Annotated in this window: 91 protein-coding genes, 1 tRNA gene, 1 other RNA gene and 1 pseudogene (2 of these 94 cut by a window edge); 43 read left to right on the plus strand and 51 right to left on the minus strand. The window is 68.2% G+C overall.

Annotation, left to right across the window (positions count from 1 at the left end; genetic code table 11):
* The 7 genes from QN245_RS05065 to QN245_RS05095 all read right to left on the minus strand — a co-directional run.
* Nucleotides 1-309: the start of a DUF2894 domain-containing protein gene (locus tag QN245_RS05065; protein WP_317844715.1), read on the minus strand. It extends 444 nt beyond the left edge of the window; only the first 309 of its 753 coding nucleotides appear in the window; the start codon lies at nucleotides 307-309; the stop codon falls past the left edge of the window.
* Nucleotides 299-949, minus strand: coding sequence for an OmpA family protein (locus QN245_RS05070; protein ID WP_317844716.1), 651 nt, complete (start codon nucleotides 947-949; stop codon nucleotides 299-301). Before QN245_RS05070 ends, QN245_RS05065 begins: the two co-directional genes overlap by 11 nt.
* Nucleotides 946-3,402 (minus strand): DUF802 domain-containing protein, encoded by a 2,457-nt coding sequence (locus tag QN245_RS05075; protein WP_317844717.1) that lies wholly within the window; start codon nucleotides 3,400-3,402, stop codon nucleotides 946-948. The genes QN245_RS05070 and QN245_RS05075 overlap by 4 nt, the downstream gene beginning before the upstream one ends.
* A 10-nt stretch (nucleotides 3,403-3,412) precedes the next feature.
* Nucleotides 3,413-4,147 carry a DUF3348 domain-containing protein gene (locus QN245_RS05080; protein ID WP_317844718.1) on the minus strand — a complete coding sequence of 245 codons (735 nt, stop codon included), beginning with the start codon at nucleotides 4,145-4,147 and terminating at the stop codon, nucleotides 3,413-3,415.
* 238 nt (nucleotides 4,148-4,385) lie between these two features.
* Entirely contained in the window at nucleotides 4,386-7,124 is a 2,739-nt protein-coding gene (locus QN245_RS05085) for a TonB-dependent receptor (RefSeq protein ID WP_317844719.1), read from the minus strand.
* Nucleotides 7,125-7,255: 131 nt separating this feature from the next.
* A complete protein-coding gene (locus tag QN245_RS05090) occupies nucleotides 7,256-8,377 on the minus strand; it encodes a phosphatidylinositol-specific phospholipase C1-like protein (protein WP_317844720.1) in 1,122 nt (373 codons plus the stop codon).
* A 229-nt stretch (nucleotides 8,378-8,606) separates the two neighbouring features.
* Nucleotides 8,607-10,562, minus strand: coding sequence for an acetyl-CoA hydrolase/transferase C-terminal domain-containing protein (locus QN245_RS05095; RefSeq protein ID WP_317844721.1), 1,956 nt, complete (start codon nucleotides 10,560-10,562; stop codon nucleotides 8,607-8,609).
* A 246-nt stretch (nucleotides 10,563-10,808) separates the two neighbouring features.
* On the opposite strand from QN245_RS05095, the gene QN245_RS05100 reads away from it, so the two are divergent.
* The 3 genes from QN245_RS05100 to QN245_RS05110 are packed head-to-tail and all read left to right on the plus strand — an operon-like array spanning nucleotide 10,809 to nucleotide 13,202.
* Nucleotides 10,809-11,177, plus strand: a complete 369-nt coding sequence (locus QN245_RS05100) for a BlaI/MecI/CopY family transcriptional regulator (RefSeq protein ID WP_160965418.1) — start codon at nucleotides 10,809-10,811, stop codon at nucleotides 11,175-11,177.
* Nucleotides 11,167-12,609: a TonB family protein gene (locus QN245_RS05105; RefSeq protein WP_317844722.1), complete on the plus strand. Its 1,443-nt coding sequence runs from the start codon at nucleotides 11,167-11,169 to the stop codon at nucleotides 12,607-12,609. Before QN245_RS05100 ends, QN245_RS05105 begins: the two co-directional genes overlap by 11 nt.
* Nucleotides 12,606-13,202, plus strand: a complete 597-nt coding sequence (locus tag QN245_RS05110) for a hypothetical protein (RefSeq protein ID WP_317844723.1) — start codon at nucleotides 12,606-12,608, stop codon at nucleotides 13,200-13,202. Before QN245_RS05105 ends, QN245_RS05110 begins: the two co-directional genes overlap by 4 nt.
* Nucleotides 13,203-13,327: 125 nt before the next feature.
* Here QN245_RS05110 and QN245_RS05115 read toward each other — a convergent pair whose 3' ends face one another.
* The 8 genes from QN245_RS05115 to QN245_RS05150 all read right to left on the minus strand — a co-directional run bounded on the left by QN245_RS05115 (nucleotide 13,328) and on the right by QN245_RS05150 (nucleotide 18,161).
* Nucleotides 13,328-13,885 carry a flavin reductase family protein gene (locus QN245_RS05115; RefSeq protein WP_160965424.1) on the minus strand — a complete coding sequence of 186 codons (558 nt, stop codon included), beginning with the start codon at nucleotides 13,883-13,885 and terminating at the stop codon, nucleotides 13,328-13,330.
* Nucleotides 13,886-13,947: 62 nt separating this feature from the next.
* A complete protein-coding gene (locus QN245_RS05120) occupies nucleotides 13,948-14,565 on the minus strand; it encodes a molybdenum ABC transporter ATP-binding protein (RefSeq protein ID WP_317845308.1) in 618 nt (205 codons plus the stop codon).
* 28 nt (nucleotides 14,566-14,593) lie between these two features.
* Nucleotides 14,594-15,289, minus strand: coding sequence for a molybdate ABC transporter permease subunit (gene modB, locus QN245_RS05125; protein WP_184645369.1), 696 nt, complete (start codon nucleotides 15,287-15,289; stop codon nucleotides 14,594-14,596).
* Between the two features lie 9 nt (nucleotides 15,290-15,298).
* Nucleotides 15,299-16,075 (minus strand): molybdate ABC transporter substrate-binding protein, encoded by a 777-nt coding sequence (modA, locus tag QN245_RS05130; RefSeq protein WP_184645371.1) that lies wholly within the window; start codon nucleotides 16,073-16,075, stop codon nucleotides 15,299-15,301.
* A gap of 16 nt (nucleotides 16,076-16,091) precedes the next feature.
* Nucleotides 16,092-16,586 (minus strand): molybdopterin-binding protein, encoded by a 495-nt coding sequence (locus QN245_RS05135; protein WP_160965430.1) that lies wholly within the window; start codon nucleotides 16,584-16,586, stop codon nucleotides 16,092-16,094.
* Nucleotides 16,587-16,604: 18 nt separating this feature from the next.
* On the minus strand, nucleotides 16,605-17,441 hold the full coding sequence (locus tag QN245_RS05140; RefSeq protein ID WP_317844724.1) for an MBL fold metallo-hydrolase: 837 nt from the start codon (nucleotides 17,439-17,441) through the stop codon (nucleotides 16,605-16,607).
* Nucleotides 17,438-17,788 (minus strand): ArsR/SmtB family transcription factor, encoded by a 351-nt coding sequence (locus QN245_RS05145; RefSeq protein WP_184447052.1) that lies wholly within the window; start codon nucleotides 17,786-17,788, stop codon nucleotides 17,438-17,440. The genes QN245_RS05140 and QN245_RS05145 overlap by 4 nt, the downstream gene beginning before the upstream one ends.
* 4 nt (nucleotides 17,789-17,792) lie before the next feature.
* On the minus strand, nucleotides 17,793-18,161 hold the full coding sequence (locus QN245_RS05150; protein WP_160965436.1) for a rhodanese-like domain-containing protein: 369 nt from the start codon (nucleotides 18,159-18,161) through the stop codon (nucleotides 17,793-17,795).
* Nucleotides 18,162-18,394: 233 nt separating this feature from the next.
* Here QN245_RS05150 and QN245_RS05155 point away from each other — a divergent pair, with 233 nt between their 5' ends.
* The 4 genes from QN245_RS05155 to trxC all read left to right on the plus strand — a co-directional run bounded on the left by QN245_RS05155 (nucleotide 18,395) and on the right by trxC (nucleotide 23,698).
* Complete coding sequence (locus tag QN245_RS05155) at nucleotides 18,395-19,495, plus strand: efflux RND transporter periplasmic adaptor subunit (RefSeq protein WP_317844725.1); 1,101 nt, start codon at nucleotides 18,395-18,397, stop codon at nucleotides 19,493-19,495.
* A gap of 1 nt (nucleotide 19,496) precedes the next feature.
* Nucleotides 19,497-22,700, plus strand: a complete 3,204-nt coding sequence (locus QN245_RS05160; RefSeq protein WP_317844726.1) for an efflux RND transporter permease subunit — start codon at nucleotides 19,497-19,499, stop codon at nucleotides 22,698-22,700.
* A 78-nt stretch (nucleotides 22,701-22,778) separates the two neighbouring features.
* The gene (locus QN245_RS05165; protein ID WP_160965442.1) at nucleotides 22,779-23,258 is read left to right on the plus strand and encodes an OsmC family protein; all 480 of its coding nucleotides are present in this window, start codon (nucleotides 22,779-22,781) and stop codon (nucleotides 23,256-23,258) included.
* Complete coding sequence (gene trxC, locus QN245_RS05170; RefSeq protein ID WP_317844727.1) at nucleotides 23,255-23,698, plus strand: thioredoxin TrxC; 444 nt, start codon at nucleotides 23,255-23,257, stop codon at nucleotides 23,696-23,698. The genes QN245_RS05165 and trxC overlap by 4 nt, the downstream gene beginning before the upstream one ends.
* 91 nt (nucleotides 23,699-23,789) lie before the next feature.
* Here trxC and QN245_RS05175 read toward each other — a convergent pair whose 3' ends face one another.
* From QN245_RS05175 to QN245_RS05185, 3 genes are all read right to left on the minus strand, one after another.
* Nucleotides 23,790-24,602, minus strand: a complete 813-nt coding sequence (locus tag QN245_RS05175) for a S1/P1 nuclease (protein ID WP_317844728.1) — start codon at nucleotides 24,600-24,602, stop codon at nucleotides 23,790-23,792.
* 140 nt (nucleotides 24,603-24,742) lie between these two features.
* The gene (locus QN245_RS05180; protein ID WP_167088020.1) at nucleotides 24,743-25,363 is read right to left on the minus strand and encodes an OmpW/AlkL family protein; all 621 of its coding nucleotides are present in this window, start codon (nucleotides 25,361-25,363) and stop codon (nucleotides 24,743-24,745) included.
* Between the two features lie 243 nt (nucleotides 25,364-25,606).
* Nucleotides 25,607-26,236, minus strand: a complete 630-nt coding sequence (locus QN245_RS05185) for an OmpW/AlkL family protein (protein ID WP_160965450.1) — start codon at nucleotides 26,234-26,236, stop codon at nucleotides 25,607-25,609.
* Nucleotides 26,237-26,396: 160 nt separating this feature from the next.
* Here QN245_RS05185 and gap point away from each other — a divergent pair, with 160 nt between their 5' ends.
* Nucleotides 26,397-27,398 (plus strand): type I glyceraldehyde-3-phosphate dehydrogenase, encoded by a 1,002-nt coding sequence (gene gap / locus QN245_RS05190; RefSeq protein WP_152236154.1) that lies wholly within the window; start codon nucleotides 26,397-26,399, stop codon nucleotides 27,396-27,398.
* Nucleotides 27,399-27,636: 238 nt separating this feature from the next.
* Here gap and QN245_RS05195 read toward each other — a convergent pair whose 3' ends face one another.
* Complete coding sequence (locus QN245_RS05195) at nucleotides 27,637-28,098, minus strand: hypothetical protein (protein ID WP_184447044.1); 462 nt, start codon at nucleotides 28,096-28,098, stop codon at nucleotides 27,637-27,639.
* A 291-nt stretch (nucleotides 28,099-28,389) separates the two neighbouring features.
* Complete coding sequence (locus QN245_RS05200; protein ID WP_184645391.1) at nucleotides 28,390-29,466, minus strand: methyl-accepting chemotaxis protein; 1,077 nt, start codon at nucleotides 29,464-29,466, stop codon at nucleotides 28,390-28,392.
* 257 nt (nucleotides 29,467-29,723) lie between these two features.
* Between QN245_RS05200 and QN245_RS05205 the strand changes: the two genes are divergently transcribed.
* The 7 genes from QN245_RS05205 to QN245_RS05235 all read left to right on the plus strand — a co-directional run bounded on the left by QN245_RS05205 (nucleotide 29,724) and on the right by QN245_RS05235 (nucleotide 40,195).
* Nucleotides 29,724-32,468, plus strand: coding sequence for a DUF2339 domain-containing protein (locus QN245_RS05205; protein ID WP_317844729.1), 2,745 nt, complete (start codon nucleotides 29,724-29,726; stop codon nucleotides 32,466-32,468).
* Nucleotides 32,465-33,826 carry a DUF3999 domain-containing protein gene (locus QN245_RS05210; RefSeq protein ID WP_317844730.1) on the plus strand — a complete coding sequence of 454 codons (1,362 nt, stop codon included), beginning with the start codon at nucleotides 32,465-32,467 and terminating at the stop codon, nucleotides 33,824-33,826. Before QN245_RS05205 ends, QN245_RS05210 begins: the two co-directional genes overlap by 4 nt.
* Before the next feature lie 206 nt (nucleotides 33,827-34,032).
* Nucleotides 34,033-35,208 carry a phosphoglycerate kinase gene (locus QN245_RS05215; protein WP_160967592.1) on the plus strand — a complete coding sequence of 392 codons (1,176 nt, stop codon included), beginning with the start codon at nucleotides 34,033-34,035 and terminating at the stop codon, nucleotides 35,206-35,208.
* On the plus strand, nucleotides 35,205-35,855 hold the full coding sequence (locus QN245_RS05220; protein ID WP_184447041.1) for an HAD-IA family hydrolase: 651 nt from the start codon (nucleotides 35,205-35,207) through the stop codon (nucleotides 35,853-35,855). Before QN245_RS05215 ends, QN245_RS05220 begins: the two co-directional genes overlap by 4 nt.
* A gap of 235 nt (nucleotides 35,856-36,090) precedes the next feature.
* Nucleotides 36,091-37,557 (plus strand): pyruvate kinase, encoded by a 1,467-nt coding sequence (pyk, locus tag QN245_RS05225; protein WP_160967596.1) that lies wholly within the window; start codon nucleotides 36,091-36,093, stop codon nucleotides 37,555-37,557.
* A 103-nt stretch (nucleotides 37,558-37,660) separates the two neighbouring features.
* A complete protein-coding gene (locus QN245_RS05230; RefSeq protein ID WP_184447040.1) occupies nucleotides 37,661-39,076 on the plus strand; it encodes an HD-GYP domain-containing protein in 1,416 nt (471 codons plus the stop codon).
* Between the two features lie 114 nt (nucleotides 39,077-39,190).
* The gene (locus tag QN245_RS05235; RefSeq protein ID WP_160967600.1) at nucleotides 39,191-40,195 is read left to right on the plus strand and encodes a class I fructose-bisphosphate aldolase; all 1,005 of its coding nucleotides are present in this window, start codon (nucleotides 39,191-39,193) and stop codon (nucleotides 40,193-40,195) included.
* 149 nt (nucleotides 40,196-40,344) lie between these two features.
* Here the strand turns inward: QN245_RS05235 and QN245_RS05240 are convergent, their stop codons facing one another.
* Both QN245_RS05240 and QN245_RS05245 read right to left on the minus strand, forming a co-directional pair.
* A complete protein-coding gene (locus QN245_RS05240; protein ID WP_317844731.1) occupies nucleotides 40,345-40,497 on the minus strand; it encodes a winged helix-turn-helix domain-containing protein in 153 nt (50 codons plus the stop codon).
* 203 nt (nucleotides 40,498-40,700) lie between these two features.
* Entirely contained in the window at nucleotides 40,701-41,243 is a 543-nt protein-coding gene (locus tag QN245_RS05245; RefSeq protein ID WP_317844732.1) for an O-acetyl-ADP-ribose deacetylase, read from the minus strand.
* A gap of 125 nt (nucleotides 41,244-41,368) precedes the next feature.
* Between QN245_RS05245 and QN245_RS05250 the strand changes: the two genes are divergently transcribed.
* Nucleotides 41,369-41,866, plus strand: a complete 498-nt coding sequence (locus QN245_RS05250) for a hypothetical protein (protein ID WP_184645403.1) — start codon at nucleotides 41,369-41,371, stop codon at nucleotides 41,864-41,866.
* A 21-nt stretch (nucleotides 41,867-41,887) separates the two neighbouring features.
* Here the strand turns inward: QN245_RS05250 and QN245_RS05255 are convergent, their stop codons facing one another.
* Nucleotides 41,888-42,403 (minus strand): methyltransferase family protein, encoded by a 516-nt coding sequence (locus QN245_RS05255; protein ID WP_160967606.1) that lies wholly within the window; start codon nucleotides 42,401-42,403, stop codon nucleotides 41,888-41,890.
* A 272-nt stretch (nucleotides 42,404-42,675) separates the two neighbouring features.
* Here QN245_RS05255 and QN245_RS05260 point away from each other — a divergent pair, with 272 nt between their 5' ends.
* A complete protein-coding gene (locus tag QN245_RS05260; RefSeq protein WP_184447037.1) occupies nucleotides 42,676-43,800 on the plus strand; it encodes a nucleoside hydrolase in 1,125 nt (374 codons plus the stop codon).
* A 119-nt stretch (nucleotides 43,801-43,919) separates the two neighbouring features.
* Nucleotides 43,920-44,306 carry a tetratricopeptide repeat protein gene (locus QN245_RS05265; RefSeq protein WP_317844733.1) on the plus strand — a complete coding sequence of 129 codons (387 nt, stop codon included), beginning with the start codon at nucleotides 43,920-43,922 and terminating at the stop codon, nucleotides 44,304-44,306.
* A gap of 37 nt (nucleotides 44,307-44,343) precedes the next feature.
* Here QN245_RS05265 and cysK read toward each other — a convergent pair whose 3' ends face one another.
* The gene (cysK, locus tag QN245_RS05270) at nucleotides 44,344-45,303 is read right to left on the minus strand and encodes a cysteine synthase A (RefSeq protein ID WP_160967612.1); all 960 of its coding nucleotides are present in this window, start codon (nucleotides 45,301-45,303) and stop codon (nucleotides 44,344-44,346) included.
* Between the two features lie 25 nt (nucleotides 45,304-45,328).
* Complete coding sequence (cobA, locus tag QN245_RS05275) at nucleotides 45,329-46,507, minus strand: uroporphyrinogen-III C-methyltransferase (protein WP_317844734.1); 1,179 nt, start codon at nucleotides 46,505-46,507, stop codon at nucleotides 45,329-45,331.
* A gap of 168 nt (nucleotides 46,508-46,675) precedes the next feature.
* Here cobA and QN245_RS05280 point away from each other — a divergent pair, with 168 nt between their 5' ends.
* Nucleotides 46,676-47,659, plus strand: coding sequence for a LysR family transcriptional regulator (locus QN245_RS05280; RefSeq protein WP_048490360.1), 984 nt, complete (start codon nucleotides 46,676-46,678; stop codon nucleotides 47,657-47,659).
* A 526-nt stretch (nucleotides 47,660-48,185) separates the two neighbouring features.
* A complete protein-coding gene (locus QN245_RS05285; protein ID WP_317844735.1) occupies nucleotides 48,186-48,773 on the plus strand; it encodes an LURP-one-related/scramblase family protein in 588 nt (195 codons plus the stop codon).
* 226 nt (nucleotides 48,774-48,999) lie between these two features.
* Here the strand turns inward: QN245_RS05285 and QN245_RS05290 are convergent, their stop codons facing one another.
* Nucleotides 49,000-50,202: a GAF domain-containing sensor histidine kinase gene (locus QN245_RS05290; RefSeq protein ID WP_317844736.1), complete on the minus strand. Its 1,203-nt coding sequence runs from the start codon at nucleotides 50,200-50,202 to the stop codon at nucleotides 49,000-49,002.
* A gap of 135 nt (nucleotides 50,203-50,337) precedes the next feature.
* Nucleotides 50,338-50,763, minus strand: a complete 426-nt coding sequence (gene arsC / locus QN245_RS05295) for an arsenate reductase (glutaredoxin) (RefSeq protein WP_317844737.1) — start codon at nucleotides 50,761-50,763, stop codon at nucleotides 50,338-50,340.
* Between the two features lie 405 nt (nucleotides 50,764-51,168).
* On the opposite strand from arsC, the gene QN245_RS05300 reads away from it, so the two are divergent.
* The 3 genes from QN245_RS05300 to QN245_RS05310 all read left to right on the plus strand — a co-directional run bounded on the left by QN245_RS05300 (nucleotide 51,169) and on the right by QN245_RS05310 (nucleotide 55,128).
* Nucleotides 51,169-51,573, plus strand: a complete 405-nt coding sequence (locus tag QN245_RS05300; protein WP_317844738.1) for a DUF2946 family protein — start codon at nucleotides 51,169-51,171, stop codon at nucleotides 51,571-51,573.
* A gap of 67 nt (nucleotides 51,574-51,640) precedes the next feature.
* On the plus strand, nucleotides 51,641-53,695 hold the full coding sequence (locus QN245_RS05305; RefSeq protein ID WP_317844739.1) for a TonB-dependent receptor: 2,055 nt from the start codon (nucleotides 51,641-51,643) through the stop codon (nucleotides 53,693-53,695).
* Complete coding sequence (locus QN245_RS05310; protein WP_317844740.1) at nucleotides 53,695-55,128, plus strand: PepSY-associated TM helix domain-containing protein; 1,434 nt, start codon at nucleotides 53,695-53,697, stop codon at nucleotides 55,126-55,128. Before QN245_RS05305 ends, QN245_RS05310 begins: the two co-directional genes overlap by 1 nt.
* Before the next feature lie 260 nt (nucleotides 55,129-55,388).
* On the opposite strand, the gene QN245_RS05315 is transcribed toward QN245_RS05310, so the two are convergent.
* From QN245_RS05315 to QN245_RS05325, 3 genes are all read right to left on the minus strand, one after another.
* Nucleotides 55,389-56,129 (minus strand): phosphoadenylyl-sulfate reductase, encoded by a 741-nt coding sequence (locus QN245_RS05315; RefSeq protein WP_317844741.1) that lies wholly within the window; start codon nucleotides 56,127-56,129, stop codon nucleotides 55,389-55,391.
* Nucleotides 56,126-57,850, minus strand: coding sequence for an assimilatory sulfite reductase (NADPH) hemoprotein subunit (cysI, locus tag QN245_RS05320; protein ID WP_317844742.1), 1,725 nt, complete (start codon nucleotides 57,848-57,850; stop codon nucleotides 56,126-56,128). Before cysI ends, QN245_RS05315 begins: the two co-directional genes overlap by 4 nt.
* A 141-nt stretch (nucleotides 57,851-57,991) precedes the next feature.
* Nucleotides 57,992-59,875: an assimilatory sulfite reductase (NADPH) flavoprotein subunit gene (locus QN245_RS05325; RefSeq protein WP_317844743.1), complete on the minus strand. Its 1,884-nt coding sequence runs from the start codon at nucleotides 59,873-59,875 to the stop codon at nucleotides 57,992-57,994.
* 194 nt (nucleotides 59,876-60,069) lie between these two features.
* Between QN245_RS05325 and cysD the strand changes: the two genes are divergently transcribed.
* The 3 genes from cysD (at nucleotide 60,070) to QN245_RS05340 (ending at nucleotide 66,347) form a co-directional block, all read left to right on the plus strand.
* Nucleotides 60,070-60,978 (plus strand): sulfate adenylyltransferase subunit CysD, encoded by a 909-nt coding sequence (gene cysD, locus QN245_RS05330; protein ID WP_317844744.1) that lies wholly within the window; start codon nucleotides 60,070-60,072, stop codon nucleotides 60,976-60,978.
* Entirely contained in the window at nucleotides 60,978-62,966 is a 1,989-nt protein-coding gene (gene cysN, locus QN245_RS05335; RefSeq protein ID WP_317844745.1) for a sulfate adenylyltransferase subunit CysN, read from the plus strand. Before cysD ends, cysN begins: the two co-directional genes overlap by 1 nt.
* Nucleotides 62,967-63,668: 702 nt before the next feature.
* On the plus strand, nucleotides 63,669-66,347 hold the full coding sequence (locus QN245_RS05340; protein ID WP_317844746.1) for a M1 family metallopeptidase: 2,679 nt from the start codon (nucleotides 63,669-63,671) through the stop codon (nucleotides 66,345-66,347).
* Between the two features lie 158 nt (nucleotides 66,348-66,505).
* Here QN245_RS05340 and QN245_RS05345 read toward each other — a convergent pair whose 3' ends face one another.
* Entirely contained in the window at nucleotides 66,506-67,627 is a 1,122-nt protein-coding gene (locus tag QN245_RS05345; protein WP_317844747.1) for a glycosyltransferase family 4 protein, read from the minus strand.
* A complete protein-coding gene (locus QN245_RS05350; RefSeq protein WP_317844748.1) occupies nucleotides 67,624-68,367 on the minus strand; it encodes a polysaccharide deacetylase family protein in 744 nt (247 codons plus the stop codon). The genes QN245_RS05345 and QN245_RS05350 overlap by 4 nt, the downstream gene beginning before the upstream one ends.
* A 164-nt stretch (nucleotides 68,368-68,531) precedes the next feature.
* Between QN245_RS05350 and QN245_RS05355 the strand changes: the two genes are divergently transcribed.
* Complete coding sequence (locus QN245_RS05355; protein ID WP_184447022.1) at nucleotides 68,532-69,089, plus strand: GNAT family N-acetyltransferase; 558 nt, start codon at nucleotides 68,532-68,534, stop codon at nucleotides 69,087-69,089.
* Nucleotides 69,090-69,134: 45 nt separating this feature from the next.
* On the opposite strand, the gene QN245_RS05360 is transcribed toward QN245_RS05355, so the two are convergent.
* Nucleotides 69,135-69,210, minus strand: a non-coding RNA gene (locus QN245_RS05360) — sX9 sRNA.
* A 67-nt stretch (nucleotides 69,211-69,277) separates the two neighbouring features.
* Entirely contained in the window at nucleotides 69,278-70,336 is a 1,059-nt protein-coding gene (locus tag QN245_RS05365) for a hypothetical protein (protein WP_184447021.1), read from the minus strand.
* 478 nt (nucleotides 70,337-70,814) lie between these two features.
* On the opposite strand from QN245_RS05365, the gene QN245_RS05370 reads away from it, so the two are divergent.
* From QN245_RS05370 to QN245_RS05380, 3 genes and pseudogenes are all read left to right on the plus strand, one after another.
* Nucleotides 70,815-71,657 (plus strand): TrmH family RNA methyltransferase, encoded by an 843-nt coding sequence (locus QN245_RS05370; RefSeq protein ID WP_184447020.1) that lies wholly within the window; start codon nucleotides 70,815-70,817, stop codon nucleotides 71,655-71,657.
* Nucleotides 71,658-71,850: 193 nt separating this feature from the next.
* The gene (locus QN245_RS05375) at nucleotides 71,851-71,940 is read left to right on the plus strand and encodes a tryptorubin family RiPP precursor (protein WP_017911958.1); all 90 of its coding nucleotides are present in this window, start codon (nucleotides 71,851-71,853) and stop codon (nucleotides 71,938-71,940) included.
* Between the two features lie 622 nt (nucleotides 71,941-72,562).
* Nucleotides 72,563-72,874, plus strand: a pseudogene (locus tag QN245_RS05380) (cytochrome P450); the annotation flags it as partial.
* 232 nt (nucleotides 72,875-73,106) lie between these two features.
* On the opposite strand, the gene QN245_RS05385 reads toward QN245_RS05380, so the two are convergent.
* From QN245_RS05385 to QN245_RS05405, 5 genes are all read right to left on the minus strand, one after another.
* Nucleotides 73,107-74,156 carry a LacI family DNA-binding transcriptional regulator gene (locus tag QN245_RS05385; protein ID WP_425612915.1) on the minus strand — a complete coding sequence of 350 codons (1,050 nt, stop codon included), beginning with the start codon at nucleotides 74,154-74,156 and terminating at the stop codon, nucleotides 73,107-73,109.
* Nucleotides 74,157-74,221: 65 nt separating this feature from the next.
* A complete protein-coding gene (locus tag QN245_RS05390) occupies nucleotides 74,222-75,640 on the minus strand; it encodes a M28 family peptidase (RefSeq protein ID WP_317844749.1) in 1,419 nt (472 codons plus the stop codon).
* A 94-nt stretch (nucleotides 75,641-75,734) separates the two neighbouring features.
* Nucleotides 75,735-76,154: a large-conductance mechanosensitive channel protein MscL gene (gene mscL, locus QN245_RS05395; protein WP_160967647.1), complete on the minus strand. Its 420-nt coding sequence runs from the start codon at nucleotides 76,152-76,154 to the stop codon at nucleotides 75,735-75,737.
* A 111-nt stretch (nucleotides 76,155-76,265) separates the two neighbouring features.
* Nucleotides 76,266-76,973, minus strand: a complete 708-nt coding sequence (locus QN245_RS05400) for a fumarylacetoacetate hydrolase family protein (protein ID WP_160967649.1) — start codon at nucleotides 76,971-76,973, stop codon at nucleotides 76,266-76,268.
* Nucleotides 76,974-77,091: 118 nt separating this feature from the next.
* Entirely contained in the window at nucleotides 77,092-77,364 is a 273-nt protein-coding gene (locus QN245_RS05405) for a hypothetical protein (RefSeq protein ID WP_160967651.1), read from the minus strand.
* 201 nt (nucleotides 77,365-77,565) lie between these two features.
* Here QN245_RS05405 and QN245_RS05410 point away from each other — a divergent pair, with 201 nt between their 5' ends.
* Nucleotides 77,566-77,904 carry a Rieske (2Fe-2S) protein gene (locus tag QN245_RS05410; protein ID WP_317844750.1) on the plus strand — a complete coding sequence of 113 codons (339 nt, stop codon included), beginning with the start codon at nucleotides 77,566-77,568 and terminating at the stop codon, nucleotides 77,902-77,904.
* Nucleotides 77,905-77,935: 31 nt separating this feature from the next.
* On the opposite strand, the gene QN245_RS05415 is transcribed toward QN245_RS05410, so the two are convergent.
* The 4 genes from QN245_RS05415 to thiS form a co-directional block, all read right to left on the minus strand.
* Nucleotides 77,936-79,804 (minus strand): SLC13 family permease, encoded by a 1,869-nt coding sequence (locus tag QN245_RS05415; protein ID WP_184447014.1) that lies wholly within the window; start codon nucleotides 79,802-79,804, stop codon nucleotides 77,936-77,938.
* A gap of 122 nt (nucleotides 79,805-79,926) precedes the next feature.
* Nucleotides 79,927-80,679, minus strand: a complete 753-nt coding sequence (gene trmB / locus QN245_RS05420; RefSeq protein WP_317844751.1) for a tRNA (guanosine(46)-N7)-methyltransferase TrmB — start codon at nucleotides 80,677-80,679, stop codon at nucleotides 79,927-79,929.
* 10 nt (nucleotides 80,680-80,689) lie between these two features.
* The gene (locus QN245_RS05425) at nucleotides 80,690-81,484 is read right to left on the minus strand and encodes a thiazole synthase (protein ID WP_017910410.1); all 795 of its coding nucleotides are present in this window, start codon (nucleotides 81,482-81,484) and stop codon (nucleotides 80,690-80,692) included.
* 64 nt (nucleotides 81,485-81,548) lie between these two features.
* Nucleotides 81,549-81,749 (minus strand): sulfur carrier protein ThiS, encoded by a 201-nt coding sequence (gene thiS / locus QN245_RS05430; RefSeq protein WP_160947570.1) that lies wholly within the window; start codon nucleotides 81,747-81,749, stop codon nucleotides 81,549-81,551.
* A gap of 172 nt (nucleotides 81,750-81,921) precedes the next feature.
* Between thiS and QN245_RS05435 the strand changes: the two genes are divergently transcribed.
* The 4 genes from QN245_RS05435 to QN245_RS05450 all read left to right on the plus strand — a co-directional run bounded on the left by QN245_RS05435 (nucleotide 81,922) and on the right by QN245_RS05450 (nucleotide 86,648).
* Complete coding sequence (locus QN245_RS05435; RefSeq protein ID WP_317844752.1) at nucleotides 81,922-83,742, plus strand: autotransporter outer membrane beta-barrel domain-containing protein; 1,821 nt, start codon at nucleotides 81,922-81,924, stop codon at nucleotides 83,740-83,742.
* Between the two features lie 254 nt (nucleotides 83,743-83,996).
* A tRNA-Gly gene (locus QN245_RS05440) sits at nucleotides 83,997-84,070 on the plus strand.
* Nucleotides 84,071-84,994: 924 nt separating this feature from the next.
* Complete coding sequence (locus tag QN245_RS05445) at nucleotides 84,995-85,315, plus strand: hypothetical protein (protein ID WP_317844753.1); 321 nt, start codon at nucleotides 84,995-84,997, stop codon at nucleotides 85,313-85,315.
* Between the two features lie 163 nt (nucleotides 85,316-85,478).
* Nucleotides 85,479-86,648, plus strand: a complete 1,170-nt coding sequence (locus tag QN245_RS05450) for a hypothetical protein (protein WP_160967665.1) — start codon at nucleotides 85,479-85,481, stop codon at nucleotides 86,646-86,648.
* A 427-nt stretch (nucleotides 86,649-87,075) separates the two neighbouring features.
* Here QN245_RS05450 and QN245_RS05455 read toward each other — a convergent pair whose 3' ends face one another.
* Both QN245_RS05455 and QN245_RS05460 read right to left on the minus strand, forming a co-directional pair.
* Nucleotides 87,076-87,807 (minus strand): hypothetical protein, encoded by a 732-nt coding sequence (locus QN245_RS05455; protein WP_160967667.1) that lies wholly within the window; start codon nucleotides 87,805-87,807, stop codon nucleotides 87,076-87,078.
* A 23-nt stretch (nucleotides 87,808-87,830) separates the two neighbouring features.
* Nucleotides 87,831-88,694: a hypothetical protein gene (locus tag QN245_RS05460; RefSeq protein ID WP_160967669.1), complete on the minus strand. Its 864-nt coding sequence runs from the start codon at nucleotides 88,692-88,694 to the stop codon at nucleotides 87,831-87,833.
* A 154-nt stretch (nucleotides 88,695-88,848) separates the two neighbouring features.
* On the opposite strand from QN245_RS05460, the gene QN245_RS05465 reads away from it, so the two are divergent.
* Together QN245_RS05465 and QN245_RS05470 are read left to right on the plus strand one after the other, a co-directional pair.
* Complete coding sequence (locus QN245_RS05465) at nucleotides 88,849-89,211, plus strand: hypothetical protein (RefSeq protein ID WP_317844754.1); 363 nt, start codon at nucleotides 88,849-88,851, stop codon at nucleotides 89,209-89,211.
* A gap of 19 nt (nucleotides 89,212-89,230) precedes the next feature.
* Entirely contained in the window at nucleotides 89,231-90,622 is a 1,392-nt protein-coding gene (locus tag QN245_RS05470; RefSeq protein ID WP_160967673.1) for a hypothetical protein, read from the plus strand.
* Nucleotides 90,623-90,854: 232 nt separating this feature from the next.
* On the opposite strand, the gene QN245_RS05475 is transcribed toward QN245_RS05470, so the two are convergent.
* Nucleotides 90,855-91,604: an abortive infection family protein gene (locus QN245_RS05475; RefSeq protein ID WP_160967675.1), complete on the minus strand. Its 750-nt coding sequence runs from the start codon at nucleotides 91,602-91,604 to the stop codon at nucleotides 90,855-90,857.
* Nucleotides 91,605-91,721: 117 nt separating this feature from the next.
* Between QN245_RS05475 and QN245_RS05480 the strand changes: the two genes are divergently transcribed.
* Nucleotides 91,722-97,319 (plus strand): DUF3320 domain-containing protein, encoded by a 5,598-nt coding sequence (locus tag QN245_RS05480; RefSeq protein WP_317844755.1) that lies wholly within the window; start codon nucleotides 91,722-91,724, stop codon nucleotides 97,317-97,319.
* 283 nt (nucleotides 97,320-97,602) lie between these two features.
* On the opposite strand, the gene QN245_RS05485 is transcribed toward QN245_RS05480, so the two are convergent.
* From QN245_RS05485 to QN245_RS05495, 3 genes are all read right to left on the minus strand, one after another.
* A complete protein-coding gene (locus QN245_RS05485) occupies nucleotides 97,603-98,223 on the minus strand; it encodes a histidine phosphatase family protein (protein WP_317844756.1) in 621 nt (206 codons plus the stop codon).
* Nucleotides 98,224-98,733: 510 nt separating this feature from the next.
* Complete coding sequence (locus QN245_RS05490) at nucleotides 98,734-99,909, minus strand: hypothetical protein (RefSeq protein WP_317844757.1); 1,176 nt, start codon at nucleotides 99,907-99,909, stop codon at nucleotides 98,734-98,736.
* Entirely contained in the window at nucleotides 99,906-102,707 is a 2,802-nt protein-coding gene (locus QN245_RS05495) for a TonB-dependent receptor (RefSeq protein ID WP_317844758.1), read from the minus strand. The genes QN245_RS05490 and QN245_RS05495 overlap by 4 nt, the downstream gene beginning before the upstream one ends.
* Nucleotides 102,708-102,831: 124 nt before the next feature.
* Here QN245_RS05495 and QN245_RS05500 point away from each other — a divergent pair, with 124 nt between their 5' ends.
* Nucleotides 102,832-103,950, plus strand: coding sequence for an ROK family transcriptional regulator (locus tag QN245_RS05500; protein WP_160967685.1), 1,119 nt, complete (start codon nucleotides 102,832-102,834; stop codon nucleotides 103,948-103,950).
* Here QN245_RS05500 and QN245_RS05505 read toward each other — a convergent pair.
* Nucleotides 103,867-105,096 carry an MFS transporter gene (locus QN245_RS05505; RefSeq protein ID WP_317844759.1) on the minus strand — a complete coding sequence of 410 codons (1,230 nt, stop codon included), beginning with the start codon at nucleotides 105,094-105,096 and terminating at the stop codon, nucleotides 103,867-103,869. The genes QN245_RS05500 and QN245_RS05505 overlap by 84 nt on opposite strands.
* 316 nt (nucleotides 105,097-105,412) lie before the next feature.
* On the opposite strand from QN245_RS05505, the gene QN245_RS05510 reads away from it, so the two are divergent.
* On the plus strand, nucleotides 105,413-107,503 hold the full coding sequence (locus tag QN245_RS05510; protein ID WP_425612944.1) for a phosphocholine-specific phospholipase C: 2,091 nt from the start codon (nucleotides 105,413-105,415) through the stop codon (nucleotides 107,501-107,503).
* Between the two features lie 252 nt (nucleotides 107,504-107,755).
* Here QN245_RS05510 and QN245_RS05515 read toward each other — a convergent pair whose 3' ends face one another.
* On the minus strand, nucleotides 107,756-110,092 hold the full coding sequence (locus QN245_RS05515; protein ID WP_160967689.1) for a TonB-dependent receptor family protein: 2,337 nt from the start codon (nucleotides 110,090-110,092) through the stop codon (nucleotides 107,756-107,758).
* 281 nt (nucleotides 110,093-110,373) lie between these two features.
* Here QN245_RS05515 and rimK point away from each other — a divergent pair, with 281 nt between their 5' ends.
* The 3 genes from rimK to QN245_RS05530 all read left to right on the plus strand — a co-directional run.
* Complete coding sequence (gene rimK, locus QN245_RS05520) at nucleotides 110,374-111,267, plus strand: 30S ribosomal protein S6--L-glutamate ligase (protein ID WP_317844761.1); 894 nt, start codon at nucleotides 110,374-110,376, stop codon at nucleotides 111,265-111,267.
* Nucleotides 111,268-111,901: 634 nt separating this feature from the next.
* Nucleotides 111,902-112,579 (plus strand): response regulator transcription factor, encoded by a 678-nt coding sequence (locus QN245_RS05525; protein ID WP_010340533.1) that lies wholly within the window; start codon nucleotides 111,902-111,904, stop codon nucleotides 112,577-112,579.
* Nucleotides 112,572-113,789 carry the 5' portion of a sensor histidine kinase gene (locus QN245_RS05530; RefSeq protein WP_184645461.1) on the plus strand. The gene runs 117 nt beyond the window's last position, so only the first 1,218 of its 1,335 coding nucleotides appear in the window; the start codon lies at nucleotides 112,572-112,574; its stop codon lies beyond the right edge, outside the window. The genes QN245_RS05525 and QN245_RS05530 overlap by 8 nt, the downstream gene beginning before the upstream one ends.

Consider the following 113,789-nt stretch of genomic DNA (forward strand, 5'->3'; position numbering starts at 1 on the left):
GGTGGGCGCAGCGGCCGCACGATACTGCGCCAACAGGGCGCCGAGCGGACTCGGCTGGGTCGATCGCATCGCGGCGTCGGCATCAGGATCGCCGGCGTTCCGTGAGGATGCATCCAGCGCCGCCGCGTAGGCGTCGAGCAGGGCGGACAGCTTCTGCTCCAGCAGCTCCCGCGTCTTGCCCTGCTGCGCCTCGGTGCGGCGCGCCAGTGCTTCCAGGAAACGGAAGTGCAGCGGGGGGTCCAGCCGCTCGGCGTGCTGTGCGCGCCAGGCGGCAAGTCGGTCGATGGCGGGATTCGGATCAGGGTGCATGCGGTGTCGCGGCACGCTTGCCCATGCGCGGCAGCGGGGCCATCTCCACGCGGCGGTTGCTGGCGCGTCCGGCCTCGTCGGCGTTCGGCGCCACCGGCTGCTGTGCGCCGAAGGCGGCGGCGAAGATCGCATCGGCCGGGACGCCTGCCTCGATCAGCGCACGGGTCACGGTCAGCGCGCGCTCGGCCGACAGTTCCCAGTTGTCGGCGAACTGGCGGTTGCTCTCGCGCACCTGGCGGTCGTCGGTGAAGCCGCTGACCATCAGGATCTCGTTGCGCGCCTTGAGATAGCCGGCCAGCGGCGCGGCCAGGCTCTTCAGCAAGTCGCGACCTTCCGGCTGCAACTGGTCGGAGTTCAGCGCGAACAGCACGTTGCCGCGGATGCCGATGCGGCCATCGACCAGGGTCACCCGGCCGGCCGCCAGCGGCGCCGCCAGCGCCTGTTCCAGGGTCTTGCGCTGCTGCGCTTCGAGCTGGCGCTGGCGCATTTCCGCATCCAGCTTGTTCGACAGCTGCAGCTGCACGCCGATCACCCCGATCAGGATCAGCACGAACGCGCCCAGCAGCACCGACATCAGGTCGCCGAACACCGCCCAGACCGGCGCGCCGGTGTCGGCGTCGAGTTCCAGCTCGTCGCTCATGTCACGTCGGCCTGGTCGGGCGCCTGGCGCGCAGCGAGCTGGCGCAGCTCCTCGGTGATCTGCTGCTGCGACAGCATGCTCAGGTCGATCACCTCACGCGCCTGCGCCACGTAGTAGGCCAACTGTTCGTCGCTGCGCGCCAGCGACTTGTCCAGCGCCTGCTCGATGCCCTGCAGGCGTTCCAGCAGGGCCATGTTGGATTCGCCGAAGGCCTGCACCGCGCCGGAGAACGCGTCGCCCAGGCTGGCCACCTCGGTGGCGCCGGCAACGACCTGCGCGGCGGCCTCGTCGAGCTTGCCGGTCTGCGCTTCGATCTGGTCGGTGAAACGGCTGCCGACGCGCTCCAGCAAATCCGCCGAGGTCGCGACCAAGGCGTCCACCGCGCTGCGCTGCTCGGTGGACGCGTGGTTGACCGCCTCCAGCAAGGTCTGCAGCGTGGCCAGCAGGCGATTGCGCTCGTCCAGCATCGCGGTGTCGCGGACCATGCTGTCGGAGAGTTTCTGGCGCAGTTCCGCGACCACGTCGGCCGCGGCCTTTGGCGCTTCCGAGGCCACCTGCACCAGCCGTTCGATCTCGGCGATGGTGTCGCGCGCCTGCGCCTGGCTCTGTTCCGACATCGCCGCGGCGGTTTCCTGCAGCGTGCTGCAGATCTCCTGCTGGCGCTGCGCGATGCGCTCGCCGTGGTGCTCCCATTGCCCGCCGAGGGTCGCGGCCATGCTGGCGAAGCTGTCGGTCCAGGCGCGCAGACGCGCCTGGTCGCGCGCTTCCAGCGCCTCCTGCAGGTCGGCATGGGCCTGCTGCAGCGTCTCGGCGAGCGCGGCGGCGCGCTGTTCCAGGCTGGCGGCGGCGGTGTCCAGGGCCTGCGCGTTGCGCACGGCCAGGGCCTCGTTGACCTCGCGTTGCTGTGCCAGCGCCGCGCTCCAGGCCTGCTGCGCGGCCTCGACAGTGGCATCCAAGCGGGTCGCCACGGTCTCCAGCGCCTGCGCATTGCGCGTGGCGAGGGTGTCGTTGACCTCGCGCTGTTGTGCCAGCGCCGCGCCCCAGCCTTGTTGTGCGGCCTCGGCGGTAGCGTCCAAGCGCATCGCCACGGTGTCCAGCGCCTGCGCGTTGCGTGTGACCAGTGCCGCGTTGGCATCGCGCTGCTGCTCCAGCGCGGCGTTCCAGGCCTGCTGTGCGGCCTCGGCGGTGGCATCCAGGCGGCCTGCCACGGTGTCCAGTGCCTGCGCATGGCGCGCGGCGAGGCTGTCGTTGACCTCGCGTTGTTGCGTCAGCGCTTCGGCCCAAGCCTGCCTGGCGTCGTCGCTGGCGGCCTGCAGGCGTGCCGCGGTCGCCTCCACGATCGTGGTTGCACGCTGTTCCAGGCCGTCGCCGGCGCGTTGCAGCGCGCTACCGAGTTCCTCCAGCAGCGCGCCGTTGACGCGTTGCTGTTCGGCCAGCGCGCTGTCCCAACGCTGCGTGGCCTGCTCGGCGGCCTGGGCGAAGCCGCTGGCCAGGCCGTCCAGTTGCCGCCGCACCGCCTGGCCGACGGTGTCCTGCAGCGCGGCGGTCTCGCGCGCCACGCCGTCTAGCGTGCGTTGCACCACCGGCTCCAGCGCGTCGCCGAACGCACGCGCGTGCGCGGCCACGCCGGCCTGCAGGGCGTGTTCGACTGCTCCGGCCAGGCGCGTGTAGGCGGCCTCGGTGCGGCTGTGGAACGCGTCCTGGCTGCTGACCAGGCGTTCGCCGCTGACCGCGCTGTGCTGTTCCAGCGCCGCCATCATCGTCTGCATGCGCTCGATCAGGCTTGGCATCAGCGTGGCCTGGGTCTGCAGCAGCTTGAACGCCTCGTTGCGCTGGTAGGCCAGCGAGTGCGTGCGCAGCGCGGTGGCCGCATGCAGATCCAGTTGCTGCACCGTCTGCAGGCGCTCGCGCCGGCACAGCGCGGCGAGCAGGCCGAGCATCGCCGAGGCGGCCACGCCGGCGATGGAGGTGCCGAAGGCGAAGCCCAGGCCCTTCAGCGGCGCCGCCAGCGAGGCGCGGATGGCGTGCAGGTCGGTGGCGCTGTCCAGCGCCAGACCGGTGCCGCGCAGCGTCGCCATCATGCCCAGGAAGGTGCCGAGCATGCCCAGCAGCACCAACAGGCCGACCAGGTACGGGGTCAGCGCCGGCACCGGCAGGGCCGTGCGCTCGCCTTCGATGCGCAGGCGTACCGCGTTGCGCAGGCTCGGGTGCAGCCGTTGCAGCCAGCCGCCCAGATCGCTGCGCGCAGCTTCGGCGTCGCGCAGCGCGGTGTGCAGGGTCGCGGTGGCCTGGCGGTAGCGGTACAGCTCGGCGACGCCGGCCAGGTAGCAGAGGCCGATCAACGCGGCGAAGCCGGCGCCCAGCGGGTTGGAGCCGAGATAGCCGGCGCCGATCCAGCAGACCACGGCGAGGCCGGCGAGGAACAGGGCGGAATGGAACAGGGTCTTGGGCATGAGGGTCGGATCAACGGCTGCGAAGCGCGGCGAGCAGCGCTTCGATGGGATGGAAGCGGACGTCCAGTTCGGCGCGCAGGACGCTGTGCAGGTCCTGGCGGAACAGGTCCAGCCAGGCCGTATCGGACGGCGCCGGCGGAACGTCGATGAGGGAGGGATCGGGGGCGGGCGCCGCCGCAGCGGCGCGCAGGCGCTGGAAATGCGCTTCGAGCAGGTTGGGCACCGTGGCCAGCAAACTCTGCTCGCGCGGGCTGAGGGTCAGTTCCATGACCGCGTCGACCTCGGCTAGCCGCGCCATGTCCGGCGAGAGCGGGACCAGGGCGTCGCGCAGCAGGCCGCGCAGGCGCCCGGTGGCGGTGAGCATTGACCGTTGCAGCGCCAGGTAGCGCTGGCGGAAGGGCGCGTACTCGATCGGTGCGTCGGGGTCGTGCTGGCGCTTGCCCACGGGCTTGCCGGTCTCCTTGGCGATATCCAGCGCGATGCTCTCTTCCAGCGCGGCGCGCACGCGGCCGCATTCGGCCTCCAGCGCCGACGGTTCCGGCACCTCGGGCGCGTCCTCGGCAGGCTCGGGCAGTTTGCCGTCCAGCGCCCGCGACACCGCCACCGCGCGGTTCCAGTCGATCCATTGGCCGAGCCGGTCGGCCAGCGCGGGGCTGGACGCGGGCATCGGCGCATCGCTTAGGCGCGCCAGCAGGCGAATGAAGGCCGGGCCCGGGACGGGCGCCCGTGGAGGGGCTTTCGCCATGTGAGTGGTCAAAAACCCGCAATTTTACACGCGAATGACATCCCCCGTCGGCGCGTGCGTCTGTGGGGCGGAAACCGTTGCGTGGCGGGCGTCGCGCGGTCCTGGTGGCGCGCAGGCGCCGCTCACGCGGCGGCCCTCGGGACCAACGCTATTCCAGGCGTGCGCACAGCCCGGTGCGTCCAAGGCTGCCGATACGCCACAAGGCCTCCGGCGCGGCGCGCCGGAGGCAGGGGCAGCGTCAGTAGGTATAGCTCAGCGTAAGCATGTACACGCGCCCGGTCTCCACATAGGCGCCATCGGCGCCCGGGTCGTAGGCCATGTAGCGCGTGGACTTGCCCTGGGTCTCGTAGAACGTGGCCGAGTTGAGCAGGTTCTTGGCGGCGATGCCGACGTCGATGCCGTGCGGCAGGTGGTAGGTGGCGGTGAAGTCCAGCGACTTGACCGGTTGCAGGTAGTAGTTGAGCCGGTCGCTGGTCAGGCCGAGCAGTTGCAGGCCAGTGTAGTTGTAGCTGAGGTCGGCGCGCAGGTGGCTGTCGTCGTAGAACAGGTCGAGGTTGTAGATGCGCTCGGGCGCACGCGGCAGCCAGGTCTTGCCGGGCTGATCGGCGCGCTTGCTGTCGGCGGAACTGTGCTGCAGGGTCAGGTTGGCGGCGATGCCGAAATTGCCCCAGACCCCGGGCAGGTCCTGCAGGCGCTTGCTGCCGGCCAGCTCCACGCCGTACAGCTTGGCGGTGCCGCCGTTCTGCGGCATGGTCACCGGCACGCCGTCCTCGAAGGTGGTGCCGGTCGGGACCAGGCCGCCGAGCGTGTTGTCGTTGCTGGTCGCCGACTGCGAGGTGTAGATGAAGCCGCTGATGCGCTTGTAGTAGGTCGAGGCGCTGAGCACGCCGCCGTTGCGGTCGTAGAATTCCGCGGACAGATCGGCGTTGTCGGCCTTGCTCGGCTGCAGGTCGGGATTGGGTTTGGAGATGCCGATGACCTTCTGGGTGGGGTCGACCGTGTACACGGTCTCGCCGGAAATCAGCCCGAACGCCGGGCGGCTGAAGCTGCGTCGCAACGAGGCGCGGTAGACGGTCAGGTCGTCAGGACGGTAGTTGAGGCTGATGCCCGGCAACACCTCGCCGTAGCTGCGGCCGCTGCCGACGAAGCGGCCATTGATGCCGTCGCCGTTCGACTGCCAGGCGTCGGCGGAGTAGCGAGTCAGTTCGTAGCGCACGCCGGGCAGGATGGTCACCGCACCGACATGCAGCGTGGCCATCGCGTAGCCGGCGTAGATCGCCTCGGTGCTGGAGGTGGTGTTGGCGTTGTAGTCGTTGGCGGTATAGATGCCGGCCCCATTGGGATCGTTGACGTACTTGTACGGCACCGCCTGCGCACGCACCCAGTCGCGGTCCAGGATCTTGAATGGGCCGGCATAGTGGCCATCGAACGTCGCGTAGGTGAGGCGGCCGGGGAGGGCGCTCAGCGGCGGGCCGCCGGCGTTGGGGAACACGTAGTTGCTGCCGCCGAAGTAGGGGCCGTTGTAGATGAAGTTGCCGTCCTTGTGGAAGAACGGGTGATCGTAGGAACCGCGATCGGCGTGGTCGAGCGACAGGCCGGTCTTGACCTCGTCGAGGATGTCGCCGTCCACGCGGTAGCTGATGTCGGCATGCGCGTTGGCGCGGTTGTCGTGGCTGCCGGCATCGTGGCCCTGGGTCTTCCAGAACAGCGCCGAATCCAGGCTGTAGAAGAAGTTCTTCAGGGCCGGCGAGCTCGGGCCGATGCTCGGGTAGGTCGGGTCGCTGAGATCGAACGCGAAACTGCCCGGGGTGAAGCCGTACAGGCTCGCCGCGACGTAGTCCGGGCGGCTGCGCGTGCCGCGCCCGAACGAGCTGCCGTAATCGAAGCGCAGGCGGTCCAGCGTGGTCTGCCCACCCAGTTGCAGCGTGGCCAGGGTTTCCTTGATGTCGTGGGTGTTGAAGTAGCCGCCGCGCACCGCGGTCGGCTGGTTGTTGACGGTTTCCAGGCGTGCGCTGGACTGATCCTGCTGGCCGGTGACGTTGTAGCTGCCGTAGATGGCGCGGGTGAAGAAGGAACTATGGTCGCCTTGCCAGTCGAAGGCGAGATTGCCGCCGTAGCGCTCGATCTGGCTGGTGTAGACGCTGTACTTGTAGCGGGCGCTGAGCAGCGGGCCGACGTCGCGCAGGTCGACGGCCTTGGCCTGCGCCGGATCCGCCGGGAAGTACGCGCTGTTGGGCGCAGGCGCCTGCGCCATGTTGTTGTTCTTGCCGTAGTACGCCGAGGCATAGACGCCGAACGCGTGGTCGTCGCCGAACTTCCAGGCCAGTTCCTGTTGCACCGTGCCGCCGGTGTGCTTGCCGCCGAGGTCGGAGGCGAGCGCGTTGAACTGGCCTTGCGCGGTGGTCTTGCCGTAGAAATCGCCATCGAAGTCGAACGCGCTGGGCGTGCGCATGTCGATCGCGCCGCCGATCGCGTCGCCCGGCAGGTCCGGGGTCGGCGACTTGGAGACCTTCACCGACTGGATGCCGAACGGCGCCAGCATGTTCAGCGAGATCGCGCGCGTGGACGAGTCGGTCTCGGGCATGCCGAAGCCGTTGAGGCGGTAGCTGTTGTAGCTGGCATCCAGGCCGCGGATGCTGACGTAGGCGTTCTCGCCGGTGGTGGCCTGGCCCAGGTGCATGTCGCTGTAGGCCGACAGCCCGGGCAGGTGCGCGACCACGTCGGCGATGCCGGCGGAGGGAATCGCATCGATCTGCTGCTTGCTCATCACGCTGTTGACGCCGTTGGACAGGCGCTGTTCGTCCAGCGAACCCGGCACGGTGGCCTGCGCGGCTTGCACGTTGACCGAATCCAGGGTGGTGGTGCGCGCGCTGGCGTCAGTGACGTCAGCTGCGTCGCTGGCGTGGGCGGCGGGCGAGAGCGCAAGCGCGAGGGCGATGGCACAGCACAGGGGACTGGGGCGATGGAACGGGGACATGGGGGCGACTCGTTGGGGGAAACAGCGGTTGCGATCCGAGGTCCGGACACGCCGATGCCGGCGCGCGGATCGCCCAGGCCTTCCATTGCATGCGTGTGGGCGTGGCCGCGACGCAGCGCGGCCGCGGGCGATCAGTGGCGCAGGTCGACGCCGTGGCAGTCGGCTTGTGGACGTTGCGGATTGCAGCGGGCGACGGCGTCGCCGGGAAAATGCACCACGTAGCCGGAGGCGGCCGGCTCGTGGTCGGGAAAGTCGGTGCTGAGCAACTGCGCGCCGCTGGCCAGCATGGCGTCGCGCCGTTTCGTGTCGGCGTGCGCGGCTTCCTTGAGGTCGGCATCGGTACGCGTGCGCACCAGGTAGCCGGCCTTCACCAACTGCGCGATCTCATCGGCGCTGCCGTCGTTGCGCTCGACGAAGGCGGCATCGTCGGTGCCGGGATCGGCGTTGGTGAAGCACACGCGGCCGCGCAAGGACGGATGGCCGGCGAGGTAGGCCGGGCCGACGGCACGCTGGTCGAGCAGGAACACCACCTTGCCGCGCGCCGCCGCCAGCGTCGGCCAGCCATGCGCGAGCACGGCGGCGTTGAGCGTGGCGGCGTTGCCGCGCACCAGGTCCGGGCTGATGTACGCGTTCGCGGCGAACACCGAGCGCAGCTCGGCGTCCAGCGCATCCAACGCCTTGCCGTCGAACGGCTCCGGCTGCACCGTGGGGAACGCTGCCGGCAGCGTCGATTGCTTGGTTTCCAGCAGGATGAAGATCGGCAGATGCCCGGGGTGCTCTTTCGACCACGCCCGCACTTCGCGCAGGCAGGCCAGCAGCGGCTGGCAGGTGCTGCGCTGGTCGAGGTCCTGGATGTGCATGACCTTGAAGCCCGGTCGCTGCATCACCCCCGGCGCGGCGATTGGCGGAGCCGGCGGCAGGCCGGCCTTGGCGAGCTGGTCGATCATCGCCGGGTGCGCATAGCGTCCGCCCTTGGCGTCGGCGTAGATGTCCAGTTCGATCTGGCGCACGCCGTCGTCCAGTTGCTGCGTCAACGGCGGATGCCGGTAATCCAGCAATGCGAACGTCGCCGGGTCCAGCCGCTTCCACAGCGCCGCTTCGCTGGGCGCGAAACCGGCGTGGTAGCTGTTGTGGCTGCCGATGTATTGCAGGTCGTTGAGTTTGGGCTCGGCGTGCAGCGCCAACGGCAACAGCGCCAACACCACCAACAGGGCGCGCAGCGCAACCGACCCGCGACGGGACTTCGACGACATCGGGACAGAACGCTTGGAAGGCATCGCGGATCCGTTTGGTAACGATATCCCGACAGCATCCCGAGCGGAGTTGACGCGCGTCCTGCCGGCATGTTGCCGAATCGTGTCATCGCTGCCGATGTGCGGCGAACCCTGCGATGCGTCGCGCGCGCGACTGCGATCACCCTCTCGCGCCGTCGGCCGCGATCGACCCGCGCCTGCGCATTGGCGCGTCAGGCGCGTTCGCGCGTCACTGCGGCGTGCGCGTGCGCTGCAGGGCGAACGCCAGCAATGACGCTTCCAGGCGCTCGCCGATGCTGCGCGGTGCATCCAGCCCCATGCGCTGCATGCAGGCGGCATCCGCCGTGGGGCGCGCCAGCACCGCGCTGGCCACCGTTTTCAACTTGGCGCCGGTAGTGGCGGTGTGTTGCTGCAGCCAGGACAGGGCGCGCAGCAGGCGCTGCTCGACTTCGGTGAAATCGCTGCCCAGCGGGTAGTCGGGCAGGGTGCCGTCGCGGCGGAACGGCGCCAGCGCGTCGCGTACCCGCGCAGCGTGGTTGCGCTGCCAGTGCGCGGGCACCGCGAACTCGGCGGCCAGCTTGCCGTTGGCCTTCGCCGTTTCCAGCAATGCGGGCTGGGCCTGCACGTCGGCGATTCCGGTCATGGCGGCGATGCAATCCTCGTCGGTCAGGCCGCGCAGATCGGCGATGCCGTATTCGTTGACGTAGAGGTCGCGCAGGTGCCGCGGAATGGTGGTGTGGCCGTAGTTCCAGCGCACGTTGGACTGCGCTGCGCCGGCATCGCTGCGCACGGCGCGGAACATCAGCACGCTGCGCGCGTCGTCCAGCGCGTGCGCCATGGACACGAAGTTGTACTGGCCGCCGACCCCGGACACCACGCGGCCGTCGTCCAGCGCATCGGACACCGCCGCGCCGAGCGCGGTGGCCATCATGCAGGAGTTGAAGAAGCGCGCCTCGCGCCGTTGCAGCCGGCGCAGCGTCTCGCCGCCGTAGAGCTGGTTGATCTCGCTGATGCGGCGCATGCCGATCGCCGCGCGCGCCTGCGGATCCATGTCGCGCAGCCAGGCGTAGAACTCCGGCGAGCCCAGGTAGAACGCGCCCTGCAGGTATTCGCCCTCACGCTCCAGGCGCTGCAGGTCCTGCGCGTCGGCGCTGCCGTCGGCCACGCGCTGCAGCAGCGGCGCGTCGTCGAGCACCTTGCGCCGGATCACTCCGCACTGGACCAGTTGCCGGAAGCCTTCGTTGAGCATCTCGCTGCAGCCGAACAGGCCGACCGCGAACGGATCCAGACCACCGCATTCGCGCACCGCCGGATGCCGCTCCAGGCCCGGATCCAGCGCCGCCAGCACCTGCCGGTAGCGCGCATTGTCGGTATGTCGCAGTACCAGCGCGTGGCACAGCGCATCGGCCAGGGTGCCGATACCGATCTGCAGCGTGCCGCCGTCGCGCACCAGGGTGCTGGCGTACAGGCCGATGGCGTAATCGGCATCGGCGACCGGCTGCCGCGGCAGCCCGAACAGGCGCGGATACGGCCCCGGCGGGGTCACCACCACGTCGAAGAAGCTCGGCTCCACTGCCGCGCAACCGCCGATCCACGGCAGCTGCGGATCGACTTCGGCCACCAGCAGTGGCCGCGGCAGGCCGCGCCGTTGCACCGCGGCCAGGGTGTCCTGGGTGATGTCGTTGTTGCACGAGAACGACAGCCGGGTGCCGTCGGGCTCGCGCGCCACCTTCTGCACGATCAGGTTCGGCGCGCGCTGCGCCACCGCGTCGGCGGCATGGGTGTAGTTGAGGCTGGTGTAGCTGCGCTGCGCCTGGGTCGAACGCAGCAGCGCGCCGGACTGCATGTAGAACTCTTCGACCTGGATGTGCGCCGGCAGCGCATCGCGCTGCATCGCCTGCACGTAGCGCAGGCGCGGGAAGTCGTCGCCGAAATGGCGTTGCACGAACGGCCGCGCGAAACGCCCCTGCAACCCGCCGCCGGGCGCTGGCGGATGCAGCGACAGCGCGGTGTAGATCTGCAGCGGCCGCGTCGGATCGTGTTCGACCCGGTCGTACAGCACGTTGAGCAGGCGGTGCGGTTTGCCCAGGCCCAGCGGTGCGCCCACGCGCAGCGGGCCGGCGATGCGCTGCAGGATCAGGTCGGCAGCGGCGTCGAGGTCGTCGAGATGATCGGTCATCGGCATAGCTTAGAGGGTGTGCCGCCGATTGCAGTGCTTTCGGACATGGCGCGGGTACGTCGGTGCAGGCGGGACGGCTTCCGATGAGTGCTTGTAGCCGCCGGGCGCCGGTGACGCGTCGGCGTGCTCGTTGTCGCCGCAGTGTCCGGGCGCCGCGGTACTCGTCGCGGCGGCGGCGCCGGGATTGGAAAAAGCGCTTGACAGCGGTTTTGTTTACTCGTGTAATCGATGAAAATTTACGGGTGTAAACGAATGTCGATCAGCGATGCGGAAGCCGTGGTCATGGAGGTGCTGTGGGAGCGCCACCCGCTCAGCGCCGAGGAGGTGTTCGCCGCCTTGTCCGGCCATGGCGGCTGGGCCGAACCCACGGTCAAGACCCTGCTCAACCGCTTGCTCAACAAGGGCGCGATCCGCGCCGACAAACAAGGCCGCCGCTATCTGTACACGCCCCTGCTGCTGCGCGCGCAGTGGGTGCAGCAGCAGAGCGAAGGCCTGCTCGACCGCCTGTTCGGCGGCCGTATCGCGCCGCTGGTGGCGCACTTCAGCGAGCGCGGCAAGCTCAGCGACGCCGATATCGCCGAACTCAAACGACTGATCCAGGAGCTGGACGATGAGCATTGACGGGATCGTGAGGGACCTCGGTAGCACCGCGCTGGTCGTCAGCGTGGCCATCGCGGCTGTGTTGGCGCTGCGCGTGCCGATGCGGCGCGCGTTCGGCGCCAGCATCGCCTACGCGCTATGGACGGCGGTGCCGCTGGCGCTGCTGGTGGCGCTGTTGCCGAGCGGCTGGCGTCCATCGTTGCCGGCGGGGTTGGTGCTGGACATGCCGGCGGTGCTGGTCGGCGCGCCACAGGCGCAGATGTCCGCGGATGGCGGCGCCCCGGCGAACGGCCACGCCACGGTGTGGTTGCTGGCGGTGTGGCTGGCAGGTGCGTTGGCCTCGGCGGCCGTGCTGTGGCGGCAACAGCGCCGCTATCGGCGCAGCCTGGGTCGCTTGCGGCGGGGTGAGGAGGGTGTGCTGGTCGCCGAACATGCGTCGCACGGGCCGCTGGTGCTGGGCGCGTGGCGGCCGCAGGTGGTGGTGCCGATGGACTTCGCCGCGCGCTATCCGCCGCCGCAGGCGCAGCTGGTGCTGGCGCACGAGCGCATGCACATCGCCCGCGGCGATACCCGCTGCAATCTGTTGCTCGCCGCGTTGCGCTGCGTGTACTGGTTCAATCCGCTGCTGCACTGGGCGGCCACGCGCTTCCGCCTGGATCAGGAACTGGCCTGCGATGCGGCGGTGCTGGCACGCCATCCCGGCACGCGCCGCCACTACGCCGAGGCGATGCTGCAGACGCAACTGGATGCGCTGGCCTTGCCGGTGGGCTGCCATTGGCAGGCGGGTAGCGTGTTGTGCCAGCGCATTGCCCTGCTGCGGCGTCCGGCGGTGCGCGGCTGGCGGCGTCGTGCCGGCATCGCGGTGGTGACGCTGGCTGCGCTGAGCGGGAGTGCCGTGGTGTTGGCGCTGCCTAGCGCTGCGCCGGTCGGCGGGATGGCGCGCGAGTTGGTTGCCAGCGAGATGGACAGCGCACAGGCACCCGTGCCGCAGCGCGGATCTGCCAAAGCGCGGGCGACCACGCGGCCCGCCAAGGTGATCGACATGACCCCGCCGAAGTATCCCGAAGCCGCCGTGCGTGCCGGCGTCTCCGGGAAGGTGATGCTGCTGGTCGACCTCGACGCGCACGGGACGCCCAGCGGTGTGCGCGTGCTCGATCATGGCAGCGGCAGTGCGGCATTGGATGCGGCGGCGGTGTCCGCCGCCTGGAAGTGGCGGTTCTCTCCGGCGACCGAACACGGCAGCCCCGTGCCCAGCCGCATGAAGATCCCGGTGGCGTTCGACGTGGAGATGGATCCGGTGGAGGCGCCGGCGGGCGTCGCCGAGGCCGCCGATTACCGCTGGTACCGCCTGGGCGAAGGTGCCGGCGATGCGGTGGCGAGCCTGTGCGACAAGGTGTTCCCCGGCACGGGCGGTGCCGCGCCGCTGTGCGGCATGGTGCGGACCGTGCGATGAAGGCGCACTGGCGAACCGGCATGCTGCTCGCACTCGGCTTGACCGGCTGCGCCAGCCAGGTGCCACGGGAGGCCCCGCAGCAGACCCAACGGATCGACTCGGTGGATCAGCGCATGCTGGAAACGGGCTTCGGCGCGGCGCCGGGCGCGGCCGCGGTGCAGTCGTATCAGATGCAGCCGCAGCAGGTGTTCCGCATGCCGCAACCGCTGCAGGCACCGACCCCGCAGCTGCCGGCCGATTCGCCGCGCCGCAGCCTGGCCCCGACCACGGTCTGTGTGCGGGTGATCCTGTCCGCACAAGGCGCGGTGGAGCGCAGCGCGCTGCTGGACGATCGCCCGGACTGCAGTGCGGGCGCGCAGCCGGAGATGGCCGATCTGCTGCAGGCGGTACAGGACGCGGTCGCGCAGTGGCGCTTCGTGCCGGCGGCCATCTGTACCTATGCCGATCCGGCGCAGCGGCCGGCGCAGGACGGGCATTGCGACGACGCGCAGTCGGTGCAGGAAGTGCCGGTGACGCTGGCCTATGCGTTCACTTTCGAGGTCCGGCAAGGCAAGGCCAGCGTGCAGTCCGGTCGCGTGAGCGGCGTGCGCTGAGCCGGCGGCTGGGGCATCCGGTCAGGACGGTCTTCCGGATGCCCGTGGTCCTCGCTCGGGCGGGGCGGCACAGGGATTGTCCGCTTCCGCTCCGCTCCACTGACAGCGGCGCGATCCGCGCGGGGCTACAGCATCTCCGGCTTGAACAGGCGCCGCCGCGAGATCTCCGGGCCGGACAGCATGAAGCGGCCGTCGCCACGGTAGTGCAGGGTGCGCGGCCGCTTCGGCGAGGCGGCGACGTGCGCCTTGACCACCTCCCACACGAACAGGCCGTGTTTGCCGATCTGGCTGCCGTCGTGCAGGCGGCATTCGAAGCTGGCGTAGCACTCGGCGATCAGCGGCGCCGCCACGTGCGTGGCGGGTACCGCGGTGAGGCCGAAGTGCGCGAATTTGTCCAGCTCCGCGCCGCTGGTATTGCCGATGCCGACCACGGTGTCGACCAGGTCGGCGGTGGGCAGGTTGATCACGCATTGCCGGCTGCGCCGGATCAGGTCGAAGCTGTGGTTGGCGCTGGAAATGCAGCACGCAAGCAGCGACGGCGAGAACTCCAGCACCATGTGCCAGCCCAGGGTCATGATGTCGCGCTGCTGCTTCCAGGCCGAACTGACCAGCACCACCGGGCCCGGCTCGAGAAAGCGGCGGACCTCCTGCGTGGGGAAGTCGAGCTTGCGGTAGCGGCGCATGCGAAGTGTGCTGGCGGGTGGAGAACCCAGTCTCGCCAGCGGCGGTGAACGCGGTGTCGGCGTCAGTCCAGCCGATGCACCGCGTCGGCGATGCGCGCCACTTCCTCGGCCTGGTGGCTGACGTAGAGCATCGGCAGGCGCACTTCGTCGCGCACGCGTTGCAGGTAGGGAATGAGTTCGCTGCGGCGATCGGCGTCCAGCGCCGACAGCGGTTCGTCGAACAGCAGCAGCGACGGCTGCGCCAATAACGCGCGGCCGATCGCCACGCGCTGCGCTTCGCCGCCGGAGAGCGTGTCGGGGCGCCGCCCGAGCAGGGCGCCGATGCCGAGCAGCTCGACCACTGCGTCCAGTGCGAAGCGTGCCGGCTGGCCGCGGCCGTGGCGGCCGTAGCCGAGGTTGCGGCGCACGTCCATGTGCGGGAACAGCCGCGCGTCCTGGAACACGTAACCGATGCCGCGGCGGTGCGCCGGCAGGTCGATGCCGGCGGCGCTGTCGTACAGCACGCGGCCATCGATGGCGATGCGCCCGTTGCGCGGCGGCAGCACGCCGGCGATGGCGTTGAGCAGGCTGGTCTTGCCGGCACCGGACGGGCCGACCAGGGCGACCACGCGCGCCTGCTCCTCGATGCGCACGTGGCGGGCGAAACGGCCACGCTGCAGGTGCAGGTCGATGCTCAGCATCGGCGCCGGCTCCGGGTGCATGCGCGGCTCATGCGTCCGCCTCCGCGCCACGCTGGCGCCGGACCAGCCATTCGGAGGCCAGCAAGGCGCCCAGCGAGATCGCCAGCGCCACCGCCGCCAGCCGCCAGATGCCGGCTTCGGCGCCGGGCACCTGCAGCAGGCCGTAGATCGCCGAGGCCAGGGTCTGGGTCTGTCCCGGGATGTTGGAGACGAAGGTGATGGTGGCGCCGAACTCGCCCAGCGCCTTGGCGAAGCCGAGCACGCCGCCGGCGACCACGCCCGGCCACGCCAGCGGCAGGGTGATGGTGAAGAACACCCGCCATGGGCCGGCGCCGAGCGTGGCGGCGGCCGCTTCCAGGCGGCGGTCGGTGGCTTCCAGGGCCAGGCGGATCGCCCGCACCATCAGCGGAAAGCCCATCACTGCGCTGGCCAGCGCCGCGCCGGTCCAGCGGAACGCGAACTGCACGCCGAACTGTTCGAACAGCCAGCCGCCGATCGGACCCTGTAGGCCGAACAGCTGCAACAGCGCATAGCCGGTGACGATCGGCGGCATCACCAGCGGCAGGTGCAGTAGCGCGTCCAGCAAGGCCTTGCCGAAGAAGCGGCGCCGCGCCAGCAGCCAGCCGCAGGCCACCGCGAACGGCAGGCTGGCCAGCGCCGCGACCAGCGCCACCTTGACGCTCAGTGCGATCGCGGTCAGTTCCTGCGCGGTGAAGTCGAACAACGGCAGGCCTCAGTGGGCGAGCGAGAATCCGTGGCGACGGAAGATCGCCTGCGCCGGTGGCGTGCCCAGCCAGCGCACGAACTCTGCGGCGGCCTTGCCTTGCGTGCTCGCGCGCAGCGGCGCCACCGGATACACGATCGGTGCATGGCTGTCGGCGGGGAAAGTCGCCACCACCCGCACCTTCGGCTCGGCCTGGGCGTCGGAGCCGTAGACGATGCCCAGCGGGGCTTCGCCGCGCGCCACCAGCATCAGCGCGCTGCGCACGCTCTCGCTCTCGGCCAGGCGCGGCTGCACGCTGTCCCACTGGCCCAGCGCCTGCAGCGCGGCGCGTGCGTACTTGCCTGCGGGCACGCTGGCGGTCTGGCCGACTGCCAGCCGCCCCTGGGCACCGAGCGCGGCGAGCAGCGCGCCGGGCTTGCGCAGATCGACCTGCGCCGTGCTGGCGGCCGGCGCCACCAGTACCAGGGTGTTGCCGAGCAGATCGCGGCGCTGCGCCGGGTCGATCAGCTTGCGCTGCTGCAGGTAGTCCATCCATTCCTGGTCGGCGGACACGAATACGTCCGCCGGCGCGCCCTGTTCCACCTGCCGGGCCAGCGTGGAGCTGGCGGCGTAGGACACCTGTACCGGGGTGCCGTGCGCTTGCTGGTAGGCGCTGGCGGCCTCGTCCAGCGATTCCTTGAGGCTGGCGGCGGCGAACACGGTCAGCGGGGTTTGCGCGGCGGCCGATGGCAGCGCGATGGCGGCGGCGAGGACGAACAGGCACAAGCGGCGCAGGAAACGAGGCATGAGCGGCTCCAGAGGATCAGGGGGTGATGACGGTGATCGCGCGAACCTGGCGCACCCATCGCGCCGGCCGTTGGTCCTGCGGCACGATCAGGCGCAGTGGCCCCGCGTCGGCCGCGAGTGGCTCGCCACCGCAGCGGTCGACCAGCAGCACGCGCCGCGCCCCCAGGGTCGGGTCCAGCTCGGCCAGGGCGAACACGGCGGTGTAGCCGTCGCGTGCGACGACCTCGATCCGGCGTTGCAACTGCGCGCCACGCAGCGGCTCGGTCGGCATCGCGTGTTGCGCCTGCAACAGGGCGGCGAGCGCCACGCCTTCGCAGTCCAGGCGCTGGCCGTGCGCCTGCGCGACGATCCGCTCGCGTGGAACCGCGGCCAGCGCGGTCGGGTCGAGGGCGATGGGCAGGGCGCCGGCGGCGTGCGTTGCGGCGTCGCCGGGCGCGGGTGCGGTCTGCGCCCGGGTCTGCATGCAGACAAGGCTCAGGCAGAGCAGGGCGAGTAAGCGGGATCGTTGCATGCCCGCATCCTAGCGTCTTCAGTGCGTGGGCGGTGCCAGATCGTCGGTGCGGCCGGCCTGGATATTGGCGCGCACCGATGGCTGCATCAGCCGCGGCTCGGCCAGCGTGGCATCGCGCGCCTGGCGCAAGGCCACGAAGGCCGCTTCGTCGATGCCGTCGCGCACGTGGATGTTGGCGCGGCGCTGTTCGCCGATGCTGGTCTGGCAGGCGACCGCGCGGCCGCCGGCGCCGTAGTCGTGGCACACGAACACGCGCGTCGCCTCCGGCAGTGCGTACAGCCGCTGGATCGAGCGGTACAGCGTGGCCGCGTCGCCGCCGGGGAAATCGCAGCGCGCGGTGCCGCTGTCGGGCATGAACAGCGAATCGCCCGGGAACAGCGCATCGCCGATCAGGTAGGCGACGCTGTCGCCGGTGTGGCCGGGTACCGCGATCACCTGCGCCTGCAGTCCGCCGATCGCGAAGTGCTCGCCATCGGCGAACAGGTGATCGAAGCCGCAGCGCGCCTGCGTTTGCGCCTCTGTGTCCAAGCCGAACTGCGGCGCGAAGCGGGCGCGCACCTCGCGGATGCCGTCGCCGATCGCCAGCGTCGCCTGTGGCCAGCGCTGCTTGAACCATTGCGCCGCGGAGACATGGTCGGCGTGGGCGTGGGTTTCGAGGATCCAGTGCAAGTGCAACCCACGCTCGGCCAGGCACTCGGCCAGGGCCTGCGCCGGTGCGTCGTCCAGCGCGCCGCTTTGCGGGTCGTAGCCCACCACCGGGTCGATCACCGCGGCGTCCTGGCCATCCTCGACCACATAGCTCCAGGTGCCGGAACCGGCATGGTGGAAGGGATGGACGTGCGGACGCTGGCTCATCGATCGCTCCTGGTGGCGGCGGGTGGCGCGGCGCTGCAGTAGATGCCGTGCAGCACCTCGAGGATGCGCTGCACCGGGCCGGGCACCAGCGAATAATAGATGGTCTGGCCGTCGCGACGGGTCTGCACCAGCCCATCCTCGCGCAGCAGCGCCAGATGTTGCGATAGCGCCGACTGGCTCAACTCCACGCGTGCGTTGAGTTCACCGACCGATTGTTCGCTGTCCACCAACAGACACAACAGCAGCAGCCGCTTCTCGTTGCCGAGCGCCTTCAGCAGGCGTGCGGCCTCGCTGGCGTGCGCACGCATCGCGGCAGGATCCAGGGCGGGCGCGGCGCGGCGCGGCATGGGCTCAGAAATCGACCGGGCCGCCGGCCGCGGTCCAGCCGAGGAAGCCACCGGTCAGCGAGCGCACCGCGGTGTAGCCCAGGTGCTGCAGGCTCAGCGCCGCCAGCGTGGAGCGGCCGCCGCTGGCGCAGTACAGCAGGATCGGCTGGTCGCGCCGGGCCAGCGCCGGATCGGCGTCGAGGCGGAATTCGAGGATGCCGCGCGGGATGTTGATGGCGTTGGGCAGGTGGCCCATGGCGAACTCGCCGGGTTCGCGCACGTCGATGATCCATTCGCCGGGCAGCGGCGTGGCGGCGGCATCGGTGTGGACGGGGGTTTCGTGGATTTGCGCGCGTGCGCGATCGACCAGGGCTTGAGCGGAGGAGACGGGCATTGGGGGTGCTCGGCGGGAAAGTGTGCACATCATATCAGTTGACTCTAATATAAGAAAATTCTAATTTATCTCGCGGCCAGCCTCGCGCGGTCGCAACCGCCGCCGCGGGGCATCGCCCGTCGACGGCGCAAACCTGCCTTTCCTTCTGGAGTTCGATCATGCATGTGCGTCGTTGGCCGATCTGGGACGCGGAGAACGCCGGACGGCGGCGCTGCACGGGCACGACTGCCGCCATGCCGTTGCGCCGGAGCGTCCGCGCGACGCTGCCCGCTGTGTTCGCGTCGCTGGCCATGCTGGCGCTCGCCGGCTGCCGCCATGACGCCGCTGCCATTGCGCTGCCGCCATTGCCGGTGCTGGCGACCGCGCCGGTGGAAGCCGTGGCGATAGGGTCCCGCTCCTGGGACGGCGTGGTCGCCGCGGTGGAACATGCGGAGCTGAGCGCGCAGACCGGCGGTCGGGTGCGCAGCGTCGTGGTGGACGTGGGCGATCGGGTCGCCGCCGGCCAGGTGCTGCTGCAACTGAGCGCGGTGGAACAGCGCGCCGGTGTCGACAGCGCACAGGCGCAGCTGCGCGCTGCCATGGCCAGCGCCGGCGAGGCCGAGGCCAGCTACCGCCGCTATGCCGCCCTGGCCGACGCGCAGTACGTGTCGCGCGCACAACTGGATCAGGCCCGCGCCACCCGCGATGCGGCCAGCGCGGCCCGCGCCGCGGCCGCCGCGCAACTGGCCCAGGCGCAACAGCCGGCCGAGTACACGCTGGTGCGCGCGCCGTTTGCCGGGGTGATCAGTGCGCGCCAGGTGCAGCCGGGCGAGGCGGTGGCGGCCGGGCAGGCGTTGCTGTCGCTGTACGTGCCCGGCGCGCAGCGCATCGAGGTGCAGGTGCCGCAGTCCGATGCGGAGGCGATCCGTGCCGCGCCGCGCGCGCAGGTGCGGCTGGATGATGGGCGCAGCCTGCAGGTTCCGCAGGTGGCGGTGTTCCCCACCGCCGATCCGCGCAGCCACAGCGTGACGGTGCGGGTGCCGCTGCCGGCGCTGCAGCCGGCCCCGGCGCCGGGCACCACGGCCAAGGTCGGCTTTGCGCTGGTCGTCGGCGCTGCCGCGGAGGCGGTGCCGTTGAGCATTCCACGCTCGGCGTTGTTGCAGCGAGGCGAGCTAAGCGCCGTCTATGTCCTGGCCGATGGGCGGCTGATCCTGCGTCAGCTGCGGATCGGGCGGCGCGATGCACAGCGGGTGGAAGTGCTGGCCGGGTTGCGCGCGGGCGAGCGTGTGGTGCGCGACCCGGTCGCCGCCGGACAGGCGCTGGCGGCGCAGCGGCGCACGCTGGCGGAGCGCTGAGATGGGCATGTCCGGGCGCCTGGCGGCGTTCTTCCAGGCCAATCCGCTCACGCCACTGCTGGCCCTGCTCGGCCTGCTGCTCGGCCTGGCCGCGGTGGCGGTCACCCCGCGCGAAGAAGAGCCGCAGATCGACGTGACCATGGCCAATGTATTCGTCGCCTTGCCCGGCGCCGATGCGCGCGAAGTCGAGCAATTGCTGAGCACGCCGCTGGAACAGAAGCTCGACGAGATCGAAGGCATCAAGCACGTGTACTCGGTCAGCCGCCCTGGCCAGGCGGTGCTGACCGTCGAGTTCGAGGTCGGGGTGCCGCGCCAGACCGCCCTGGTGCGCCTGTACAACCAGGTGTATTCCAACCTGGACGTGCTGCCGACGCGGATGGGCGCGAGCGCGCCGCTGATCAAGCCCAAGGGCATCGACGACGTGCCGGTGATGAGCGTGACCCTGTGGAGCGACGATCCGCAGCACAGCGCCGCGGACCTGGGCGCGATCGCGCGCACGCTGGAAACCGAACTCAAGCGCATTCCCGGCACGCGCGACATCTACAGCATCGGTGCGCCGCCGCGGGTGCTGACGGTGACCCTGGACCCGGCGCGGCTGGCCGCATACGACCTCACCGTGGCCGACCTCGGTCAGGCGCTGCAGGGCGCGAACGTGGTGCGCCAGCTCGGCGACCGGATCGGCGGCGGCCGCGCGGTGCCACTCAGTGCCGGCCGCTTCCTGGCCGATGCCGATACGGTGCGCGACCTGGTGATCGGCATGCACGGTGGCCAGCCGCTGCAGTTGCGTGACGTGGCGCAGGTGCAGGCCGGCGCCGACCTGCCCGATGCGTATGTGTGGTACAGCGCGCCGGCCGCGCGCGGCGGGCCGGCGCAGGGACGAGCGCCGGCGGTGACCCTGGCCATCGCCAAGAAGCCGGGGAGCGACGCCTCGGCGCTCACCCGCGCGGTGAGTGCGCGCCTGCAGGCATTGCGTGGCGAGCTGCTGCCGCAGGGCGTGCATGCGGAGGTCACGCGCGACTATGGCGCCAGCGCGGCGGCCAAGGCCGGCAAGCTGATCCACAAACTGGTGTTTGCCACCGCCTCGGTGGTGCTGCTGGTGCTGTTCGCGCTGGGCTGGCGCGAGGCCATCGTGGTCGGCAGCGCGGTGGTGCTGACCCTGGCGCTCACGCTGTTCGCCTCGTGGGCGATGGTGTTCACCCTCAATCGCGTGTCGTTGTTCGCGCTGATCTTCTCGATCGGCATCCTGGTCGATGACGCCATCGTGGTGGTCGAGAACATCCACCGCCATCTCCGTGCCGGTGGCAAGACCCTGCGCGAGGCGATTCCGCCGGCGGTGGACGAAGTCGGCGGTCCGACCATCCTCGCCACGTTCACCGTGATCGCGGCGCTGATGCCGATGGCCTTCGTCAGCGGCCTGATGGGGCCGTACATGCGGCCGATCCCGATCAATGCCTCGGTCGGCATTCTGTTGTCGCTGGCGATCGCGCTGGTGGTGACGCCGTGGCTGGCGCTGAAGCTGCTGAAACGCCATGTGCCGGTACAAGCCGCGCAGGCAGAGGCGGGGGGCGACGCGCCGCCGCGCCTGCAGCGCCTGTTCGCGCGCTTGCTGCACCCGTTCCTGGATCCGGTCCGCGGCGCGCGGCGGCGCGGCTGGCTGTTCGCCGGCATCGCCGCCCTGCTGCTGGCCGCGGTGGGCCTGGTCGGGCTGCAGTGGGTGGTACTGAAGATGCTGCCGTTCGACGACAAGTCCGAACTGCAGATCGTGGTCGACTTGCCCGAGGGCAGCACCCTGCAAGAGACCGACGCGCTGTTGGTGGAACTGTCCGGCGTGCTCGAGCGCACGCCGGAGGTGCATGATTACCAGGGCTACGCCGGTACCTCGGCGCCGGTCAACTTCAATGGTCTGGTGCGCCAGTACTTCCTGCGCAGCGGCAACAACGTCGGCGACCTGCAGGTGAACCTGGTCGACAAGCACCAGCGCACGCGCCATAGCCACGCCATCGCCCGTGCGCTGCGGCCGCCGCTGGCAGCGATCGCGCGACGGCATGGCGCCTCGCTGAAGGTGGTGGAAGTGCCGCCGGGGCCGCCGGTGCTGGCGCCGTTGGTGGCCGAGGTGTACGGGCCGGACTATGCGCGCAGCCGCCAGATCGCCCTGGCGCTGGCGCAGCGCTTCCTGCGCACGCCGAACGTGGTCGATGTCGACACCAGCGTGGAGAGCGCGGCCAGCCGCGAAACGCTGGTGGTGGACCGGGTCCGCGCCGCCCGCCTTGGCGTGAGCCAGGCGGCTGTCGCAGACGCCCTGGCCACGGCCGTGCAGGGCCTGGACGTCACCTGGCTGCACGATGGCGCCTCCAAGGTGGCACAGCCGGTGCGGCTGCGCCTGCCGGCTGCCGATCAGGCCGCCAGTGCACGCCTGCTGGCGCTGCGCGTGCGCGGCGGCGATGGGCAACTGGTGCCGTTGTCGGAACTGGTGACGGTGCAGCGCCTGCCCTGGGACGACAGCATCGCGCACAAGGACCTGCGGCCGGTGGTGTACGTCACCGGCGACGAAGCCGGGCGCCTGGATAGCCCGCTGTACGGCATGTTCGACCTGGTCGGGCAACTGCGCCGGCCCCAGCCCGGCAGCCAGGCGCTGCAGCAGCACTTCATCGCGCCGCCGGCCGACACCGGCGATTTCGCGGTGAAGTGGGACGGCGAATGGCAGATCACCTACGAGACCTTCCGCGACATGGGCATCGCCTACGCGGTCGGCCTGTTGCTGATCTATCTGCTGGTGGTGGCGCAGTTCCGCAGCTATCTGCTGCCGCTGGTGATCATGGCGCCGATTCCGCTGACGGTGATCGGAGTGATGCCGGGCCACGCCCTGCTCGGCGCGCAGTTCACCGCGACCAGCATGATCGGCATGATCGCGCTGGCCGGCATCATCGTGCGCAACTCGATCCTGCTGGTGGACTTCATTCGTCATGCCTTGGCGCAAGGGCGAAGCGCCGAACAGGCGGTGATCGAGGCCTGCGCGGTGCGCGCGCCGCCGATCGTGCTGACCGGCCTGGCGGCGATGCTGGGCGCGTTGTTCATCCTCGACGATCCGATCTTCAACGGCCTGGCGGTGGCGCTGCTGTTCGGCATCCTGGTCAGCACCGCGCTGACCCTGCTGGTCATCCCGCTGTTGTACTACCCGCTGGCGCGGCGCGAAGCGGCGACGTGAGCGCGACGATGCGTCCACATCCCGTTCCCGGTGCCGGCGTAGAGTCGCAAGTCCCTTCTTCGCAGTGGAGCCTCCGCCATGCCCATCGGCGATCCGATCCGCGTCACCCTGGAGCAGGACACGGACTTCGCGTTCCGTATCCGCTTCGACGAAACCGCGCTGGAGCCCTGGCTGAGCGACGAAGCCGCGCCGCTGGGCCAGGAGCGCGGCCCCAATCCCACGCGCATCCTGCTGGCCGGCATCGCCAATTGCCTGGCGGCGAGCCTGTTGTTCGCGATGCGCAAGTACAAGAACGATCCGGCCGGTGTGGTCGCGCACATCACCGCCACGCCGATGCGCAATCCGGAGGGGTTCTGGCGCATTCCGCAGGCATCGGTGGAACTGCAGTTGCCCGGCGCCAACCAGGACTACGCGCAACTGGAGCGGATCCTCGCCCAGTTCGAGCAGTTCTGCGTGGTCACCCAGAGCGTGCGCCAGGGCATCGACGTGCAGGTCACCGTCAAGGATGCGCAGGGCACCGTGCTGCTCGGTGACAAGAGCATCGAGGCCGGGGCATGAGCGAGCCGCTGCATGTCGCCTGCCCGCACTGCGCCGCGCTCAATCGCGTGCCGGGCGAGAAGCTGTCGGCGTCGCCGCAGTGCGGGCGCTGCCATCGCGGTTTGTTCGACGCCACGCCGGTGACGCTGACTGCGGACAACTTGGCCGCGCATGCCGAACGCAGCGATCTTCCCCTGCTGGTGGACGTCTGGGCGCCGTGGTGCGGCCCGTGCCGGACCATGGCCCCGCATTTCGCCGCTGCTGCGGCGCAACTGGAGCCGCAATTGCGCCTGGGCAAGCTCGACAGCGACGCGCAGCCGGCGCTGGCCGGGCGCTTCGGGATTCGCAGCATTCCGACGCTGATTCTCCTGCGGCAGGGACGCGAACTCGGCCGGCACAGCGGCGCCATCGGCACCGCCGAGATCGTGCGCTGGGTGCGGGCGCAGCTGGGCGTGGCGTAAGAAGTGCTCTTGTAGGAGCGGCTTCAGCCGCGATGTGCTTTCCCAGGCAAGCCCATCGCGGCTGAAGCCGCTCCTACCCTGTGCGCCGCGCTTACTTGCCCAGCGCTGCGTTCAATGTTGCCGCCAGGTCGGCGCCGGCCTGGCGCAATTGCGCCTCGGCGACCGGGCGCCAGGTCGTCACGTAATCGGCCGGCAGCTTGGCGCCAGGCGGATAGAAGCCCGGGCGCATCATGATCTTGCAGGAGGCCTCGGCCCAGGCGGCCGCTGGCGGCGGCAGTGCGCTGCCGGCCGGGGACGGCGCCGGTAACGGCTGCTTTTCCAGCTCGGCCAGGTAGGCCTGTTCGTCGAGTCCACGGCTGCGCAGCAGGCCGCTGTCCCACAGCGCGTGCAGATTGGTGCCCTTGCCATCGAACTGGATCTGCACGGTGTTGGCGCCCTTGTCGCGGGCGTAGCCGGCATGCAGCGGCTGCTGCACGTCGCCGGCGAAATGCACGACGAACTTCAGTGCCTGCACGCGCGCGGCCTGCGGCTGGCTGCGATCGGCGAGGATCGCGGCCTGGCGGCGCAGCGCTTCGACCGCGCAGTTGCCGTCCGGGCAGTCGCGGGTCTGTTCGTAGTGGCAGTCGTTCTCGGCCAGGTTGACGTAGTGCCAGCGCGCGCTGCGCTTGCCCAGGTCGGGATCGTGTTCGCGGAGCTGGTCGGCCCAGTTGGCCACGCCGGCCAGGGTCGGTTCGGGTTCGCCCTGCAGCAGGGCCTGGACCTGGGCGCGGGCTTCCGGGGTGAGTTGGGTGTCGGCGAGATCGGCGACTAGGCGGTGGCCCAGCGGGCCCCAGGCGAAAGCGGCGGACGGCGCGGCGGCGAGGGCCGCGGCAAGCGCGGTGCAAACGAGGGAAGAGGTTTTCATGCGCGGATTCTAGCCGGCGACGACGACGCGGCCATGACCCGCGCCGGGTCCGTTGCGCTGCGGCTCAGCGTGGCGACAACGTGGCGCGGCAGGTGTGCCGGCTGCCCAGGGCCGCCTTGGACGCGGCCCGATGCGCTGGCTCAGAAATACATCAGGTAGGCGACGCCGTAGGTGACCGGATCGAGCTTGGCCTTGCCGAGCTTGCTGCCATCGACCTCCACGTCGCTGCGCATGCCGGTCCAGCGCGCGTCCACGCGGATCGCGCTGCGCTCGCCCACGGCGAAGTCCACGCCCGTATGCAGCGCCGGGCCGACGCTGTCCTTGAACTTCACGTCATTGGACGAAAATGCGCCCTTGCCGTCGCTGCCGAGGAAGGCGGTGTAGTTGAGGCCGGCGCCGACGAACGGGGAGATGTCGCCGTTGCCGTTGAAGTGGTATTGCAGCGAGATGGTGGGCGACAGCATCCAGGCGCTGCCGATATCGCCGCCGCGGTCCACGCCGATCTTCTGCTGGCCGACCAGGCCCTGGATCTCCAGGCCGAGGTTGCCGCGGAAGAAGTACTCGTAACTGAACGACACGGCCGGCGCGGTGTCGGCGTCGAAGCGCTGGTCGCTGCCGCGCAGCGTGCCGTTGGAGCCGCCCGGCACCATGCCGTGCAGGCCGTAGCTGGTGGTGAAATGGCCGGCCGATTGCGCCGCAGCGGGCAGGGCGATGCTGGCGATGGCGGCGACGGCAAGGCGACGGAACAGGCGTGGCGGCATGGGAGACCCCGGTGGACGACGAGTGGGCGGATGCGAACCCGGTGTCGGCCCGGCGGGCGCCGATCCACATCCGTGTGGCGCGTAGTCTGCCAGAGAAGCGCCGCGGACGCGCTGCGGCCGGCGTGTCCGCGTGCGTGGCCGCTGCCGACCTGGCGCCCGACCGGTGCCCGGGATGGCGCCACCGCGGCGAACGGCGCCAGTCCTGTCGGCGCCGTCGCACATGGCGGCGGCGCCGGAGCCTTTTCAGAACTTCATCACGTAGGCCAGGCCGTACACCAGCGGATCGATGTGCGCGGTGCCCAGGTCGCTGCCGTTGACCTTCACCTTGCTGTCGATGTCGATCCAGCGCATGTCCACGCGCAGCGCCGATTTTTCGGTGAGCGCGATGTCCACGCCCGCGTGCGCGGCCAGGCCCCAGGAGTCGTCCAGCTTGAGCTTGCTGCCGGCCAGCGCGCCGGTGGTCTTCTCGCTGAAGAAGGTGGTGTAGTTGAGGCCGGCGCCGACGAACGGCGAGACCTTGCCGGCACTGTTGAAGTGGTACTGCAGCGACACCACCGGCGGCAGATGCTTGGTGCTGCCGACCTTGCCCACGCCCTTGACGCTGATGTCGTGCTCGAACGGCAGCGCGGCCAGTACTTCCACGCCCAGGTTCTGCTGCACGAAATACTCGAAGGTCACCGTCGGGCGGATGTTGCTGTCGATGCGCAGCGGCAGGGTGCCGCCGGCCAACGCGCCGTTGTCGGACTTCGGATTGACCTGGTGGGCGCCGATGCCGATGGTCCAGTCGCCTTGCGACTGCGCCAGCGCCGGCAGGGCGCACAGGGTCAGGGCGGCGGCCAGGCCGGTGAGCAGGAAGGGGGAGGGGGTACGCATGGTGGAGTCTCGGTTGGGTGTGGGCGCAGTGTCCGGCGCGGGGCACCGTGGCGCCTTGATCCTGATCAAACCGGCGTGTCCGGCGGGGCGCGGCTGGCCTGCTAGAATGGGATTTCCCCTTCCATCCGCCGCGCCAGGCGCGGCCGCAGGAGCTACTGAAATGGCAATCAAGGTCGGCATCAACGGTTTCGGTCGCATCGGGCGCAACGTGCTGCGCTCGGCGGTGCAGAATTTCGGCAGCGACATCGAGATCGTCGCCATCAACGACCTGCTGGAGCCGGATTATCTGGCCTACATGCTGCAGTACGACTCCGTGCACGGCCGCTTCGAGGGCGAGGTGTCGGTCGACGGCGGCCACCTGCTGGTCAACGGCAAGAAGATCCGCCTGACCCAGGAACGCGATCCGGCGGCGCTGAAGTGGGGCGAGGTCGGCGTGGACGTGGTGATCGAATCCACCGGCCTGTTCCTGACCAAGGAAACCGCGCAGAAGCATCTGGACGCCGGCGCCAAGAAGGTGATCCTGTCGGCGCCTTCGAAGGACGACACGCCGATGTTCGTCTACGGCGTCAACGACAGCACCTATGCCGGCCAGGCCATCGTCTCCAACGCCAGCTGCACCACCAACTGCCTGGCGCCGCTGGCCAAGGTGATCAACGACAAGTGGGGCATCAAGCGTGGCCTGATGACCACCGTGCACGCCGCCACCGCCACCCAGAAGACCGTGGACGGCCCGAGCAACAAGGATTGGCGCGGCGGCCGCGGCATCCTGGAGAACATCATTCCGTCCAGCACCGGCGCGGCCAAGGCGGTCGGCGTGGTGATCCCGGAGTTGAACAAGAAGCTCACCGGCATGAGCTTCCGCGTGCCGACCTCGGACGTGTCGGTGGTCGACCTGACCGTGGAACTGGAGAAGCCGGCCACCTACGCCGAGATCTGCGCCGAAGTGAAGGCGCAGAGCGAAGGCGCGCTGAAGGGCATTCTCGGCTACACCGAGGACAAGGTGGTGGCCACCGATTTCCGCGGCGACGCACGCACCTCGATCTTCGATGCCGATGCCGGCATCGCCCTGGATAGCACCTTTGTCAAGCTGGTGTCCTGGTACGACAACGAGTGGGGCTACTCCAACAAGTGCCTGGAAATGGTCAAGGTGGTGGCGAAGTAAGACGCCTGGCGTCGTTCGCCGAGTGCGGACGGCGCGGCCTTGTGGCATCGACCGCGGCGGCGTGCCGCCGCCGGTCGAACGCCCGCGACACCGCGAACGGACGCAAACAAAAAGGAGCGCATCGGCGCTCCTTTTTGCTGTGATAGGGCGTGGCGTGATGGGCTTTGCCGTCGCGACGGCGGCCCGACTGCTGCGGATGGAGACGGCGCGATGAGCACCGGCTCCGTCTCAGCCGCCGTTACAGCGCGTCCTTGGAGACGTTGCTTTCGCTCTGCTGGTAATCGGTGACTACGCCCTTGGCATCGAACTCCACTTCCAGGTCGTACGACTTGACGTTGCGCGCGCCGACACCATGCTCCTGCGCCTCGTTGACCGCAGGGCCGGTGTAGTAACCGGGCAGCATGCGCTTCAGCAGGCCGGTGGCGGTCTTGCGCGCCTTCTCGCCGTGGGATTCGCTGGGGCGATAGCTCCAAGACTTCTCGTAACCGCCTTCTTTCCCGGAGGTCCTGGAGACATAGGTGGGCTCGCCATAGATGGCGCGCACCTGCTCCCTGGTGGTCTTGCCGATGACGATGTTCTTCTTGACCGCATCAGGGGTGTAGAGCGCTGGATTGTCGACCTTTTCGGCCAGGGCGGGAGCGGCGAAGGACGCGGCCAGCAGCGTCGAGATCAGCAGGGTGCGAAAGGGTTTCATGGTCATGTCCGTTTACCTGGGGAGTGGCGTCTGCAATCCAGCGTGCACCGGTCGCGTCGAGGCGATGCGTCGGTCCGGCATCAGCGCGGCGCAACGAGCTTAGGCATGGCGAAATGACGCCGTCAATACGGCATGCAGCGGCGTTCAGGCAGCGACGACACCTGTGTCGGCGATGCTCGTGGCCGGATCGCGAACGCGATGCGGCATGGCGTTGCCTGCGCATCGTGCCGACACAGCACGCACTGCCCTGTGATCCGCTGCCGCTTTTTGCGCAGGACGCGGTGCGTCGTGTACCGACTACAGCGCCTGCAGGATCAGCGAGTGCCAGCCGGTGCGGTAGGTTTCGTAGCCGGGCGAGGCGGCATGCGCAATGCAGTGCGGCCGGCCATCGAGGTCGATCAGCAACGCGCCGCGCGGTTGCTTGAACAAGGCCTCGCGGCCGTCGAAGTCGAGCCGCTCCTGCAGCATGCGTCCGGCCGAGTCGGCCAGCACCTGGCCCTGCGCGTCGACGATGCAGACGCGGCTGCGGCCCCATTCGGATTCGGACAGCGGCGTGCGCTGCACGATCGTCTGCGCCAGTGCGTCCCAGCGGAACACGATGCCCAGCACGCCGAGCACGCGGCCATCGATGCGGCCCCCCTCGCGGACCGTGCACGCGTACACCAGCACCCGCTCGCCATCGGCCAGCGCACTGGGGTGCACGCCCTGAAAGCTGAAGTCCTCGCCGCTGCGGGTGCGCATGGCGTGTTCGAACCACGGTTGTGCGGAGACGTCGCTGCCGACCGAGGCAAACTGCCGCGGCCGGCCGTTGGCGCGGATGCGGCCATCGCTGCCGGCCAGGATCAGGTCGAAGTAAACCGTGTACGAATCCAGGATCTGGCCCATGCGCCGCGATGCGTAGGCCAGTGCATCGGCGTCGCTGTCGGCGCGTGCCGCCGCCACGACCGCGGCGTCGGTGGCCCACCAGCGCACGTCGCAACTGCGCTCGTAGAGGTTGCGATCGATCAGGTCGATGTTGCTCAGCGCCAGTTCGCTGAGCCGGGTGCGGCGCACGTCGTCTTGCAGCCGGCCCAGCGTCTGCCGCATCTCCGCACTGGTGCGCGCGGCGACCTTGTCCAGGTCCTGCGTGGCTTCGGCCACGCGTCGCGACAGCCCGTCCATTTCCTGCGCGATGACGCTGAAGCCACGTCCGGCGGCGCCGATCCGCGCCGATTCGATGCGCGCGTTCATCGAGATCATGTGGGTAGTGCGGTTGATCGCGTCGATGCCCTGCAACGAGCGGCGCAGCTGGCCGAGCAATTGGTCGGACAGGCCGACGACCGCGCGGATATGGTCATCGATCCCCGCGTCGGCGGGGTGGGCGGGTAGGTTCATTCATGCTGCCGGTGGGGTGGGAGGGAACAGCAGACGCACGACGTGGTAAGGGGTGTAGCGGCCGTCGAGCTAACGCCTTGAGGGTGGCGTGAAGACCGTCCGTCGGAACGTCGTGCCTTGCCCTGCCTGGGTTGCGGCCGCGTTCGCGGACCGATGCCGGCACCGAACTCGTCTACCATCTGCGCCAGGTCCGGCGCTGCCGGACACCGGATGGGCGCCTTGTGGCGCCGCACCACCGCTGTGGAGATGCGAGTCGAATGGAGATGTTGATCGTGCTGGTGGTGTTGGCGGTGCTGGCGGTGCCGGTGCTGTTGATCGTGACGCTGGTGGGGCAATCGCGTCTGCGCCAGCGGCTCGCCGCGTTGGAGGCGCAGGTCGCACGGATGGCCGCCGCCCCGGTGCCGCCTGCGACGGCCTGGGCCGGCCCCGTGGCCGCGGCCGCGGCCGGGAAGCCCGATGCTGCCGCCGAACCCGAGGTGGAGGCCGAGGGCCTGCCGATCGCGGCGTCCCTCGACCTCGCGCGTCCGCACCAGGTCGCGGAGGATGCCGGCGTGCCGCCGCCGCTGCCGCCGCCCTTGCCGGTGCCGCCGCAGGCCGACGATTTCGCGACGCTGGCCGCCGCCGTCGAACAGGCCGAGCGGGAGCAGGCGCAGGCGCGCGCCGCCGCCAGCGCCGCGATCGCTGCGCTGCATCGGCCGGATCCGATCGAGCGGCTGCTGGGCGGGATCAAACGCTGGTTCACCGAGGGCAACGTCCCGGTCAAGATCGGCATGCTGGTGCTGCTGGCCGGCGTCGCCGCGCTGCTGAAGTACGCCGGCGACCAGGGCTGGCTGCGCATGCCGATCGAGTTGCGTTATGCCGGCATCGCCGCCGCGTCGCTGGCCGGCCTGGCCTTCGGCTGGCGCCAGCGCACGCGCAAGCGCAGCTTTGCGCTGGCCCTGCAGGGCGGGGCGATCGGCGTGCTGCTGCTGACCGTGTTTGCCGCGTTCAAGCTGTCCGGGCTGATCCCCGCCGGCGCGGCGCTGGCGCTGAGCGTCGCGCTGGTCGCGGGCATGTGCGTGCTGGCGGTGGCGCAGGAGTCGCGCACGCTGGCGGTGCTGGGCACGCTGGCCGGCTTCCTCGCGCCGCTGTGGCTGTCCACCGGCAGCGGCAACCACGTCGCGCTGTTCTCCTACTACGCGCTGCTCAACGCGGCGGTGTTCGCGATCGCCTGGTACCGGCCGTGGCGGGTGCTGAACCTGCTCGGGTTCGGCTTCACCTTCGGCATCGGCACGCTGTGGGGCGTGCTGCAGTACCGGCCGGACAAGTTCGCCAGCACCGAGCCGTTCCTGCTGCTGTTCTTCGCCTTCTACCTGCTGATCCCGATCCTGTACGCGCGGCGCCAGGAGGCCACGCGCAGCACGCTGATCGACGGCAGCCTGCTGTTCGGCACGCCGCTGATCGCGTTCTCGCTGCAGGCCGGTCTGCTGCGCGGCGAGCGCCTGCCGCTGGCCTTCTGCGCGCTGGGCCTGGCGGCGATCTATGCGCTGCTGGCGGCGGCGCTGATCCGGCGCGCGCGCTTCGCGCTGCTGGGGCAGGCGTATGCGGTGCTGGCGGTGGGCTTCGCCACGCTGGCGGTGCCGTTGGCGCTGTCCGCGCGGGCCACCGCCAGCGTGTTCGCGCTGGAGGGCGCGGCGCTGGTGTGGCTGGGCCTGCGTCAGCGGCGCTGGCTGCCGCAGCTCAGCGGCGCCGGCCTGCAACTGGCGGCCGCGTTCGGCTTCACCGTGGGCCTGGACGCGGTGGCGCAGGACACCCAGGCGATCGTCAATGCCACCTTCATGAGCGCGCTGCTGCTGGCTCTGGCCGGCTTCGTCAGCGCCTGGTGCTACCGCCGCGAGCGTGCCGCGCTGCCGGCGCTGGGCTACTACCTGTGGGGGCTGGCCTGGTGGTGCGGCATCGGCGTTGCCGAGATCCTGCGGTTCGTCGACACCGATGCGCGTGCCGATGTGTTGCTGGCCTGGGTCGCGGTCAGCGGCTGGCTCGCCGCCGAAGCGCAGCGGCGCTGGCCGGCACCGGCATTGGCCGCGACCACGCTGGGCAGCCTGGCGCTGGCGGTGCCGCTGGCGGCCTGGCAGGCCGATGCGCACGGGCAACCGTTTGCCGGGCATGGCGCCTGGGCCTGGGCGCTGTACGCCGTGCTCGGCGTGCGCAGCCTGCTGTGCCTGCGCGACAGTGGCGGCGGCGTGGCGCGCGCGGCGCAGTACGTGTGGTGGCTGGTGTGGCCGATCGTGGCCACCTTGCTGTGCGGCTGGCTGGCGCTGCACAGCGGTCTCGCCGCCGGCTGGCGCTGGATGCTGCTGGTGGCGCCCTGGCTGCTGGTCGCGGCGCTGTCGCTGTGGCGCTGGACCTGGTTGGCGGCGCCGCTGGGCGCGGCGTTCGCGCCGTGGCGCACGGCCTTGCAGAGCACCTACTTCGGCCTGCTCGCGGTGGCCTGGCTGTACAGCCTGGGCCGGCCTGGCAGCAGCGCGCCGCTGCCGTGGGTGCCGGTGCTCAACCCGCTGGAACTGACCCAACTGGCGCTGCTGGTGCTCGGCGTGCGCTGGACCCGCAGCCCCGAACTGCCGGCGCTGCTGCGTCCCTGGCGCACGCACCTGCTGGCCGGCGCCGGGTTCCTGTGGATCACCAGCGTCACCCTGCATGCGGTGCACTATTGGGCGGCGGTGCCGTGGCCCGGCGTGTTGGGCAATGGGGTGGCGCAGACCAGCCTGACCGTGGTCTGGAGCGTGCTGGGCGTGCTCGGCTGGGTGCTGGGCTCGCGGCGCGGCCAGCGCGGGCTGTGGCTGGCCGGTGCGGTGCTGATGGCGGTCGTGCTGGGCAAGCTGTTGCTGGTGGACCGCGGCAACCTCGGCAACGTCGCCGGCATCGCGTCGTTCATCGCTTACGGGCTGTTGTGTACCGTGGTCGGCTATCTGGCGCCGGCACCGCCGCGCGCCGCCGAACCGGCCGAGGAGGCCATCCCATGATCCGACGTGCGCTGTGTCCGTTGCTGCTGGCCTGGCTGCCGCTGTGCGCCTTCGCCGCCAGCCAGCGCGACGATTACGCCCAGCAGTGGCCGCTGACCCTGCAGGACGCCGATGCCGGGGCCTATCGCGTGCAGCTCGACGATGCGGTCTACCGCAGCGCGCAGCGCGCCTCGTTGGGCGACGTGGAGGTGTTCAACGCGGCGGGCGATCCGTTGCCGGCCGCCTTGTTCGCCGCCGAGCAGGCCGAGACCACGCCGCGCCGGCAGCCGTTGCCGTGGTTTCCGCTGCCGGCCTCGCGCGATGGGCGCACACCGGACCTGGAGCTGATCGCCGAACGCGACCGTGACGGCAGCGTGCGCCGCATCCAGACCCGCGTGGCCAGTGGTGAAGCCGACGCCGGCGCAGGCTGGCTGGTCGACGCCAGCGCGCTGCACGCACCGTTGCGCGCGGTGTCGCTGCAATGGGCCGCCGCCGCGCAGCCGCAGCAGGCGCGCTACCGGGTCGAGGGCAGCGACGACCTGCGCGACTGGGAGGTGCTGGTGGCGGATGCGACCCTGGTCGACCTCAGCAACCAGGGACACCGGCTGCAGCAACTGCGCATCCCCATCGGCCGGCAGCTGCGCTACCTGCGCCTGCTGCCGCTGGCCGGCGCCAGCGCGCCGCCGCTGACCGGGGTGGAGGCCGAGCTGGCGCCCGCGCCGGTGGCCGCCGACTGGCATTGGCAGCAACTGGACGCAGTCAGCACCGACCCCGCGCAGCACAGCTACGCCTTCGTGTCGCCGGGCCGCTACCCGGTGACGCGCGTGGACGTCGCCTTGCCCGGCAACAACGCGATCGAATGGCGCGTGCAGAGCCGCGACAGCGCCGAGGCGCCCTGGCAGGATCGCGCCGGTCCGTGGCTGGCCTACCAGGTCGGTGGCGGCAGCCGCTCGCCGCCGCAGGCGCTGACCGCGCCGGTACGCGACCGCTACTGGCGGCTGTTCGCGGCGCAGGACCCGGGCCGGCAGCGGCCGGCGCTGCGCCTGGGCTATCAGCCGGAGACGCTGGTGTTCCTGGCGCAGGGCGCGCCGCCGTATGCCTTGGCTGCCGGCAGTGCGCGTACCCAGCGTGCGCAGGCGCCGTTGGCCGCCGCGTTGCAGGCCTTGCATGTTCAGCGCGGGCCGCAATGGGCGCCGGCCACCGCCAGCCTCGGCGCCGCACAGCCGCTGGCCGGCGCTGCGGCGTTGCAGGCGCCGCCGCCGCCGCGCGACTGGAAGACCTGGCTGCTGTGGGCGCTGCTGGTCGGCGGTGCGCTGCTGGTGGTCGGCTTCGCACTGAGCCTGCTGCGCAAACCCGGCGCCGCCGACGGCACGGGCTGACCGATCCGGCGATGGCGCGCACGCTGTACCGTGCGCGGCACCGCACCACCGCGATTTGCCGCTGTGCGGCCGACGCCGGACAATGCCGGTTTGACCGCCGCGCGGCGCTCGGCCGGCGTCCGTGCACCCGGCGTTCCGCAGCCGACGCCGATACTGCGTGGCTGGCGCTGTTTTCCCTTTGCAACCCCACGAAAGCGAGCAATCACATGTCCATCCTGCGAATGACCGATCTCGACCTGTCCGGCAAGCGCGTGCTGATCCGGCAAGACCTGAATGTGCCGATCGACAATGGCCTGATCACCTCCGAGCAGCGCATCCTGGCCTCGGTGCCGACGCTCAAGCACGCACTGGAGCAGGGCGCGGCGGTGATGGTGACCTCTCACCTCGGCCGGCCCAAGGAAGGCGTGTGGACCCAGGAGGATTCGCTGGAGCCGGTGGCGATCCGACTGGCCGCGCTGCTCGACGTCGACGTGCCGCTGATCCGCGACTGGGTCGATGGCGTGGACGTGCAGCCGGGGCAGATCGTGCTGCTGGAGAACTGCCGCATGAACGTCGGCGAGGGCAAGGACGACGAGGCCCTGGCGAAGAAGTACGCGGCGTTGTGCGACGTGTTCGTGATGGACGCGTTCGGCACTGCGCACCGCGCGCAGGCGTCCACCCATGGCGTGATCAAGTTCGCGCCAGTGGCTGCGGGCGGCCCGCTGCTGATGGCCGAGCTGGATGCGCTGGCCAAGGCGCTGGAACAGCCGGCCAAGCCGCTGCTGGCGATCGTCGCCGGCAGCAAGGTCTCGACCAAGCTGGAGCTGCTGTCCAATCTGGTGGACAAGGTCGACCAGCTGATCGTCGGTGGCGGCATCGCCAACACCTTCATCGCCGCGGCCGGGCATGCGGTGGGCAAGTCGCTGTGCGAGCCGGACCTGCTCGAGACCGCGCGCAAGATCGTGGCCGACGCCAACGCGCGCGGCGCGGCGATCCCGCTGCCGAGCGACGTGGTGGTGGCCAAACAGTTCATGCCTGATGCCGAGGCCACGGTGAAGGCCGTCACCGACGTCGCCGACGACGACCTGATCCTGGACATCGGCCCGCAGACCGCTGCGCACTACGCCGACCTGATCGCCAAGGCCGGTACCGTGGTCTGGAACGGCCCGGTCGGCGTGTTCGAATTCGACGCTTTCGGCAAGGGCACCGAGACCCTGGCGCGGGCGATTGCCGCGTCGCCGGCGTTCTCCATCGCCGGCGGCGGCGACACCCTGGCCGCGGTCGACAAGTACGGCATCGCCGAGCAGGTCAGCTACATCTCCACCGGCGGCGGCGCGTTCCTGGAGTTCCTGGAAGGCAAGACCCTGCCGGCGGTGGCCGCACTGCAGGCGCGCGGCGCGTGAGCGCCGCCGACGTTCTGTTCTTCGACCTGGACGGCACCCTGGTCGACTCGGAGGCCGGCATCGTCGGCAGCCTGCGCCATGCCTTTGCCGAACTGGGGCAGCCGCTGCCGACGCCGGCGCAGTTGCGCGCCTGGATCGGCCCACCGCTGCGCGACAGCTTCCAGCAGCACTTCCCCGACGACGCGGCATTGGTGGAGCGGGCGCTGACGCTGTACCGCAGCCGCTACGACAGCCACGGCTGGCGCGAGCACACGGTGTTTCCGGACATCGGCGCAGCGGTGGAGGCGATCGCCGCGGCCGGCCACCGCCTGGCGGTGGTGACCTCGAAGAACGAGCGCTTCGCGCGCCGCATCGTCGAGCATCTGCCGTTCGGCGCCCGCTTCGAGGACGTGATCGGCGCCAGCGACGACGGTGCGCGCCGGGCCAAGCCCGAGCTGATCGCCGAGGCGCTGCGGCGGCTCTCTGTCGTGCCGGCGCAGTGCCGCATGATCGGCGACCGGCGCATGGACATCGACGGCGCGCGCCACCACGGCATGCGCAGCATCGGCGTGCTGTGGGGCTTCGGCGATGCCGAGGAACTGCGCCAGGCCGGCGCCGATGTCCTGGCGCAGACGCCGGCGCAGTTGCCGGCGCTGGTCGCGGCCTGAGGCCCCTGCATGCGTCGGCGTGTCCGGCGCATGCGAGGGGCGCCATGCACGGCATGGCGCACGCTGCGATCGCCGCTGCAACGTCCGCAGGCCGGCGTCTGCGGGCGTGGCGTGACCACATACTGTCCCGCATTGTCCGGTCGCTATGCCGGGCCGCGCGTGCGTCTATGCCGAAATGCCATGCCGTGTGATGGGCGCGTGTGCTAGCTTTGAGCGCTTTTCCAAGGATGCCGTCATGATCGAACGCCAGCGCCGCACCAAGATTCTCGCCACCCTCGGTCCGGCCACCGACCCGCCCGGCGTGCTCGAGGATCTGTTCCGCGCCGGCGTCAATGTGGTGCGGCTGAACTTCAGCCATGGCGATCCGTCCGGCCAGGCCAAGCGCGCCGCCGAAGTGCGTGCCGCCGCGGCCCGCGTCGGCGCCGAGATCGGCATCCTCGCCGACCTGCCGGGTCCGAAGATCCGCATCGAGCGCTTCGCCCAGGGCAAGGTCTCGCTCAAGCTCGGCGACCGCTTCGACCTAATCGCCGACCCCAACGCCGCGCCCGGCGATGCGACCCAGGTCGGGGTCAGCTACCTGGGCCTGCCGCAGGACGTGGCCGCCGGCGACGTGCTGCTGCTGGACGACGGCCTGGTGCAGCTGCAGGTGGTCGAGGTTAATGGCGAGCGCATCGTCACCAGCGTGCTCAACGATGGCGTGCTGTCCGATCGCAAGGGCTTGAACAAGCAGGGCGGCGGTCTGTCGCTGGGCGCGCTGACCGAGCGCGACAAGGAACTGATCGGCATCGTCGCCAAGATCGGCGTGGACTTCATCGCGGTCTCGTTCTGCCGCAACGCCGAGGACATGAACGAGGCGCGGCGCATCGCCCGCGCGCACGGCTGCGACGCGGCGCTGGTATCCAAGATCGAGCGTACCGAGGCGATCGAGAACCTCAGCGAGATCGTCGAGGCCTCGGACGTGGTGATGGTCGCGCGTGGCGACCTGGGCGTGGAAATCGGCGACGCCGAACTGCCGGGCCTGCAGAAGAAGATCATCAAGGAATCGCTGGCGCAGAACAAAGTGGTGATCACCGCCACGCAGATGCTGCAGTCGATGGTGGAGAGCCCGATCCCGACCCGCGCCGAAGTGCTGGACGTGGCCAACTCGGTGATCGACGGCACCGACGCGGTGATGCTGTCGGCCGAGAGCGCCGCCGGCGCCTATCCGATCCGTGCGGTCGAGGCGATGGCGCGCATCTGCCTGGGCGCCGAGCGCCAGTTCGAAACCGAAACCGACTTCGGCATGGCCCCGCGCAACCTCGAGCGCGCCGACCAGGCCATCGCCATGGCCACGATGTTCCTGTCCCAGCACGTGGGCGTGCGCGCGATCGTGGCGATGACCGAATCCGGTGGCACCCCGCGTTACCTGTCGCGCTTCCGCGCCAAGGCGCCGATCTTCGCGGTGACCCGCCACGACGGCGCGCGCCGGCACATGGCGATGATGCGCGACGTGTTCCCGATCAACTTCGACAGCCGCGGCCTGACCCCGCGCGAGGCCGCGCGCGGCGCGATCCGCGTGCTGGTCGAGGCCGGCCTGCTGGCGCCGGGCGACCGCGTGGTGTTCACCAGCGGCGAGCACATGGAAACCCACGGCGCCACCAACACCCTGCGCCTGCTCGAAGTCGGCCCGGACGGCCGCGCCAGCGGCCTCGGCGAACTCTGAAGGACACGCGGTGCGGCGGCCAAGGCCGCCGCACCGTCGGCAACACCTGCTCGATCGCGCATGGAACGGCGCGGCATCCATCGTTCCCTGATCGCGATTCCCTATGACGTCCACGAGCGCGCACGCCGAACTCGGGCTGGAACTGCCCGAGCGCCCCGGCACGCATTGTCTTGAACACCTGATCCAGGCCTCGGCCACGCGCGAGCTTGTGGTCACCGAGGACATCCGCGACCGCCGCGGCATCCTGCTGGTCGCCAAGGGCCAGCGCATCAATGCCGGCCTGCGCGAACGCCTGATCGCGCGGCGCCTGCTGCGCCCGCTGGAATCCTCGCTGGCGTTCTGCGAGGAGCTGCGCCCGAGCGAAGTGCAACTGGCCGCGCAGCGCGAGCTGGACGAACACCCGCACCTGCGCGTGCTGCTGGGCGACGACGTGCAATCGGTCATGACCGCGCTGGCCCGTGCCCGCACGCTGGGCGCGCCCGGCACCTTGCTGACCACGCTCGGCCAGACCCGACCGGCCGCGTTCTCGCACGCGGTGCGGGCGGCGATGCTGGTGGCCTGGCTGGCGGCGCTGCTGTCGCGCTCGGACGCGGCGATGCGCGAGGCGGCGGAGGTCGGCCTGCTGCACGATCTCGGCGAGATGTACGTGGATCCGGCGGTGCTGGAGCTGCCGGAAGCGCAGCAGGATTTCGCGCAGTGGCGCATGCATTGCGTGCATCCGGTGATCAGCGCCGCGTTGCTGGGCGAATCCGGCGTGTATTCGGCGCAGCAGGCCGCTGCCGCGCGCGAGCATCACGAGCGCATCGACGGCTCCGGCTATCCGGTCGGCGCGCCAGTGCTGTCGCCGCTGGGCCGGTTGATCTCCTGCGCCGAAGCGCTGGATGCCTTGCTCGAACGCGAGCACGGCCATGCGCACGCGCTGGCGCGGATGCGCATCGCGCTGCGCATGGTGCCCGGGCAGTTCCCGCGCGACGTGGTCGATCTGTTGACCGAGCGGTTGCGCGATTGCGCGCTGGAGCCGGCGCCGACGCACGACCCGCAGCACCTTCGGGAGGTGGTGGCGGCCTCGCTCGACGGCCTGGAACAGGCTCGCGACGAGGTATTGCGGCTGCAGCGCGGCGGCGACCTGCGCGAAGACGAGCGCGCGGCCCTGCAACACCTGCTGCTGCTGATCGTCGGCTACATCATGGCCATCCACGATTCCGGTGCCGGCAAGATGGTCGAGCAGTTGCCGTGGCTGATCGCCGCGCCGGAGGCGGCCGAGGAGGTCGATCGCATCTGCTGCGAGTTGCGCTGGCAACTGCCCGGGCTCCGCCGCCATGCCGCGTTGCTGGCGCACCGCCGCGCGCGCAGCGCCGACGACTGGCGGCCCGTGCTCGATGCGCTGGACATCGCACTGCCGGCGGTGCAGGCCGTGCATCCGCCGGCACCGGCACCAGCCGCGGGCGCTGCGCCGCTGCAGACGGCGCAGGTCGACGAAGAGGCGCAGTGCGAGGCGATGACGGACGCGCTTGGCTGAAGCCGACCGAATGCGGTCTACGCCTGTAACCGCTTGCAGCGCTGGCGGTAACGGAATGCATGCAGGCCGGCCCGGTATACTGGGGGTTCCCCCGTTGCAGCCATCAGGAACCGTATGAGCATCGAACAGCTTGCCGAAACCGCACAGGCAATGGTCGCCCCGGGCAAGGGCATCATCGCGATCGACGAATCCACCAGCACGATCGCCAAGCGCTTCGCCGGCGTGGGCATCGAGAATGTCGAAGAGAACCGCCGTGCCTACCGCGAGCTGCTGCTGACCACGCCGAAGCTGGGCGACCACATCTCCGGCGCGATCCTGTACGACGAGACCATCCGCCAGAAGACCAAGGACGGCGTGCCGTTCGCCAAGTACATGGCCGAGCACGGCATCATCCCCGGCATCAAGGTCGACAAGGGCACGCATCCACTGGCCGGCATGCCGGGCGAGCTGATCACCGAAGGCCTGGACGGCCTGCGCGCACGCCTGGAGGAGTACTACAAGCTCGGTGCGCGCTTCGCCAAGTGGCGCGCGGTCATCACCATCGGCGAGGACATTCCGTCCGGCGTGTGCATCGAGACCAACGCGCATGCGCTGGCCCGCTACGCCGCGCTGTGCCAGGAGCAGGGCCTGGTGCCGATGGTGGAGCCGGAGGTGCTGATGGACGGCGACCACGACATCGAGACCTGCTACGAAGTCACCGAAGCCACGCTGCGTTCGCTGTTCGGCGCGCTGTACGAGCAGAACGTGGTCCTGGAAGGCACCATCCTCAAGGCGTCGATGGTCATCGCCGGCAAGGACTGCGATGAGCAGGCCAGCGTCGAGGAAGTGGCCGAGTCCACCGTGATGTGCCTCAAGAGCACCGTGCCGGCGATCCTGCCGGGCATCGTGTTCCTGTCCGGCGGCCAGACCGACGAGCAGTCCACCGCGCACCTCAACGCGATGAACCAGCTCGGCAACCTGCCGTGGCCGCTGAGCTTCTCCTATGGCCGCGCCATGCAGCAGGCCGCGCTGAAGCTGTGGGCGCAGGACATGAAGGGCAATTTCGCCAAGGCGCAGCAGGTGGTGTACGAGCGCGCCAAGGAAAACGGCCTGGCCGCGCTGGGCAAGTGGCAGGGCTGAGCCCTCCCTGACACCGCCTACGAAGAACGCCGGCATCGCCGGCGTTTTTCGTTTTGAGGCCCAGTGTCGTGCGGATGATGCGCGCAGAGGTGCTTTCGCAGCGCTGACGCCAGCGATAGGGCGTGCGTAGAAAAAACGCCGCACTGCGCTCAGGGCGCCAACGCGGCCGGCGCGTGGAAGCGGTAGCCGCTGTTGCGCAGGGTCTTCACCGGCAACGGGCGTCCGCTGATCTCTTCCACGCGGCGCCGCAAGCGGTACATCTGCGTGTCGAGTCGGCGCCGGTCGTACTCGAGGACGTTCACGCCCAGCGCTTTGGCGCGCAGTCACTCTTTACGGCGTCCCACGACACGGTATCGGGGGAATGCCGCAGTGCGCGGTGCCGCCGCCATTGCAGACGATCGACGATGCCTGCGATCGGGTGGAGCGCAGGCATCGCATGGTCAGGCGCTTGATGCGGGCGCTTGGGATGAAGATGCTCGGCTGGGCCCCGCCAGCAATCGGCCGCTCAGGCCGCGGTGGCGCACTGCATGTCGCGCAGCGCCTGTCGGTACGCCTTGGTGGTGGCGTCGTTGTAGGCCACCAGGATGATCCGCTTGGGCACCGCATGCGCGCGCTGCCAGGCGTCGGTCTCGGTGACCGCGATGCGTGCGGCCTGGTGCAGCGGGTAGCCGTAGACGCCACAGCTGATCGCCGGGAAGGCGACCGAGTGCAGACCCATCTGTTCGGCCAGGCGCAGGGCGCGCCAGTAGCAGTTGGCGAGCAGGGCCGGTTCGTTGTGGGCGCCGTCGCGCCACACCGGGCCCACCGTGTGCAGCACGTGGCGTGCCTTGAGCCGGTGGCCCGCAGTGGCGCGAACCTCGCCCACCGGGCAACGCACGCCCGGCTTGAGTTCCGGCAGGCGCCGGCATTCTTCCAGCAGGTCCGGGCCGGCGGCACGGTGGATGGCGCCGTCCACGCCGCCGCCGCCGAGCAGGGACTCGTTGGCGGCGTTGACGATCGCGTCCACGTCGAGTTGGGTGATGTCGCCTTGCCAGATTTCGATGTCCATACGCCGATCTTTAGGGGAGCCGAATGATGGACACGTGAGGGTGTCGCCACTGCCGTCGCGCATTGCCACAGCCGCTTAACCGGCCAGCGGCAAGACTGGCGCGCTCCCATCTCAGCACCTGCGACATGAACCCGAATCCGCCGCCACCGCAGGTCGCCGAGGCCATCGCGCAGGGCCAGATCATCAAGGCGATCAAGCTGCTGCGGACGCACAGCGGCATGGATCTGCGCAGCGCCAAGGAGCAGGTCGACGCCTGGCTGCTGGACGGCGCGGCGCGCTCGGTGACGGACCTGCTCGACCGCCATGCCTCCGGCGCGGCGGCGAGGCCGGACACCACGGCCGAGGCGCACGCGCCGGCCGTGGCCGAGGAACGGCGGCTGCCGCCGGCGGCGGAACTGGCGCTGCGCCGCGGCGAGCGGCGCAAGGCCGCCAAGCTGGTGTTCGAGCACTACCCGGACATGTCGCTGCGCGAGGCCCTGGAGATGGTGCAGCGGCATCTGCGGTCGGCGCCGACGCTGGGCGCTGCTTCGACCGTGGTGGCCGGCGACCGCGGCGGGGCCTGGCGTTGGGTGCTGCTGGCGCTGCTGCTGGTCGCGGCAGCGGCCTGGTGGCTGCTGCGTTGAGGCGAACCCCCGTGGCGACGGCTACAGCCAGCGCGCCACCTGCGCGCAGTAGCGGTCGTAGGCGCTGCCGAAGCGCTCGCGCAGGCGGGCCTCCTCGTAGGGGATCACCACCCACTGCAAGGCCAGCAGCGGCAACGGCAGCAGCAGCGCCGACCACGGCCAGCCGATCTGCACGCTCAGGCCGAGGTAGCTCAGGGTCAGGCTGACGTACATCGGATTGCGGGTATGCCGATACGGCCCGTGGCAGACCAACTGCGAAGGTGCGCGCTCGGGCAGCAGGGTGGTGCGGCCGCGCGCGAACAGCACGAAGCACCAGCACGCCAGCAGCAGGCCGGCGAGCGCGACCACGCCGCCGCCCAACTGCAGCCAGGCCAGGGCGGCGCCCTGCGGCAGCGGCAAGGGCAGCGCGTGCTGCAGGCTGGCGCCGAGCAGCAGCGCCAGCAGGAAATGCGCCGGCGAGGTCGTGCGCACCAGCAGCGGCACGCGCGCCTGCGCGCGTACGGGCGGTGGATCGGTGCGGTCGGTTCGTTCGTGCATGAAGTCCTTCCCTGGTCTGGTTGCGGCCGCGCAAGTTTACGCGGCTGCCCACGGCGTTCGCGCGCGAGCGCGTCACGGATGCCGCGAGCGCGGCCCGACAGCGCCCGGCGGCGTATCGCGCGCGTGGCAGTGCACGTAAACCGATTACCCTAGCGCCCACGCGGCACGTCGCACGCGCTTGAGTTTCGACGTGCCGGATCCGTCCACCTCGACCGCTGTCCTTGCGCGCCGATCGTGTCCCGTTTCCGTTCCGCCATCCGCTTTCACGCCTCATGCCGATCGCCTCCACCAGCACCGCCAACACTCTCGCGTCCTCATCCGCCATCGCCCCACGCCGCCGGGTCATCCTCGAGGACGACATCGACGGCTTCACCCCGGCGCAGCTGCTGTTGCTGCAATCGCCCGAGGTCGAGGTGCTCGGCATCTCGGTGGTCAGCGGCAACATCTGGCGCGACGAGGCGCTGGCGCATACGCGCCGGCTGCTGGAAATCGCCGGGCGCGGCGAGGTGCCGGTGTTGCCCGGCCCGGTGTTCCCGCTGCTCAACAGCGAATTGGCCACCGAGCGCTGGGAAGCGCTGTACGGCAAGCTGCTGTGGAAGGGCGCCTGGACCAAGCAATGGGTCGAGCACGACACGGTGCAGAGCGCGCCGCGCTACCACGCGCACGACGTGGTCCCGGACCTGCCGCTGGGCAATCCCACCGTGGTGCAGGCGGCCAGCGAGCCGGCCGCCTTGTTCATGATCCGCAAGGTGCGCGAGTTCCCCGGCGAGGTCAGCATCGTCGCCACCGGGCCGTTGACCAACCTGGCGTTGGCGCAGCGGCTGGACCCGGACTTCGCCTCGCTGGCCAAGGAACTGGTCTACATGGGCGGCAGCCTCAACCCGCGGCAGCGCCGCGACAGCGTGTCGGCGGCGCAGTTTGCGCGCGAGTTCGTCAATTCGCCGCGGCGCGAGTTCAACATCCGCTGGGATCCGGAGGCGGCTAGCATCGTGATGCGTTCGCCGTGGCGGCGCATGGTGATGGTGCCGGTGGATCCGTCCACCGCCACCGAACTGACCCCGCAGCTGCTGGCGCGGATGAGCGCCGCCGACACGCCGATCGGGCATGCGTTGCGCCGGCGCGAGCCGGGCTTCCCGATGTGGGACGAACTGGCCACCGCGCTGTGGCTGCGCCCGGAACTGGCCACCGTCAGCGAGACCCTGTACGTGGACACCAACACCGAGTTCGGCGCCGGCTACGGCGACATCCTGTCGTGGGCGCCGGGCTACCAGCCGGGCCTGGGCGAGCAGGCGCAGCAGGTGGTGCGCGAGGTCGACGTGGCGGCCATCGAAGAGTTGTTGGTAGAGCGCCTGACCGCGCCGCAGCCGCCGGCGCTGGGCGCGCCGCTGCCGGGCTGAGGCATGGCGCACGCGGATGTGCAGTCCGGTGCAAGGCGCGGCGTCGTGGTGCGCAGCCGACCTGTGTCCATGCCGCTCGCATGCGGCGCAGGCGGGGCGCCGGTCTGGGCTCTTCCCGCATGAGCGCGTCCTCGCCCGATGACCGCCTCGCGCAGGCGAAGGCCTTGGCCATGTCGGCGTTCCAGGATCCGCAGCGTGCCGATGCGCTGCTGGCCGAGGCCGAGGCGCTGTTGCGCGCCGCGGGCAGGGCGGCGCCGGCCGATCCCGGCGCACTCACCTGCCTGGGCGCGGTGTTGTGCGATCGCGGGCACTACCGGCGGGCGCTGACCGTCCTGCGCCGCGCCGTGCGCCTGCGGTCCGACGATCGCAATACCTACTTCAACCTCGGCGTGGCCTTGCTCAACGCGGGCCAGGAGGCCGAGGCCAGGGCCGCGTTCCGGCAGGCGGCGAGCTTGCGCGCCGCCGCGGTGTCATGGACGGCGTACTTCGATCCGCACGCGCACTAGCGATGCCGCGCCGATGTGGCGCGGCGAGCACGCAGGCTTACGGCAGGCCGGCCAGCCAGTCGTCGTCGCTGCCTTCGTTGATGTCGGCGAACAGCGGCGTGGAGAAATAGCGCTCGCCGGTATCCGGCAGCATCGCCAGGATCACCGCGCCGGGCGTGGCGGTCTCGGCCACCCGCAGTGCGGTGGCGACGGTGCCGCCGCCCGAGATGCCGGTGAAGATGCCTTCCTCGGCGGCGAGGCGGCGCGACACCGCGATGGCGTCGGCGTCGTCCACGCTCAGCACGTCGTCGTAGACCTCGCGGTTGAGCACCTCGGGCACGAAGTCCGGGGTCCAGCCCTGGATCTTGTGCGGCTTCCACTCCTGGCCCTGCAGCAGGGCCGCACCGGCCGGCTCGGTGGCGGTGATGCGTACTTCCGGGCGGGCCAGGCGCAGCACTTCGCCGACGCCGGTGAGCGTGCCGCCGGTGCCCCAGCCGCTGACGAAATGGTCGAGCCGGCGGCCGGCGAAGTCGCGCAGGATCTCCGCGGCGGTGGTGCTGCGGTGGTAGGCCGGATTGGCCGGGTTGGCGAACTGCCGGGCCAGGAACCAGCCGTGCTGCTTGGCCAGTTCCTCGGCCTTGCGCACCATGCCGCTGCCACGCTCGGCGGCCGGGGTCAGGATGACCTTGGCGCCGTAGGCGCGCATCAGCTTGCGGCGCTCGATCGAGAAGGTTTCCACCATCGTCGCCACGAACTTGTAGCCGCGCGCGGCGGCGACCATTGCCAGGGCCACGCCGGTGTTGCCGGAGGTCGCTTCGACGATGGTGTCGCCGGGCTTGAGCAGGCCGCGCGCCTCGGCGTCGAGCACGATCGCCAGGGCCAGGCGGTCCTTGACCGAACCGCCGGGATTGAAGGCTTCGACCTTGACGTAGAGGTCCACGTGCGCCGGCGCCAGGCGTTGCAGCTTGACGATCGGGGTGTGGCCGATGGTGTCGAGGATGTTGTCGTAGATGGCCATGCGTGGGGTCTCCGGAAAGTGCGGGTCAGGCGGCGTGGGCCAGGGTAGGCACGGCCGGCTTCGGGGAAGGTGAGGGCGCGCGCAACGGCGCGGCGCCGAACCAGTGCAGTGTGTCGGCCAGCGCGGCAACCTCGCCGAGGATCAGCAGCGCCGGCGCGCGCACCGCATGCGCACGGGCGGTGTCGGGCAGGTCGGCGAGGGTCCCGAGCACCACCCGCTGCTCGGTGCGCGAGCCGTTCTCCACCAGCGCGAACGGCGTGCTGGCGGCGCGGCCGGCGGCGAGCAGGCGCGTGCGCACCGTGTCCAGGCCGGCCACGCCCATGTACACCGCCAGGGTCTGTCGCTCCTGCGCCAGCGCGGCCCAGTCCAGGGTGTCCAGCGAGGCCTTGCAGTGCGCGGTGACCAGGCGCAGCGACTGCGCGTGGTCGCGATGGGTCAGCGGGATGCCGGCGTAAGCGGCGCAGGCCAGTGCGGCGGTGATGCCGGGCACCACGGCGTAGTCCACGCCGTGGGCGCGCAGGTACTCCAGTTCCTCGCCGCCGCGGCCGAACACGAACGGATCGCCGCCCTTCAGCCGCACCACCCGGCGGCCGCGCCGCGCGTGTTCCAGCAGCAGCGCGTGGATCTGCTCCTGGGCGACGCTGTGGCCGTCGGCCGACTTGCCGACGGCGATGCGTTCGGTGCCCACCGGCACAAGCTGCAGGATCGCGGCGCTGACCAGACGGTCGTGCAGGACCACGTCGGCCTGGCGCAAGGCGTGCAGCGCGTGACCGGTGAGCAGGCCGGGATCGCCGGGGCCGGCGCCGACCAGGGTCACGCTGCCTGGGCGCAGCGGCGGCAGCGTCGACTCGGCGGCGGCATCCGCCGGCGTCGCCAGCGCCTCGGCCGGCAACGCCTGCGCCAGCACCCGCTTGGCGGTAGCGGCCTGCAGCGCCTGGCGGTTGGCCGCGGCGTCCTCGCTGGCGGCGATCAGGTACCAGACGGTGTCCAGCCAGGCGCTGTCGAAGGCGCCGCGCCGCCACGCCAGCCGCCCCTGCGCGGCCAGCGCGTGCAGCGTCGGGGTCAGGGCCGGTGCCGCCACCTGCGGCGCGGCACCGGCGGCGAGCAGCGCCTGCACCTGGCGCTCGGCGGCCGCGCCGCCGCCGATCACCAGCACGGCCCGGTCGCGCAGGTCCGGATACAGGGCAATCGGGGCTCGGCTCACAGGGACGGCTCGCAACGCGGGGCAGACGGGAACGACGACCGTAGCGCCGGCTCATAGCCCCAGGAAATGACTTCATGCCCACCGCAGATAGCTTTCGGTTATAAGGTGAAAGGCCGAATTCCACTACAGTCGAGCGTCTCCGCCAGGCGGCGCCTCGCCCTCGTCCCGATGACGCTGACCCAACTCCGCTACCTCGTCGCCATTGCCGACGCCGATCTGAACATCACCCTGGCGGCGGCGCGCGTGCATGCCACCCAGCCGGGGCTGTCCAAGCAGCTCAAGCAACTGGAGGACGAACTGGGCTTCCTGCTGTTCGTGCGCAAGGGCCGCAGCCTGGAGACGGTGACGCCGGCCGGGCGCGAGGTAATCGAGCGCGCCCGCGCGGTGCTGGCCGAGGCCAACAACATCCGCACCTATGCGGCCAACCAGCGCCGCGAGAGCCAGGGCCAGCTGACCCTCACCACCACCCACACCCAGGCACGCTTCGTGCTGCCGCCGGCGGTGGCGCAGATCAAGCAGGCCTATCCGCAGGTCAGCGTGCACCTGCAGCAGGCCGCCGAGAGCGCGGCGCTGGACCTGCTCAGCCAGGGCGATGCCGATATCGCCATCGTCAGCACCGCCGGCACCGCGCCGGCGGCCGGCATCGCGGTGCCGCTGTACCGCTGGCGGCGGCTGGTGCTGGTGCCGCGCGGGCATGCGCTGGACGTACCGAAGCGGGTGCCGGACATGGCCGCGCTGGCGGCGCAGCCGCTGATCAGCTACGAATCCTCGACCCGCGCCGGCTCCTCGCTGCAGCGCGCCTTCGGCCGGCTCGGGCTGGAGCCGCGGATCGCGTTGACCGCGCTCGATGCCGACCTGATCAAGACCTATGTGCGCACCGGGCTCGGCGTGGGCCTGCTGGCGGAGATGGCGGTGAGCGCCAACGACACCGACCTGCGCGCGTGGCCGGCACCGCCGGAGATTCCCGAGTGCATCGCCTGGGCGGTGCTGCCGCGCGACCGCGTATTGCGCGACTACGCGCTGGAACTGGTGCACGTGCTGGCGCCGCAGATCGACACCCGCGACCTGCGCCGGGTGATGGAGGGCAACCAGCAGCCGGACTGGCCGGCGCCGCCGAGCTGGGAAGCGCTGACCCAGACCATCACCAGTTGAAGCCGGGAATGGGGAATCGGGATTGGGGAATGGCAACAGCGGCGCCGCGTTCGCGATGCGTCGATTGGCTTCGGGCAGACGTCCGGGCAAAAGACATGCGGGCAACGACACCGCGGCCTGTGCGGGATGCTGGAACGAAGACCCGCATCGATGCATCGACATGGCCGCTTGGTGCGGCTGATTAGGCCATCGCCAGCCAAGGCGCGATGAAGTCGGGAATCGGGAATGGGGAATGGCAACAGCGGCGCCCCGTGCTCGATGCGTCGACGGCTTCGGACAGGTTTCCGAGCAAAAGAAGCAAGGGCAACGGCATCGCGGCCTGCACTGGAATGCTGGAATGCAGACCACGCACTGGCGCGGCTGCCCGCCGCGCGCGTTGCCGCTGCCGGAGCCGCCGCCTATCATGCGGCCCGCTCTGCCACCCGGCAGACCGCGACCCTGGACGTGCCGGCGGCGGCCGGCACTGCGCCGCCGCCGTGCGGCCGCCGCCCAGGGCGCGTCGATTTCCCCAACGCAAGGACGCCCGATGCATCCCGTTCTTCAGCACAACCTGTTCTTCGTCAAGGAACAGGTCGGCATGTTCAAGGCCGCCAACAACTACGACGTGTTCGACCCGCACAGCAACCGCAAGCTGCTGGAATGCCGCGAGCCGAACCTGGGCGTGTTCACCAAGATCTTTCGTTTCAGCGACTACAAGCGCATGACCCCGTTCCAGGTGGAAGTGCGCAGCCCGGACGGGCAGAAGGTGCTGACGGTCAAGCGCGGGTTCTCGCTGTTCCTGTCCAAGGTCGAGGTACTGGACGAGCACGACCGGCTGGTCGGTTCCTTCAGCCAGAAATTCTTTTCCATCGGCGGCAAGTTCGATGTGCTCGATGCCCAGGGCGCGCCGGTGTGCACGCTGCGCGGCAAGTGGACCAGCTGGGATTTCCGCTTCGTGCAGGGCGAGCACGAACTGGCGCAGGTGTCCAAGAAGTGGGCCGGGCTGGGCAAGGAACTGTTCACCAGCGCCGACAACTACATGCTGTCGATCGCCGACAGCGTACCGGTCGAGGATCCGCGGCGGATCCTGATCATGGCGGCGGTGTTGTGCATCGATATGGTGTTGAAGGAGTGATGGTGAAGCCGGGAATGGGGATTCGGGATTCGGGATTCGCAAAGGCGGGATTTCCGCAGCGGCTGCGCCCAGGCCCCTCACGCTGAGCGGGCGTGGCCATTGTGAGAGGGACTTCAGTCCCGACTGTATGCGGGTCGAGCCGCACCCTTCTCCCACCGGGAGAAGGTGCCCCGAAGGGGCGGATGAGGGTGCGGGCGCCAGCGGCAGCTCCTGCGCCCGGCACGGCTCAGGCGACGGGCGCGGCCGCCGGCAGCAGCACGGTGAAGCGGGTGCCCTGGCCGGGCTGGCTGCGCACTTCGACGGTGCAGCCCAGGGTCTCGGCGGCGCGGCGCACGATCCACAGGCCGAGGCCGAGGCCGTCGCTGCGCGGGTCGGCCTGGCGGAAGGCCTGGAACAGCGTGCGCAGGCCGTCTCCGTCCATGCCGATGCCGCGGTCGATGATCTCCACCGCCACCTGGTCGCCACGGCGCCGGCAGCCGATCAGCACCTTGCCCTGCGCGGTGTATTTGACCGCGTTGCCCAGCAGGTTGCCGAGCAACGTGGACAGCAAGGGCGCACTGCTGCGCACGCGCAGGGACGTCGGCACGCTGCGCAACCGCACGCCCTTGGCCGCCGCCTGCGGCTGCCAGGTGGCCAGGATCGGTGTCAGCACGTCGGCCAGGGCAAGGTCCTGCAGCGCCGGCAGGCGCAGTTCGCCGGCGGCGGCGTTGGTGGCGAGCTGGTCGAGTCCGCTGGCGACCTGGTTCAAGGCGGCGCGCGCGGTCTCCAGCGAACCATCCTGCGCGGCGTCCTGCTGACGCTGCAACTTGCTCAGCGCATAGGACGCGGTGCGCAGCGGCGCCTTCAGATCGTGGCCGGCAATGGCCATCAGGCGGCTGCGGTAGTGGTTGGATTCCTGCGCCATGTGTAGCGCCTTGCGCAGTTCCAACTGGCCCATGGCCTGGCGCGCCAGCGCACGCAGCGCTTCGATCTGCTCGTAGCTGAGCTGGCGCGGGCGCCGGTCCAGCACGCACACCGTGCCCAGGGCCAGGCCGTCGGAGGTCTTCAGCAACGCGCCGGCGTAGAAGTGCAGGCGCATGTCGCCGGTGACCAGCGGATTGCAGGCGAAGCGCGGGTCCTCGCGGGTGTCCGGCACCAGCAGCAGGTCGTCCTCGAGCAGGGCGTGCGCGCACAGCGAGGTCGCCAACGGCGTTTCGCGCGTGCCCAGCCCGATCTCGCTCTTGAACCACTGGCGCTCGCTGTCGATCAGGTTGACCACCGCGATCGGCGCCTGGCAGATCAGCCCGGCCAGCCGGGTGATGTCGTCGAATGCCGGCTCGCGCGGCGTGTCCAGGATCGCGTAGCTGTGCAGTGCGTCCAGGCGCAGCGCTTCGTTGCGGGGCTTGGCCGCGCAGTAGACCGGGTCGGCGGCGGTTTCGACGGTGGACATGCAGCGCGACTCGGACAGGAAGGCGCGCAGTTTATGGTACCTGTCACGGTTTTTGCCGACGTGGCGTTCACGCGGCGCTCGCGTGAGCTGCACCCGTGCTTAGCGAATTCGATGGAGCGTCGGCGACCCCTCGCTTCAGCCCACCCAGCGGCCCTGCGCGTCGACCAGCGGCGTGCCGTCCTCCTTGGCGAAGGCGCCGCGCTGCGGCGACGGCAGGATCTCCAGCACCGTCTCCGACGGCCGGCACAGGCGCGTGCCCAGCGGGGTGACCACGATCGGCCGGTTGAGCAGGATCGGGTGTTGCTGGATGGCGTCCAGCAGCGCGTCCTCGTCCAGCGCCGGATCGTCCAGTCCCAACTCCGCGTACGGTGTGGCCTTCTCGCGGAGCAGTGCGCGCAGCGGCTGGCCGCTGGCGGCCGCCAGCGCCTGCACGGTGGCGCGGTCCGGTGGTGTCTTCAGGTACTCGATCACCGTCGGTTCGACGCCGCTGTTGCGGATCAGCCCGAGCACGTTGCGCGAAGTGCCGCAGGCAGGGTTGTGGTAGATGGTGATCGTCGGCATGGAGCGGCTCGCTGGATGGACATGACAAGGGCGGCCGGAAGGGACTGCGCTACGCGGCCGCGGCCGATGGTGCCGCATTCGCGGCGCCATGCAAGGGTCACGCTCGTCGGACACCGCGCGTGCGCGGCGCTCGTCGCGGTCGTGGTCGGATGGGACCGGCCGGTCGTCGATCTGCAGCGACAGCGGGTCTGGCCGGGTAACCGATGGACCACCTTGCCGGGCGCCTGGCCGGCGGCAGGACGCCGCCTGAGGCCATGACGGAGGCAGAGGCCGTTGTTGACGGCCGTGGCCTGCCGACCGATGACGCGGTCCGCCCTGCACTTCCGCGACGCGGGGTGTGCGTCACTTCGCCGCACACCGCGTCGCCGGCGGTCCAATGGCCGGCACACCCTCTAGAATGCGCCGATGTTCCGTCTCCGCCAGCCGCCACCGCTCTGGGCCGCGCTTGCCGCACTGGCGCTCGGCCTGCTGCTGCTGGCGCCGCCGATCAGCCAGTGGCGGCAGGCGCAGGCCGAGGCGACGGCGCTGCAGGACCAGGCGCTGTGCACCAGTGGCGGCCTGCGCCTGGCGGCGCTGGCAGGTGCCGTCTCCGCGGCGCATGGCGGCCACCACGACGATGCCGGGCTGGCGCATGCGCCGGCCTGCGATTACTGCCTGCTCGCCGCGCGGCTGCTGCCGTGGGTGGCGCTGTTGCTGGCGCTGCTGCCCTGGCGCTGCCCGCCGGCCCCGGTGGCGGCGCTGCGCCGCCGCGTCGTCACGGCCACCGCACGCCGCGCACACCCGGTGCGCGGGCCACCGCTGTTCTCCTGATCCACGGGTTGCCGTTTCCGTGCCGCGGCGCTGCTGCGGCATGTCCTCGTGCCGATGGAGTTTCGCCATGTTCCGCTTTTCTGCCATGCCGCCCGTGGCGGCGTGCTGCTGCGTGTGCCTCGCAGCGGTCGCGCCCGCCCATGCCGCCGATGCGCCACCGGGCGCCGCCGGCGATTCCGTGCTCACCCTGGGCAAGGTCCAGGCCACCTCACCGCTGGCCGCCGGTTCCAACGCGCGCAGCGTGTTCAGTTCCGTCGACATCCTCGGCGGCGACCTGCTGCAGGACCAGCACGTGGACTACAGCTGGGAACTGCTGATGCGCGCGCCCGGCGTGCAGGTGACCCAATTCAAGATGGGCACCGACGCCGGGCGTTTTTCCTTCCGCGGCTTCAACGGCGAAGGCCGGGTCAATGCGGTCAAGTTGCTGATCGACGGCGTGCCCAGCAACGACAATGCCGGCGCCATGCCGTACCTGGATGCGGTGTTCCCGCTGGACATCGCCGCGATCGAGATCGTGCGCGGCACCAACGACCCGCGCTACGGCCTGGACGCGATCGCCGGCAGCGTCGACGTGCTGACCCGCAGCGGCGGCAACGACGGCCGCGCCAGCGTCACCGTCGGCAGCTTCGGCACCCGCGAGGTGCAGGCGACGCAGGGCATCGAGCGTGGCGCCTGGAGCCAGAACTATTTCGCCGCCTGGCGCGACAGCGACGGCTACCGCGACCACGCCGACGCACGCAAGCACGCGTTCTCCGGCAAATGGTTCTATACCGATCCGGACGGGCGCTGGCGCGCCGGGCTCAGCGCGCGGGACTACCGCAACACGGCGTTGGAGGCGGGCTATCTCGACTACGCCACCGCGCAGCGCGCCCCGCGCAGTTCCCCCGACTACGCGCGCGACGACCGCAGCCAACGCCACACCACGCAGCTGTCGCTGCACCTGGACGCGCGTCTGGCCGACAGCGTGCAGGGCAGCGCCAAGGCGTACTGGAACCGCTACGACAACCAGCGCTGGGTGCGCTTCACCGCCGCCGGCGCGCAGCAGGAGCGCGACACCGACGAGCGCCAGCGCGGCGTGCTGGCCAAGCTCAACTGGCGCCCGGCGCTGGCCCGCGTCGACGCCTTCGCGCTGGAGGGCGGGGTCGATGCGCAGTGGCAGGACAACATCTCGCAGCGCTACCGCACGGTGGCGCGCGTGCGCACCGCGCCGCTGCGCGACTGGGACTTCGATCTGCACACCGAAGGCGCCTACGTGCAGGCGGTGCTGCGCCCGACCGCGCGCCTGCAGCTGGTCCCTGGCTACCGGGTGGATCGGGTGGGCGGGCAGTTCCGCGATGTCGCCAGCGGCGCGCGCTATCCCACCTACGCCTACGGCACGATCCGCCAACCCAAGTTCAGCGCGGTGTATGCGCTGACCGCGCAGGCCAGCCTGTACGCCAACATCGGCCGCACCTTCCAGATCGGCAGCGGCAACGGCGCCTATCGCACCCAGGCAGGCAACCTGGCGCCCTCGTTCAACGATGGCTGGGAGACCGGCCTCAAGTTCGCCGGCGCCCAGCAGCGCTGGGACGCGCGCGTGGCTTACTGGGAGCAGCGCGCCTCCGACGAAGTGGCGACCATCCTGGGCGTGAACGGCAGTGTCGGCACCGGCGAGGTCGGCAACGTCGGCAAGACCCTGCGCCGCGGCTGGGACGCGCAACTGAACCTGCGTCCGGACGAACGCTGGACGCTGTGGCTGGCGTACTCGCGGCAACGCGCGCTGATCGTCACGCCGGACCCGAGTGCGCCTGACACACGCGGCAAGGAGATCGAGAACGTGCCGCACTATCTTGCGACGGCGGGCATCGACTGGCAGGCCACGCCGCGGCTGACGCTGTCGGCCTGGGGCAATGCGCAGGGCGACTACTACGTGGAGCGCAGCAACACCTTGGGCCGCTACGGCGGCTACGCGCTGGCCAATCTCGGTGCGACCTGGCGCTGGCGCGCGCAGCGCGAACTGTCGCTGCAACTGAAGAACCTGACCGATCGGCACTACGTCTACGCCTGGTACGACAGCGGGTCCTCCGGCTACTCGCCCGGCGACGGCCGCGCGCTGTACGCCACGCTGAGCTGGGGTTGGTGATGACCACGAAAGTCATCATCACCGAGGCGGCGCCGGCGCGCTTCTACCGCGCGGTGTGGCGCTGGCATTTCTATGCCGGCCTGCTGGTGCTGCCGCTGCTGGTCTGGCTGGCGCTGACCGGTGCGGCCTTCGTCTACCAGCAGCCGATCGACGGCTACTTCCACCGCGCGCTGAAGACCGTGCCGGTGCCGGAGCACGCGCAGTCGTTGGCACCGCAGCGGCTGCTGGATGCGGCCCTGGCCGCGCAACCGGGCCAGGCGCTGCGCTACACCACGCCGCTGCGGCGCGATGCCTCGGCGGAAGTGACCATCGCCACCGCCGATGGTCGCCACGCGGTCGTGTACGTGGATCCGTACCGGGCGCGTGTGCTGGGTCAGTTGCCCGAGCACGGCACCGTGGCCTGGACGATCCGCCGCCTGCACAGCCTCGACTACGTCGGCTGGTTCGCCAATGCGCTGATCGAGGTGGCGGCCGGCTGGGCGATCCTGCTGGTGCTTACCGGCGTGTACCTGTGGTGGCCGCGCGGTCGCCGCGGCGGCGTGAGCACGGTGCGCGGGCGGCCGGCGCAGCGCGTGTTCTGGCGCGATCTGCATGCGCTCACCGGCAGCGTGGTCGGTGCGCTGCTGCTGTTCCTGGCGCTGACCGGGATGCCGTGGTCGTGGTTCTGGGGCGCGCAGGTCAACCGCCTGGCCAATGGCCACCACTATGGCTATCCGTCCGGGCTGCGGGTGGATGTGCCGATGTCGACGCAGCGGCTGAGCGACAGCGAGGTGCCGGCGTGGTCGTTGCGGCAGGCGCGCCTGCCGCAATCGTCGCCGCCGGCCGCGGACCCGCATGCGGCGCACGGCGCGCACGATGGTCACGCCGAACACGGCGGCATGGCCGACATGCCGGACGCCGCGCCGGCGGCGGACGCGATCGGCCTGGATGCAGCGGTGGCGCGGTTCCAGGCGCGCGGCATCGCGCCGGGCTACAGCGTGGCGCTGCCGCGCGGCGTGCGCGGGGTCTATACCGCCTCGGTGTATCCGCCGGACCTGGCCCAGCAACGGGTGATCCATCTGGATCAGTACAGCGGCCAGGTGCTGCTGGACATGCGCTATGCCGACTACGGCCCGCTGGCCAAGACGCTGGAGTGGGGCATCAACGTGCACCTCGGCCAGGAGTACGGCGTGCTCAACCAGCTCATCCTGATCGGCGCCTGCCTGGGCATCGTGCTGCTGTGTGTGAGCGCCGCGGTGATGTGGTGGAAGCGGCGTCCGCAGGGCGGGCTCGGGGTGCCGCCGTTACCGGCGGATCGGCGCACCTTGCGCGGCGTGGTCGCGCTGCTGGCGCTGGGCGGGATGCTGTTCCCGCTGGTCGGCCTGTCCTTGCTGCTGATGCTGGCGCTGGACTGGGTGCTGGTGCTGCGGCGCGAGCCCGCGGTGGGGGCTTAGGACATCGGGGTAGCAGCCCACTGTGATTCTGCGGCGATAGGCGAAGCCATCGGCGCATCCGACTTGGCTGCAGTCGGGACTGAAGTCCCTCCCACAAGGAGGGATCAGTGGTCAGCGCTGGCGTCAGGACTTGCACAGCGGACACGGGGCCGCCCTTGTAGGAGCGGCTTCAGCCGCGACCGGGGGGCATCGGAACGCCCGGTCGCGGCTGAAGCCGCTCCTACAGTTCCTACAACAGGCCGGGCGCGTGCTGGAGCGCGTCACAGATCCTCGTGGATCCCGCACTCGCGCTTGAGCCCGAAGAAGCGGGTGTCTTCCTCGCGCATGCCCGGTTCCCAGCGGCGGGTGGTGTGGAAGTCGCCGATGGAGACGTAGCCCTGCTCCCACAGCGGGTGATAGGGCAGGTCGTGCTGCTGCATGTATTGCCACAGGTCGCGGTCGCTCCAGTCGGCGATCGGGTTGATCTTGTAGCGGTCGCCGCGCTTCTGCACGAACGGGGTCTGCGCGCGGCTGTCGGACTGGCTGCGGCGCAGGCCGGTGAACCAGGTGCCGACCTTCAGTTCGTCCAGGGCGCGGCGCATCGGCTCGACCTTGCGCAGGTTGTTGTATTGCTCGATGCCGACCATGCCCTGTTCCCACAGGCGGCCGTGGCGCGCTTCCATCCAGGCACGGCTGACCAGCGGGCGGTAGATCTTGAGATTGAGCTTGAGCCGCTCGGTGAGCGCGTCGGCGAAGCGATAGGTTTCGGCGAACAGGTAGCCGGTGTCGATCAGGATCACCGGGATGTCCGGGCGCTGCCGGGTCAGCAGGTGCAAGGTGGCCGCCGATTGCGCGCCGAAGCTGGACGACAACGCGGGCTCGGCCGGGCCGTGCTGCAGCGCCCAGGCCACCCGCTCCGGCGCGGACAGCGTCGTCAGCAGCGCATTGGCGGCATCGAGATCCAGGGCTGGCGCCGGTGCGTTGGCGGAGACGTTGTGGGAGGAAGCGGGCAGAGCGCTCATGCGTGCAGTTCCGACGGAATCAGGTGACGGTGGGTGGGGTAGGCGGGCAGTTCGACCACGCCGGTGCGATGCAGGAAATCGCCGAAGCGCTCGTCCGCGCCGCGTTCGCTGGCATAGCGTGCGAACAGCGGTTCCAGCGCGGCGAGGATCTCCGGCTCGGCGATGTTCTCGCGGTACAGGGTGTTGAGGCGCTGGCCGCGGTGGTCGCCGCCGAGCATCAGGTTGTAGCGGCCGGGTGCCTTGCCGACCAGGGCGATCTCGGCCAGGTACGGCCGCGAACAGCCGTTCGGGCAGCCCGAGAGGCGCAGCAGGATCGGCGCGTCTTCCAGGCCGTGGCGGGCCAGCAACGGTTGCAGCTGCGCGGCGAAGGCCGGGAGATAGCGCTCGGCCTCGGCCATCGCCAGGCCGCAGGTCGGCAGGGCCACGCAGGCCATCGCCGCGCGCGCCAGCGCGGTGGGCGCGCGGTTGCCGGCGTCCAGCGCGTGCGCGCGCACCAGCGCGTCGATCGCGGCGCGTTGCGCGGCGGGAATGCCGGCGATCACCAGGTTCTGGTTGGCGGTCATGCGGAAGTGCGCACCGTCGCCGGCGTCGCGCAGGTGCGCGGCGATCGCGCGCAGGCCGCTGAGGTGCTGCGCGCCGTCGGCGTGGTCGGCGATACGCCCGGCCGGCAGCGACAGGGTCAGGTGCCAGCGGCCATCTTCGCCTTCGTTCCAGCCGTCGCGGTCGCCGTTGTGCTCGAAGGCGAAGGCGCGCACCGGCTGCAGGCGCACGCCGGCGCGGCGCTCGATCTCCGCCACTACCGTGTCCAGGCCGTGGTCGTCGATGGTGTATTTGAAGCGTGCGCGCTTGCGCACCGTGCGGTTGCCCAGGTCGCGCTGGGTGGTGACCACGGCGGTGGCGACGTCGAGCAACTGCGCGCGGTCGATGAAGCCGACCACGTTGGCCACGCGCGGGTAGGTCTCCGCGTCGCCGTGGCTGGCGCCCATGCCGCCGCCGAGGCTGACGTTGTAGCCGGCCAGGGTGCCGTCGGCGTCGAGCACGCCGATGAACCCCAGGTCGTTGGCGAACACGTCGACGTCGTTGACCGGCGGCAGTGCGAAGCCGATCTTGAACTTGCGCGGCAGGTAGGCGTTGCCGTAGATCGGCTCGTCCTCCTGGCCGCTGCCGGCGACCTGCTCCTCGTCCAGCCAGATCTCGTAGTAGGCGCGGGTGTTGGGCAGCAGGTGTTCGGACACGCGCGCGGCATCGGCATAGAGCGTGGCATGCGCCTGCGAGGCCAGCGGATTGGCGGCGACCTGCACGTTGCGGTTGACGTCGCCGCAGGCGGCCAGCGTGTCGATCAGCGCGGCGTTGATCGCCTGCATGGTCGCCTTCAGTTCGCGCTTGATCACCCCGTGGAACTGGAATGCCTGGCGCGTGGTGATGCGCAGCGAGTGGTTGCCGTAGGTGGTGGCGATGGCATCGAGCTTGAGCCACTGCGCCGGCTCCACCACCCCGCCCGGGGTGCGCGTGCGGATCATGAACTGGTAGGCCGGCTCCAGCTTCTGCCGGCGCCGCTCCTCGCGCAGATCGCGGTCGTCCTGCTGGTAGCTGCCGTGGTACTTGATCAGGGTCTGATCGTCCTCGCGCAGCGCCCCGGTGACCGGATCGGCCAGGCTCTGCAGCAGCGACCCGCGCAGCCGCTGGCTTTTGTGCTTGATGTCTTCGACGGAATGGGACATTGAAGGGCCGGGATTGGGGAGTAGGGATTCGGGATTGGTGGAGCGAGCAGACGTGTACTGACGGATCAAAGCCTTCGACAGCAACAGGCGCGCGGATCGCCGCTTCGACGAATCCCCAATCCCGACTCCCCAATCCCCACCTCAATAGACATCGCGCGCATACCGCCCCTCCCGCTGCAATTGGCTGAGGTAGGCCGCGGCGTCCTCGGGGCTGTGGGCGCCGTGTTCGGCGACGAGCTCCAGCAGGGTGGCGTGCACATCCTTGCCCATGGCGATGGCGCCGCACACGTACAGGTGCGCGCCATTCTGCAGCCAGTCGTAGACGGCGCGGCCGTGTTCGCGCAGGCGCTGCTGCACGTACACCTTGGCTGGCGCGGCGGTGCCGCGCAGCGGCTGCACGTCGCGCGAGAACGCCAGGTCCAGCCGGTGCAGTTCGCCGCTGCGCAGTGCCTGCTGCCATTCGGCCTGGTAGAGGAAATCGCGGTTGAAGTGGCGGGCACCGAAGAACAACCAGTTGCGGCCGCTGGCGCCGCTTTCGGCGCGCTCCTGCACGAAGCCGCGGAACGGCGCCACGCCGGTGCCGGGGCCGATCATCAGGATGTCGCGGCTGCCGTCGGCCGGCACCCGGAAGCGTTCGTTGGGTTCGATGTAGACCGGCGCGCTGTCGCCTTCGGCCAAGGCGGCCAGATAGCCGCTTGCGGCGCCGCCATGGGCATGACCGTGGGCGTGATAGGCCAGCACGTCGACGGTGAGGTGGGCTTCGTCGCCGACGCGCTTTTGGCTGGAGGCGATCGAGTACAGCCGCGGGACCATCGGCCGCAGCGCCTGCAGCAGCGCGGCGTGGTCCCAATCCGCCGGCCAGCGACGCAGCACGTCGATCACTTGGTGATCGGCGAGCAGCGCCGCCAGGCCGGCGGTCTGGGTGGGGTCGAGCAGCTCGGTCAGCTCGGTCAGCGCGGTCGCGCCGGCGCGTTCGGCCACCGCGGCGAGCAACGGGCGCGAGGCCCGTGTCAGCTCGCGGTGGCCGCTGAGCCACTCGTGCAGGGACAGTGTCTGCCCATCGGCAGTGAATTCGACGTCACCGTCCAGTCGGGTCGCGGTCAACACCGCCTCGACCAGCGCGGGCGGATTGCGATGGCGCACGCCCAGGGCATCGCCGGGTTCGTAGTGCAGGCCGCTGCCGGCCAGCGACAGTTCCAGGTGGCGCACGTCCTTGTCGGCTTGGCCGTGCGCGGCGTAGCGCGGCCCCTTGAAGTCGCGGCCGCTGATCGGCTGGTTGGCCAGCACCTCGGCGGCGAACGGCTGGGTGCAGCTCCACGTCGCGGCGGCGGCGCCGCGCAGCGGCGTCACCGTGGCCGATGGCGCCGCGGGCGTGCGGCCCAGCACGTCGCGTGCCTGCGCCAGCGCCTGCGCGCGCCACGGCGCCGCCACCGTCTCGATCTCCAGGTCGGCCTCGCCCAGCGGCAGCAGCCGCTGCGCGCCGAGTTCGGCCAGGCGCGCGTCCAGGCGCCGGGCGATGCCGCAGAAATCGGCGTAGCTGGAATCGCCCAGGCCGAGCACGGCGTATTGCAGCTGCGGCAGCTTCGGCGCGCGCCGGCCCTGCAGGAACTCGACGAAGCCGATCGCATCGTCCGGCGGGTCGCCCTCGCCCTGGGTGCTGATGACCACGTACAGCAGACGCTCGTTGCCCAGCTCGCGGGTGGGATAGGCGTCGGCGCGCAGCAGGCGCACCGCCAGGCCAGCGGCTTCGGCCTCGGCGGCCACCTGTTCGGCGGCGCGGCGCGCGTTGCCGGTCTGGCTGCCGTAGACGATGCTTAACTGCGGCGCGGGCGAGGGGGCCGCGGCAGCGCCGGCGACCACAGCCAGCGCCGGGGTCGCCGGACCCTGCGCCTGGGCCAGGCCGGCGGCGTAGCCGGACAGCCACCACAGGCCGGCCGCGTCCAGGCCCTCCACGGTCCGCGCCAGCAGTGCCTTGCGCTCCTCGGGCAAGGGGCTGGGCGGCAACGCGGGCGAGGCGGCGGTCATGGCCGGTCCGATGTATGAGGAAGGGATGACCGATGTTAGGGATTCGTTGCGCTGTGCAGAAAGGAACAGGGGTTATCGGCTCATGCCCGGGGCTTATTTCTGCCGAGTGGCCAGCGGACGCACACTGCCGACCCGACTGCCACGACCGCTGCTACGCTTCGGTCCGGTCTCCACTGCCTGCCGCTGCCGTCTCGATGAGTTCGTCACCCCTGTCCCATCTCGACCGCCTCGAGGCCGAGAGCATCCACATCCTGCGCGAGGTCGCCGCCGAATTCCGCAACCCGGTGCTGCTGTATTCGGTGGGCAAGGACAGCTCGGTGCTGCTGCACCTGCTGCTCAAGGCGTTCGCGCCGGCACCGCCGCCGATCCCGCTGCTGCACGTGGACACGCGCTGGAAGTTCCGCGAGATGATCGCCTTCCGCGACCGCCGCGCCGCCGAGACCGGCGTGGAACTGCGCGTGCACATCAATCCCGACGGCGTCGCCCAGGACGTCGGCCCGTTCAGCCACGGCCCCAGCGTACACACCGACGTGATGAAGACCCAGGCGCTGAAGCAGGCCCTGGACCTGTGGAAGTTCGATGCCGCCATCGGCGGCGCGCGCCGCGACGAGGAGAAGGCGCGCGCCAAGGAGCGCGTGTTCTCGTTCCGCAACGCGCACCACCGCTGGGATCCCAAGCAGCAGCGTCCGGAGCTGTGGAATCTGTACAACCCGCGGATCCATCCCGGCGAGAGCGTGCGCGTGTTCCCGCTGTCCAACTGGACCGAACTGGACATCTGGCTGTACATCTACCGCGAAGCGATCCCGGTGGTGCCGCTGTACTTCGCCGCCGAACACCCGGTGGTGGAGCGCGATGGCGCGCTGATCATGGTCGACGACGCGCGCCTGCCGCTGCGTCCCGGCGAAACCCCGCAACTGCGCCGGGTGCGCTTCCGCACCCTCGGCTGCTACCCGCTGACCGGCGCGATCGAGTCGCAGGCCGACACCCTGGAGAAGATCATCGCCGAGATGCTGCAGGCCACCACCTCCGAACGCCAGGGCCGGATCATCGACCAGGATCCGGGCGCGTCGATGGAGCAGAAGAAGGTGGAGGGTTATTTCTGATGGGCCGGGAGTCGGGATTCGGGATTGGGGATTCGCAAGAGCGCAGTTCGGCGACGGATGCGGTGTCGGGAGGGAACGCTGTTACGAATCCCCAATCCCGAATCTCCAATCCCGTAGGCGGCGACGCAGTCGCCGCCTACCTGCAACAACACGAACACAAGCCACTGCTGCGCTTCATCACCTGCGGCAGCGTCGACGACGGCAAGAGCACGCTCATCGGGCGCTTGCTGTACGACAGCAAGCGGCTGTTCGACGACCAGTTGGCTGCGCTCGGTGCCGACAGCAAGCGCCACGGCACCCGCGGTGGGGCCATCGACTATGCGCTGTTGCTGGATGGCCTGGCCGCCGAGCGCGAACAGGGCATCACCATCGACGTGGCCTACCGCTATTTCGACACCGACCGGCGCAAGTTCATCGTCGCCGATTGCCCCGGGCATGCGCAGTACACCCGCAACATGGCCACCGGTGCGTCCACCGCCGACGTGGCGGTGGTGCTGGTCGACGCCGCCAAGGGGGTGCTGACCCAGACCCGCCGGCACAGCTACATCGTCGCCCTGCTGGGCATCCGCCACGTGGTGTTGGCGGTCAACAAGATGGACCTGGTCGAGTTCGATCAGGCGACGTTCGAGAGCATCGCCAGCGAGTACCGTGCGCTCGCCGCGCAACTGGGCATCGCCGACGTGCAGTGCATTCCGCTGTCCGCGTTGGAGGGCGACAACCTGTCGCAGCGCTCGCCGCGCATGCCCTGGTACGCCGGTCCGGCGCTGCTCGAGCATCTGGAAGGCGTGCAGCTGGATGCGCGCGGCGGCGACAGCGGCCTGCGCCTGCCGGTGCAGTGGGTCAACCGCCCGCACGCGCAGTTCCGCGGCTTCGCCGGCACCGTGGCGGCCGGTGCGGTGCAGCCCGGCGATGCGGTGGTGGTGCTGCCGTCGGCGCGGCGCGCGCAGGTGGCACAGGTGCTGGTCGGCGCCGAGCCGGTGCCGCGCGCGGTGGCCGGGCAGGCGGTGACCCTGACCCTGACCGAGGAGATCGACGTCAGCCGCGGCGACGTGATCGCCGCCGCCGGCGATCCGCCGGAGGTGGCCGACCAGTTCGCCGCGCACGTGCTGTGGATGGACGATGCCGCGCTGTTGCCGGGCCGCCCGTACTGGCTGAAGATCGGCGCGCGCACCGTGGCCGCCAGCGTCACCGAGATCAAGCACCGCATCGACGTCAACACGCAGGAGCGGCTGGCGGCCAAGCGCCTGGAACTCAACGAGGTCGGCTACTGCAACCTGGCGCTGGACCAGCCGATCGCCTTCGCCCCGTACGCGCAGGACCGCACGCTCGGCGGCTTCATCCTGATCGACCGCCACAGCAATGCCACCGTCGCCGCCGGCACCCTGGATTTTGCGCTGCGCCGCGCCGGCAACGTGCACTGGCAGCACCTGGACGTGGACAAGGCCGCGCGCGCGCGGATCAAGGGACAGACGCCGAAGGTGCTGTGGTTCACCGGCCTGTCCGGCGCCGGCAAGTCGACCATCGCCAACCTGGTCGACAAGCGCCTGCACGCACTGGGCTACCACACCTTCATCCTCGACGGCGACAACGTCCGCCACGGCCTGAATCGCGACCTGGGCTTCACCGACGAGGATCGGGTCGAGAATATCCGCCGCGTTGCCGAAGTGGCCAGGTTGATGGTCGATGCTGGCTTGATCGTGCTGGTCAGCTTCATCTCACCGTTCCGCGCCGAGCGGCAACTGGCGCGCGAGCGCTTCGGCGAGGGCGAATTCCTCGAGGTGTTCGTCGACGTGCCGCTGCCGGTGGCCGAGGCGCGCGACATCAAGGGCCTGTACGCCAAGGCGCGCGCCGGCCTGATCCCCAACTTCACCGGCATCGATTCGCCGTACGAGGCGCCGGAGCGGCCGGAACTGCACCTGCACGCCGACGGCGACAATGCCGAAGCGCTGGCCGCACAGGTACTGGCGGCGCTGGGACTGCAGGACTGAGGTGGGGAGCGAGGTTTTGCCGCTGGCGTGCCGGTGTCGATCATGTCGCCGTGCCCCTGTAGCGCCCTTGTAGGAGCGGCTTCAGCCGCGACCAGGCTTTCCCGGTAAAGTCCGGTCGCGGCTGAAACCGCTCCTACAATCCAACTGCCGCCGCAACAAAATGAGCAATAGCAACGGCTTTCGCCCTTGCGGGCGAGTTACTTTGATCAGCCTTCGGCTGCTGAGAAGCGCTTCTTTTCTCGCGCAAAGAAAAAGGTAACCAAAAGGAGCGCTTTACCACAGCCGAAGGCTGGTCAAGCGCGCCCTGCCTTGCGGAAGGGAACCCGGCAAGTCAAAGCCGAAGCAACAGCGATAGCAAAGCGAATGCGCTGCACTTGGTGGCCCACGTCGCCTGTTGATCGTGGTGGGCACGCAACACCGCTGGTCTCCGCAGCAGCCGCAGGCGCCGTTCGCGCGTGCGGAACGACGCCTGCCGGGACTTGCGATACGTTGGCCGAGTTCACTGTGGGAGGGACTTCAGTCCCGACGCCTTTCAAGGGTGGGTGCACAGCAGGAATCGTTCGTCGCGGCTGCATGGCAGTTGATTTCTACGACGAACTGCTCCCCGCGCGAGCGCTAGTGTTGTCCCACTGACCGTCATCACGTGACAGCCGCGGCCGCGCATGCTTAAGTCGTCGCCCTCCTCATCGGCGAAGGCCTTCCATGCCAGCTCTGTCCCGTCGCGTGCTGTTCTCCGTCCTCGCGCTGTGCTGCGGCGCGGCCTGCGCGCAGGCGCCCGATGCGGTGCCGAGCGGGCGCCTGCCGGATTGGGCGGTGCCCGAGCACTATGCGCTGGACCTGAAGATCGATCCGGAGCGCACCGACTTCGACGGCACCGCCACCTTGCGCGTGCGCCTGGAGCGCGCTTCCGACCACCTGTGGCTGCACGGCAAGGAGCTGCGGGTGCGCAAGGCCACGCTGCGCACCGCCGACGGCGCCTCGTTCCCGGTGCGTTACGCGCAGGCCGATGCACAGGCCGGTGTGGCCCGCATCGCCTTCGGGCGCACCCTGCAGCCGCAGGAGCTGACCCTCACCATCGTCTACAGCGCGCCGTTCAACCAGCAGTTACAGGGCCTGTATCAGGTCAAGGCGCAGGGGCATGCCTACGCCTTGACGCAGATGGAACCGATCAGCGCGCGCTACGCCTTTCCCGGCTTCGACGAGCCGGCGCTGAAGACGCCGTTCGCGCTGCGCCTGACCGTGCCCGACGGCGAGCAGGCGCTGGCCAATACCCGCGCCGAGTCCACCGAGCCGGCCGGCAAGGGCTGGAAGACGGTGCGCTTCGCCGAGACCGTGCCGCTGCCGACCTACCTGGTGGCCTACGCGGTCGGGCCGTGGGACGTGGTCGACGGACCGGTGCTGCCGGCCACGCCGCAGCGCCCGCAGTCGATTCCGCTGCGCGGCGTGGCCGCGCACGGGCAGGGGCTGCGCATCCAGCGCGCGCTGCAGCAGACACCGGACATCATCGCCGCGCTGGAGGACTACTACGACTTCGGCTATCCGTTCGACAAGCTGGACCTGGTGGCCGCGCCGGACTTCTCCGCCGGCGCGATGGAGAACCCCGGCTTCGTCACCTTCCGCGACTGGCTACTGCTGCTGGACGACGATTCGCCGCGGCACAACGTCGAGGGCTCGTTCAACGTCACCGCGCACGAACTGGCGCACCAGTGGACCGGCGACACGGTGACCATGGCCTGGTGGAACGACCTGTGGCTCAACGAGGCCTTCGCCACCTGGATGCAGCAGAAGATCACCATGCGCCTGCGTCCGCAGTACCGCGCCGACCTGGACCGCATCAGTGCCGCTCAGGACGCGATGAACAACGACAGCCTGGTCAGCGCACGCAAGATCCGCCAGCCGATCACCGGCAACGGCGACATCGAGACCGCTTTCGACAGCATCACCTACCGCAAGGGCGCCGCGGTACTGGGCATGTTCGAGCAGTTCGTCGGTGAGGACACCTTCCGCAGCGGCATGCGCAGCTACATCCGCGCGCACCGCTTCGGCAACGCCACTGCCGACGATCTGGTCGACGCCATCGCCGCCGCCGCCGGCAAGGGCGAGGATTTCAAGGCTGCGTTCCGCAGTTTTCTCGATCAGCCGGGCGTGCCCTACCTGCAGGCGCGCTTGCAGCCGGAGGCGCGCGGTGCGGTGCTGCAACTGCACCAGCAGCGCTTCCTGCCGCTGGGCTCGCGCGGCAGCGCCGCGCAGACCTGGGGCGTGCCGGTGTGCGTCAAGTACGGCACGCGCCAGGGCGTGCGCCGCGCCTGCCAGATGCTGTCCGCCAGCGACGGCCGTCTCGCGCTCGCCGGCGCCGATGCCGACAGCTGGGTGATGCCGAACGCCGGCGGCACCGGCTACTACCGCTTCGCCCTGCCCAAGCCGCAACTGACCGCACTCGGCCACCACCTCGATGCGCTCGACGACGCCGAGAAGTTGGCCTACGCCGATGCCATCGACAGTGCCTTCCGCACCGGCGATGCCGACACCACCGACGTGATCGCGGCGATGCGGCAGCTGGCGCCGGCCAAGGCCACGGCGGTGGCCACCGCGATGAACGACCGCATTGCCTGGATCTGGCGGGTGCTGATGCGCGACGAGGCGCAGCGGGATGCGCTGCGCTTGGCGACCGAAGCCGCGTTCGGCGCGCGCCTGCAGGCGTTGGGCTACCAGCGCCGCGCCGGCGACAGCGACGACGATGTGGCGCTGCGCTCCGAGCTGGCCGGGTTGCTCGGGGTGACTATGGGCGTGCCGGCGGTGCGACAGGCGCTGCTGGCGCAGGGCGATGCGGTGCTGGCCGGCAAGGGCGGCGCGCTGGAGTTCGCCGCCGCCAACCCGGATCTGCTCGGCGCAGCGCTGACCGTGGCGGTGCAGCAGCGCGGTGCGCCGGCGGTGGACGCGTTGATCGCGGCCCTGCGTGGTCATGGCGAGCCGGCCCAGCGCAACGCGATGATCGCTGCGCTCGGTGCCGTGCGCGATCCGCAGCAGTTGCAGAAGGTGCGCGATTTCGCCCTGACCGATGCGATCAAGGTCGGCGAGATGGCCAGCCTGTTGATGGGCGGGCATGCCGAGCCGGCCACGCATGCCTCGATGTGGCCGTGGTACACCGCTAACTTCGATCGCATCGTGGCGCGCTCCGGTTCCTTCGACGGTGGCCGCTTGCCGGCGCTGGCCGCCGCCGGTGGCTGCGACGCCGCCGAAGCGGATCGACTGGAGGCGTTCTTCACGCCGCGCCTGAAAGCGCTCAGCGGCGCCGACCGCGGGCTGGCGCAGACCGCCGAAACCATTCGCCTGTGCAGTGCGCTGCGCGAGCGGCAGCACATCGCCGGCGCGCCGCGCTAAGCACGCCGAACGGGCGCGGCGCAGGCCGCGCCACGCGCGCGCTGCTGGCGCCGTACACCCGCTCGCCGGATGCGGTGCAGCAGCGTCTGCAGCCACTGGAAGCGCAGACGCCGCCGGTCGGCGGCCACGCCTGGGCGGCGGCGCGCAGGCCGGTTCGCTCAGGCCGGATCGGTGCGCGACGGCGCCAGCGGTCGCGGCGCGCAGCGCGGCTGCTGCAGCAGGTGCACGAACTGCGCGGCGATCACCGCGCCGCCGAAATGGCGCTGCACGAAGTGGCGCCCGGCCTGGCCCATGCGCTGGCGGCGTTCACTGTCGCACAGGCGCAGGATCGCATCGCGCCAGCCGTCCACGTCGCCGGGCGTGAGCAGTTCGCCGCTGACCCCGGGGTCCAGCGTCTCTGCGGTGCCGCCGACGTGGCTGGCCAGCACCGGCACGCCACTGGCCTGCGCCTCCACCGAGACCCGGCCGAAGGTTTCCGGCGCCAGCGACGGGAACGCCAGCATCGACATCGCGTTGTAGTACGGGGTGGTGTCGTTGACCCAGCCGACGAAGCGGTGGCGCTCGCCGTGCGGCTGCGCCGCGGCCTGCGCCTGCAGCTGCGCCGCGTCCGGGCCGTCGCCCAGCCACAGGCAGTGCAGCCGCGGCTCCTGCGCCATCGCCGCCGAAGCGGCCTCCAGCAACGGGAAGATGCCCTTGCCGGCGTGCATGCGCCCGCTGTAGCCGAGCACGATCGCGTCCTCGGGCAACCGCTGCGCGGCGCGGATGGCGCGGCCGCGTTCCGGATCCGGGCGCAGCCGTTCCATGGTCACCGGGTTGTACAGCACCTGCACCAGCGCCTCGGGTACGCCGCATTCCAGGTAGGCTTGCCGCGCGTAGTGCGACACCGCGAAGAAGCGCGCCGCCAGGCGCGGGATCGCATAACCGGACAGCGCGCTCATCGCCGGCGTGCGGTGGCGGAACAGCGCGACGGGGATACCCAGCGTGCGCCCGGCCAGCAGCAGCGGCCAGTACTCCTTGCCGAAGTTGCCGACCAGCCAGTCCGGTCGGCTGCGCCGCGCCACCCGCAGCAGCGGTCCGTAGCCGTCGGGGTCGAGCACGTTGCGGAAGTGCCCGACGTGCACGGTGATGCCGCTGCGGCGCAACTCGTCGGCGATCAGGCCGCCCTCGCAGGCGATGACCTCCACCTGGTGGCCGACGCCGGCCAGCGCCTGCGCCAGCGCCACGAAATGCGTGGCCGCGCCGGTGTTTTCGGGATTGGTGCCGACGAACAGGAATTTCATCCGCGGCGGTCCTCGTAGGCGGTGAACGCGCGCAGCGCGAATTGCGGCAGCAGGTGATGGCGCGCGACCTGGATGCGCGGGTAACGCATCGGGTCCGAGCCGGCCAGCGCGCGGCCGCGGCGGGTGCTGGTGGCGGCGGTGTAGCCGGCCTCGCGCACCACCTCGGCGACGCGGTCGTCGACATCGCCGTAGGGATAGCAGAACTGCGGCACCGCCTCGCCGAGCAGGTCCTCCAGCTCGCGCTTGCAGCCGCCGATCTCCTCGCGCAGGGCCGCATCGCTGCAGCCGGTCAGGTGCGGGTGCGAGCGGGTGTGCGCGCCGATTTCCATGCCGCCGGCGCGCCACTGGCGCAGCTCGGCGAGGTTCATCAGCGGCTTCTCGATGCCGAGCTTCTGCGCATCCCACACGTTGTGGCGGCCGATGCAGCCGCTGACCATGTACACCGTGGCGGTGAAGCCCAGCCGCTGCAGCACCGGCAACGCCGCCTGCAGGTTGTCCAGGTAGCCGTCGTCCAGGGTGACCACCGCGATCTTCCCCTCGCGTTCGCCGCGCAGGTAGGGCATGGCGTCGGACATGGACACGCCGCGGTAGCCCAGCCGCTGCAGCAGGCGCATCTGCCGGGCGAAACGGCCGGGGCTCACGTACAGGCTGCGGTACACCTGCAGGTGGCGCGGCGCCTCGGCCACGTTGTGGTACATGAAAATCGGAATGCGGGCCGTGGCGGCGGTGTCGGAAGGCATCGGGGAACGGCTCGGTGACGGAAGGGCGATGTGCGGCGCGGGAGTCTACCGGGCCTGGCTTTCGCTGGTCTGTCGGGTAAAACCCTCAGTCGTAGACGATTGCGACGCCGCGGCGACCGCGGCCGGCGGCTATGCTGCGGGGCCCCTTGCCGCAGGAGCCGCCGATGTCCGAGACCGCCGCTGCCGCCCCCTGGCGCGATCTGCAACTGCACCTGGACGGCATCGTGCTGCGGCGCTGGCGCCCCAGCGACCTGGACGCACTGGTCCGGCATGCCGACGATGCGCAGGTGGCACGCTGGGTGAGCCGGCGCTTCCCGCATCCGTACACGCGCGCCGACGGCGAGGCCTTCCTGGGCGGGCAGGTGATCGACCTGAAAGCGCCGGTGCTGGCGATCGAGATCGGCGGCGAGGCCTGTGGCGGCATCGGCCTGCACCCAGCGGCGCAGCCGGCGCCGGACCAGGCCGAGCTTGGTTACTGGCTCGGCCGCGCGCACTGGGGCCATGGCCGGATGACCCGCATCGTCGCCGCCTACCTGGACTGGGCGGTGCCGGCGCTGCGCCTGCAGCGCATCGAGGCGTTGACGCTGCCGGACAATCACGGTTCGGCGCGGGTGCTGCAGAAGAACGGCTTCGCCGAGATCGGCACGCGCCGCGAAGCGTCGTTGCGCGATGGACAGCCGCGCGACCTGCGGCTGTTCGCGCGGACCTGGCCGGCAGCCTGAGTGGCGCGTCGCCCGCGGTGAGCGACGCGCGGCAGGCCCAAGCCTGGCTGACAAAACGTCGCGAGCAGCCGCCTGGTGGGTGCCGATGGCGCGGAGGAACCGCAGTGTGCAAGTGGTACACAAGGATTCCGAGTGCCGTCCGCGCGCGCCTGGTGGCTTCGCAGCCGTTTTGTTGCCCGCTCTGGGCCTCAGTAGGAAATGGTTGCGGAGGTCGCGGTGGTATCCACCGCGTAGTTGCATTGCACGTCCAGGCCCGAACTGTCGCTGTACGACGCCCAGGCCGGCGACGTCACCTGCTGCATGCGGTAGTCGTACACGCCGATCGCGTCGAAGGTGATGCTGCCGTCCGGCGGATACTGGTCGCAGCTGTCTACTGCATAGACCTCCAGCGCGCCGCCCACCACCAGGTGCCTGGCCGAATTGATGTTGTAGGTGGTGCTGAGCCGCACGCTCTGGCCGGTGGTGACGTTGCGCGTGTCCACGTTCCAGTTCGAGCAGGGCAGGCCGTTGTTGCAGGTCGCGTAGGTGTCGCCGACGATCTGGTCGCCGGCCTTGGCCGCAATGAAGTCGCTGTGCCACACCATGCCGTCCTGGCAGCAGTTCCAACTGCTCAGGTCCCAGCTGTTGTTGTAGCCGCGGTAGCCTAGGACCGGTTGCAGGATCGTCGGATCGTCGCTCTGCAGCCCCGGGAAGAAGTACACCGTCTGCTGCGCCACGTTGGTCGGGTTCTGCGGCACGGTCCAGCGCGCGACGATGCGGCCCATCTTGTTGCCGGTCACCTCGATGGCCGATTGCACCCAGTCGTGGGTGATCGGCGGCGGCACGGCGCCGCGTGCGCTCGACGCCCGCAGCGCGGCGTTGCCGCGCAGTTGTTGGCCATCCAGGCCGCGTCCGTCGGGATGGACGCGGATGCCATTGGGCATGAAGTTGTCCTGGGCGCAGGCCTGGGCTTGTTCGCGCACGCCATCGGCATGCTGCAGGCGGCCGTCGGCGAGCACGCGCTCGCTGCGCTGGACCTGGCGCACGCAGGCCGGTGCGAAGTAACCGAAGGGCGTCTGCACGTAGTCGTCGGGCACGTCGGCGGGCTTGTGCGTGGCGGGCAGGGCGCCGACCCGCGCAAGCCGGGCGTCGGGCGCGGCGGTCTGTGCCAGTGCGCTGGCGCTCAGGCCGAGCAGGGGCAGCAACAGCAGCAGTGCGCCACCCAGGCGGCGCGCGGACGAGGAAAACGGACGGATGTCGGAGTGCATGGGAGTCGCCTTGTCGTGAGAATGCGGAGTGCGTTCTCGGGAGGCCGCGGAGCTGCGCGCATTGCAGGCGCAGGTGATCGCAGGCATCCCGTCTGCGAAGCGAGTGGCGCGGGAATCTGTGGTCGAGGAGGCCTGCGTGGTCGCGGAAGGAGCCGCGACCATGGACCCGATACGCATGCCGCGCTTGTCGGATTTGCGCATGTGTCGCCGCGAATCCCGCATGATGCCGGGCGAGGGCGAACTGCTTCACGGTGCCTGCCGGAATACGGGTAGCGCTTTGCGTGGCGTAGCGTAGACAAGTGCCGGCACCGCGATTGGCACGTCGGGGCAGCCGACGGCGCGCGGATGAGCGAAAATCCCCGCAGCGCGCCGTCGTGGCGAGCGCCCCCGCGTTTTTCCAGGAGATTCCCATGCGTCATGCCCTTCGTTCCCGCTGCGCCGCCCTGGCCTGGCGCGCCTGCGCCACGGGCCTGCGCCGATGACCTCGCCCTGGGGCAACCGCCCGCGCGGGGGGCATCCCCCCTCTCCCCCCGGGAGAGGGGCCGGGGGTGAGGGTACGGCAGCCGCAGCGCCCCGCAACGAACTGCGCCTCTACGGCCTCAACGCCGTGCGTGCGGTGTACGCGCGGCGGCCGGAAGCGATCCGCAAGCTGTACCTGAGCGAGGCACGGATCCCGGCGCTGCAGCCGCTGTTGAAGTGGTGCGTGGCCAACCGCGTCGGCTACCGCGTGGTGGACGAGGCCGATCTGCACAAGCTCGCCGCCAGCAGCCACCACGAAGGCGTGGTCGCCGACGTGCTGCGTGTCGCGCCGCTGGCCTTGGCCGACTGGCTGCAGACATTGGCGCCGGGGCCGGCGATGGCGCTGTGGCTGGATGGCGTCGGCAATCCGCACAACTTCGGCGCGATCCTGCGCTCGGCGGCGCATTTCGGCGTGGGCGCGATCCTGTTGCCGGAGCAGGCCGCACTGGCGCTGTCCGGTGCCGCCGCGCGCGTGGCCGAGGGCGGTGCCGAGGCGGTGCCGCTGGTACGGCTGCCGCCCACGGCGCAGGCCCAGGCGCAGTTGCGTGGCGCGGGCTTCGCCCTGGCGGCGACGCTGGTGGCTGGCGGCGACGATCTGTTCGCCACCGCCTTGCCGCAACGCCTGGTCTACGTGATGGGCGCCGAGAGCGACGGCATGGACCGCGACTTCGCGCAGGCCTGCGACCTGCGTCTGTCCATCCCGGGCAGCGGCGCGGTGGAAAGCCTCAACGTCGCCGCTGCCACGGCGGTGTTGCTGGGGACCTGGCGCAGCCGGCATCCGCACGACCACGTGACGCGCTGAGCACGGCGTCACGCCCTGAGCGCGCGCTGCATTTGGCTACGCGATAGTGTGCGCGGCGGCCGGTTTCGGGTTTGCGGGGCGCGCGTCGGCGGCGTAGCGTCGCGCAGGCGCATCCATGAGGCCGCGCCTCGTGCGATGCGCATCAGCACGACCGTGCAGTTCCCCCGAAAGGGTCATCGTCACTCCTGCGGAGATGTCGCTCATGAAACTGCTGTTCTCCATCAAGCACCTGCTGTCGTCGAAGAAGCCGCTGAAGTCGTACGCCTGGTACATCTGGTACTGAGCGCTGCGTGTCTTGCCGCACGGCGAGCCGTGCGGCCGGTGTCCGGCGGATGCGCTTCGCCGGGCGCCGATGCTTCGGGAGAGTCGGGATGTCCGCCATCATGGTCGACCGCGATGCGCGCGCCACCGTGTTCGCGCCGCGTCTGCAGGCATTGCTGCGCACGCATCTGGGGCAGGACGCGTTCCGCCTGGACGCGGACACCATCGGCGTCGCCGGCGCCGCGCTGAGCGACCGCCTGCTCGCGGCGCGGCCGGCCACCGAACACGAACGGCCGACCTTCAAGCCGCTGCACGGCCGTTCGATCGCGCGCAGCGAAGCGGCAAAGTTGATGCAAGCGATCGGCCGCGACGTGCGCGAGGCGCTGAAGCGTCCGGTGCCCGCGACGCTCGACCTGTCCGGCCCGTGGCCGCACGTCGGCCACGTCTATCTGCGCGATCTGCTGCTCGGCGGCGATCCATGGCGGCTGCGCCTGCTGATGGACCGCACGCTGGAACTGACCCCGCGGCTGACCTGGGCGGCGATCGCCGCCGGCGCGCTCGCACCGCTGGCCCCAGGCGACGATGCCTCGACCCTGGCGACCCTGTTGTCCGCGGCCGGCAGCTACCGCGAGCGCCGCGACGCCATGGGCCTGTACCGGCGCACCGCCGCGCCGGTGTGCTTCACCATTTCCACCCTGGTCGCCAACGCGCTGTGGCTGGGGTCGCCGTTCGACGCCAACGCGTCCAACCGCAACATCCTCTACGAAACCCTGCGCCTGCTGCCGCCGTCCTGGAACATCCTGCGCAATGCCTCGCCGGAATACGGCGCGCTGGACCCGCGCATCGGCGCTGCCGACGACGTGCTGGTGCTGCCCTTGCTCAGTCATCGCGATCCGGCATTGTGGGAGGAGCCGGACGCGTTCCGCCCCGAACGCTGGGATGGCCTGGACCCGGATGCGCTGCCGGGCTATCTGCCGTTCGGGCACGCGGCCGAGCGCTGCTGGGGACGACACATGGTCATGCCACTGGCGGAGCGGCTGCTGGATCTGCTGCGCGGTCAGGACTTGGTCGCGGACCCGCAGCAGCGGCGCGCCGCGGTGCCGTTGACCGGCCTGCTCGGCGTGGCCCAGGTCGACGTGGTCCGGCACGCGCGCGCGTGAGGCATTGCCTGTCGCGCCGTGACGACGATCAGCGCGGTGCGGGCGACGCGGTGGAGCCGCGCGTGACCAGGGTGTAGTCGAGTATCTGGTGGGTGCCGCGGCTGGCCAGGCCGTCGCGGCGCTGGCGGATCTCGCCGAGCAGCAGCGCCACCGCCGCCCCGCCCATCGCCGCGACCGGCTGGTGGATGGTGGTCAGCTCCGGCCAGATCGTGGTCGCCACCGGCGTGTCGTCAAACCCGGCGATCGACAGATCCTCGGGTACGCGCAGGCGCAGCCCGTGCGCGATCGCCAGCGCCGCCGCCGCCATGTCGTCGTTGCTGCACAGGATCGCGCTGGGGCGCGGGGTGACCTGCAGCAGCGCGGTGGCCGCGAGCAGGCCGGAGCGGTAGGTGAACATGCCTTCGGCCACGCGCTCGGGTGCCACCGTCAGCCCGGCCCGGGCCATGGTGTCGAAGAACGCGCGGCTGCGCAGCGCGCTGGGCGTGTGGCCGGGATCGCCGCTGACGAAGCCGATGTCGCGGTGGCCCAGGTCGAGCAGGTGCTGGGTGAGCGCGCACGCGGCCTGGTAGTCGTCGATGCGTACCGAGCTGACCCCGGGCATCGGTGCGCCGGTGGCCACCGCCACCAGCGGGATGCCGCGCGCGTCGAGTTCGGCGATGGTGTGCCGCGCATCGCACAGCGGCGGCGGCAGGATCAGGCCATCGGCACCGGCATCGAGCAGGCGTTCAGTGGCGGCGCGCTGGCTGTCGCTGTCGTCGCTCTTTTCCACCAGCACCTGGCAGCCTTCCAGGCTGCTCTGCTCGAGCACGCCGAGCATGAACTGGTTGAGGTAGGCCGCGCTGGGATTGCTGTACAGCACGCCGATGCGTGCCAGTCCTGCGGTGCGCAGCGAACGGCCGGCGAGGTTGGGGCGGTAGCCCAGCGCCTGGATCGACGCTTCGACGCGCTCGCGCATGGTCGCGCTCACGCGCGGGTGGCGGTTGATCACGCGCGAAGCGGTCATCGGCGACACGCCCGCATGGCGGGCCACATCCAGCAACGTCACCGCTGAGCCCGCGCGACGTTGCCGTATGCCCATCAAAGGTCCTGGCGCTGCTGCGAAGGGAACGCCCTCGCGCGCATCCTGCGCAGGGCCAACGCACTTTACTCCCTGGGCGGTTCCACTGTCTTGGCCTGGCTGCCGAAACCACCGTCGGCCTGCGCGGCCAGATACGCGAACACCGCGTATGCAGCGACGTTCTGCGCCAGCGCCTTCGGGTCGATCTTGTCCAGGGTGTCGTCGGCGGTGTGATGCAAATCGAAGTAATCGCTGCCGTCCTGCGCCAGCCAGGCCCAGGCGCCGCCCTTGGCCGCGAGCGGGCCGACATCCGGGCCGGGGCCACCGGCCTCCGGCGCATAGGCGATGCCGAGCGGCGCCAACGCCTCGGCGATCTGCCGGGTCGCTTCACGCGAGCCGGCGGCGTCGCCCGAGCCGGTATTGAAGGCGTAGATGCGACCGGCGCCGAAGTCGCTCTCGGCGGCGATCTGGTGCCGCGCCACGTCCTGCGCATGCGCCTGCGCGTAGGCCTTGCCGCCATACAGGCCCTGCTCCTCGTTGGCGAAGGCGATCACGCGGATGCTGCGCTTGGGCGCCTGCTTGAGTTGGCCGATCAGATGCCCGGCGGCCATGCTGATGGCCACGCCGGCACCATCGTCGATCGCGCCGGTGCCCAGGTCCCACGAATCCAGGTGCCCGCCGATCAGCACGACCTCGTCGGGCAGCGTGCGCCCGGTGATCTGCCCGATCACGTTGTAGGAGGTGGCGGTGCCATCCCAGCCGCAGTCCAGCGCCAGGCGCAGGCGCACCGGGCCGCGCGCGAGCAGGCGCGCAAGCTGGTTGGCGTCGGGCACAGAGAGCGCTGCCGCCGGCACCGGCGTCAGCCCCTCGTCGAAGCGGGTGATGCCGGTATGCGGCACGCGGTGCGAATCGGTGCCGGCCGAGCGCATCACGAAGCCGATGGCGCCCTTGCGGATGGCTTCCGACGGCCCCTTGCTGCGCACCGCGCCGCCGTTGCCGTAGTCCTTGCCGTCGCGGGTGCGCAGCATCTGGTAATCGACGAAGGCGATCTTGCCGCGCAGTGCGTCGGCCGGCGCCGCCTGCAATGCGGCCAGGTCGACGAAACGCACCACCTCGGCCTCGACCGTGCCGCCCGGGCTGCCGCCCAGCGCGGTGACGGTCAGCGGTTGCGCGTGCGCGCCGAGCACCTGCGCGTGTTCGCTGCGGCGTTCCCATTTCGGGAATGTCACCGGCTCGGTCCAGACCTTGTCGAAGCCCAGCGCCTTGAACTTGGCGGTGGCCCAGGCCACCGCGCGCGCATCGGCTTCGCTGCCGGCCATGCGCGGGCCGATTTCGGTGGTCAGCGATTCCACGACCTTCCAGCCGGTGTTGTCGGCCAGTGCCTGCTCGCGCAAGGTCGCCGCGTCGCGCAGCGCCGCCTCCGGAATACGCGTGGCGTCGGCGGCCATGGCGGCAGTGGAGGACAGGCCGAGGACGGCAGCGATGACGAGGGCGAGACGACGCATGACGGATTCCGCGAACACAGGAACGGCCAGCTTAGCAGTGCCTCACCACGATGCACCGCGCGGCCTGCAGGGTGCAGGCCGCGCGACGCTGCGCTTATTCGGGACGCGCGTCGTGCTTGAGCGAATCGCGGATCTCGCGCAGCAGCAGCACTTCCTCGGTCGGGGCCTTGGGCGCCGGCGGTTCCTTGCGTGCGATGCGGTTGATCGCCTTGACCAGCATGAAGATGGCGAAGGCCACGATCACGAACTGGATGATGGTGTTGAGGAAGTCGCCGATGCCGATCACCACGGCCGGTACCGGCTTGCCCGCCGCGTCCACCGTGGCCGCCTTCAGCGTCCATGCCCAGCGCGAGAAGTCCACGCCGCCCGCGAGCATTCCGATCGGCGGCATGATGATCTTCTCCACCAGCGCGGTGACGATCTTGCCGAACGCGGCGCCGAGCACCACGCCAACCGCCAGGTCCAGCACGTTGCCGCGCATGGCGAATTCCTTGAATTCGCGGATCATGCTCATCGGAACTCCTCTTCTTGTCAGTGCGGTCCTGTCGCCGCGGCGCTAGCCTAGCGCAGTCGCCGTGGTGGTCGGATCACAGCCGTGCGCATGCCGCGCGACAGGCGCGCCCGCTCAGCCGACGATGCGGCCGTGACGCTCGGCCACGTTCTCCAGGCGCGCGCTGAAGCGGTCGCCCGGGCGCAGCGCGGCCACGCCGGCCGGCGTGCCCATGAACACCAGGTCGCCGGCGCGCAGCGCGAACAGCTTGGACAATTCGTGCAGGATCTCCGGCACGTTCCAGATCATCTGCTCCAGCAGCGACTGCTGGCGCACCTCGCCGTTGACTTCCAGCGACAGGTTCAACGCCTCCAGTGCACCGACCTCGCCAGCCGGGACCAGCTCGCTGATCGGCGCCGAGGCATCGAAGCCCTTGGCGATGTCCCACGGCAGGCCCTTGGCCTTGGCCGCGGCCTGCAGGTCGCGACGGGTCAGGTCCAGGCCCACGCCATAGGCCAAGACCAGTGCCTCGGCGCCTTCCACCGGCAGCACGCCTGCGGGCGCGTCCTGGCCCAGCGCCACCACCAGTTCCACCTCGTGGTGCAGGTCCTGGGTCGCGGACGGGTAGGGAATGGCTTCGTCGCCGATCACCAGCGCATCGGCCGGTTTCATGAAGAAGGTCGGCTGGCCACGCTCGGCTTTCGAGGCGGGCGCACTGGCGCCCATCTCGCGCGCGTGGTCGGCAAAGTTGCGGCCCACGCAGTAGATGCGATGCACCGGGAACAGGCCCTGGCCGCGCACGGGAACGCGCGGAGCCTCGGCAGCGGCGAACAGGTCTTTCATGGGCGTGCATCCAACGAGAGGGGATGCCGCAGTTTAACGCGTCGGGTTCAACCCAATTCCAACAGGGATGCGGATGCCGCTTTCGCGAATCCCCAATCCCGACTCCCCAATCCCCGCCTTACAGCGGCAAGGCCGGCTTGCGCACCACCCGGTACTCGCCATCGACGACATGGCGGCGTGCGGTGGCCGGGCGCTTGCCGCGCTGGCTCAGCAGTTTCATGGCGATGCCGCCCAGGATCATCGCCGCGCCCACGAACACGCTGACGAACACCAGCCCGGCCAGGATCGCCAGGCCGAGCAGGCCCACTGCCAGCTTGACCAGCGGATGGCGCGGCTTGCGCGGCGCGAAGACATGCCGGAATTGGTCGAAATTGAAGACGGAAGCACGCATGGCAGAACTCTGTTTCAGTTTGAACCGAAGGGGTGCAGTATCGACGCTGTTTTATGTGACGGAGTGAAAACTTCGTTAAGCGAAAAATTAACACTTTGCGTTCAACCGCTTGCATGTCCTCGCGGAGTGAAGCATCACGCAGGGGCGGGCAAGGCAGGTCCGTGCCAGAATTGCGGCCCCATCGCTGCCTGTTCGTCCGTCATGACCGAGTCTTCCGCCGTGCTGGCGTCGCTGCACGACCTCGTCCCCGGCGAACTGGCCGAGGCCGAGGCGCTGCTCGGCGGCGAGTCCGAGTCGCTGCTGCTGTACCGCGAGGGCGACAGCGTGCGTGCGTGGTTGAACGTGTGCCCGCACGCCGGCCGCCGCCTGGACTGGGCGCCCGGACAGTTCCTGAAGAGCCGCGAGGGCCATGTGGTGTGCGCCGCGCATGGTGCCGCGTTCGAGCTGCGGGACGGCCTGTGCGTGTCCGGCCCGTGCCGCGGCCAGAGCCTGCATGCGGTGCCGGTGGACGTGCGGGCAGGGCAGGTGGTGCTGGTCTAGCGCGCAGCAAGCGCGCTTGCGGCGCGGCGCGCTACAGCGCGTGCCACCAGCCCATCGACATCAGGTTGACCATCAGCACCACCACCAGGGTATAGACCAGCGACAGCGGGCCGCCGACGCGCCACAGTTCGCGCGGCTGGTAGTTGGCCGGGCCGGTGATCATCGAGATCACCGGATTGGACGCGGTCATCAGATTGTTGGACGCCGACAGCGCCACGATCAGCGCGAACGCGGTGGGGTTGCCGCCGGCCGCCAGCGCCAGGTTGACCGCGATCGGCACCATCACAATGGTCGCGCCCACATGGCTGATCACCAGCGAGAACGCGGTGGTCAGCAGGCCCAGGGCGATCTCCAGCGCCCACACCGGAATGCCCTCGGGCAAGCGCGCGATGGTGTGGCCGGCGACCCAGGCCGCCGCGCCGCTGCTGTCCATCGCCCAGCCCAGCGGGATCAGCCCGGCCATCAGGAACACGGTCTTCCAGTTGATCGAGGCGTAAGCCTCGTCCATGCGCAGCACGCCGGTCAGCAGCATGCCGGCCACGCCGGTCATCAGGGTCAGCGCCACCGGCAGCTTGGAGGTGAGCGCGATCAGGATGGTCAGGGCGAAGATCGTCATCGCGATCTTGAACTTGTGCGGACGGTGCTCGCCCTTGGGGTAGTCGGTGACCACCACGAAGTCGCGGCTTTCCGAGGCCTGTGCCAGGTCCTGCCAGATGCTGTGGAACACCAGCATGTCGCCGGCGCGCAGCGGCACCTTGCGCACGTCCTCGCGGATCACCTGCTTGTCGCGGTTGATCGCCAGCAGGCTGATCCCGGCCTGCTTGCGCAGGCGCAGTTCGGCCGCGCTCTTGCCGATGAAGCGCGAGGTCGGCGGGATCACCGCCTCGGAGATGCCGGCGCGGCTGGGGTTGAACAGGTCGCCGAGGTTGCGCAGGCGCGAGGACAGGCGCAGGAACTGGTTCTGCGCGAAATCGGCCACCTGCTGGCGCGCGCCCATCACCCCGAGCACGCTGCCGACCCAGATGCGCATGTCCGCCGGCGGCGCCAGGCGGGTGTCGTTGCCGGTCTTCAGGGCCAGCAACAGCGGTGCGTTGTGCACGGTCTCGGCCTCGCCCAGGGTCATGCCGACCAGCGGGCTGTCGGCGCTGACGATCAGTTCGAACACATCGCCCTCGATGCCGTAAGTGCGGGCGAAATAGCTCTCGGTGCGCGCCGGGGTGACGCCGTCGTTGATCAGCCGCTCTTCTTCGGCCAATGCCTTGTCGCCGCGCACGCGGAAGTAGATCAGCGAGGCCAGCAGCAGCGCCATGCCGATCGGCAGCGGCGCGAACATGCGCAGCGGCTCGATGGTGGCCATGCCCGAGGGCAGGTTGTTGTTGGCCGACTGCAGCAGGTCGTTGAGCAGGATCAGCGGCGAGTTGCCGACCATGGTCAGCGCGCCGCCCATCACGATGGCCGCGGCGATCGGCAGCAGCAGCCGCTGCAGGGTCAGGCCGGTGCGTCCGACCAGGCGCGAGGCCACCGGCAGGTACAGCGCCATCACCGAGGGGTTCTGCATGAACGAGGAATTGAGCCCGGCGATGGCGGTGGTCAGCAGCATCAGCCGTTCCTCGACCCCGCGCGCGCGACGCAGCAGCCACGACGCCAGCCGGTTCAGCGCGCCGGTGCGCTCCAGCCCGGCGCCGAGGATGGTGGTGGCGATGATGCTCATCACCGCATTACCGGAGAAACCGCTGAACAGCTCCTCCGGCGCGATCAACCCGGTCACCCCGAGCACCACCAGCACCACCAGCGCCACCACGTCGGCGCGGATCCGCTCGAACACGAACATCGCCATGGTGAAGCCGACCAGCCCGAGCACGAGCTTCATATCGGTGGTCAGCGTCAGCGCGGTGTCCATTGGGGGCCGGGATTGGGGATTGGGGATTCGGGATTAGCTGACAGCGCGAATCGGGACCGGCCGCGCTAATGGCGTGCCGCGGAGGCATTGTGTCCGGAAGGTGGCGGATTCGCTCCTCATCCCTAATCCCGACTCCCCAATCCCGGCTTGTCGTACAGCAAATCCCACACCCCATGGCCCAGATTCTGGCCGCGGGTCTCGAAGTGGGTCTGCGGGCGCCAGTCCGGGCGCGGTACGTGGCCGCGCGGGCCGGCGCGGTTGACCAGGCCGGGGGTGGCGTCGAGCACGTCCCACATCTGCTCGGCGTAGTCGGCCCAGTCGGTGGCGCAGTGCAGGCGGCCGCCGTCGCGCAGCTTGCGCACCAGCAGCGCGGCGAACGCCGGCTGCAGCAGGCGCCGCTTGTTGTGGCGCTTCTTGTGCCAGGGATCGGGGAAGTAGATGCGCACCTCGTCCAGGCTGCCGTCGGCGATCTCGTGCTGCAGCACCTCCACCGCATCGTGGTGGTACAGGCGCACGTGGTCGGCACCGTCCTCGGCCAGCGCGTTGAGCAGGCGGCCCACGCCGGGCGCGTGCACCTCGATGCCGATGTAGTCGCGGCTCGGATCGTGCTGCGCGGCATGGCGCAAGGCCGCGCCGTTGCCGAAGCCGATCTCCAGCACCTTGGGCGCGTTGCGGCCGAAGGTGGCGTCCAGATCGCGCGGCTGGCCGCTGTAGTCCAGGCCGAAGCGCGGCCACAGCGCATCGAACGCGCGCTGCTGGGCCGGGGTGAAGCGGCCCTGGCGCAGCACGAAGCTGCGCACCTGGCGGCGCCTTTCCTCGACGGTGAAGGGTTTCGGCGGGGTCTTGGCGCCGGCGCTGGAGAACGGATCGGTCATGCCTGCGGCCTCACCCGATCAATCCGTCGACCGGCGAGGAGGCGCTGGCGTAGCGCTTGCGCGGGATGCGCCCGGCCAGGAACGCCTCGCGGCCGGCTTCCACCGCCTTGCGCATGGCGCTGGCCATCAGCACCGGATTGCGCGCGCCGGCGATGGCGGTGTTCATCAGCACGCCGTCGCAGCCCAGTTCCATCGCGATCGCCGCGTCCGAGGCGGTGCCGACGCCGGCGTCGACGATGATCGGCACTTTGGCGTTGTCGATGATCTCCAGCAAGTTGTAGCGGTTCTGGATGCCCAGCCCGGAGCCGATCGGCGCGGCCAGCGGCATCACCGCCACGCAGCCGATCTCTTCCAGGCGCTTGGCCAGGATCGGGTCGTCGCTGGTATAGACCATCACCTCGAAACCATCGGCGACCAGGATTTCGGCGGCCTTGAGGGTCTGCACCACGTCCGGGAACAGGGTGCGCTGGTCGCCCAGCACTTCCAGCTTGGTCAGGTTGTGGCCGTCGAGCAGTTCGCGCGCCAGCCGGCAGGTGCGCACCGCATCCTCGGCGGTGTAGCAGCCGGCGGTGTTGGGCAGGATGGTGTACTGTTCAGGCGGCAGCACGTCGAGCAGGTTGGGCTCGCCCGGGTTCTGGCCGATGTTGCTGCGGCGGATCGCCACGGTGACGATCTGCGCGGCGGCGGCCTCGGTGGCCAGGCGGGTCTGTTCGAGATCGGCGAACTTGCCGGTGCCGGTGAGCAGGCGCGAACGGTAGGGTTTGCCGGCGATCACCAGCGCATCGTGGGGGGCGGGAGCGTTCATCGGCGGATTATCGCCCATCGCACCGGCCCTGCCGAGTCCGCACCGGGACGCGCGGCGGCGCGATTCAGCCGCCGCCCAGCGCGTGCACGATCTCGACCCGGTCGCCGGCGTGCAGTTCGTGCGCGGCGTGCGCGCCGCGCGGCACGATCTCGCCGTTGACCTCGACCGCCACCCGCCGCTGCCCCAGTCCTTCGGCCTGCAGCAGCGCGGCCACGGTGGTGGCCGGCGCCAGCGTGCATTGTCTGCCGTTCAATTCGATGTTCATGCCATCATTGTGCAATGCGCGCCCTGGGCGCGCGAGTCGCGATCTTGCGGCAGTGCAACGTGAGCGTGTCCGGCAGAGGTGAAATCATGTCGGCCATGCGGCAACGTATGGCGCGGCCGCTCCCCCGTTTCGTTGCATTTCTCGTGTTCCATTTCTGCCCGGGAGGGCTTCCATGACTTCGTCCATCCGTCCGCTCCGTTCGCTGCTCGCCGCCGCGATCGTGCTCGCCGCCGCGCCTGCGTTCGCGCAGTCCACCTACAGCCGCACCGTGTTCTTCGGCGACAGCCTGACCGACGCCGGCTACTACCGGCCGCTGCTGCCGGCCTCGGTACGTGCGGTGACCGGCCAGTTCACCACCAACCCGGACTTCGTCTGGGCGCAGTACGTGGCCGAGTACTACGGCACCAACGCCGCCGCCAACGGCAACGGCCAGATCGGCGACGACTATGCCGCCGGCAACGCCCGCGTCGGCGTGGCCAACCCGAGCGCCCTCGGCGTGGCGCCGTCGCTGGCCACCCAGGCCAGCAACTACCTGGCCGCCAACGGCGGCAAGGCCGACCCGAATGCGCTGTACTCGGTGTGGGGCGGCGCCAACGACCTGTTCGCCATCGCCGGCGGCGCGCCGGTGCAGACCACCATCGGCAATGCGGTGGCCGCAGAAGTGGGCATCGTCGCCAGCCTGCAGAACGCCGGCGCGCGCTATGTCATGGTCAACAACCTGCCCGACGTCGGCATCACCCCGCGCTTCCGCGCCGGCGGCGCCGTGGCGATGGCGCAGGGCACCGCGCTGGCCACCGCCTACAACAACGCGCTGTTCTCCGGCCTCAAGAGCGCCGGGCTGCGGGTGATCCCGGTCGATACCTTCCACCTGCTGCAGGAAGTGGTGGCCAACCCGGGCACCTACGGCTTCACCAACGTCACCGGCACCGCCTGCCAGCCGCAGGTCACCGCGCAGTCGCTGACCTGCAACCCGACCAGCTACGTCAGCGCCGATGCCGCCGATACCTATGTGTTTGCCGATGGCGTGCACCCGACCGGCCGCACCCATGAACTGCTGGCGCAGTACGCGCTGTCGATCCTGGAAGGCCCGCGCACCCAGCAGATCCTGACGCACTCGGCGCAGATGGTCGGCCGCTCGCGCGCCGATCAGGTCGCCTGGCACGTCGATGGCCGCCCGGAATCGGACGGCGTGCGCTGGTGGGGCAACCTGCGCGGCGACATGCAGCGCTACCAGCACGGCGACCTGTACGACGGCATGGCCCCGGCCGGCCTGTTCGGCGTGGACTGGTCGCGCGGCGAGTGGGTGTTCGGCGGCTTCGGCGGCTTCGGTCGCACCGATGCCGACTTCGGCAACCGCGGCGGCGACTACACCCAGGACGACAGCACCCTCGGCGGCTTCGCCGGCTGGTACGGCGAGCACGCCTGGGTCAACGCCCAGGTCAGCTACACCTGGCTGAGCTACGACGTCACCCGCAAGGTCAACCTCGGCCCGGCCACCATCGAGCACAAGGGCTCGCCGGACGGCAGCAACCTGACCGCGGCGCTGCAGGGCGGCTACGAGTTCGGCGAAGGCAGCTTCAAGCACGGCCCGGTGGCCGCGGCGATCTGGCAGAAGGTCAAGCTCGACGGCTACACCGAGAGCAACCCGAACTCCAGCGCGCTGGGCTACAGCGACCGCGACGTCGAGTCGATGGTCGGCCGCATCGGCTGGAAGGCCAGCCTCGATGCCGGCATGGTGAAGCCGTACCTGCAGGCCACCTACGACCACGAGTTCAAGAAGAACCAGGAAGCCACCGCGTGGCTGCAGACCATGTCCGACCTGGGCGAGTACGCGGTGCCGGGCATCGACTTCGACCGCAACTACGCGTCGGTGGTGCTGGGCGCGCGGACCAAGCTGTGGGGCTTCGAGAGCAACGTCGGCATCGCCACCACCACGGGCCAGTCGCGCGCGCACGACACCTCGCTGTTCGTGAACTTCGGCGGCAGCTTCTAAGCACCGCCCGGGTTTGCCCGCCTTGCCCGGCTGCGTGCCGGGCAGGGTAGGGCGAGGGATGTACAAAGGCAGCAGTGCCTGTTGTGGGAGGGGCTTCAGCCCCGACGCCTCGGAGTTCGAGCCGTCGGGACTGAAGCCCTTCTGCATTTCCACGGCACCTGCCGGGCCGTGTCGCTTTCGTCCGCGCACTGCAGCCCGCATCGCGCCGATTTCTTGCGCAACCCCCGGCCCAGCGCATAGACTGCACCGGCAACGCGGGCGTAGCTCAATGGTAGAGCTGTAGCTTCCCAAGCTACTGACGTGGGTTCGATTCCCATCGCCCGCTCCAGTCTCGCGAATGCTAGCGCTAAGTTGTTGACCGCGCTGACTATTCCGTCCGGCTGAAGACCGCCTCGAACGACCTCCCAAGGTATCGTTTGAGGTATCGTTTTTCCCAAAGCCCCTCTTGCTGCATCGGTCATCAGGCCTCTACGTGCGCTTCTTGGTTCCTGCTGATTTGCAGGGGTAAGTCGGCTCGCGTTTTCTTGTTCGTCCTCTCTATCTTTGCCCCGGCGACGCTGCGCGTCTGGTGTCTGCCTACATGGGAGTGGCACTATCGAACGCGTTCCAAGCATTGAGGCAGGGAAAGTCAGTGGATCTGGACGAAGTGCTGCGCCGAATTCGAGAGCAAGGACTGCGCGAACTCACATTGACCGATGTGACGCTGCCTAATGGCACGCATCGTTAAGGCCCAGATCGATACGCCTGAGGACGCAGCGTTAGTTGCTGCGTTGAATCTAGCCCCAATCGACGAGATTTTCGTCGATCGGGGGTTTTCATGCATTCAAGGCGAGATGTCTCTTGCGATGGCTGTTTTTGGGCCTGATAGCTACCATAAATTTATTGAAAATCAGTCTTCCCCGGAAACTGGGAGAATGAGCTCGGCGTTCGACTTGGGGAAGGGAAAGCCACTTCTCGGGATGAGGTGGGCAAAACCATTTCCCTTATTTTGGATGATCCTACTCTCGACTTCTTGCGAAAGTGGAATTGCTCGTCCGGTTCTTTCCTGAACAATTCAGTCAGATCCTCTTCGCGCATCTGCCGGCCTATCAAGAAAGCGTCGACCAAGAGGTTGAGAATCTCTGTGTCGTCACGCGTGGAGCCCCTATCGATTTGAAAGGAAGGGAATCGGTTGTTGCGCGAAAGCAGATATTCAATGAGGTGGCGAGGGACGCCTTTGCTAAAATTGGGCTATCTGTTGCCGGCGAAAAGGATGGTTTACTTCTTCTCTGGCGTCGGAAGCGACGGTGCCAAAATCTCGGCGCAAATTGAGCCTTCATCCCTCACCAGGGTATATTCGACCCACACGTGGCCGACTATTCGATATTGGCCTTTGATGCCGTTTAGCTTCGTCGTCAAGAAGAGATCTAAAGGCGAGAAGAATGCGGCATTCATGATGCCACCTGAGGTCCAGTCACTAGCAGCGCTGCGTCTAGGAAGATATGAAGACAGTCACTCGCTAGAAGTTGCTGTGCGCGCCTTGGCGTTGTGGATCGAACTGGGATTTTTTGGTGGCCCGCCCAAGAAGGATTGAAGTTTCCCAAGTGTCCTGGCTGATCTACTCGATAGGCAGTAGACGAAAAGCCCCGAGTTGATTGTGCTTTTATGGACGCCTAGATGATCTTGTCGTGCTGGTTCCGTTGGTCATCCGGTCGATCTAAGATGCATCTGGTTGGCACATCAAAGGCGCGCCTTCTGTGTATAAGCAGGTCAAGTTCACTCGGGAAGAACTCTACGAGATGGTTTGGGCACGCCCTGTGCTCGTCCTTGCCAAGGAAATCGGCGTATCCGATGTCGCTTTCTCGAAGGCATGTCGAAAAGCGGAGATTCCACTTCCGAACAGAGGGCACTGGGCAATCGTCCGGACTGGGCGGACCGTCAAGCAGCCCCCTCTTCCGGATGCCAAGGAAGGGCAGCCAAGTGTCGTGCTCTTTACCGTGTCCGAGAACGCTCCTTCCAAGCCACCTCGACCCGAGGTGCCGCTTGGGCCACCTGTTGCGGTTCCCCAAGAACTCATCAAGCCCCACCGCTTGATCGCTGAGGTCAAAGCGGCAGCAAAGGCTGCCCGAGAGGACAAGGGCGTCTTGCAGTTGAGCTATAACAAGGTGCTTCGGCTCAGAACCTCGACGGCTCAGCTACCCAGAGCCTTGATCCTATTGGACGTCCTGATCAAGCAGTTCGAGGCCAAGGGCTGCAAAGTCCGCCTCAACGAGGAGCGGGCTTCAACAGAATTGGTGTTGAAAGAAGGAACTGTATCTTTCCGGTTGAGCGAAAGGACCAAGCAAACGCTACCGCCACCACCACCGCCTCGCCCACCCGGACGAAGAGGAGAGTCTTACTACGAGCCGTGGAGGCCAGCTTACATCTTGGTGGGAACGGGCGAATTTGCCTTGGAGTTTGACCAATGGCTTGGCAACAGTCGCCACATTTGGAAGGATCGGGCAGGAAACCCCTTGGAGGCTCAGCTCCATGAGGTGATCGCAGAAGTCCCTGTGTGGGAAGACGCATTGCGCACGCGTCGCTTGGAGAACGAGAAGCGAACTGCCGATGCGAGAGAACAAGAAGCTAGGCGCATAGAAGCGGAGCGGGCAAGGGCTGTCTTGCGCACACAACGAGCCCGCCTGGTGCAGAACATGCTTGCTTGGGAGCGCGCTCAGCGAATTCGCCACTTCATCTTGGCAGTTCAACAAAGCGCAGATCCGACACCGGAAGCGCAGGTGTGGCTAGCCTGGGCCAACGAACAAGTGAAATGCCTCGATCCGATCACCTCATCTCTTTCGCACGTAATCAACTTGGACGTAAAGCTCGATCCCTACTTCAGTGGCTACTCGCATTGGAACAAGCCTGAGAAGGATTGGTGGGATTGATCTTTGAGCGGACTGCCGGCGCAGCAAGCGCGAGCAGGCGGGAGGTAGAGCACCGATCGTTGCGGCACCCAGGTCCGGTGGGTGCCGCATCAAGGGCAACATCTCGCGTCAGGGCAATAAGATCTACCACGTGCCTGGCCCCCGTGAAGCCTTGCGGGCAGGGTGGCGGCCGGCACTGCGCTGACATGCGTTCTCTATGCCCAAGTGGACGGTAGGGAGGCGGCCCAGCAGCCAGCGGAGCAGAACCTGGTACAGGCGGAGGTCATCAAGCAAGTCGAAGTGCGTCAGCACCAGGTGGAGATGACCCAGAAGTAAGCGCAAGAGCAGGCAGCGCCGACTCGGGGGATGGGAAGCAAGAAAGGATAGAGGTCCTGTCTGCTTCCACGCAGAGGGTGCTCGGTTCCTTAGGCGCTCCTGGCCCCGGCTTTCATGGAGTTACCCGTCGAATCTCCCAATCGCCACGCGACATTGTTCGAACTTGATGAAGGTCAATGTCATAAATGGCGATCAGTTCAGAGCTACTGGCGATGATGTGGCCTCGGATCTTACGCTCGCCCTTTTCCCAGAGTTCCGTATCGCCGCGCGACACCGGGCCGAGTAAGCGACGCCGCTCAGCGCTTGCTTCATTTTTTCCAGCATGTTCGCCAACAAATCCTGGTAAGACTGATACGAACAAGCCGACGAAAAAAAGTGTCGCTGCAAGATAAATGCCAGAGGCGGCGATACCCGCTGATGACAGGACAAGCATGATTGAAGGGTGACGCCGGCCAAATTCTTTGATGCGAACTCCTTTGTAGGGTCGGGCAGGGAAGCGGTAGACCCAAACTGCCAACCACAAGAAGAAAAAAGCGAGCAACACTGCAAGCCAAGGCACGGAGTGGATGACTCCAATGCCTTCCAACACAATGGCATAGTAGCCTCGGATGACTTTCCAGTCGGTGGATTGAGGAAAGAGATCTGCCTGGACACCCCACGCATTGAGATAGCTGGTGTAGGCAACATGCCCACACCCGTGAAGCACGATCCCAGCCAGCGTTGTCATCGCAGCGATACTGCCGATCAACGTGGTGATGGACCAAGATCGCTTCGAGGACGCCTTGTTCGCGTCCTCTGGTGAAGGGCTGGAACGCTTCGATCGGACAATTTCGATATGGCGCATGGCTGTCGTGTTTGATGAGCTACTCAGCTACTTTGATCGTTCCTCAAGAACCCGATGTGATGCACGGAGTTGATGTCAGCCATGAAACGCCCTGAGCCTGACTCTCGGGCGTAATCGAAAAGGAGAAGATAGTGGCCAACCATCTCGTCAATGCTCGATAGGCCATAGCGAGCGAGGATCGAAGGGATGTGATCACGCAGAAGCGCGATACGGAAACTCTCACGTGTGGTGCCAAAGTTGCAGTAATAAGTGTCATGCGCTGTCCACAATTTCCACGGACGGACGATGCCCCAGAACCCCAACCATCGGCCCGTGTGATGCGCCATGATCGCTGATTCAAAACGCACGAATGCATCATGGACAGCCACCTCAGGCCGGTCGTTGCCTGGCATGCGAATCGTCATCGAACTTGTCTTAAAGCTCGGCCACTCGACCAGCTGTTCAAGCAGCTTTTGAGGCCCACGCGAGACGGTATTTGAACGCCTTGTGCCATCGCCGCTGCTCCGCGAGCGACTTTCTTCCCCAGGCCCTTCCTGATCCTCTGAGGTGATGTCATCGCTCTCTGCCGTCAAAGACGGGATCAACACGATAAGCTTGGTGTTGCGCTGCTCCCAATGAGCCACCGTTCGATCGCTGTCGTCGTCTTCCCAGGGGTCGCCATAGCTTCGAGTGATGTCACACTCATCTGCGTGGGGAAGAGCGTAGAAGTGTGCGACTTTGCTGCGCCGGCCAGGACTCGGCCTGGATGCGGATCTGAAATGAGCCGTGGCCTCGCAATAGGGGCAGCGCAAATGGAGCTTCAAGGCGCGCCGGGAGGACGGATCTAGATCCGCGACTTCCTGTGCTGTGTATTCTTGATTGCTTCGAAGATCCCTTGCTTTGTCCATCAGGCTCCCCTTGTCCTAACTTGCATGCTTTCAAGTGCCGTGCAGCTAGTCAAGCCGATCCGCAGTGGCGAATATTGCGATACGATCAAGGGGATGGCATCGGGGGCGAAGCGCTCTCTAGATCATATGTAGAACCCAAACAGCAGAGGTCGTGATGAGTAAGCTGAAGGTGCACTCCGTGGCGAATAAGGGTGACTTGGCGAGCGAATGCGTATGGATCCAGGTATTGGAGGATATTCAAAGCCTCAGTCATTATCTTCTCTGTGATACCACCTACACTGATGAAAATCATGTATCTAATGAACTTCGGCACCTATACTGGTTCAATAATCTTGCTGTCAAGAAGGGTGACTGGATTCAGCTCATGACCAAAGATGGGAGAAATGCCTCTATGGTCAATAAGTATCAAACAACAACTCATGTTTTCTTCTGGAAGCTGGGTGTGGCGGTATGGAATAAGGCTGGTGATGCGGCGTTAATTTTCGATGTTGTCGATTGGAAAACCACACGGGTCTGATGGATAGCAAAGAGTGGAGATGACCAGTGCATCAGGGCCTGATGGTTTGCTTCGGCAGCTTATTGATGAGCTGGATTACACGCATCGGCCTGAGGTGCTTTCAAGTCACGAATTTTGGAAAAATTTCGGTCTTTCTAACTTTTCCACCGCGAAGTCGGGTGAGCAGCGACACTTCACGCAGCAGGCGGCCTTGCTGATGCATCGCCTAACGGCTCAGCTGCATGTGGAGCCTGGTCCCCTTGGACACCAGATTGATGAGAATAGTCTGGGGCTGATGCTTCGCCAAGCAGTCACCGAACTCCACGCAACGCAGGCCTTTGTCACCGATAAACCACTTCTCTTGCTGCGCGAAGAGCTTCTACGGCAGCTCAATGATCGCACTCAATCTAAGCGCCACTACCTTCCTGCCTGGACACTGGGTGTTGAGTCACTTGGAGAGTGGTCCATCGGACCGGTCTCTTTTATGACTTGGGATCGATGGCTTGAAGGCGTTGAATTCGCAGACTGGGCTAAGGAGCACTTCCCCGGCAACGCGGTGGATAACGCGCAGTGGAAGAGTCTTGTTCGCGCGGTGCTTGACGGAAAAGCCGATGAGCCTAAGGAGGGATTGGCCCGAATGGTCCTTCCCGTTATTCGCTCCTCACCCGCCGTGCTAGCAGTCACGATTAGTGGCTTGGACACAGAATTTTCGCGCCAGCGCGCAGAGATCGCCTGCAAAACGGCGCTGGATGCGTCTTCTTTGCTGATCGGGCAACAAGGTGCGTTCTACCAACAAGCGCTTCAATCCGAACGGCTACCACCAACAGAAATTCAAGACATCATTGAAACCGATGGCTTCCTTTGGTCGCCCCGTCGCATAGCCAGCCAGCGCTTGACTAAGCTCCCTCCTGAGGAAATTAAATCTCACTTTGAGCGGGTAAAAGGGGAGTTGGATGCAATCTCTATGGTTCTGGACTGTCTAGTTGACCCCAGCAAACATCCTCATCCACAGTTGGCCAGTCGTTGGGCGACAGCCTTGGACTGGTATGCAGAAGCGCAGCGGGAGCTAAGCGACGCTATTGCGGTTGCCAAGCTTGGAACATCGCTAGATGTGCTAGCTTGTGGCGGAAAGTTCGGTGGCATCTTAGGTGTCGTTATACATATGACCAGGCGTCAAGAACACGCCTTGGTGACGAAGGGGGCTGTTCAACTTACCCTCAGAGCTTTGGTTAAGCGTATTTATGACGAGTGTCGATCGAAAATCCTGCACGGCAATCACCACGATCGCATGATGGAGTTCCAGCGCGACCGCCACCTTGCCACGCAACTAGCCGCGGAGGTGCTTAGGGAAGCGTTGATCAGACTTCATTACTATCAGGGCAGTGATGCTGACCCCAAAGCATTTAGGGATATGCCTCCCTTGGAAAATTAGTAACTGTGGCCCTAGCAATCAGCTGTGAAAAATCTGAGTTGTAATAGTAGAGCGTGATAAAGGGGTCTGGTTCTTTAGCCCCGAGGAGGCCATGCGGGCGGGGAGGGTGGCAGCTGGCAAAGCGCTGACGACTTGTGCGTCCAGTTAATAGGAGACGACTAGGCTGATTTGGAGGCGATCCTGACTCATTGAATACAGTGCAAAGCGGATTGCAAGGGCTTTGCTGTCAGGCCTAACGGAATTTCGCGTCCAGGTATTGGAATATGGTTCGAGCAGCATTGATCGTTAGCGTCGCCTCGTCCTTGTCTAGAAGCTCTTCGTTGGCGTGCGCCAAGCTCCCGTGATTGCGCGCAGGATTGAGACAATCCATGACATTGCTCAACGAGGACAGCATTTTACTCATGGCCTCGGATTGGCTCCCCATATCACGCAACCCCGGATGGCCCGATCGGAGTTGCTTGAACAAGTGGGTAATCGTCGCGTTTGGTGGGGCTTCGATCCCATGAGCCTGGCAAACCGCTTTCAAGTAAGCATGAATTGCGGTATGGATCCGATCTACTGCATGAGTTGGTCCTGCGCCTTGGATGAGTCGATCGGTATCGGCTAACGCGCGCTTCAAGACTTCGCTGGTGATCGCTGGGTTACTCGCTTGGACCGAAAGCGCGTCAGCACAGCGCTTGGTAAGTTCCATGAGTTGCCGGTATGCCTGTTGCGTCCGGAAGTGTTCGCTTCCAAGTGGATATTTCCGGGCGATACCGCGCAAGATGGCGCCTTGTTGATGTGCTTCAACGCCCGCCAGTATGGCAGTGAAGCGCTCACGGGTTGTGCTGCCGGTAAAAGCATCGGGATCCAAGTCGAGGTCACAAAAGCCGGGGTAAAACTCGCGGTGAGTCTTATAGGAAAAGTCGCCTAAGTAACCGCCCTCCACGCCGATGTATTGGTAGACAATCCAATGAATTTCACTGCTTCTCAACTCGCCCACAGCGACTCCTGGCTGGCTGGAACACGCGTCACTTTCGGCGCATTATAGACAGACGCTTTGGGACAGCGGAGGGCGGCCTTGCACGCCCGGCCATGTCCCGTCACAGGGGACGAGTCGATGGATCAGACGGCAGTAGCACAGGCAGATGAGCAGTCTTCACTTCGGGGAACCGGCGGCCTTAAAGACAAGATTGAAAAGGCCCGCTTGGAGCTTTTGGACCTGTCTACGCGCAATCGTCTGCTCCATACACCCAGAGGCGGGCGTGCAAAGACCATTGAGGTTGTCCATGAGCTTGCCAAGGCGATGTATCAGACCTTGGTCATCGATGGTAAGCGCTTCACTTTCGTGCCAGGAAAGCAAGACCCCAAGCAAGGCGGCGCGTTGCCTGACTTAGATGACGAAGATGCGGAAGTTTTCTTGGATGAGGCCCCGGAAGACCGGGAGTTGATGGCTCAGCCTGACTTCGAGTTGGATGAAAATGGGCGAGTCAAAGCGCATTGGGATGCGCATCTCACAACGCGTCTCACGCCAACGGGCCTCCAGAAGCGCCTGTTGGATCTTTACGTAGACGCACGCACGCTCCAAGAAGAGCAGGGCGTCAATGTTCTTTACTTGGCCGTTGGCTACTTGCGTTGGCGTGCTACTTCCACTCCTCAAACGGATCGCTTCGCGCCGTTGGTGCTCATCCCCGTTCAGTTAGAGCGCAGCACTGCGGGCGAGAAGTTCCACCTCAAATGGACCGGTGACGACATACAAGCCAATCTGTCGTTGCAGTTGTTCTTGCAGCGCGAGTTTGGGCTTCGCTTACCCAACATCGATGAGTTCGAAACGCTCGATATCGATGCCTACTTGGCGTCGGTTGAAGTGATGCTGGAAGGCAAGGACGCCTGGGGTGTGCTTCGCGATGACGCCATCCTAGGGCTGTTCTCGTTCGCCAAGTTCATGATGTATCGAGACCTAGACCCTCACGGTTGGGAGGCGCTTGGTGGGATGGAGGCCATCCCGACACTTCGCGGCGTCGTTCAGGACGGCTTCCCTGGCGCCAGCCTCACGGATGAGGCGAGCAATCTAGACAGCATCATTCCGCCTGAGAAGATGCGTCATGTGGTGGACTGCGATTCGTCGCAAGCCTTGGTGGTGCACGATGTGCTCCAAGGCAACAACATCCTGGTGCAAGGGCCGCCTGGAACGGGCAAATCTCAAACCATCGCGAACATCATCTCAGGTGCTGTGGCTGAGGGTAAGCGGGTGTTGTTCGTGGCCGAGAAGATGGCCGCGCTCGAAGTCGTGAAACGGCGCTTGGATCATGTCGGTGTGGGGGTGGCCTGTTTGGAACTTCACAGCAACAAAGCCAACAAGCGCTCATTACTGGAAGAACTTCGCCACACGCTGAACTTGGGCGAGCCCAAGCGAAGCAGTGCTGCGCCTATCATCGAGCAGCTTACCGAACGACGTGACACGCTCAATGCCCATGTGGCGCGGCTCCACGAAGCTCACCAGCCGTCTGGACTGACGCCTTACCAAGTCTTCGGACACATGGTGCGCCTGCGTCGCTTGGGCTACACGACCCAAAGCCTGCCTCTCGAAGTGCCGACCTCTTGGGCGTCTCATCAAAAGGATGAGCGGGAATCACTCCTGCGTGAGCTGATCGAGCGAATTGAAGAAATTGGCGTTCCAGATGAGCACGCTTGGAGCGGCGTTCAGAACGACGGTCTCTTGCCGAGTGAACGCGACCGGTTGCTCATTTTGGTCGCAGGATTGTCCCAGCGGCTGGGGGACTGGGAAGCGTCAAGCACTTCGCTCCATCACACACTGGACCTTGCCCCTCCCGCGCGCTTTGATGATGCGGGCTTTGCGGTCCAGCGCGTGAAAGCGCTCCTCGAAGCGCCGAAGCTTGGCTCCAACGCGCTCCAAAGCGAGGTTTGGGACGAGCCTGGTCGTGCTTCGACAGTCATCGACGCGCTGGAAAGCGTTCAGAAGGCCAGGGCGGCGGTCGAAGCCAAGATCAAAGTGGACGCGTTGGTGCAGGACTGGGACGCCACTAAGGCGACCTTGGGCGTCTTGCCAAGCATCTTCGTTTTGGGGAAAGAGCTTGCAACGCTCGTTGGGGCGCACAGCGTGCTGGTTCGGCTTCTGCCAGACCTCACTCGCTTGACGCAGCTTCTAGCTGAGAGGTCAACGCTAACGCTGGATCTTGCCCTCCGCCTCGTTGCGATCGCTGAGCGGGCCACGAGCATTCCGGAACTCGATCGCGATGCGCTGGTGGCTCACATTTGGGACCGAGGGGTTGATGCGGTCGAAGAGATCGTCGTGGCCGTTGAAAGCGTCCAGCAGGCCAAAGCAAGCCTCTCAACGGTCTTCCGGGACAGCGCCTGGAACAAAGACCCTGCGGAACTTGAAGCGGCGCGCGGTCAGTTGGCCATGCGCGGCACGAGCCTGTTTCGCTTCCTGAGTGGAGATTGGCGTCGCGCCAATCAGACAATCCGCACACTGCTTTCTAACCCCAAGCTTTCAGCTTTGGAGATGCTTGGCTCTTTGGATGTGCTGCTCGATGCCAAAGCGGCACAGCGCAAAATCGCCGAGCACGACTCCCAAGGCCAAGAGGCATTTGGCTCGAATTGGCAGCGTGAGCGCTCCAACCCCTCGTTCCTGAGAGGCGTTGTGGCTTGGATGCGCACGCTCCGTCCCTTAGGGAGTGGGGTGCGCGAGCGCCTGGTTGATATCGGTGATCGGGTGCTGGCAACCGAGATTGCCAAGCGCGTGAAGCCAGTTCTGGAAGAACTCGGTCGCAATCTCTTGCCCGTGCACGAAGCATTGCTTGCAGCTGAGCGCAATCCTTGGGGCGAGGAGACCGTCTTAAAGCGTGTTGCGCTTTCTGATCTCACGGATAAATCGGCGCTTTGGCTGGCCGCATCTGAACAGGCAGCCTTCTTGCTCGGGGCAGAAGAGCTGACGGTAGAGCAGGCACTTGCTGTGGTAGGGGAGATCCAGCAGGCACAAGCGGCCACTGCTGCGTTTGAGGGTTTGGCCGATGATGGGGCGTCTGCGTTTGGCCCGTTTTGGCTAGCGCTCGACAGTAAGCCAAGCGAGCTTCGCCTAATCGTGTCTTGGATTGAGCAAAATCCCGAGCTTCGGCCTTTGGCCGCACGGATCAGTGAGCCTCAACCGCTGTTGGACCAAGCCGAACGTGCCTCGTCGGCTGCCGGCATCCTGGCAGGCGAAGTGATGGATCTTCTGGTTGGCTTGCAGTTTGAGGGCAACGCCGAGATCACGCGTGACCCAAGCCAAACGCCTTTGGCGACGCTCAAATCACAGCTGGCGAGCTGGCAAGCCGACCCGGAAGGGCTTAGGACTTGGGTGGCGTATCTGGCCATTGCCAATGAGGCCAAGCGCAAAGGCCTTGGCACGGTGGTCGATGCGCTTACCGAAGGGGACTTGGCAGTTGCCGATGCTCTGGGCGTGTTTGAACTGTCTTACTACGAAGCGGTGCTTCAAGCACTGGTGCAACGCGATCGGGCGCTGGCAAGCTTTGACGGGCAGCGTCAATCGCAAGTGGTGGCAAGCTTTGCAAGCCTCGATCAAGAGCGCATGCAGCTTGCCCGCTACGAGGTCGTCAAGGCGCACCACAGCAAGATCCCGAGGCAAGGTGGAGCAACGGGACCGACCGCTGTTTTGATTGGCGAGATGGCGAGGAAGAAGGGGCATCTGCCGATCCGGCAACTGATGCAACGGTGCGCCCCGGCCATCCAGGCGCTTAAACCCGTCTTCATGATGAGTCCGCTGTCGGTGGCGCAGTTCTTGCCGGCGGGTGCGTTGGACTTTGACATGCTGGTCATTGACGAGGCGAGCCAGGTGCAGCCGATCGATGCGCTCGGTGCGATCGCGCGCGCCAAGCAGTTGGTCATTGTCGGTGACGAGCGGCAGCTTCCGCCCACGCGCTTCTTCTCCAAGGCGCTTGGCGATGGGGGTGATCGGGAGGACGACGAGGGTGGGGCACAGGCGTCGGATGTGGAGAGCATCTTGGGCCTTTGCCGCGCAAGAGGCTTGCCTGAGCGCATGCTGCGTTGGCACTACCGGAGCCGCCATCAGTCGCTCATTGCCGTTTCCAATCAGCAGTTTTACGAAGGCAAGCTCTTCATCGTCCCCAGTCCCTATACCAGCGAAGCCGGTGTGGGCTTGCGACTGCACCATTTGCCAGAAGCCATCTACGACCGGGGCAACACACGCACCAATCCCAAGGAGGCCAAGGCCGTAGCACTCGCGGTGCTTTCCCATGCGCAGAACACGCCTCAACTAACGCTGGGCGTAGCGACCTTCTCGACAGCGCAGCGCCGTGCCATTCTTGATGAATTAGAGCTCCTGCGCCGCCAGCACCCTGAAACGGAAGGGTTCTTCGCCGATCATCCAGCAGAGCCTTTCTTCGTCAAGAGTTTGGAAAACATCCAGGGCGACGAGCGCGATGTCATCTTCATCTCGGTCGGCTACGGGCGCGATGCTCAGCGCCACATGACGATGAATTTCGGTCCCGTGAGCAGTGAAGGTGGCGAGCGTCGCTTGAACGTGCTGATCAGCCGGGCCAAGTCGCGCTGCGAAATATTCACCTCGATCACTGACGAAGACGTCGATACCGATCGCGCCAAGGGCAAGGGCACTTTCGCCTTAAAGCTCTTCTTGAATTACGCTAGGACTGGTCGGCTCACCCTTACCACTGAGGCACGTGACGCCAAGCAAAGTGTGTTTGAGCAAGAGGTCGCCCAAGCGCTTCGCGAGCGAGGCTATGATCTCCACACAGATGTGGGCTTGGCAGGCTTCTTCGTCGATATCGCGATTGCCAATCCGGACGAACCTGGACGCTACATCTTAGGGATTGAGTGCGACGGGCAGTCGTATCGAGATGCAAAAAGTGCCCGTGATCGGGACCGTTTGCGCGAGAGCGTGTTGCGTGACAAAGGCTGGCAGGTTTGCCGCATTTGGAGTTCAGACTGGTTCCATCGGCCTGAGGCGGAGCTTGAAAAGCTTGTTGCCGCTATTGAACACGCGAAGTCAGAGTCAGGCGCCTTCGAGTCCAAGGCTAAGGCTTCGCATCGTGCGGTGCCAGTCGAGATCCTCACCGTTGATCGCGGTGAAGTGGCCGAGATGGGGCTCATTGAAGCTCAAATTCCTCCGGACACGGAGCCCTACATTGAGGCGTCCTTCGCTGTGCCGAGCAAGCAGTTCGAGTTGCACCTGGCACCACTAGGTCTGCTAGCGACGATCGTTAACAAGATTGTCGAAGTAGAGAGCCCGATCCATCGAAGCGAAGTCATGAGCCGTGCCCGAACGCTTTGGGGGTTGCAGCGTGCAGGCTCGCGCATCCAGCAGGCGGTTGAAGAAGCGATTGGATCATTGGTATCTCTGGGTGGTGTGCAGATCGTGGACAAAGACTTCTTGGTCATTCCGGGGAAAGAGGTCCGCGTGCGGGACCGCTCGATGGTCGAGTCGTTGACGCTACGCCGCCCAGAATTTCTGCCGCCCTCCGAAATCGATGTCGCTTTGATTAGGATCGTGAAGGACAATCTTGGCGCCAAGGCTGAGGAACTGGTGACAATGGCCTCGCGGCAGCTTGGCTACAAGAGCACGAGCCAGCAACTTCGTCGGGTCATTCTGGATCGCTGCGAAACTCTAATAAAGGACGAACGGTTGACCTTGAGAGGAGACCTCTTAACAAACACCTGATCTTGCTGGGCAGCAGAGATAAAAGGTTCAGACAAGGCAGTATCGTCTGGCGCGACCTATCAAGGAATCGCTCCGCAATATCCTGGGCGCTCCGCAATTGCGCGTCGGGGTTGTCTTGGCGCCACTGCGCTTACGCACGTAGACCGCGGTCGTCGTGACCGACTTGTGTCCCCCATTGCGCCTGAGCTTGGCGGCTGTCGCCGACTGTACCGGCCTTTGCGCATTGCCTGCGGTTCTGCCCCTGCTTCTTTCGACAGCGTCGCGCGCGCTGCACTCGACAACGCTAAACGCGAAGCCCGAGCGTGTGATGGGTCTCGTTGAGGCGATGTAGGGTGAAGTCGTCTGCTTCGATCGCGATTTCATTTACGCAGCACGGCTCCTGCTTGATGCGCCAGTAGCGCGCCAGCGGCAGCCCGAGGCATTGCAGGAGGATGATCCGATTGATGCTGTCGTGACCAACCATGACGACGGTCTGGTCGCTGTGATCATGCAGGATCGTGTGCAGCACCTTCATTGCGCGAACCAGCACGTCCGCCAGCGTTTCGCCTCCTGGAATCACGGCGAGATCCGGCGTCGCAAACCAGGCCCGTGCGAGATCGGGCCAGCGCGCAGCCACCTCTTCGTGCGTCAGCCCCTGCCATTGGCCGTAGTCGATGTCGGACAGGTCGTCCAGGATCTTGGCCGGCACACCGGTTGCCTGCGCGATCGCATCGCCGGTTCGGATGCACCGCGACAGTGGGCTGGTGTAGATCGCGTCCGGTGTCCAGCTTTGTGCTACACGCGTTGCCAAGGCCGCGGCCTGCAGTTCGCCGAGCTTCGATAGCGACAGTTCCGCACGCCCGCGGAACCGCTCGGGCGCAATCCAGTCGACGTGCCCATGGCGGGCGAGGATCAGGGTGGTCATGACGCCTTTCTCTCATTGTCTTGTCTAACCAACGCTGAGCGGTGAGATGGCGTGGTTTCGCCGATGCATGTGGCCCGGTTGCATGCATGTCACGACACTCCGCGGCGCGGTTGCCGCAGATCTCCGGCAACTCCCACGTCATCGACCAAATTGGGGTTGGCCGATGCCTGAGCGCTTGCTCGTTGCCGATCTTTCCATCGCAGTCCAATACCGCCGTGCCGCTTCCTCACCCATGCATCGTCGGCCCTGGCGGCCGGCACGGCACTGCCAGTCTTGCCGTGCGTCATCCGCAGTGCGATGGCGGTGCCGCCGGCACTCGGATCCCCACGCCCTGCAGGACGTGCAGCACGTGGCGATCCCGATGCGGCAGAGCCGTTCCTTTTCCAGGAAATTCGACGCTCCTTCATCAATGGCAACGCCGTCCGTTGGTCGAACGGCGTCGTTCGCGTCCGGATCCGTTTCAGGGCATGCGCGGCGTCCGGCGCGCGCACGCCTGTGCGCACCTCCGACTCAGCGCGCCGTTGCGCGTCGCGTGGTGTCCACCGACGGCGCCGGAAGCGGGACGTCCTGCGGCGAGGTCAGTGCGCCGGTGTCGGTGTCGTAGCGGTAGATCTCTTCGATGTCGCCGGTATGCACGGTGACCGTGCCGGTGGTCAGATCGTCGCGCACGGTGAGCGGGATCGGGGTCAGACCCGGGCAGGCGATGCGCGCACCGGTGTCGAAGCCACCATCGCCGAGCGGTTGGATCAGGCACGGCGCCTGGCCCGGGCGACCCAGTTGCAACCAGCCCTCGGCGGTGATGGTGTGCGCATACAGCGGCCGTCCATCCGGTGCGATGGTGGTGGCGGTTTCGCCTTTGCCGTAATCGCGCGGCGGGCGTTCGATGCCCTTGATGCCCATGCGGTTGTTGACCAGCAGGCCGTGGTCGTCCAGGTAGAGATGGCCGATCTGGGTGCCGGTGTCCTGTGGCCAGCGCAGGTGCATGTGGATATGCGGCGGGTCGTCCCGATGCCCGTGCGGATCGTTGGTGTCGAAGCCCATGATCTGGATCGTGCCGAGGCCTTCTCGCACGGCTTGCTCGCCCAACCCCAGGCGCCGCACCACCTCACGTTGCGCGAACTCCAGAGTGTCCGCGGCGCGGCGCTGGCGAACAGGGAAGGCGCCGCTGCGGTAGGCACCGGCACGGCGTGCGGGGTCGGCATGTTCGAGTCGCAGCACCATGCCCGGCTCGACGATGTGCATCGAGTATTCGGCCGCGGTGATCGCGTCGCGGTCCAGAGGTGCCAGTTGCACCACCCAGCGGCCTTGCGCGTAATGGAACGGCACGTCACCGTCCTCCACCCGCACACGTTCGATCGCGTCGGGGTCGCCGGAGAACGTCAGTTCCAGCGTGCGCATCCGCGGAACCCGGAGGGCGACCACCGTTTCCTTGGCGTTGTCGGCGTTGTAGCCGTCGATGTGGATCGGCGTGCAGGGACGGCATGACGTTGCGTCGAAGGCGATCTTTGCAGATGCATGCCCGTCGGCCTTGACCAGCTTCAGTACGACGGCGACATCGTCCGCGTTCGCTGCGTGCGCGGACCCCAGCGCCAGTCCGGCGCACACTGCGGCGACGAGCGGGCAACGCCAGAGGCGTTGCGGCCGACTGTCGCGGCGATGGCCCTGCAGCTGCATCGGTCGCATCACTTGCTGCCTCCATTGGGATGCCAACTGAAGCTCAGCCAGAGCGTCGAGCCGACCGGGAAGTAGTTGTTGACCAGCGCCTGCCCCGGTCCCTGGCGCACGACAAAGGGCGCGCGGGTGATGTTCTGCGCCTGCAGCATCACGTCCCAGGCCGGGTTGATCGCGTAGCTGAGTTGCAGGTCGAGCTGGCTGCGCGGCTGGGCGTAGAGATCGCGCTCCGGCGTGTCGCTGCTCACCAACTGCAAGGCTTCGCCGATGCGGTTCCAGGAGGCGCGCGCCTCGAAGCCGCCGCGCCGGTAGAACAACGTGGCATTGGCGATGTAGTCCGGTTGCTGCACCAGCCCGCTGCTGCGCCGGCTGGCGGGAGCGCCGGCCGCGACTGCTGCCGAACTGGCGGGAATGTCGAAGCTGCCGTCGAGCAGGGTCAGGTTGCTGCTCACGCCCAGTCCGCGCAGGGCGTCCGGCAGAAAGGCGAGTTCGCCGGAGACGTAGTTCAGTTCGAGACCGCGCACCTTGCCGCGACCGGAATTCAGCGGCGTGCTCTCGCTGACATCGTCGTACACCACGCCGTTGTAGGCCGTCGGGCCCAGGTTGCGCACCGCGGTGAAGATCTCGTTGCGGATCCGCTTCTGGAACACCGCCGCCGAGAACAGTCCGCCATCGTCCATGAACCACTCGTAGGAGAGATCAAGGTTGACGGACTGGCGCGGCTCGAGCGCGGGATTGCCGCGGCTGATCGCCAGGCCGCCACTGCTGGTGACGGCGAACGAGGTGGTGGCCGCGTATTGGGCGTAGTCGGGACGACCGATGGTCTTGCTGACGGCGGCAGTCAGGCGCGCGTCGTCGTCGATCTTCCAGGTCGCCAGTGCCGAAGGCAGCAGGTACGCATAGCCGCCCTTGCGCAGCGCTGGCGCATACGCGGAAGGCGCCGCCGGGTTGGGGACCTGCCAGGTGGTGACGTCCACCTTGGTGTCGTCGTAGCGCACGCCGGCGAGGGCGTAGAAGCGCTCCGAGCGGAACACGCCTTCGGCATACACGCCGGTCACCGCTTCCTTGTCGTCGAAGTCGCTGGTGTAGTTGTCGGCGACCCGATTGGATTGGGCCAGCCACTCGGGGTGGTTGGCGATCAGCGCCGTGCCCTTGGCCGGGTCGACGACGTAGAACGGCACGCCACCGATGAAGTCGCTGGGCCAGGTGGTGGGATAGGTGTAGCCGGGAAGGCCGCCGATCGCCGTCTGCGCCGCGGCGTTCCTGGCGAACCATTCCTGGTAGGACTGGTCGTTGCCGACCTTGCTGTCGGTGTACGAGGCGCCGGCGCGCGCGCCGAAGCCCTGGTCTTCGGGGTCGGCGTTGAGCGCCACGTTGGCGGCGACGTAGCGGACGGTCGATGCCGAATCCCGGGTGATGTTGCGCAGGTACAGCAGATCGTAGGACGACGGGTCGGTGGCGCGGCGCGGGTCGGGGAAGGTGGCCAGCACCTTGCCGCCGTCGAGGGCGTAGTCGAACCGGTAGTCGGTGGCGTTCAGCGTCGTGGTGGAACCGGGGCGCACGTCCGACGCCCACTTGTACATGTCCCGCTGCAGTGCGCTGGTGGCGCGCGACCACGACGCGGTGGCGTCCCAACTCACGTCGTCGGTGGGGCGGAAGGCGCCCTTGAGGGTGACGATGTCGGTGTCGCGGGTCTGCGGCTGCCAGACGATGCCTTGCTGGAACTGCGCGGCGCCGTAGCTGCCGTGCTGCGCATCCACGTAGCGCGGCGGGGTGCTGGGGATGGCCAGTTGCTCTGCGCGCAGTTCCGCATCGACGGCCTGGTAATGGCCGCCGAACAGCGAGATCTCCCCGCCATTGGCGAACAGGTACTCCAGCTTGGCGTTGACGCCCTTGCGGCTGCGCGCATCGTCGAACCAGTAGCCCTGCGGGCGCACCGGGTACAGCACGCCGTCGCGCGACAGGTTGGCGAAGGGCGTCGCCGTCCCCGAGGGGGTGTAGTACACCCAGCCGGCACCGGCGCTGTCGCCCGGCAACTGGCTGTGCGAGGTCGACCAGAGCTTCTGCCAGTCCAGCGAGACCACCACGCCCCACTGGCCGCGCTCGCCGAACACCTTCGACGCGGTGGCGTTGGCCTTCTGCAGCGGACGATCGTCCTGCACAAAGGCACCGGCACTGGAGCTGTGGCCCAGCCCCGCATTGACCACGACGAAGCCGTCGGGTTTGTCGAAGGCGCTGCGGGTGACCAGGTTCACCTGGCCGCCGAGGCCGTGCGGGTCGTACTGCGGGGTCAGGGTTTTGATCGCCTCGATGCGCGAGACCATCGGCGAGGGCAACTGGTCCAGGCGCGCGCCGCGCACGTCGATCTCGCTGCTGGCCATCGGCACGCCGTCGATGGTGATGAGGTTGTACTTCGGGTCCAGGCCACGAATGGTCACCCGTTCGTACAGGTCGCGGTTGCGGGTCGGGTCCATGCCGGCGACGGTGGACAGGCCGACGATGCGCCGCGCCGATTCGACGATGCTCAGGTCGGGGAGGCTGCCGATGTCGTCGTCGCTCACGGCGTCCAGCACCACCTGGCTCTCGCGTTTGGCGTCGACCGCGGCGGTGGCGGCAGCGCGAAAGCCGGTGACCTGAATCTGGTCCAGATCGACGGTCGCGGGCGCACCCGTTTGAGCGGCAGCGGCGTCTGCCGTGGTGGCGACAGGTGGGAGCGGCGCGGCATGGCCCTGGCTCGCCGCGGCGAGCGCGGGGAGCAGGGCGGAGGCGAGGCGGCTGAGGCGAAGGTGAAACGCGGCGTGGCGTTGAGGCATGACCGGGATCAAAGATGGATGGTTGCTAAATATATTACGAACAGTATGAAATTAATTTGACAAGACCAGCCGGGTAGCGGAGCATGCCGCCGCTCCGGAACGAGGCATGGCGAGGCGCGGCAGGATGATCAAGAAGACGCTCACGCCCCGGGCGAGGCTGGTGCTGGGTCTGGTCCGGCGACACGGTGCGGTCTCACGCGCCGCGCTGATCCGCGATACCGGACTCTCGGGGACGGCGGTGTTCCGTAGCACCGACGAGCTGGAGAAGGCGGGATTGATCCGGGTCGGCGAGACGATCGCCGAAGGCCGTGGCCAGCCCAGCGCCATGATCCATCTGCAGCCCGATGCCGCGTTCAGCCTGGGACTGTCGGTGATGGCGGATCGCGCCGAGGCGGTGCTGGTGGATCTGTCAGGCCGGATCCGTGCGCGCGCCGACGTCGCCACGCTGGGATTGAGACGCGCAGACGTCTTGGCGCGCTGCCACGCCCTCGCCGTGGAGGCGTTGGGCGGGCGCGCCGCAATGGCGCCGCGGCTGATCGGCGTTGGCGTGGCCATCGCTGGTTACTTCGTCGATGACGGCACGGTCAACCCCAGCCCGGAGCTGGAGGACTGGGCGCTGGTCGACTTCGGTCCGGAGATCGCGCAACGCTTCGGCGTGCCGGTCAAGATCGAGAATGTCGCCAACGCCGCGGCCATGGGCGAATACCTGCTCGGCACCGGGGCGACGCACGCCAGCTTCTGCTACCTCAATTTCGCGATGGGTTTCGGCGGCGGCATCGTCATCGACGGCCGGCTCATGCGTGGCCGCTTCGGCAATGCCGGCGAACTGGCAGGCACGCTCAACGCGGCCGACCTGCCGGTGCCGCATCTGGCAGGACTGCTGCACGCGGTGAACCTGCATGATGGCCATGCCTTCGCATCGCTGAAGGACATGCTGGAGGCGTTCGATCCGCAGTGGCAGGGTGTGGACGCGTGGCTGCAGGCGCATACCCGCAGTTTCCAGTTCCTGTTCTCGGCGTTGCGCTACACGCTGGATGTGGATGCGATCGTGCTCGGGGGGCTGCTGCCGGCGGCATTGGCCGAGCGCGTCATCGCCGCGGTGCACTGGCACGAGCAGACCGTCGCGCCACGCCGCCTGCGCCCGCTGCCCGCGCCGCGCCTATGCGTTGCCCAACTGCCGCCGGAGACGACCGCGCCGGTCGGCGCGGCAGCGTTGCTGTTCGGCGATCTTTTGTCCGCTTAGCCGGGGCATCAGCGCCGCCACCGCGCTCAATAGTCCGACCGCCAGTGGGATCGCCTGCACCAGCAGCGACGCAGGCGAGCCTGCAACGGCGAGCGCGGTGCGGTAATCGGACTGCTGCAGCATCAGGGCGATGGCGAAGGTACCTGCCGCCTGGGCGATCTTCGACGCGCACGTGAGCATGCCGTAGTCGCGGGTGGCGGTGCGTTGGCTGGCCGTGGCCGCCACGCACAGCCACAAGGCCGTGCCGATGCCGCTGAAGCCGATCCCCGACAGGAGCCCGGCGGCGTAGGTGGCGTAGGCCCCGCGCTCGCCGACCTGATGCAGCAGCGTGCCGGCGCCGAGCAGCGCCGCGCTCGAGACCAGGAAGATGCCGCGGTGGCTGCATTGGCCCAACATGCACCGCCACAGCGGCTGCACCAACAGCACGCCCAGCGCGACCGCCAGCGACAGGTTCGATTCTTTCCCCGGCGCGTGCGCATAGGCGGAGACATACGGCTCCAGCTTGCGAAAGCCGGACACCAGGAAGCCGACGAGCACGGTCAGTAAGATGATCGACGAAAGCCGCAATGGCGGTGCGGCGCGCCAACCCGCATGCATGCCGGCTGGCGGTTCGCCAATCGTGTTCCTGCACCATGCCAGCGGCACTGCGCAGCTCACCGTGATCAGCGCGATCGCCGCGCCGGCGCCGGCGAATTCGATGCCGCTGCGCGCCGACAAGCGCAGCAGCAGCGGTGCGACGCACAGGCATACCGCCAGGTGCGCCAACGCAGAGAAGAACGTCCGTCGCACGGTGACGTGCTGGCGCTCGTGCAGCGTCGCCGACCCCAGTACGATCAAGGCGTTCTGGGCGACGTCCACCAGCGGATAGACGCAGCGAAAGCCGATCAGGGTCGCCAATGCCCAGGCCGGCCGTGCCCACTCGGCTACCAGCGAGGACGCGCAGAACAGCAAGAAGAACAGGGCGGCGATCGCGGCGCCGATCGCCTGGAAACGCGCGGCATCCGTTGCCGACGCGATGCGTGTGCGCTGCCAGCGGCCCAGCAGCAGGTCCAACACTCCGTTCAGGGCGAGCGTGGAAGCCAGCAACGCGCCGGCAGTGGCTGGCGGCAGGTGGCAGGTTTCGGTCAGGAAAAACGTGAACAGCACGACGCTGGCATGCCACATGAGGCATTTGCCGAAATGCGCACCCAGATAGATCGGACCCAGCACCTGCATCCGCGTTCGCTCCCCCGGTCTGCCGCGGCTGCGCGCAGGCCGACGGCATTCTTGCATCGAACGATGACATTCGCAGTGCGGCGATGTCGCCTAGGGACGGTGCACGGGAACGGCTTGCGGCGTCGCCAGATCCGTGGAGCTGGGGGGCAAGCGCAGGCCGGATCGACGCGGCTGTCAAACCCGCTTCATCCGCCGCCGCTAGGCTGGCCGACGCCTGAGCATCTGCTCGTTGCCGGTCCTGCTTGCCGTGGTCGAACACAGTCGTCGTCGTTTTCTCGCCCGCGCGTCCCTGGCCCTGGGAGCCGGCGCGGCCATGCCGCTGTTGCCAGGCGTCATCCGCAGCGCGCTGGCGGTGCCGCCGGCGCGGGTCACCGGCACGCTGCAGGACGTTCAGCACGTGGTGATCCTGATGCAGGAGAACCGTTCCTTCGATCACTACTTCGGCTGCCTGCGCGGGGTGCGCGGCTATGGCGATCCGCGGCCGCTGCGGCTGCCCAGCGGCAAGCCGGTCTGGTACCAGCCCGAGGGCAAGGGCAGCGATCGCTATGTGTTGCCGTTCCGGCTCAATAGCCAGACCAGCAGCGCGCAGTGGATGAAGGATCTCAATCACGACTGGAAGGGCTCGCACGAGACCTGGAAGCACCACGACGCCTGGATCGCGCAGAAGAGCGCGATGAGCATGGGCCACTTCCAGCGCGAGGACCTGCCGTTCTATTACGCGCTGGCCGATGCCTTCACCCTCTGCGACGGCTACCACGCCTCGCTGTTCGGCCCGACCAATCCCAACCGCATGTACATGTTCACCGGCACCAGCGGGCTGAGCGTCGGCAATGACGGCGAGCAGGCGGTAAATAACCGCGACGACGGCAACTGGACCGCGGACATGGCGCGCGACAATCCGCGCTTCCCCGGTTACACCTGGAGCACCTACTCCGAGCGCCTGCAGCAGGCCGGCATCAGCTGGCAGGTGTATCAGGAGTTCGATAACTACGGCGACAACAGCCATCCGTACTTCGCCAACTTCCGCAAGCTGGACCGCGCATCGCCGCTGTATCGTCGTGGCCGTGCCATCGTGCCCGGGTCCACTGCCGAGAACGCCAAGGCCTCGCGCGGCGAACATCTGGTGGCGGCGTTCGCGCGCGACGTGCGTGCCGGCACGCTGCCGCAGGTGTCGTGGATCGTCGCCCCGTACTTGCTCAGCGAGCATCCCGAGGCGACGCCGGCCTATGGCGAATCCTTGAGCGCGCGTCTGCTCGAGGTGCTGGCCGCCTCGCCGGAGGTCTGGTCGAAGACCGTGTTCCTGATCAACTACGACGAGAACGACGGCTTCTTCGACCACGTGCCGCCGGCGTTGCCGGCGATCCGGCCGGAACTGGGCGCCAGCAACGTGGACCTGCATGGCGAGGACTATCATGGCGTGCCGGTCGGCCTGGGGCCGCGGGTACCGATGCTGGTGGTGTCGCCGTGGAGCCGCGGCGGCTGGGTGAACTCGCAGGTGTTCGACCACACCTCGGTGCTGCGTTTCCTCGAATGCCGTTTCGGGGTGATGGAGCCGAACATCAATCCCTGGCGCCGCACCGTCGCCGGCGATCTGACCTCCACGCTGGATTTCGTCGGCCACGATCCGGCGCCGGTGGCGTTGCCGGATACCCGCGACTACATCGCCCGCATCGACGCCACCGCGACCCTGCCGCCGCCACAGCGCCCTGCACAGCAGGCGCTGCCGGTGCAGGAACCCGGCCAGCGTCCGGCGCGCGCGCTGCCCTACGACTTCGACGTGCGGCTGCAGGTGCAGGGAGATGCGCGGGTGTTGCGCATGCGCAACCGCGGCGCCGCCGGCGTGGCGCTCAATGCCTATGCCGACGATGGCGTGGCCGGACCCTGGTTCTACACACTGGCCGCCGGCAGCGAACTGCAGGATGCGCGCGCGTGGCGCGGCGATGCCGCCGACGCCGGCTATGCGCTGCGCGTGCACGGGCCCAACGGGTTCCTGCGCGAGTTCCATGGCGACGGGATCGGCGATGCCGGACTGCTGGCCGAGGCCGACTACGATGCCGCCGCGCAATGCCTGCTGCTGACGCTGGGCAATGCCGGCACGCAGCCCTGCGCCCTGCGCGTCCGCGACGGGTACCGCGGCGATGGCGGCGAGCAGACGCTCACCCTGGCTGCCGGCGACCGCACCGTCGTGCGTCTGCCGTTGCAGGCGCAGCACCATTGGTACGACCTGACCATCGACAGTGCGACCCTGCCGCAATGGCGGCGGCGCCTGGCCGGACACATCGAGACCGGCCGCCCGAGCATGAGCGATCCGGCGATCGGCCGCACGGTCGACGCGTAGCGGCCGCGTCTTACCAGCGGGACACGATTTCTGGCTGTACACGGTCGCGGCTGAAGCCGCTCCTACAGGCCATGCGGCTGTCGTAGGAGCGGCTTCAGCCGCGACCGCTTCGACCGCATGCAATCCGGAAACGCCGCTCGTACTGCCGGGTCATCTACAGCACTCCACACGTTTGCCTGCCCCAGAACGCGAACGCCGCCGCTGCAAGCGCAGCGGCGGCGTAGGTGCCTTCCCTGGCGGTGTCGCGTCGGCTCAGAACTTGCCGCTGAAGGTGACGAAGAACTGGCGCGGCGCACCGGCCATCAGCGTCTGGTTGTAGCCGTTGGGGTCGGAGACCACGTAGCCGTTGGTACCGACGGTGGCGAAGTAGCGCTTGTCGAACAGGTTGGTGACGTTCGCGCTCAGCCCCAGGTTCTGGAACATGCCGACCTGGCCGAAGTCGTAGCCGGCGCTGAGGTCGAAGCGCCAGTAGCTGGGCACCGACGAGTCGTTGAGGTAGCTGATGTAGCGGCGGCCGGTGTACTTGCCGTCCAGCGAGGCGTGCCAGCCGGCGTTCTCGTAGGCCAGACTGCTGGAGAACATCCACTCGGGGATGCCGACCACGCGCTTGCCGGAGGTCGGCACCACGCCGGGATTTTGGGGATTGTTCTTGTAGCTGGAATCGGTGTAGTCGTCCTGGTAGGTCGAATCGTCGTAGGACAGCGAGTTCAGCCAGCGCAGCTGTTCGATCGGGCGCCAGATCACCGCCAGGTCGGCACCCTGGCTGCGTACCGAACCGACGTTGTTGAGCGAGGCCGGGCAGGTCTGGATCGCGCTGCACGGCGAGGTCACCAGCAGACGGTCGTCGAAGGTGGTGTGGTACAGCGCCAGCGACGCTTCCACGCCGCCGCCGCGCACGCGGTAGCCCAATTCGTAGGTCTGCGCGGTCTCCGGCTCCAGCGAGCCCTTGATCGCGTTGAACGAGGCCTGCGATTCCTGGAACGGGGTGAAGCCGAAGCCGGCCATGTTCTTGTTGTAGGAGGCGTAGACCTCCTGGTGATCGTCGATCTTGTAGTTCACGCCGACCTGCGGCAGCAGGTCCGAATCGGCCTTGATCTCGCCGGCGGCATTGGACGCGGACGGCACCTGCGACTGCGCGGTGGTGTCGACGATCAGCTTCTTGGCGCCGAAGTTCAGGGTCAGGCGCTCGTCGAGCAGGCGCAGCGTGTCCTGCGCGTAGACCATGGTGGTGTCGGTGTCGTAGTGCTGGGCGAAGCCGCGTGCGAACAGGGTGCCGTTCTTGTTGAAGTAGTACAGATCGGTGAACGGGCCATCGAGCAGGAAGTAGTTGCGTTCCTGCACGGTCTTGGCGTTCTGGTACCAGCCGCCGATCTCGATCTCGTTGCCGGCCACGGTGAAGTTCAGCGAGCCGGTGACGCCGTGGCGGTTGAGGCGGTAGTCGGTGGTGCGCATCGACAGCGGCACGCTGGCCGAAGACGCGGCGTACGGCGTGGTCCACTGGCCTTCGCCGTTGTTGTCGTGATAGTAGCCGGTCAGGTTCAGCGTGGCGCTGCCGCCGAGGTTGAACACGCCGCTGAGCGCGGCCAGGTTGTCGCGGCGCAGGCCGGCGCCGGAGTAGTAGGACACGTCGGCCTTGCCGTAGTCGGCGGGCAGGCCGTTGAGGCTGGCCGGGTAGCTGCCCTTGCCGTTGAGCGCGTTGGCGATCTGCACCGCGCTGTTCCAGTCCGGCATCAGGTAGTCCCAATCCCAGCCGAGGACCCGCTGCGAGGTCAACGACAGGTCCATGATGTCGTATTCCTTGCGGTGCGAACTGTCCAGGTACAGGCTGACCCGGTTGCCGTCGCCCCACTGGTACAGCGCCTTGGCATTGGCCTGGTTGTACTCGTTGTTGCCGTAGCCCTTCCACTTGTCCATTTCGCCGTGCACCAGCGAGGTGTACAGCGAGAAGCCGTGGATGTCGCCGGTGTCGCCGCGCAGGTAGGTGCGGCGGGTGCTGTCGGAGCCGAGGGTCTGGCTGAAGCGGATGCCGGCGTCGGCATCCGGATCGGCGGAGTAGTAACGCACGGTGCCGCCGAGGTTGCTGCTCGACGGCGTGCCCAGGCCGCCGGCGCCCTGCGCCAGTTCCACCGAGGCCACGTTCTCGGAAATGATCGCGCGGGTCACCTGCAGGCCGTCGGTGACGCCGTAGCTCATGTTGCCCAGCGGCACGCCGTCCAGGGTGAAGCCGAGCCGGCTCTGGTCGAAGCCGTGCAGGCTGATCGCAGTGGACCATTCGTAGGCGCCGAACGGATCGGCCGACTGGAACTGCACGCCCGGCAGCTTGTCCAGCACCTTCAGCGCGCTGGTGCCGGGGGCGGCGATTCCGATGTCCTCACGGGTGATGCGCTGCACCTGGCGGGTGGTGCCGCTGGACACGACGGTGATCGCGTCGAGCATCGTGGCATCGTTGCCGCTCGCGCTGGCCGCCGCATCGGCGGTTGCGGTGGCGGCGGCCGGCGCGGTCTCGGCCAGCGCGGCGAAGGCCGGCAGGGCGGACGCGACGGCGAGCACCAGCGCGTGCGGGCGCAAGGATCTGGAAGTGGGGGTCATCGAAAGTCACCAATCATGAGGGAGAGAGGCTCCGGACCTGCCGCGCTGGGCGCGGGCAGCCGGCACCGGGCCGGTACGCGGCCCGCCCGCCACGATGCAACGGTTTTGTGAACGTTTCGGGGCGGTCCGGTGTCGGCTGTGGGACAGCGCGCCGACCGCGGGTGACGGTGATCACCGCGCATCCTGGCCTTGCGGCGCAGTCGGCACCTGCGGCGACGCGCGGCATCGCAGCGCCAGCGGCGCGACGTATGATGCCGGGCCTGCCACCGCCGCTGCCTTCGATGAAGCTCGCCATCCTGTCCCGCAATACCAAGCTGTACTCGACCCGGCGCCTGGTCGAGGCCGGCCGCGAACGCGGGCACACGGTGCGCGTACTGGACCCGCTGCGCTGCTATATGCGCATCGCCGCCGGCGCCTTCACCATGCATTACAAGGGCAAGCCGATCACCGGCTACGACGCGGTGATCCCGCGGATCGGCAATTCGGTGACCCGCTACGGCACCGCGGTGCTGCGGCAGTTGGAGATGATGGGCGTCTGTACGCCAAACCCGTCCGATGCGATCCTGCGCGCCCGCGACAAGCTGCGCGCGCACCAATTGCTGGCGGCCAAGGGCATCGACATGCCGATGACCGTGTTCGGCGACAACCCGGACGACACCGGCGATCTGCTGTCCATGCTCGGCCCGCCGCCGCACGTGGTGAAGTTGAACGAAGGCACCCAGGGCACCGGGGTGATCCTGACCGAGAAGGCCAGCGCCTCGCGTGGCGTGGTCGAGGCGCTGCGCGGGCTGTATGCCAATTTCCTGGTGCAGGAGTTCATCGGCGAGGCCGAGGGCGCCGACCTGCGCTGCTTCGTGGTCGGCAACCAGGTGGTAGCGGCGATGCGCCGCACCGCGCCGGAGGGCGACTTCCGCTCCAACCTGCATCTCGGCGGTGCCGCCGAGCGGACCGTGGCCAGCCGCGGCGAGCAGGAGGTGGCGGTGCGCTCGGCCAAGGCGCTGGGCCTGGGCGTGGCCGGCGTCGACCTGATCCGCTCGCGGCGCGGGCCGCTGGTGCTGGAGGTCAACTCCACGCCGGGCCTGGAAGGCATCGAGACGGTCTGTGGGCTGGATATCGCCGGCAAGGTCATCGAGCACCTCGAGGCCTGCCTGAAGCGAAAGAAATCAGTGATTTAGCTGCGTTTCTGGCCGCGCGTTCTGGCTTAACGCTGGTTTAATTCGGCCCTGCGTAAGCTTCATCGGACCGCAGCTCTGCCCTCCTCAGCAGGAACGGTAATCGGGATAGAAAACCTTTCGGCCCAGGCAGCCCCGCTGCCTGGGTCTTTTTGTTGGGGATGCTGGAATGGGGCTGATGCGTGCGCGTGCTTGCGGCAATGTTTCGGCGAAAGCTACATTCGCGATGTAGTGCAGTGCTGTTGTGATGCCGGGAATGCGAGGCGATGTGCCAAGGTGAGGCGCCCATGAACGTGAAGAAAGTGTTCGCGCGGCAACTCAGTACAATCTCGCAGCACTCGGAGCGGTACGAACGTCCCCGAAAGCGGACGATCACGGTTTGGCGCAAGCATTCGACGCAGGTCGTGACATTCGCGATCGGTGCAGGTCGCGACCGCTGTGCTGCTGCAAGAACTAATCAGGGTGAGGCGCTGTCTGATGCAGCGACCTGCCAGGTGGGTCGCAAGCGAGGCGTCGCTGAACATTCACCAGGATGCATTGCAGGACCATGGCGGTTGCCGTCGTGGACAACGAGGAGGCGCGGCATTGACGTGGCGCCCTCCACTGGCAAGTAGTACGACTGACGGGGTACATGTTGGTGCGAATTCTAGTGATCGAAGACAACAGCGACATCGCCGCCAATCTGGGCGATTACCTCGAGGACCGCGGCCATACCGTCGATTTCGCCGCCGATGGCGTCACCGGCCTGCACCTGGCGGTAGTGCATGAATTCGACGCGATCGTGCTCGACCTCAACCTGCCGGGCATGGACGGCATCGAGGTCTGTCGCAAGCTGCGCAACGAGGCGCGCAAGCAGACCCCGGTGCTGATGCTCACCGCGCGCGATTCGCTGGACAACAAGCTCGCCGGCTTCGATTCCGGTGCCGACGACTATCTGATCAAGCCGTTCGCGCTGCAGGAAGTGGAAGTGCGGCTCAACGCGCTGTCGCGCCGCGGCAAGGGCGTGCACACCCGGGTGCTGGAGACCGGCGACCTGGAATACAACCTGGATACGCTGGAGGTCCGTCGCCAGGGCAAGCTGCTGCAGCTCAATCCCACCGCGCTGAAGATCCTGCAGGCGCTGATGGAAGCCGCGCCGGCGGTGGTGACCCGGCAGGAGCTGGAAACCCGTGTGTGGGGCGAGGAACTGCCCGATTCCGACTCCCTGCGCGTGCATATCCATGGCCTGCGCGCGGTGGTGGACAAGCCGTTCGACGTGCCGATGATCCAGACCCGTCACGGCATCGGCTACCGCATCGCCGCACCCGATGCCTGAAGCACCGGCGTTGCCGCGGGTCGTGCGGCGGCGCGGGCGTTACCGCCGCCGCCTCCGCAGCCGCATCATCCTCTCGTTCGTGCTGTTGGGCTTCGGCCTGACCGCGCTGTTCGCGTTCGCCACCAACTGGGCGCGCGCGCGCGTGGAGAACCAGCTGGTCGAGGTGGTGCTGAACCGCAACATCGACGAGTACTCGCACCGGTTCTTTTCCGATCCGTCGAAGAATCCGGATCTGCCGGTGCAGCAGATGGTCGGCCGGGTGGTCAAGAGCGACCGTTTCGAGGCGCTGCGGCGCGAGCAGCCGGAGTGGTACAACTTTTCCGACGGCATCCACAACGTGTCCGGTCGCGACGAAACCGGCAAGCCGTTCTCCTACAAGGTGGCGGTGCGCAAGACCCCGAACGTCTGGTTCTTCCTCGCCTACGACATGACCCAGACCATGCAGGGTGAGGTGCAGCTCAATCGCACGTTGATCCTGTCGGTGCTGGTGTTCAGCGCGTTGTCCCTGGTGATCGGCTGGTGGTCGGCGTCGCGGGTGATGCGGCCGGTGTCGGACCTGGCGGCGCGCTTGCGCGCGTATCGCGGCAGTAGCGATCCCAAGCCGCTGGCGCCGCACTTTCCCGACGACGAGGTCGGCCAGTTGGCCGAGGCGTTGGACGACTACTCGGCGCGCCTGACCGAAGTGGTGCAGCGCGACCGCGAGTTCAATGCGGACGTCAGCCATGAACTGCGCACGCCGCTGGCGGTGATCCGTGGCGCCACCGAACTGCTGCTGACCCGGCCCAATCTCGACGAGAAGGTGCTGCAGCGCCTGCAGCGCATCCAGCGCGCCGAACAGCAGTGCAGCGACCTGATCGGCTCGCTGCTGCTGCTGTCGCGCAACGAGCGCGGGCAGGGCCACAGCAACGTCGCCAAGGTCGCCGAGCAGTTGATCGAATCGCACCGCGCGCAGTTGGGCGGCAAGCCGCTGCAGTTGTTGCTGGAAGGCGAGCGCAACCTCACCATCGATGCGCCGGAAGCGGCGCTGTCGGTGGCGCTGGGCAACCTGATCGGCAATGCGGTCAAGTACACCCAGGAAGGGCAGGTGGTGGTGCGGGTGCTGAGCGACGCGGTGCAGGTGATCGATTCCGGTCCCGGCCTGAGCGAAGAGGACGCGGCCAAGCTGTTCCAGCGCGGCTATCGCGGCACGCATGCAGGCCATTCTCAGGGC

Source organism: Xanthomonas rydalmerensis (assembly GCF_033170385.1).
Classification (GTDB): Bacteria; Pseudomonadota; Gammaproteobacteria; order Xanthomonadales; family Xanthomonadaceae; genus Xanthomonas_A; species Xanthomonas_A rydalmerensis.

Excerpts from the sequence above, each read along its gene's own strand:
- QN245_RS05070 (WP_317844716.1), bottom strand. The coding sequence starts at position 949 with ATGAGCGACGAGCTGGAACTCGACGCCGACACCGGCGCGCCGGTCTGG.
- QN245_RS05075 (WP_317844717.1), bottom strand. The coding sequence starts at position 3,402 with ATGCCCAAGACCCTGTTCCATTCCGCCCTGTTCCTCGCCGGCCTCGCC.
- QN245_RS05080 (WP_317844718.1), bottom strand. The coding sequence starts at position 4,147 with ATGGCGAAAGCCCCTCCACGGGCGCCCGTCCCGGGCCCGGCCTTCATT.
- QN245_RS05085 (WP_317844719.1), bottom strand. The coding sequence starts at position 7,124 with ATGTCCCCGTTCCATCGCCCCAGTCCCCTGTGCTGTGCCATCGCCCTC.
- QN245_RS05090 (WP_317844720.1), bottom strand. The coding sequence starts at position 8,377 with ATGTCGTCGAAGTCCCGTCGCGGGTCGGTTGCGCTGCGCGCCCTGTTG.
- QN245_RS05095 (WP_317844721.1), bottom strand. The coding sequence starts at position 10,562 with ATGCCGATGACCGATCATCTCGACGACCTCGACGCCGCTGCCGACCTG.
- QN245_RS05100 (WP_160965418.1), top strand. The coding sequence starts at position 10,809 with ATGTCGATCAGCGATGCGGAAGCCGTGGTCATGGAGGTGCTGTGGGAG.
- QN245_RS05105 (WP_317844722.1), top strand. The coding sequence starts at position 11,167 with ATGAGCATTGACGGGATCGTGAGGGACCTCGGTAGCACCGCGCTGGTC.
- QN245_RS05110 (WP_317844723.1), top strand. The coding sequence starts at position 12,606 with ATGAAGGCGCACTGGCGAACCGGCATGCTGCTCGCACTCGGCTTGACC.
- QN245_RS05115 (WP_160965424.1), bottom strand. The coding sequence starts at position 13,885 with ATGCGCCGCTACCGCAAGCTCGACTTCCCCACGCAGGAGGTCCGCCGC.
- QN245_RS05120 (WP_317845308.1), bottom strand. The coding sequence starts at position 14,565 with ATGCTGAGCATCGACCTGCACCTGCAGCGTGGCCGTTTCGCCCGCCAC.
- modA (WP_184645371.1), bottom strand. The coding sequence starts at position 16,075 with ATGCCTCGTTTCCTGCGCCGCTTGTGCCTGTTCGTCCTCGCCGCCGCC.
- QN245_RS05135 (WP_160965430.1), bottom strand. The coding sequence starts at position 16,586 with ATGCAACGATCCCGCTTACTCGCCCTGCTCTGCCTGAGCCTTGTCTGC.
- QN245_RS05140 (WP_317844724.1), bottom strand. The coding sequence starts at position 17,441 with ATGAGCCAGCGTCCGCACGTCCATCCCTTCCACCATGCCGGTTCCGGC.
- QN245_RS05145 (WP_184447052.1), bottom strand. The coding sequence starts at position 17,788 with ATGCCGCGCCGCGCCGCGCCCGCCCTGGATCCTGCCGCGATGCGTGCG.
- QN245_RS05150 (WP_160965436.1), bottom strand. The coding sequence starts at position 18,161 with ATGCCCGTCTCCTCCGCTCAAGCCCTGGTCGATCGCGCACGCGCGCAA.
- QN245_RS05155 (WP_317844725.1), top strand. The coding sequence starts at position 18,395 with ATGCCGTTGCGCCGGAGCGTCCGCGCGACGCTGCCCGCTGTGTTCGCG.
- QN245_RS05160 (WP_317844726.1), top strand. The coding sequence starts at position 19,497 with ATGGGCATGTCCGGGCGCCTGGCGGCGTTCTTCCAGGCCAATCCGCTC.
- QN245_RS05165 (WP_160965442.1), top strand. The coding sequence starts at position 22,779 with ATGCCCATCGGCGATCCGATCCGCGTCACCCTGGAGCAGGACACGGAC.
- trxC (WP_317844727.1), top strand. The coding sequence starts at position 23,255 with ATGAGCGAGCCGCTGCATGTCGCCTGCCCGCACTGCGCCGCGCTCAAT.
- QN245_RS05175 (WP_317844728.1), bottom strand. The coding sequence starts at position 24,602 with ATGAAAACCTCTTCCCTCGTTTGCACCGCGCTTGCCGCGGCCCTCGCC.
- QN245_RS05180 (WP_167088020.1), bottom strand. The coding sequence starts at position 25,363 with ATGCCGCCACGCCTGTTCCGTCGCCTTGCCGTCGCCGCCATCGCCAGC.
- QN245_RS05185 (WP_160965450.1), bottom strand. The coding sequence starts at position 26,236 with ATGCGTACCCCCTCCCCCTTCCTGCTCACCGGCCTGGCCGCCGCCCTG.
- gap (WP_152236154.1), top strand. The coding sequence starts at position 26,397 with ATGGCAATCAAGGTCGGCATCAACGGTTTCGGTCGCATCGGGCGCAAC.
- QN245_RS05195 (WP_184447044.1), bottom strand. The coding sequence starts at position 28,098 with ATGACCATGAAACCCTTTCGCACCCTGCTGATCTCGACGCTGCTGGCC.
- QN245_RS05200 (WP_184645391.1), bottom strand. The coding sequence starts at position 29,466 with ATGAACCTACCCGCCCACCCCGCCGACGCGGGGATCGATGACCATATC.
- QN245_RS05205 (WP_317844729.1), top strand. The coding sequence starts at position 29,724 with ATGGAGATGTTGATCGTGCTGGTGGTGTTGGCGGTGCTGGCGGTGCCG.
- QN245_RS05210 (WP_317844730.1), top strand. The coding sequence starts at position 32,465 with ATGATCCGACGTGCGCTGTGTCCGTTGCTGCTGGCCTGGCTGCCGCTG.
- QN245_RS05215 (WP_160967592.1), top strand. The coding sequence starts at position 34,033 with ATGTCCATCCTGCGAATGACCGATCTCGACCTGTCCGGCAAGCGCGTG.
- pyk (WP_160967596.1), top strand. The coding sequence starts at position 36,091 with ATGATCGAACGCCAGCGCCGCACCAAGATTCTCGCCACCCTCGGTCCG.
- QN245_RS05230 (WP_184447040.1), top strand. The coding sequence starts at position 37,661 with ATGACGTCCACGAGCGCGCACGCCGAACTCGGGCTGGAACTGCCCGAG.
- QN245_RS05235 (WP_160967600.1), top strand. The coding sequence starts at position 39,191 with ATGAGCATCGAACAGCTTGCCGAAACCGCACAGGCAATGGTCGCCCCG.
- QN245_RS05245 (WP_317844732.1), bottom strand. The coding sequence starts at position 41,243 with ATGGACATCGAAATCTGGCAAGGCGACATCACCCAACTCGACGTGGAC.
- QN245_RS05250 (WP_184645403.1), top strand. The coding sequence starts at position 41,369 with ATGAACCCGAATCCGCCGCCACCGCAGGTCGCCGAGGCCATCGCGCAG.
- QN245_RS05255 (WP_160967606.1), bottom strand. The coding sequence starts at position 42,403 with ATGCACGAACGAACCGACCGCACCGATCCACCGCCCGTACGCGCGCAG.
- QN245_RS05260 (WP_184447037.1), top strand. The coding sequence starts at position 42,676 with ATGCCGATCGCCTCCACCAGCACCGCCAACACTCTCGCGTCCTCATCC.
- QN245_RS05265 (WP_317844733.1), top strand. The coding sequence starts at position 43,920 with ATGAGCGCGTCCTCGCCCGATGACCGCCTCGCGCAGGCGAAGGCCTTG.
- cysK (WP_160967612.1), bottom strand. The coding sequence starts at position 45,303 with ATGGCCATCTACGACAACATCCTCGACACCATCGGCCACACCCCGATC.
- QN245_RS05280 (WP_048490360.1), top strand. The coding sequence starts at position 46,676 with ATGACGCTGACCCAACTCCGCTACCTCGTCGCCATTGCCGACGCCGAT.
- QN245_RS05285 (WP_317844735.1), top strand. The coding sequence starts at position 48,186 with ATGCATCCCGTTCTTCAGCACAACCTGTTCTTCGTCAAGGAACAGGTC.
- QN245_RS05290 (WP_317844736.1), bottom strand. The coding sequence starts at position 50,202 with ATGTCCACCGTCGAAACCGCCGCCGACCCGGTCTACTGCGCGGCCAAG.
- arsC (WP_317844737.1), bottom strand. The coding sequence starts at position 50,763 with ATGCCGACGATCACCATCTACCACAACCCTGCCTGCGGCACTTCGCGC.
- QN245_RS05300 (WP_317844738.1), top strand. The coding sequence starts at position 51,169 with ATGTTCCGTCTCCGCCAGCCGCCACCGCTCTGGGCCGCGCTTGCCGCA.
- QN245_RS05305 (WP_317844739.1), top strand. The coding sequence starts at position 51,641 with ATGTTCCGCTTTTCTGCCATGCCGCCCGTGGCGGCGTGCTGCTGCGTG.
- QN245_RS05310 (WP_317844740.1), top strand. The coding sequence starts at position 53,695 with ATGACCACGAAAGTCATCATCACCGAGGCGGCGCCGGCGCGCTTCTAC.
- QN245_RS05315 (WP_317844741.1), bottom strand. The coding sequence starts at position 56,129 with ATGAGCGCTCTGCCCGCTTCCTCCCACAACGTCTCCGCCAACGCACCG.
- cysI (WP_317844742.1), bottom strand. The coding sequence starts at position 57,850 with ATGTCCCATTCCGTCGAAGACATCAAGCACAAAAGCCAGCGGCTGCGC.
- QN245_RS05325 (WP_317844743.1), bottom strand. The coding sequence starts at position 59,875 with ATGACCGCCGCCTCGCCCGCGTTGCCGCCCAGCCCCTTGCCCGAGGAG.
- cysD (WP_317844744.1), top strand. The coding sequence starts at position 60,070 with ATGAGTTCGTCACCCCTGTCCCATCTCGACCGCCTCGAGGCCGAGAGC.
- cysN (WP_317844745.1), top strand. The coding sequence starts at position 60,978 with ATGGGCCGGGAGTCGGGATTCGGGATTGGGGATTCGCAAGAGCGCAGT.
- QN245_RS05340 (WP_317844746.1), top strand. The coding sequence starts at position 63,669 with ATGCCAGCTCTGTCCCGTCGCGTGCTGTTCTCCGTCCTCGCGCTGTGC.
- QN245_RS05345 (WP_317844747.1), bottom strand. The coding sequence starts at position 67,627 with ATGAAATTCCTGTTCGTCGGCACCAATCCCGAAAACACCGGCGCGGCC.
- QN245_RS05350 (WP_317844748.1), bottom strand. The coding sequence starts at position 68,367 with ATGCCTTCCGACACCGCCGCCACGGCCCGCATTCCGATTTTCATGTAC.
- QN245_RS05355 (WP_184447022.1), top strand. The coding sequence starts at position 68,532 with ATGTCCGAGACCGCCGCTGCCGCCCCCTGGCGCGATCTGCAACTGCAC.
- QN245_RS05365 (WP_184447021.1), bottom strand. The coding sequence starts at position 70,336 with ATGCACTCCGACATCCGTCCGTTTTCCTCGTCCGCGCGCCGCCTGGGT.
- QN245_RS05370 (WP_184447020.1), top strand. The coding sequence starts at position 70,815 with ATGACCTCGCCCTGGGGCAACCGCCCGCGCGGGGGGCATCCCCCCTCT.
- QN245_RS05375 (WP_017911958.1), top strand. The coding sequence starts at position 71,851 with ATGTCGCTCATGAAACTGCTGTTCTCCATCAAGCACCTGCTGTCGTCG.
- QN245_RS05385 (WP_425612915.1), bottom strand. The coding sequence starts at position 74,156 with ATGGGCATACGGCAACGTCGCGCGGGCTCAGCGGTGACGTTGCTGGAT.
- QN245_RS05390 (WP_317844749.1), bottom strand. The coding sequence starts at position 75,640 with ATGCGTCGTCTCGCCCTCGTCATCGCTGCCGTCCTCGGCCTGTCCTCC.
- mscL (WP_160967647.1), bottom strand. The coding sequence starts at position 76,154 with ATGAGCATGATCCGCGAATTCAAGGAATTCGCCATGCGCGGCAACGTG.
- QN245_RS05400 (WP_160967649.1), bottom strand. The coding sequence starts at position 76,973 with ATGAAAGACCTGTTCGCCGCTGCCGAGGCTCCGCGCGTTCCCGTGCGC.
- QN245_RS05405 (WP_160967651.1), bottom strand. The coding sequence starts at position 77,364 with ATGCGTGCTTCCGTCTTCAATTTCGACCAATTCCGGCATGTCTTCGCG.
- QN245_RS05410 (WP_317844750.1), top strand. The coding sequence starts at position 77,566 with ATGACCGAGTCTTCCGCCGTGCTGGCGTCGCTGCACGACCTCGTCCCC.
- QN245_RS05415 (WP_184447014.1), bottom strand. The coding sequence starts at position 79,804 with ATGGACACCGCGCTGACGCTGACCACCGATATGAAGCTCGTGCTCGGG.
- trmB (WP_317844751.1), bottom strand. The coding sequence starts at position 80,679 with ATGACCGATCCGTTCTCCAGCGCCGGCGCCAAGACCCCGCCGAAACCC.
- QN245_RS05425 (WP_017910410.1), bottom strand. The coding sequence starts at position 81,484 with ATGAACGCTCCCGCCCCCCACGATGCGCTGGTGATCGCCGGCAAACCC.
- thiS (WP_160947570.1), bottom strand. The coding sequence starts at position 81,749 with ATGAACATCGAATTGAACGGCAGACAATGCACGCTGGCGCCGGCCACC.
- QN245_RS05435 (WP_317844752.1), top strand. The coding sequence starts at position 81,922 with ATGACTTCGTCCATCCGTCCGCTCCGTTCGCTGCTCGCCGCCGCGATC.
- QN245_RS05445 (WP_317844753.1), top strand. The coding sequence starts at position 84,995 with ATGGTTTACTTCTTCTCTGGCGTCGGAAGCGACGGTGCCAAAATCTCG.
- QN245_RS05455 (WP_160967667.1), bottom strand. The coding sequence starts at position 87,807 with ATGCGCCATATCGAAATTGTCCGATCGAAGCGTTCCAGCCCTTCACCA.
- QN245_RS05460 (WP_160967669.1), bottom strand. The coding sequence starts at position 88,694 with ATGGACAAAGCAAGGGATCTTCGAAGCAATCAAGAATACACAGCACAG.
- QN245_RS05465 (WP_317844754.1), top strand. The coding sequence starts at position 88,849 with ATGAGTAAGCTGAAGGTGCACTCCGTGGCGAATAAGGGTGACTTGGCG.
- QN245_RS05470 (WP_160967673.1), top strand. The coding sequence starts at position 89,231 with ATGACCAGTGCATCAGGGCCTGATGGTTTGCTTCGGCAGCTTATTGAT.
- QN245_RS05480 (WP_317844755.1), top strand. The coding sequence starts at position 91,722 with ATGGATCAGACGGCAGTAGCACAGGCAGATGAGCAGTCTTCACTTCGG.
- QN245_RS05485 (WP_317844756.1), bottom strand. The coding sequence starts at position 98,223 with ATGACCACCCTGATCCTCGCCCGCCATGGGCACGTCGACTGGATTGCG.
- QN245_RS05495 (WP_317844758.1), bottom strand. The coding sequence starts at position 102,707 with ATGCCTCAACGCCACGCCGCGTTTCACCTTCGCCTCAGCCGCCTCGCC.
- QN245_RS05500 (WP_160967685.1), top strand. The coding sequence starts at position 102,832 with ATGATCAAGAAGACGCTCACGCCCCGGGCGAGGCTGGTGCTGGGTCTG.
- QN245_RS05515 (WP_160967689.1), bottom strand. The coding sequence starts at position 110,092 with ATGACCCCCACTTCCAGATCCTTGCGCCCGCACGCGCTGGTGCTCGCC.
- rimK (WP_317844761.1), top strand. The coding sequence starts at position 110,374 with ATGAAGCTCGCCATCCTGTCCCGCAATACCAAGCTGTACTCGACCCGG.